The following is a 94740-nucleotide window of genomic DNA, read 5'->3' on the forward strand; positions in this document are numbered from 1 at the left end:
GACATGGGAGACATTTCTAAAGACATAAAATCGAAATTTGCAAGTAATAAGTTAAAGGCTTTAATCAATATTAAATACACTGCACATTGGTTAAGTAGCAAAGAGAATGAGTTTTTTAAACCTTTCGGGATTTCGCCACAGCAATACAATATTCTAAGAATTTTACGTGGAGCAAAAGATAGAATTAAGGTACAGATTGTAAAGGATAGAATGATTGAGAGAGCGCCAAATGCAACGCGTTTAATGGACAAGCTATGCGAAAAAAACTTAATAGAAAGAGAACGTTGTGAGCAGGATAGACGAGTTGTATATGTGAAAATTAATGAAAAAGGTTTAGAATTATTATCTAACATAGATGATAATAAAAACCTTTCTTTTTTAGAAAAATTAACGGAAGAGGAAGCAACTCTTTTAAGTGATTTATTGGATAAAATTAGATAATTATGAAAAAAATAATTCATACTGCAGCCACAAGAGGAAATGCAAATCATGGATGGTTAGAAGCAAATCATTCGTTTAGTTTTGCTAATTTTTATGATCCTAAGAGAATACAGTTTGGAGCGTTAAGAGTTTTAAATGACGATTTAATTGCACCAAGCATGGGGTTTGGTACACATCCTCATAAGAACATGGAAATTATTACTATTCCATTAAAAGGTGTTTTAAAACATAAAGATAACATGGCAAATGATTGGATTCCCGTTTTGCCTGGTGAAGTACAAGTAATGTCTGCCGGAAAAGGAGTCTATCATTCAGAAATAAATGGTTCTGCAAATGAACATTTAGCTTTATTTCAAATCTGGATAATGCCAGAAAAAAATGAAGTTACTCCAAGATATGATCAAAAGGAATTTGATATAAAAGATAGAAAAAATAAATTACAATTATTGGTGAATTCTTTTAATTCTGACGATGAAAATAGTTTGAAAATTCATCAAGATGCACAAATTTTTAGAATTGATTTAGATAAAAATCAAGATTTTAAGTATCAGTTAAAAAGTAAGAATCGTGGAGTATATGTAATGAATATTTCTGGTGATTTTGAAATTGATTCAACAAAACTAGGTAGTCGAGATGCAATAGGAATTTATGAAACAGATAGTTTTATAATTAACAGTCTCGCTAATTCTGAATTACTATTGATTGAAGTTCCAATGTAAGTAACATCTATTTAAATAAATAAGACCTCAAAGAATCATTTCTTTGAGGTTTTTTCTTTTCAAAAAATAAACATATCTTGCAAAGTATTATGCATGCATAGTAAATTTAATTCCAAGATTATGAAATATAAGCACATTTTTGAACCTTTAGATTTAGGTTTTACAACGTTAAAAAATAGAATTTTAATGGGTTCTATGCATACAGGTTTAGAGGAAGAAAAAAACGGTTTAGAAAAAATTGCGGCTTATTATGCAGAGCGAGCAAGAGGAGGAGTTGGATTAATTGTTACTGGAGGTATTGCACCTAATATACAAGGTTGGACAGCTCCTTTTTCAGCTAGAATGTCTACAAAAAAGCATGCGAAAGAACATCAGAAAATAACAGCTGCAGTACATAAAGAAGGTGGGAAAATTTGTATGCAGATTTTACATGCAGGTCGTTATGGTTATCATCCGTTTAATGTTGCACCTTCCAAAATAAAATCGCCAATAACACCTTTTAAACCCTTTAAGTTAACGCAATCTGGAATTAATAGAACCATTAGAGATTTTGTAAATTCTGCTAGATTATCTAAAGAAGCAGGTTACGATGGTATTGAAATTATGGGATCTGAAGGTTATTTAATCAATCAATTTATTGTAAAAAGAACCAATAAAAGAACCGATAATTATGGAGGAAGTTATAAAAACAGAATGCGTTTACCAATTGAATTGGTAAAACAAACAAGAGATGCTGTTGGTAAAGAGTTTATTATAATCTATAGATTATCGATGTTAGATTTGGTAGAAAACGGCTCTTCTTGGGAAGAAGTAGTACAATTAGGAAAAGAGATAGAAAAAGCAGGAGCAACCATTATAAATACTGGAATTGGTTGGCACGAAGCCAGAATACCAACGATTTCTACATCAGTTCCTAGAGCAGCTTTTACTTGGGTTACTAAAAAAATGAAAGAAGAATTATCGATTCCTTTAATCACCTCTAACAGAATAAATATGCCCGAAACGGCAGAAAAAATATTGGCAGAAGGAGATGCAGATATGATTTCTATGGCGCGTCCTTTTTTAGCAGATCCTGAATGGGTAAATAAAGCTAAAGCTGATAAAAGTGATGAAATAAATACATGTATTGGTTGTAATCAGGCTTGTTTAGATCATGTGTTTCAACAAAAAGTGGCAAGTTGTTTGGTAAATCCTAGAGCTTGCCATGAAACAGAATTGAATTATTATGAAACCGTATTTAAAAAGAAAATAGCAGTTATTGGCGCAGGTCCTGCGGGTTTATCTGCAGCTACAATTGCGGCACAAAGAGGTCATAAGGTTACTTTATTTGATGCTGACAAAGAAATTGGTGGTCAGTTTAATATAGCAAAACAAATTCCGGGTAAAGAAGAATTTTATGAAACCTTGCGTTATTATAACAAACAAATAGAACTCCATGATGTAACTGTAAAATTAAATACTAGGGTATCTGTAGAAGATTTAAAAGATTCAGATTTTGAAGAAATTATTGTTGCAACAGGAATTAAACCTAGAGCGTTAAAAATAGAAGGCATTAATCACCCAAAAGTATTAAGTTATATTGATGTTTTAAAATTGAAAAAACCAGTAGGAAAACGTGTTGCAGTAATTGGTGCAGGCGGAATTGGTTTTGATGTTTCAGAATATTTAACGCATGAAGGAGAATCGACATCCTTAAATATTGATGCTTGGTTAAAAGAATGGGGAATAGATAAATCTTTAGAAGCAAGAGCTGGAATTGAAGAAGTGAAACCTGAATTTGAAGCGTCTCCTAGAGAAGTTTTTATGTTTAAAAGAAGTAAAGGTAAGTTTGGTGGCAACCTTGGTAAAACTACCGGTTGGATTCATAGATCGACTTTAAAGAAAAAGAAAGTCCAATTTATTGGTGAAGTTTCTTACACAAAAATTGATGATGAAGGGTTGCATTATATTCAGAATGAAAAAGCAGAAATTTTAAAAGTAGACAACATTGTTATTTGTGCAGGTCAAGTTCCTTTTAAAGAATTGTATCAACCTTTATTAGATGCGGGTAAAAGGGTGCATGTAATTGGTGGTGCAGATTTTGCAAGTGAATTAGATGCAAAAAGAGCAATTAATCAGGGTGCACGATTAGCGGCAAACCTTTAAAGTATAAAATATTTTAATAAATTATTATATTTTCAAAAAATAGAAGTAGAAGTTTTTTTAGTAGCTTGCACCTAAATAAGAAACATAAACTAGATAATGAAGAAAATACTTTTTATTGTAATCCTTTTTTTTACTTTTAATATTGTAGCACAACGCTCTAGAGGTGGTGGTGGAGGAAGACAACAAGGACAAAACCCAGAATTGAATCAAACAAAAGAGGTTAAAAAACTGAGTGCAAAAGAAATTGCGGGTATTTTTTATTATGATGTTGATGAGGTGATAAAGAAAGTTAAGATTAAAGATGATGACAAAAAATATTCAGCAACCAAAGCATTAAGAAATTATAATTTTAAAGTAAAAGAAATTTTATTCTTAAATGCTGAAAAATTTACGGATTTAGATCTTTTAATGAACGCAATGTCTAATGAAAGAGATAGTGAAAGTAATAAAAACATAAGAGAAAAGGTAAGAGAAGTCACTAGACCAATTAAAGAGAATGTTCATGAACATGAAAAAGAACTCAATGAAATTCTAAGAGGTGTTTTATCAGAAAAACAAGATAAGAAGTGGTTAAAATATCAAAAGAGCATCATAGAAAGGTTACAGCCTAAAAAAGCAGAAAACAATAATCAAAATTCTAGACCTAGTAGAGGTAGCGGAATGAGAAGACAATAACTGAATTAAATCCTATGTTTATAGGATTTTTTTGTGTTAATAAATATTATAGTACATTTAGAAAAAATTAAAAATAATCTATGAAATCATTTTCTGTAGAAGAAATAACATCGCTTGTAAAAGGAGAACAAATTGGTATTTGTAAAGACAAAATTAATGCTCCAGAACAAATAGAAAACGCCATAAAAGGGAATGTTACTTTTATAGGGAATTCTAAATATGCAAAATTATGGGAAAACTCTAACGCTAGTATTGCTATTGTTTATGATGGAATAAAAATTACTCCGGAAGAAGGAAAAGCATTTATAAAAGTGAAGAATCCAGATTTGGCAATGGCAGTTTTATTAGAAGCTTTTGAGCCAGAGTCTCCTTATTTTGAAACGGATATTCATCCGACGGCAGTAATAGATAAAACAGTTAAATTAGGAAAAGGATGTAAAGTCGGTGCAAATTCCTATATCGGTAAAAATGTAGTTTTAGGAGATAATGTAACAATTTATCCTAATGTTTCTATTTTTGATGACACCACAATTGGCAACGAGACTGTAATTTGGTCTGGAACGGTTATTAGAGAACGTACTAAGATAGGAAGTCATTGTATTTTTCATATAAATGTGAGTATTGGAGCAGATGGTTTTGGTTATAGACCAAGTCCGGATGGTAGAGGTTTAGTAAAAATTATTCATATTGGAAATGTTGTAATTGGTAATGCCGTAGAAATTGGCGCAAATTCTTGTGTAGATCGTGGTAAATTTAGTTCTACTATTTTAGGTGATGGTTGCAAGATTGATAATTTGGTGCAAATAGGTCATAATTCTGTTTTAGGAAGATGTTGTATCATGGCAGGACACAGTGGTTTAGCCGGTTCTGTAACTTTAGGAGATGGCGTAATTATTGGCGGAAGTGCTTCTATTAAAGATCATGTTACTATACATTCTGGTGCCAAAGTAGGTGCTGGCTCTGGTGTTATTGCAGATGTTCCTGCTGGTAAATCGGTTGTTGGTTATCCTGCATGTGATTCTAGAGAAAAAATGAAACAATGGGTAGCAGTGCGTAAACTTGGAAGAAACTAAATCTTTATTCCGAGTTACTTTATTACTTACTATTTTTAAAGGCTTTTTACTAAAGGCTATAATTGGGCAATACCAAATAATTACCGATATTTGCCAATCAAACTAACGAATTACAAATTATGGGAATGAATAAAAATACAGTATTAGGCTTTGCTACGCTTATTATGATACTTGTTGGCTTAGGCTTAATAGCTTTAGGGGCTTTTAGATATAATGAAGTTGCTGGATGGGGATTTGCGGCAGTTGGTTTTGGTTTCTTTTGTATTGCATGGGTTTTTAATGCATTAAAAGGTAGAGTATAAAATAATATACAGTCTTAGTTTACAGTAATAGTTTTAGGTTTTAAGCAGATGCTTAGAACTTTTTAATTTTCAATTTTTTAATATATAATACAATGAGCGACGATAAGAAAGTAATCTTTTCGATGAATAAGTTGTCTAAAACTTATAAATCAACAGGGAAACAAGTTTTAAAAGATATTTATTTAAGCTTCTTTTATGGAGCAAAAATTGGTATTCTTGGTTTAAATGGATCAGGAAAATCAACTTTATTAAAAATTATTGCAGGTGTAGAAAAGAATTTTCAAGGTGAAGTTACTTTTGCACCAGGTTATAAAGTTGGGTACTTAGAGCAAGAACCACAATTAGATCCAGAGAAAACAGTTTTAGAAGTTGTAAAAGAAGGAGTTGCAGAAACAGTTGCAATTTTAGAAGAGTACAATAAAATAAACGACATGTTTGGTTTGGAAGAAGTGTATTCTGATGCAGATAAGATGGATAAACTAATGGCACAACAAGCGGTTTTGCAAGATAAAATTGATGCAGCAAACGCTTGGGAGTTAGATACCAAATTAGAAATAGCAATGGATGCGTTAAGAACGCCAGATTCTGATAAGAAAATCGGGGTACTTTCTGGTGGAGAAAAAAGACGTGTTGCTTTGTGTAGATTATTATTACAAGAACCAGAAATTTTATTATTAGATGAGCCTACCAATCACTTGGATGCTGAATCTGTACACTGGTTAGAGCACCATTTAGCACAATATAAAGGAACTGTTATTGCTGTAACGCACGATAGATATTTCTTAGATAATGTTGCTGGTTGGATTCTTGAATTAGATAGAGGTGAAGGAATTCCTTGGAAAGGAAATTATGCTGCTTGGTTAGATCAAAAATCTAAGAGAATGGCACAAGAAAGCAAAACAGCTTCTAAGCATCAAAAAACATTAGAAAGAGAATTAGATTGGGTTCGTCAAGGAGCCAAAGGTCGTCAAACAAAGCAAAAAGCACGTTTGAAGAATTATGACAAGTTAATGAGTCAAGACCAGAAACAAACAGACGAAAAATTAGAAATCTACATTCCTAATGGACCACGTTTAGGGACAAATGTTATAGAAGCAACCGGTGTTTCTAAAGCATTTGGAGATAAATTATTATATGACAATTTAGAATTTAATCTTCCGCAAGCAGGAATTGTAGGTATTATTGGTCCCAATGGAGCTGGTAAGACTACCATTTTTAAAATGATTATGGGAGAGGAAACTCCAGATGCAGGAAGCTTTAATGTAGGTGAAACTGCTAAAATTGCATATGTAGATCAAGCACACTCAGATATTGACCCAGAAAAAACAATTTGGGAAAACTTTTCTGACGGACAAGATTTAGTAATGATGGGAGGCAAGCAAGTAAATTCTCGTGCTTATTTAAGTCGTTTTAATTTCTCTGGAAGTGAGCAAAACAAAAAAGTAAATACACTTTCTGGTGGAGAGCGTAACCGTTTGCATTTAGCAATGACGTTAAAAGAAGAAGGAAACGTTTTATTATTAGATGAGCCTACCAATGATTTAGATGTAAATACACTAAGAGCATTAGAGGAAGGTTTAGATAACTTTGCAGGTTGTGCGGTTGTAATTAGTCACGATAGATGGTTTTTAGATAGAGTTTGTACACACATTTTAGCTTTTGAAGGGAATAGTGAAGTATATTTCTTTGAAGGTGGTTTCTCTGAATATGAAGAAAACAAAAAGAAACGTTTAGGTGGAGATTTAATGCCAAAACGAATTAAATATAGAAAATTAATTCGATAATATTTCGAAATTATATTTTACAAAGAGGTTGTCTATAAAGTGAGTTTTTGTCAATCTGAATTTATTTCAGATTCTTTTGAAATTTGATATTCAGTAAATTAAGATACTGAAACAAGTTCAGTATGACAAGATTTATTGCTTTTTAGACAACCTCTTTTTTGCAACCTGAATTTATTACAGGTTATCATATTGCTTGCTTATCATTGTGTTGAGATGCTGAAACAAGTTCAGCATGACAAAGTTTATTGCTTTTTAGATGACCTCTTTCTAGTTTGCAATAGTTTCATCATTTTTTTCACAAACGACATATTTGTCGATAATATATTTTGTAATTGGATCTAGCTCCTTTAATGTTTCTGGATGAACACCTCTTTGTGTAAAATACTCCATTTTTCTTTTAGCAGATTTTCCATACCAAATTAATGGCTTTCCATTTTTAAAGAAAGGAGTTTCTTTGGTGACTTCAATTTTCTTGAAATTTTCGATATTGATATTATAAAAAGAATTATCTATTGTATTTTTCAGGGTACAATCACTCTTTTCAAAATGTGTTTTTTTCCACAGAATACATGTTTCAGAATTATTTGTATTGTAACTATTAAGAACAAACAATGCAGGGAAAAGCATTAAAATAGAACTTCCAATAAATTTTTTCTTGTGTTTTTTTAGCACAAATTCCTTTTCAAAGACCTTGGAAATAAAATTTACTTTTTCTTCAATAATTTCTTTTGTTGATTCTTTTTTAGATTGATATGCTTCAAAGTCTGACCAACCCAAATATTGAGACATAAAGTCTAAAAGATATTTATTAGGTTCTTTAACAATTACCTGTTCTCTTTCTTCAACATACTTATTATATAATCGTGTAGCTTTTCTTACACTGACATAATTTTTATCATTAGAACTAACATCTTGTAGTTCTTCTACCCAAAAAGTGGCCTGTGCATTTTTATTCTTCTTAAGTTCTTTTTTTTCAATTTCATTGAAAAAATCAGTCACAAGTACTTTAATCATCCTTAGTTGTTTGGTTGTCCAAAAGTAGACAATTTAGACAGAACAAGATTGACACTGTCTAAAAATAGACAATTTTAGATTGGTTAAAAACTGACTATTATTTGACTACTGCTAACTTTAACTCACTTCGGATATTTGCAGCAGGAATAGTTTTCTAAAAAAAAGAAAGGAAATTATTACTAAAAAACTAGAATGACATAGTGATGTTTTTTTGATTGGGAAAACAAGATTACAAAGCTATTTCATGCTACAACTTCCCGTTAAAGAGGCGCGCGACTCTTTTAAATTTTAATGTGTTGTGAATAACAAATAAGCTGAATTCTAAAATTCGGAGGGCAACACTTTTGTTTAATTTTTAAAAGAAAGTAACATGAATAAAGTATTTTTAGTATTTGCAATAGTACTAACAAACAGTGTTTTTACATCCTGTACAGATTTAGATGAAAACTTAGAAATAGCACCTGTAAAATTAGAGGTTTCTGCAACTGAGGTGAAGGAGGGCAAGATCCTATAGAGGAAGAAGATCCTGTAAAGCAGAATTAGTATTTCTAAATATAAATAGTATTTTAGAGGAATGAACCAAGTAAAAGTTACATTCCTCTTTTTGATACTGTTATCATTTTTTTCGTGTAAAAAAGAGGTTGAAATTGAAAATAATTTAATAAAAAAGTCTCATGTTAAGGACTTATTTAGAACATCTGATTATTCAAAATTAGATTATAAAGAGAAAGTTCGCTTTACAAAAAGAATCTCTAAAGATATAAATTTAGACATTGCAGATACGTATTTTATCTATAATAATATTAGCTATTTATATGGCAAGTTGCATAAATTAGACAGTGCTATCTTCTTCTCAAAAAAAATGTTAAACTTACCAAATGTAGAAAAAGATGATAATTTAAAAGGAAAAATCTTTTTTAAATTAGGTTCTTATTTTAATAGGATAAGTTTAAAGGATAGTGCCTATTATTTTTATTCTAATTCTAAAAAACATTTTTCTAATACTAAAGACAGCATCTATACAAGTAAAGTTTTAATTAATTTATCAATTTTAGAATCAGATTTTGGTAGCTATTCTATTAGCGATTCTACAGCCGTACAAGCTTTAAAGTATTTAAATGATAAAGAGGTAAATTTAAGAGCAAGAGTATTTAATTGTATGGCTTTAAATTCTACCTACCAGTCTTTATATAAAGATGCGATTTCTTACTATAATAAAAGTATTGGTATTTCTAAAAGTAAAGGCTCAAAAATTATTTATAAAAACAATATCGCTCTTGTTTTTAAAGAGCAAAAGAAGTATTCAAAATCAATTTCAATTCTAGAAGATTTATTAAAAGATACTATTTCAAATCAAAGAACTAAAGCTAGAATTATTGATAATTTAGCACATACAAAATGGTTAAGTAATTCAAATAGGCATGTTTTAAAAGAATTATTATTAGCAGAATCAATAAGAAATGAACAAAAAGATAACTTTGGATTGATCGCAAGCTACAGTCATTTATCAGAATTTTTTAATGAGAAGAATAGGAGTAGATCATTGTTTTATGCGAATAAAATGTATGAAATATCAAAAAAAGAAAAAAGTCCACAAGATCAAATAGAAGCACTAGATAAAATTGTAAATCTGCAAACACCCCAAAATGCTATTAATTATTATAAAGAGAGCATTCGCTTAAGAGATAGTTTACAAACGGCAGAAACTAAGCGTCAATATAAGTTTGCTAAAATTAAATACAATTATGAAGAAGAGGAGAAGCAAAAACTAAAATTTGAAACCCTTGCTATAGAAAATAAATTAGTTGCAGAGCGAGAGGAGAATCTGAAAAAGAATGTTTTAATTTTAGGAGTAGTGTTAATTTCTGGTTTATTGTTTTTAATTTATAGAAGAAAAGTACAACACAAAAAACGAATTTTAGAAGAAAGTTATAATACAGAAACAAGAATAGCAAAAAAGTTACACGACGAATTAGGGAATGATATTTTTAATACGCTTACAAAAGTTCAAAACCCTAAAATTAAAACCGAAGAAATTATAAATGATTTAGATAAAATCTATTTACAAACACGAGCAATTTCTCACCAAAATGACTCCATAGAAACAGGTGGTAATTTTGAAAATTATTTTAGAAATTTAGTGGCAAGTTATAATTCTGATGCTTGTAAAATTATTTTAAAAGACATGTCTTCTTTAGGTTTAAATAACTTAAATAAAGACAAACAGATTGTTCTGTATCGAGTTTTTAATGAGTTGTTTGTAAATATGAAAAAACATAGCAAAGCAAGTTTAGTGGTTTTAGCCTGTAAGAAAATAAATAATAATTTAGAAATAAGTTATGTAGATAATGGAGTAGGATTTAAGGAAGATACTATTATTTTAAAAAATGGACTTAAAAATATGGAAACCCGTATAAAAACTATTAATGGAACCATTAACTTTGAAAATAAATCCAACAAAGGTTTAAAAGTAAAAATTCAATTTAAAAATTAAGAATGTTTAAAAAAGTTTTAGTTGTAGAAGATTTTGATGTTATTAATAGCGGAATTAAAATGGCCTTAGAAGGGTTAAACATAAAAGAAGTAGATTATATTTCTTATTGTGATGAAGCTTTTCTTAAAATTAAAAAAGCTTTTTTAAATGGAGAACCTTATCAATTAATTATCTCTGATTTATCCTTTGAAAATGACGGAACTCCACAAGAGTTAAAATCTGGTGATGAACTCATAGAAAAAATTAGAAAAGAATTTTCTGATTTAAAAATCATTGTTTTTTCTGTAGAAGATAAATCATATAGAATTCAGAATTTATACAAAAAACTTAAAATTCAAGGGTATGTTTGGAAAAGTAGAAATGGATTAAAAGATTTAAAAAAAGCAATTCACTTTATTTCTACTTCAGATGAATTTTATATTTCTCCGGATTTAAACTCTGCAATTCACCCCAAAAAGGCAATAGAGATAACAGATACAGATATTTTTCTTATGGAATGTTTGTCTAAAGGTTTATTACAAGAAGCAATTAGTAAAAAATTAAAAGAAAAAGAGATATCTCCTTCTAGTATTAGTGCTATAGAAAAAAGATTAAAGACTCTAAAAATACATTTTAATGCTAACAACCCCGCGCATTTGGTTGCTATTGCTAAAGATTTTGGACTTATTTAGATTTCTATTCAATTTTAAGTACTAGTCAGTAAATTTAAAAAAATAAAATAGATAAAAAAAAAAGCCTCATTTCTTTAAAAAAATGAGGCCTTTTTTTTAAAATATTATAACAAATCAGTAGTAGGTTTACTGAGAGATTATTTAAGTAATTATACTAAAAAATTAAAAAATAATTTTTATTACTATAATGTATAAATACCTGTTATTTTAATTTCTTCTTTTTCTGCTCTCTTCATTCCTTTTGGTTTCTTTCTGCTTTTTAGTTTTTCTTTTAACTACAGTTGGTTTTCTACTAGAACTATTATCATTTCTTGTAATAGAAGTTGTCTTTCCTCTAGTTACTGTTGTTGGTCTTCTAGAGGAGGTATTATTACTTCTTCTGTTAATGGTACTACTTTTTTTTGTATTTAAGGTAGCAGGTCTTCTTGTTGTTACATTATTTCTTCTGTCTACTACAGTTCTTCTATTACTATCTATTGTAGCCGATTTTCTATAAGTAGTATTACTTCTTCTGGTAGCTGGCGCTTGTTTTCTTCTTCTTAAAATTTTACTTTTTTTACCAATTTTAGCATTTGGGTTTGCTCTATAGTAATAATAATTATGGTCTTCTCTAATTTTAGAGTAATGTCTAGAAAAATCTCTGTGTGAAAAATAAGAATTATTATAATCAAATATATTTCCAATATTTAAGTTGATTCTTATACCGTTATGGTGATAATAATTATCTTTTACATTTCCGTAAAATTCAGGGTTTCCCCAATAATCATATCTAATTTTTAAATTTCCTACATCGGTTAATTGTCCTCTATAGTACTTCATAAAAACGTTTCCAATTCTGGTTACATTTCCATAATGATCATAGTTTATAAAAGAGTTTCCTATTCTTTCAATTCTACCTCTATAATCTCTAGTTATGTATACACCTTTTCTATTTCTATTAGAAGTATAATGCGTATTAAAATCAAATTCACCGTTGGTAAAAATAAAGAATTCAACATCGCGTTCTATAAAATTTACTGTATTTTCGTATGAGTAATTAAACCTAATTTTATTAGGTATTTCTTTATTGTTTTCTGCTTTAGTAGTTGCTACAAGAAAGAACATTCCTATGAATATAAGTATACCTTTTTTCATAATATATGGTTTTAGGGTTTTGCTTACTCTAATATACTTTTCAGCTTCCGTATTTGATTATTATAATTTCAAAGAACGTGCCAAAAAAGGAAATAGGCATTTACTGGTCTTAGATATACTTTTTTACTTACTATTTAATTTATTGATTATGAATTAATTAGCTTAATGTTTGTGTTTTATTAGAAAATATAGATAAGAACTCGTAAATTCATGAAAAAATTAACGACAAAAAGGAAAATTATTTTTTATGATTGAAGCTATTGAGAAAAACTTACAGAGAGGTATCTCTTTATTAAATACAATTTCTAATGAACAATATTCAGACAACTCGGTAGCTCCTTATTACTCTAGCATAGGTTGCCATATGCGTCATATTTTAGACGTATTTTCTTGTATTTTAGACGGATTAGAGACAAAGTCTATTTACCTAAATAAAAGAAACAGAAACGAATTATTAGAATTACATACTCAATTAGGTATTGAATATTTTAATGAAACAATTTATAAATTAAAAGAAATTAATACGCTAGATTTAGAAAATACAGTATTGGTTACGGATGATTTAGGTTTGGGAGTAAAGTCGGTAAATTATACCCTAGCAGCTATATTAATGCAAGCACACAGTCATGCAATTCATCATTTTGCTAGTATTGGTTATATTATTTATCAATTAGGAATAGAATTACCAGACGCAGATTTTGGTTTTAATCCAACAACACCAAAAGTAACTATAGAAAGAAGTTAAAACCTATTTAAGGCGTTAATTTGTAAAATATACAACTTATTGTTTTGCATAATAACAGCTTCTTTACAATTGGTAGGATACATAAATTGATGCTCTTCTAAATAATTAAAACATTTTTTATCAATGCTAAAATTAGCATAAAAATCTTTTGTTCCTTCAGAATCAAATCTAGATATGCTATAGGTTTCAGCATCAATTTGTGCTTCAATCTTAAACCAGGCACCACTTCCAATTCCGCCCAACCAAGTACCTTTTTTTAATTCAAAAACCTTTTTATTTGGATGCTCTGTGCCAATTAAGTTAGGTTCAATATCAAATTTATTAAAAAAAGAAGTATTGTATTCTTTAAGAATAGATCTATTCTTATAATCTTCAATTTTTTGATTGTAAATACTATGAATAAGGTTATCCGTATTTCCCTTAATTACATTTCCAATAGGGCTTGGCGTTAGTAAATTAGATCTTTTTAACAGCTTTCTAATTTTTTTATTTGAAGAAGAGGCAATAATTGTATCTGTTACAAAACGAGCACAATTGGTACCATTTTTTATAAAAGCTCCGTATGGAATTTCTTTTTCATTTATTAATTGAAAAATATAATTATTCGCTTTTTCAAAATCAATCTCAGTATGCATACTTGCAACCAATCTTCCGTCTCCATGTGTTTTTTCAGGGTGCTTTTCAATCCAAAGTAAAATTTCTTTTAAGTTGGTTAATTTTGCATTTTCAAATTCAGCATTTATAGAAACCAAAAGCTCGGGATCTGTTTCTTTAGATCTAACACGGCCATTAGTGTAACTTGTAATATACCTGCCAAAATCGAAATAATTAATTTCAGTTTCGTCTTTTTTTATCAACAATAATGCCGCATGACCAGCTTGCACAGCGTGCTTACTACCAATACCAATTAGGGGCCATATTTTACTAGAAGGCTCCCAATAAGCAGGCCTTACAACAGTGTCTGGGTAAGAGAGAATTACTATAATTCCGTTAGTCTTGTCTGTACTCATTAATTATTAAAAATAGCTTTTAGTAGAATGTTAAAAGTTTTAAAAGCAAAGTACAAGGTAAATATAATTATAATTACAGCAGCAAATAGAATAAGGTAAGAGAGGTATGCTTGAGGTGTATTGTTAAACTTTTTTAAAGCTTTAAAACCCATTGTAAGTGATACAGGTGAAGCTATAAAAAGAATAAGTAAAATACTTAAATTTCTTAAACCCTTACCCAATAAGTTATAATTAGTACTCATTTTTATAGTTTTTAAGGACGTTTCTAACATTACCATATTTAGTAAGTAACGCACTTGCCTCGGTTTGGTCTATATTTAGTTCTAAAACTAACATTTTTTCACCTCTTTCTACCAATTTTTTGTTAGAAAGTTGCATGTCTACCATTTTATTGCCCTTAATTTTACCTAATAAAATCATGGTTGCTGTAGAAAGCATATTTAGCACTAATTTCTGAGCAGTTCCTGCTTTCATCCTAGAGCTTCCGGTTACAAATTCGGGTCCCACAAGCACTTCTATAGGAAATTGAGCAACGTTGCCTAAAGGACTATTTTTATTACAAGCAATACACCCCGTAACAATATTATTTTTATTACATGCTTCCAAAGCAGAAATCACATAAGGTGTGGTGCCAGAAGCAGCAATACCAACAACCACATCTTTACTAGAAATATGGTGGGCTTGTAAATCTAACCAACCTTGGTTTTTAGAATCTTCTGCAAATTCTACAGCATTTCTAATAGCAGTATCTCCACCAGCAATAATACCAACAACCATTTCTGGCGAAACACCAAAAGTAGGTGGACATTCCGAGGCATCTAAAACACCCAATCTGCCCGATGTACCTGCCCCTAAATAGAAAATCCTTCCACCGTTTTGTAATTTAGTTACAATCTGTGTCGTTAAATTTTCAATCTCTGGTAAAGCCTTTTCTACGGCTAAAGGTACCGTTTTATCTTCGTTATTTATATTGCTTAATAGTTCTGTTACAGACATCTTTTCTAGATGATTGTAGTTAGAATCTTGCTCTGTTGTTTTTATAAAATTCATTGGTCAAAAATACAGAATTCCATACGAATCTTAAATGTTTTTGGGCGTTTTAACGGGCTTTACACTATATCTTTTTTATAATTTTCTTTATGTAAGTAACTGCATAAGTAATATTAGTACATTGTTTAGTAACAAGAAGCTAACTCGCTAAATATAAAAAAGGATGCCGTTTCAATCCCTAACGCAGCGCCAATAACAGTACTAGACAGTTACTTTTTTTCTACCAAGCCTATGGTGTATGTATCTGTTTCTGCAATATGAAAATAGCCTAATGGAAAATTATCTTCGTTTGTAGTGTTAACAATATTACCTAATAATGATGAAGGAATAGATTGAAAAGGACCACCACCACTTTCTCCACTCTGACTAGATAAAATGGCAAAATAAGTGTAGTAATCTTTAGAGACTCCATACAATTTAATGTCAATTTCTTTAGGTAATTCCATCTTTTCATCTTCATAGAAATAAGAGAAATTATAATTAGAACCATTAAAATAGGTATCGTCTATATTTACAAAATTATTTTTATTAACCTTAAAAATGTAGTAATTTTCTTCATTTTCATTATCCGAAAATAAAATTTTCAACTCAATTTGATCCTCAGAAAAAAAAGTTTCATCACCTTGTGTAATGCTATCTATAACGGTAGATTTTATTTTGGTAGCTTTTCCTTTGTAGGTTTCATTATTGTAGATTACAGTTAATTCATATTCGGTATCATCCTCAGGAATAAAAGAATTTATTGGACTAAAACTTCCATTAGCATTTGTGTCTACAAAAGGAATTATGGTGTTAGTTGATAAGTTGGTTAAAGTAACAATTGCATTTGTAACAGTCGGAATTTCATCATCAAAATAATCTGCAGATAAACTAAGCTTTACATTCGTATTTGCAACAACAGGACTTTCACTAAAAAGTACTTCAAAAGAAGCATCAATAATTAATTTTGGTTCTATAGAGGGTACATCAATATCTACAACTTTCTCGCAACTTGCAAAAAGGATGATACATAAAACGATAATAATTTTTACATTTTTCATAAGAGTAATAGTACTTAAACCTTTCTAAGAGGTTTAGAATTTAAAATTATAAGTAACAGAAGGCACTAAGCCAAAAATAGAAGTTTGTATTGCTTCATTTCTATAAGTTTCACTATTCTGAGTAAAATTAATAGATGCTGCATTTTGGCGTCCGTACAGATTATAAACTCCAAAAACCCATTCTCCTTGCCATTTTCTATTCGCATTCTTTTCTGGAGTTAAGGTTGCAGAAATATCTAGTCTGTGATAGGCCGGTAACCTATCTGCATTTCTTCTATTATCATTGTAAATTGGCACATTTAAACCTTGGTATTCATATTGTCCAACAGGGTAATTTGTAGGTTGCCCTGTCTGAAAAACAAAGTTTGCATTAAACTTCCATTTTTTATTAAAGTCGTAACTTCCATTAATAGAAAAATCGTGTGTTTTGTCATAAGCAGTATTGTACCATTCTCCGTTATTAATACCAGGTTCTGCAGCTGTTCTACCAGGTGTTAATTGTTCAGATTTAGATAAGGTATAAGAAAACCAACCTTTAAATTTTCCTGCGTTTTTCTTAAGCAAAAACTCTAAGCCATAAGCTCTTGCTTTTCCGTTTAAAATTACCGTTTCAATTTCATTATTGGCAACCAAGTTAGCGCCGTTTATGTAATCTATTCTATTCTGAATGTCTTTATAAAAAACTTCTGTTTCTATAGAATAATCACCATTTTTTAAAGTTTTAAAATACCCAACAGCATATTGATCTAAAAGTTGTGGTTTTATATATTTTCCACTAGGTGCCCAAACATCTAACGGAGTAGGGGAAGAGGTGTTAGATAATAAATGTAAATACTGTGCCATTCTGTTATAACTTCCTTTTATAGAAGTATTATCATCTAAAATATATGACATAGAAATTCTTGGCTCAAAGTTGTTAAAACTGCTAATAACATCACTTCTTTTATATGATTCTGTGTCTGTAGCATCTGCAGATTCATATTTTTTAAACTCACTATTATAAAGTACAGCTTCATTATTTGCGTAAACATTTTGTTCATCTTGGCCTAGTCTTGTAAAATTACTAAAACGAAGTCCGTATTGCAACCTTAGCTTTTCACTTACTTTATGTTCTGCATCTAAATAGACTGCAAATTCGTTGGCATATTTATCAATTAATTTTTCAGGTAGAATTCCAGAATCCTCTCTGTTTGGTACAATTTCTCCAGGATTAAATTTGTTGTAGATGTTGTTTATACCATAACTCAATTTAAATTTATTATTGATGTAATGGTTAAAATCATATTTTAGGTTGTAGTTTGTTATACCAGAATCCCATTCAAAACCAACAAAATCTAGAGTTAATCCGTAAAAGTAATCAGAATAAATAACTGATAGGTTAGAGAATAGTTTATCAGAAAAAAGATGATTCCAACGTAAATTGGCAACTTTATTTCCATAAGTATTTACAAAATTATCACTAATTTCAAAAGCGTCTTTTCCAAAATAACCAGAAAAGAACACACTGTTTCTGTCATCAATTCTATAATTTATTTTGGTATTTAAATCATAAAAATATGCTTTGTTATCCATATCAAATAACGGTAAGAACAAATGTGCATAAGATGATCTACCACCCACTAAAAAAGAAATTTTTTCTTTTTTGATTGGTCCTTCAATTAATAATCTAGAGGATACCAAGCCAATTCCTCCAGTAACTTTAAATTCTTTACTGTTTCCTTCTTTCTGATAAATATCTAAAACAGAAGACAACCTACCTCCGTAATTTGCAGGAATTCCTCCTTTATATAATTTTACATCCTTTATTACATCTGGATTAAAAACGGAGAAGAAACCAAATAAATGTGATGAATTAAAAACAATTGCTTCGTCTAATAAAATTAAATTTTGATCTGCAGCACCACCTCTTACGTTAAAACCAGATGCGCCTTCTCCGGCGCTTGTTACTCCGGGTAATAAGATTAAAGATTTTATAATATCTGCTTCTCCTAAGACTACAGGTATTTGTTTAATCGTTGCAGACGTAAGTCTGTTAACACTCATTTGTGGAGTTTTAACATTTAAGTTTTCTACATTTCCTTCTATGATAATTTCATCTAAACTTTCTGATTCTTCTTTTAAATTGAAATTTTTAATCTCTTTATCTTTTAGATTAATGGTTTCAATAATTGTAGAATACCCTAAGTAACTAACCTGTATTTTGTATGTACCTTCTGGGAGTGTAATGGAATAAAATCCATATTGATTGGTAGTAGTACCCGAGTTTAATTCTGGGAAATATATAGAAACACCAATTAAAGTTTCATTATTACTATTATCATAAATAGTACCACTAACAGTATGCTTTTCTTGGCTAAAAGCCGTAAAACTAAATAAGAGTAGTAGTAAAAGTGCTTTTTTAAAACGAAACATTTTGTTTAATGATTTAATTTGTAAAATAAAAATACGGTTCTAATATTTAATATAAAGTGAATTCTATTTTTTTTATATAGGATTTATAAACAATAAAAGCCGATGTATAAACATCGGCTTTTATTAAAAATATTGTATTTAGAAGTCTAAATAGCGTTTAAAATAATATTTAAGGTAGCATTAGGTCTCATTGCAGCATCCGCTAAATTTTCGTTTGGTAAATAATAACCGCCCATTTCAACCGAGTCTCCTTGAATCTCGTTTAATTCAGCAACAATTTTAGATTCGTTATTCTTTAACTCTACAGCAACTTTAGAAAAAGTAGCTTTTAATTCAGCATCTTTATCTTGTGCAGCTAAACCTTCTGCCCAATAAGAAGCTAAGTAAAAATGACTTCCTCTATTGTCTAATTCACCAACTTTTCTTGAAGGAGATTTATCGTTTTCTAAGAACTTATCTGTAGCTTCATCTAACGTTTCAGCTAAAATTAATGCTTTAGAATTATTATTTGCTGTTCCTAAATGTTCTAGAGAAACTGCTAAAGCTAAAAATTCACCTAAAGAATCCCAACGTAAGTGGTTTTCTTCAACAAATTGCTGTACATGTTTTGGAGCAGAACCACCAGCACCAGTTTCAAACAATCCACCACCATTCATTAAAGGAACAATAGATAACATTTTAGCAGAAGTACCAACTTCTAAAATTGGAAATAAATCTGTTAAATAATCACGTAAAACGTTACCAGAAACAGAAATAGTATCTTCTCCTTTTATAAGTCTTTCGCAAGTAAATTCAGTTGCTTTTATTGGTGATAAAATTCTAATATCTAAACCTTCAGTGTTATGTTCTGGTAAATATTTTTTTACTTTTTTAATAATTTCTGCATCATGAGCTCTGTTTTTGTCTAACCAAAAAACAGCAGGAGTTTCTGAAGCTCTTGCTCTTGTTACTGCTAATTTAATCCAATCTTGAATTGGTAAATCTTTTGCTTGACACATTCTCCAGATATCACCTTCTTCAACTTTGTGCTCTAAAAGTTTCTTTCCAGAAGCATCAATTACAGAGACTTTACCTGCAGCAGCAATTTCAAAAGTTTTATCATGAGAACCATATTCTTCTGCTTTTTGAGCCATTAAACCAACGTTAGGAACAGTCCCCATAGTTGTAGGATCGAAAGCACCATGTTTTTTACAGAAATCTATGGTTGCAGAGTAAATACCTGCATAAGCACTATCTGGTATAATTGCTTTCGTATCTTGTAATTTTCCATCAGCATTCCACATACGACCAGAAGTTCTAATCATAGCTGGCATAGAAGCATCTATAATAACATCAGAAGGTACATGTAAGTTTGTAATTCCTTTATCAGAATTTACCATTGCTAATTCCGGACCATGATCTATAGCATATCTTATTTCTTGTCTAATTTCGTCACGTTTTTCTTTAGGTAACTCACTTAATTTAGAAAGAAGGTTTCCTAAACCGTTGTTTACATCTGCACCAATTTTCTTAAAAGTTTTTCCATGCTTTTTAAATAAATCTGCAAAAAATACACGAACTGCATGACCAAAAATTATTGGGTCACTTACTTTCATCATCGTTGCTTTCATGTGTAAAGAAAACAATACGTTTTTGTCTAAAGAATCTTCATACTGCTCTTCTAAGAAAGATATTAATGCTTTTTTACTCATTATAGTAGCATCAATAATCTCACCATCTAAAAGGGCTAAATTCTCTTTTAAAATAGTTTTAGTTCCTTTTTCTGAGGTATGAATAATATTTACTGAAGTTGCATTTTTTACAGTTACAGATTTCTCATTATTTGCAAAATCACCTTCTGTCATTGTTGCAACATGCGTTTTAGAGTCTGAAGACCATGCACCCATAGAATGTGGGTTTTTACGAGCGTAATTTTTAATTGCTTTAGGAGCTCTTCTGTCTGAGTTTCCTTCACGTAAAACTGGGTTTACAGCAGAACCTTTTACTTTATTATACAATGCTAAAACAGCTTTATCTTCGTCTGTTTTAACTTCATCGGGATAATTTGGAAGAGCAAAACCTTTTTCTTGTAACTCAGAGATTGCTTCTTTTAATTGAGGTACAGAAGCACTAATATTTGGTAATTTAATAATGTTAGCTTCTGGATTTTTTGCAAAATCACCTAAAAAAGCTAAAGCATCTTCTACTTGTTGTTCTGGTTTTAAATAATCTGAGAAATTAGCAAGTATCCTTGAAGATAAAGAGATATCTTTTACTTCAATTTCTATATTAGAAGATTTTGTGAAAGCTTTTACGATAGGTAAGAAAGATCGTGTTGCTAAAGCAGGAGCTTCATCAGTTTTAGTGTAAACAATTTTAGCTATTTTACTCATTTTGAGATATATTTTTATATGTTATTTTGTTTTTAACGAAATGCATTTCGTAAAAAAAAGTGGAACAAATTTATGAATTAATAATGATACTCTTGTTGATTAATTATCATTAATTATGTTGATTTGGTGTGTTTTTAATAATAAATTAAGTGTATTGCTGAGAATGTGAGTTAAAAACAAAATAAAAGCCATATCATACAATTTCTTGTAATGATATGGCTTCTTCGAAATAGTGTTTAAGTACTGTTTGTATTACTAGAATATCAAATAAAAGTTACCTTTTATACCTCTTTAATAAAGAGATTACTTATTGCTATTTCAGTTTTTGAAACATCCTTAATTTTAATCAAGCATTCTACTTTTTTAAAATTTTTATTAATGTTTCAATTGTAATCATTAAAAATAAATCTTTTTAGACTTAAGAACTATTTACACAATGAATAAATCTAATTTTCTTTTTATTCTTTCAAATAAATAGAAGTTTCAGTTTAGTTTTTATGATTAACAATATTATATAAAGAACGTTACTTTATCTATTTACAGGTTATTTAGTAGTTAACTTGTAAATTATATCATAAATATACGATTTGTTTATAGATATATTTCTTTTTTAACATTTTTGTTGTTAACAATCTGTTAACTGTAGTTGTTAATAATTGTGTACTAAAAAAGCGTTGTGATTTCTCACAACGCTTTTTTTAAATCTAAGTAAAAAGAGATTATTTTCTTCTTTTTTCAGTAATTCTAGCTTTTTTACCAGTAAGACCTCTAAAGTAGAAAATACGAGCTCTACGTACTTTACCTCTTTTATTAACTTCAATTTTTTGAATAGAAGGTAAGTTTACAGGAAAAATTCTTTCTACACCTATAGTACCAGACATTTTTCTGATAGTAAATGTTTCTGAAGCTGCAACTCCTTTTCTTTGAATAACTACACCTCTAAAAAACTGAGTACGTACTTTTTCTCCCTCTTTAATTTCGTAATAAACAGTGATTGTATCACCTGCTGCAAATTCTGCAAATTCTTTTCTTGCTACAAATTCGTCTTGTACAAATTTTACTAAAGATTCCATATCTTTTAATTTAATTGGTTTTGTAAAACAACGTTCACGATTTTTTCGTCAGAGGTTAATTTAGCGGTTGCAAAAGTAGTCATTATTTTTTGTTGATAAAATAAAAACTAATTATTTTTTAACCTGATAATTAGCTCAATAGTAAAGCTAAAAAATTATAGACGTTCCATTATTAATTTTAATAAAAGATTGTACTTTTTATGGCTAAACATTCTTTTGATAATACTTCTTTAAGAAGTTTCATCAAGTAAATCTGGTCTTATTTCTTCTGTTCTTTTATAGGCTTGGTCACTTCTCCAGTCATCAATCTTAGGGAAGTTTCCAGACAATAGAATGTCAGGAACTTTCATTCCTTCAAATTCCGAAGGTCTTGTATATACTGGTGGCGATAATAAATTGTCTTGAAAAGAGTCTGTAAGTGCAGATTGCTCATCTCCAATAACACCCGGAATTAAACGAACAACAGCATCTACTAGTACCGCAGCGGCTAATTCTCCTCCTGTTAAAACATAATCTCCAATAGAAATTTCTTTGGTTATGTATTTATCACGAATTCTTTGATCTACACCTTTATAATGACCTGTTAATATAAGTATATTCTCTTTTAAAGAAAGTGTGTTTGCGGTAGATTGATTTAATGTTTTTGCATCTGGAGTCATATATATAACTTCATCGTACAATCTTTCTGCTTGCAACTTTTTAATACAACTTGCAATCGGCTCAATCATCATAACCATACCAGCACCACCACCAAATTGGGTGTCGTCTATTTGTTTGTAATTTCCCAAACCATATTCACGTAAATCGTGAATTATAATTTCTGCCAAACCTTTGTCTTTAGCTCGTTTAATAATTGAGTGATTAAACGGACTCTCTAATAAATTTGGGGCTACTGAAATAATATCTATACGCATGCCGCAAATGTACTATTTTTGTTGGATTTTTAAATACCTGTTTTAGTAATAAAATAGTGCTTGATTTTTTATTAGATGTTCATTATTTCTTAAATTTGTTAGTTATATGGAAGAACTAACTTTAACAACACCAGCGCTTTTATTTTCGGCAATATCTTTAATCATGCTAGCATATACAAATCGGTTTTTGGCCTATGCAGCGGTGATAAGAAATTTACATGATATTTATTTAGAAAAGAAAGACACTTCCTTATTAAGGCAAATTAAGAACTTAAAGTTGCGTTTAAACTTAACAAGATGGATGCAAATATTCGGGATTTCTAGTTTGTTATTTTGCGTGGTAACCATGTTTTTAATTTATATAGGTTTAAATATAGTGGCAGCTTGGGTATTCGGATTTGCGTTAATTTTATTAATTATTTCTCTTGGATTATTGATAAAGGAATTACAGATTTCTATACAAGCACTGCAACATCATATTGAAGATATTGAAGAGCATTTAGAAAAATAATAAAGATGAAATTATTTTACTTTCACAGTAAAATTAGAGAGTATTTTTGCTAATCTTTTTTTCGTTTTAAATATTCTGGTAGACTTTCTGTTTGTTGGATAGCTTCTATTTTTAGTCATATTATTAAAAATAATAGCGGTTACAAACAATATTAAAACGCCTGTTAGAACAGGAGATAAAATATAAAAATAGCCTAAAGAAGTAATTTTTTCTGTTCCTATAATTGGTATTAAGGCAGTTGCTCCTCCTGGAGGATGCAATGTTTTTGTGTACTGCATTAGTATAATGGAAGTTGAAACAGCTAAAGGAGCCGAGATCCAAATAATATCAGGACAAAATTTAAAAACGCTAATACCAACAAAGGCGGATAATAGATGTCCACCGATAAGATTTCTAGGTTGTGAATAAGGACTTTGTATTGCCCCATAAATTAAAACGCTTGAGGCACCAAAAGAACCAATTAAAAAGATGTTTTCTACTTTGCTGAATGATTGAGATTGTATAAAAGCAATTAATCCGATACCGATAAAAGCACCAAGAAAAGACCAAAATTTTTCTTTATAATCTATTAAAGTTTCTTTGTAGATTATATATTTAGTAACCCTATACGTTCTTTTTAATTTTTTTTGTACCATCTATTTTTTCTTTACAGTTTTGTAGATAAACAGCCTACAAAGTTATATCAAAAAGAGTAGATAATAAAGTAGGTTTAAATATTTACGAATAACTAAAAAGAATGATGTTTAAATAGATTTTAATTGTCAATTTATAGATAACACGTTTGTTTATTGAATAAAATAAAACGTTCTAGTCTGTTTATTCCTAATCTTTAAATACTATGCTTTTTTGTCCATTTGAGAACCAATAAATGCAGTTCTTGGTGCTAAAAAATAACCTGTTAAACTAGCAAATAGAATGGGTATAAAATAAGAGAAACCAGTTAATGTAGCTAGTAATATAGTAGTACTCATTGGTGTTCTTGTAACACAAGCATTTATTCCTGCCATGCAACAAATAATTGCTAAGGAAACACTTATAGACGGAAAAAAATGATGAATTATTAAACCAAGTGTTGTGCCTACAAAGAATAATGGTATTATAAAACCACCTCGCCAACCAGACGTTACGGTTACAGAAATAGCAATAATTTTAAAAATGAGTATTAAAAATAAAGAGGTAATAGAGAAATCACTGTTTAATAGAGAGTTAATCTCCTCATGTCCAAAATATCTTGTTAAAGGGAAATAATAAGAAATGATACCAAGTACTATACCGCCAATTAAGGTTTTAATATAAATAGCTGTTTTTATTTTTTTAAAAACAGATTTTAAAAATTTTGTACAATAGATAAATATCCAACCCACAATTGTTGCTGCTATTGCTAATAAAACGGCAATACCAAAATCAAAGGTTCCAGAGTATTGATACGTAGGTAAAGTCCAAGTAGCACCTAAGCCCAAATGGATAATTAATGAAAAAACAATATAACTAAAACAACTTGCAACCAAAGCAGGCATTATAGCTTTGTAATATTCTACCGCATGTTTGTGATGTAATATTTCTAAAGAAAATAAACTTCCTCCTAAAGGAGCTCCAAACAAAGCAGTAAAACCAGAAGCCATACCAGCAATACTTAGAGAGCGTAATTCTTCTCCTTTTAATCTAAAAATTTTTCCTAACCATGTACCAGTAGAACCTGTAACTTGTACTAAAGGGGCTTCCGGACCAAGGCTTCCTCCAGAGGCAACACAAAGTAGTGAAGAAAGTACCATTGATGGGTTGTTTTTTGGAGTTAATTTTCCTTTATTAAAACGGATGTTATTTACAATTAAATCTATCTCTCCAGGATCTCCAATATAATGGATAATTAATCCAGCTAATAAACCACAAATAGCCATTGTAGGGATTACTAAGAAGCCTTCAAAAAAAGCGATTTTATGAATTAAAAATTCTAAAACAATCCAATAAGTACCTGCAATTATACCACCAATCAATCCTACGAGCGCCCAAAGTAAAAAGGTGCGATTAAAAACAAATGGATTAAATTTTATGGGTTGGTCTAGTAGGTTAGAATATGAAATTAATTTTCTTTTTCTTTTAATTTTCATTTTTCTTATCGATTTGTAAATATAAAAATAGGTGGCGAAATTAGATGAAAATAGTATAGAAACAAAAAAATCTCAAGTGAAAGCTTGAGATTTTAAATTATATTAAAAGGGAAAATAATTTACATTGCTCCCCATTCTTTTAAAGATGCTGTGTTCATTTTAACATAACCTGCATTACCTGCTTTTTCCGCAAGTCTCAAAGATTCTTTCGCAGCTTTAATAGCTCCTTTTTTATCTCCTGCTTTTGCATGAATTAATGCTTGTCTTCTTAATACCCAAAATTTAGGTGAATCAGACATCATTTCTACCGATTTATCAATCCAAGTTTGCGCTTTTTTAATGTCTTTATCTGATTCTAAGTAGTAAGATGCAGCTGCATAATAATCATCAGCAGCAGGACCGTTCATAATAGCTGTAATTTGTTTAGAAACCATAGTGTCTGTTGGTGTTTCAACTTTAAAACCTACGTAGGTATTTTCCCACATAACTCCTAAAACAGCAGAATTATTTGTGATGTCATCAAAACTAATTGTAAAAGTCTCAATTACCATTGGCATTGTTTGTGGAGTTGCTTTTGCATGTGCAGCTACTTTAGCTTCATCCCAATTTTCTGGATTCCCCCAATTTGTAGCATCTGCATAAAAATATACATCCCAAGATTCTTTTCCTGGTTTTGTGTATACGGCATAGGTTCCTTTCTTTAATTCGTTACCATCTATTGTAACATCTGTAGAAAATGTAATTTTAGTATTTTCATTTGCCCCAGTTCTCCAAACTTCATTGAATGGTACTAAATCTCCAAAAATAGTTCTTCCTTTTACTCCTGGTCTAGAGTATTCTATAGTTACGTCTGTTAAACCTACTTGTTGTTCAATTTTTTGAGCTGTACTTGGTGCTGGTGTTTTAATTTGTGCATTTACAGATAATGTAAAAATTGCGACAAATAATGATAAAATAATTCTACTCATAATTAATGGTTATTTAGTGATTTTATTGATAGTCGAAATTACAACTTCAAAATAATAGAATTGTTAACAAAACCTTAAAAAGGATTGTATCTTTGTTAAGTTTGTAGAATTAAAAAGTCTTTTTTTATGAGAAATGTTAGTGTTTTAGGTTGTGGTTGGTTAGGAAAATCTTTAGCGATTTCATTGTTAGATGAAGGCTGTTTTGTAAAAGGTTCTACTACGAGTGAAGAGAAGCTAGAACTTTTAGAAATGAATAGTATAGAACCTTATATTGTTAATATTTCTGAATTTGAAGAGTTTGATGATTTCTTACAAACAGATATTTTAATCATTGCCATAACTTCTAAAGATGTGGATGGTTTTGAAAACTTAATTTCTCAAATTGAAAATTCTGAAGTTCAGAAAGTAATTTTTATCAGTTCTACTTCTGTCTACGGACAATTGAATAAAGTAATGACAGAAGAAGATGCCGTTTTAAATACGCCTTTAACTGAAATTGAAAATTTATTTAGAGAAAACACTTTTTTTGAAACCACAATAATTCGTTTTGCTGGTTTATTTGGTGATGTTAGACAACCTTACAATTGGTTTAAAAATGGACGAAAAATTCCGCAGCCAAAAGGATTTGTGAATATGATTCATAAAGACGATTGTATAGAAATTATTCAGGAAATAATAGCACAAGATTGTTGGAATGAAACTTTTAATGCCTGCTCTAATCATCATCCAACAAGAAGAGAGTTTTATACCATAGCAAAATTAAGCAACGATTTTGAAATGCCAGAATTTGAAGATAATGAAGTCTATGAATGGAAAATTATCAGCTCTAAAAAAGTACAAGAAGTTTTAGGGTATACTTTTATTCATGATGACTTGTTAGATATTTAGAGAGTTTAGTGTCATTTTGAAATAAGCTTTTCTTTACAATTGAGAAGTCTTTTTAATTAGCTAATTGTTGTGAGATTTCTCCTCATTCTTCGTTCGAAATGACAGTGCGCTTGTGGAGGTGAGTGTTTTTTTTGATAGACGATATTGAAAACTTTTTAGATCAGCTAAGTGTGAGTTCAAATTGTCACTTCGAAGTAATGAGAAGTCTCATATGAGTGATAAGGCAAAACAGAACAACTTTACGAGGTTTCTCTTTTAGTTTATCTTGAGTGAAGTCGAAAGACTAAAAAACGCTCATTTCGAAATGACAGAACCCTAGATAAAAATAGTGATTCAATAAGTAAAAATAAGTAGCGCTAATTTGTAGAAAAAACTCAGCGAATCTCTGCGTTTTCTCTCTGTGAATCTCCGTGTTACAACCTACTATACTTTCTCTTTCTCAAATAATTAAAAACAAACCCGAAGGCAAATAAAAGGATCAATGGGAGAACAACATTTAAAAACTGCCAGAAAGTACGTTCTTTAAACGCTTTTTGTTTGTCTAATGTTCTAATCTGTAAAGTCTTGTTTCTAAGCAGAATTAAACCTGCATCATCTAATAAATAATCGACAGTATTTAAAAGAAAATCTTTATTACCAAACTGTTGATTCGTCCATTTATCTCTATTTAAATCAAACGGTTGCTTTTTTAAAATCTGATTTTTTCCAATATCACCATCAGAAATTACAACCATTTTATTGTTGGTCGCATGCTCTTTAAAAAGAGGTGTTTCAAATGGTTTTACTCTGTCTTTATAAGCCGATTTAAAATTACCTTCTAGTAAAACTGCAAATAACTGATTTCCGCCTCTGTATTCATCTTCAATTACTTCATCAGCAATAGATTGTAGCTCAATAAAACTAGGAGTTCCAATTCTTTTCGTTAAAGTAGAACTTAATAATAAAGGTGTTTTTTTAATGTTGTTTTTTAACGTATCTATCTGGTTTGCAAATTGCAATCTAACAGGAGAAACATTTTTTGTAATTGGGTGATTTGGATTTCCACCAACCAAAGGATGGAAAAACCAATCTAAATTTTTAAACTGTGTTTGATTCCCAACTTTACCCGTTGCTAACGGAATTTGAGCAGCAAATAAGTCTTTAATCAGAGTGGTATTAATTCTTATTCCGTAAGAAAATAATAGGTCTGTTAAGTTTAAATCTCTTGGATACGCTAACATTTTACCAGAATTGAACAAACTATCTTGATCTGCTTGCACATTGTCTAGCATCCACAATGTTTTTCCGCCATTGGCGATAAATTGATCTAAAGTCAGTTTTTCTTTTTCAGTAAATTTTTCAGTTGGTTTTGCAATAATTGCCAAATCTAAAGACGTTAAATCTTTAAGAGTTTGCTGCGGATTGATTTCTACAGAGTCTAATGTAAATTTTGCTAATTTATATTTCTTAGCAACTTCACTTAAAAAACTATATTGATAAATATCTTGTAACTCTCCGTTTCCAGTAATTACAGCCACACTTTTTTGTTTATTTTGGGTAACAGAATTAATCGCATTAGAAAAGCTATATTCCAAGTTTTCAATGGCTTTTTGTAGTTGTTCGTCTTGCGATGCTACAATGGCATTTGGCAATAAAGAAACAACAGTAGCTTTTTTACCGTATGCTACTTCTGCAAAAGGAAAAATAATAGCTTCAGATAATTTACCATCTTCTTCAACGGTTAACTGGCTAGGTAACATGCCTCTTTTAATCAGCTCTTCTCGTTGATTATCTGGGTTTTCAAAATTGATTCTTATGTTAGAATTAGTAGTGGCTAACTCTTCTAAATATTGTCTTGTTTCTGCTTGTAACCTTTTAAATTCTGATGGGAAATCTCCTTCTAAATAAACGGTAACAAATAGAGGATTGTCTACTTTAGAAAGTATGTTTTTTGTGGTTTCAGAAAGTGTGTAACGATTATCTGCTGTTAAATCGAAACGTTTGTAAAATGATTGGTTGATGACATTTAACAGAATCAATCCAACAATTATAAGGATGCTATTTTTTATATTTTTATTCATGATCTAAACGTGTTTTAGTAATGAATAAAAAGAATACAGTTACACTTAAAAAGTACAGAATATCTCGTGTGTCAATGACACCTCTAGAAATACTTTTAAAATGTTCGTTTAATCCCATTTTTTTAAGGGTTAAATTATTACCGATAGAATCGGAAATTACATCAAACCCGTAAAATAAAAAGAAGGTAATAAATACACCTAATATAAAGGCTACTATTTGGTTTTTAGAAAGTGTAGATGTAAATAAACCAATAGCAGTATAGGTTGCGGCTAAGAATAATAAGCCAAGATAAGAACCAATTGTACTACCAAAATCTATGTTTCCGGCAGGGTTTCCTAATTGATAAATCGTATAAATGTAAGTTAGTGTTGGTATTAAAGCAACAATAACTAATAGGAGGGAAGCCGAGAATTTACCGAGTACAATTTGCCAATCGGAAATTGGTTTTGTTTTTAAGAGCTCTATAGTTCCGTTGTTAAATTCATCAGCAAAACTTTTCATGGTAATTGCCGGAATCAAAAATAAAAATACCCAGGGAGCTAAGAAGAAAAACGAAGTTAAATCTGCAAAACCTGCGTTTAAAATATTAAAATCGCCTTTAAAAACCCACAGAAACAAACCGTTTAACAATAAGAAAACACCAATAACTAAATAGGCAATTGGGCTTGCAAAAAATGAGTTGAATTCTTTCTTTAAGATCGCTATCAATGTAAAATGTTTATGCGTTTACTTGGTTCTTTTTATTTCTAATTTTGTTAATTCGAAATGACAATGAATCTATATAATATCAGTCTAAGCTTGTAGCAGACTAAATTCATTTATCAAAAGCACCTCGACAAGTTCAGTGTGACATTGCTTTTTTAATTGTTCTTAGTTTTTAAGATGTTACTAAATTAATTTCAAGAACCAATTAATATTTCTGATGTCAGTCTGAGCTTGTCGAAGACTCTTTATTTTGATCTCTAGTTTCTATTTTTCTAACTTATAAATTCTATTGTCTTCAAAACCTTCATCTGTTCTGTCTACTTGCAAATCAAAATCTAGTTTATGTAATAACGTAATAGAAGCAAGATTATTTTTGTGCGTAAAAGCTTCTATGGTTTTTAATTCCATTTTTTCAAAAGCATATTCTAATACTTCTTCAAAAGCCTCCGTCATATAACCTCTTTCTTGGTAGTCTGGGTGAATTTCGTATCCAATTTCTGCATAATTCTCTGCAACATCAAAATTACGTAAACCAATTGTACCTAATAATTCTGCACTGTTTTTAGATTCAATAACCCAAAAAAGCCCTTTGTTGTCTGCTACTAAATTAGTGGCTTGGTCTATAAAAGCTCTAGCTTCAGAAAGATTTTTAAGAGACTCACGTTGTATATATTTGTTAACCTCTTTGTTTGCTCTTAAACCAAAAACTGCTTTTGCATCTTCTAAGTTTATTGCTCTTAATGTTAATCTGTCTGTTTCTAAAACAGGAAAAGTAGTAAAATCGAAATCCATTATTTATTTATATTTGTCTTAATTTTTTATTGTAAACTCACTTTTTTATCAACGCTCCATGCTAGTGGTTTGTCGTTAAAAAACACCTTTGTTTTTGCCCAAACATCTTTAAAAAGAGCTGAGTTTCTGTAATTTTCTAAATCTTCTTCTTGTTCCCAATAAGAGTAGGTGAAAAAGATTTCTGGGTTTGTTTTGTCTTGATATAATTCTAATAAGTTACAACCTTTAGAAGCTCTAATGAATGCTTTTTTTTCTTCAAACATTAATAAAAACTCTTCGATGTGTTTGGTATGAAAACTTAATTTTACAATTCTAACAAACATGTTTTTAGGTTAAGTGAGTGAAATCTGGTTTTATGTCATCGATAAAATCGATAATTATAGCATCTCTATAGCCTAAACCTAGCAGGGTAGATGCGCCACCAACTGTATCTAGATTACTTCGGTAAATTGCAATTTCTAAATAACCAGCAGAATTAAAAATAGCTAATTTATGGCCTTCGTATTGTTGATTACTATAAGACTCATTACTTACTACTTCGTTATATTTAGTAAATATTTTTGTGAAAGAATGTTTTCTTGCATGCACAATAAAATCTCTTCCTTTACCAATTTCTCTAAACATTTTTTTACTGATATTGGTAATTACATTTCCGTAATTGTCAATATAAATAATACCCCCAGTAATTTTATTTTGTTGTTGATTTGTCTTTGGCTGAATTTCAACAATCTTTTTAAATTCAGGAATTTCTTTACCTATAACCGTTAAGTTTCCTCCTCTAGCAATAAAACAAGCCACTTGTACAAATACATCTAAAACAGGAAAACTACTTTCTACTCTGTCATGAATATTAATTTCTACAATTTTACTGGGCTGAATTTCTGATGCTATCATAGAGATTAAACCGTTATCTGGACATACAAAAAAATGACCATCTAACTCTATGGCAATGTGTTTGTTGTCTTCACTTAACTCAGAATCTACCCCTACAATATGGATGGTTCCTTTAGGGAAACTTTTATAAGAATTTTTTAAAATATAAGCCGTTTCTGTAATGCTAAAAGGAGATACTTCATGTGTAATGTCTACAATTTTAGCATCTGGTAATTCAGAATAAATAGCTCCTTTTACAGCGCCAACAAAGTGGTCTTTTGTTCCAAAATCTGTGGTTAAAGTGATTATAGACATTAAAAATTGGGCTGTTAATTAAATGTGTAAAAGTTGTTGATTATTTTACGCAAATCTAATCATTTTAAAAAATTTATTGGTTATTTTTAGTTGAAATATAAATGTAATTTATTAATAAAAATTAATCATTTGAACGAACGCACTATAGAGCTTACAGAAATTAGTCCTAAAGATTTTTTCGGAGCGCAAAACAGTACTATTGAACAATTAAAAAGATACTTTCCAAAAATTAAAATCGTTGCGAGAGGCTCTAAATTAAAAATTTATGGAGAACCAGAAATTTTAGATGAGTTTGAAACTCGGTTAGATCGGTTAATAAAGTATTTTAACAAATACAATAAGTTAGATGATAACAGTATTGAACAAATTTTAACGTCTAACGGAAATGAAGAAAAAACTACAGCAACTAAAAAAGCGAAAGAAGTTTTGGTGCATGGAGTTAGTGGACGATTGATAAAACCACAAACCGAAAACCAGCGTAAAATGGTTACTTTAATGGCAAAGAATGATATGTTGTTTGCTGTTGGTCCTGCTGGAACAGGAAAAACCTATACAGCGGTTGCTTTGGCGGTTAAAGCTTTAAAAGAAAAAGAGGTCAGAAAAATTATTTTAACAAGACCCGCAGTAGAATCTGGCGAGAATTTAGGTTTCTTACCAGGAGATTTAAAGGAAAAATTAGATCCGTATATGCAACCTTTATATGATGCATTAAGAGATATGATTCCGCATGAGCGTTTAGAATCTTATATAGAAAAAGGCGTTATACAAATAGCACCTTTGGCATTTATGCGCGGTAGAACTTTAGACAATGCATTTGTAATTTTAGATGAAGCGCAGAACACAACCCATAATCAAATGAAGATGTTTTTAACAAGAATGGGTAAAAGTGCAAAGTTTATTATTACGGGAGATCCTGGTCAGATAGATTTACCTAGAAAACAAATTTCTGGTTTAAAAGAGTCTTTATTAGCCTTAAAAGATATAGACGGAATTGCACAAGTATATTTAGATGATAAAGACGTGGTGAGACATCAATTGGTACGTAAAATTATTGGTGCTTATAAGAGTATAGAAACAGAATAAAAATTTTAGTTGTTAGTAACTAGTCTTTAGTTTATTTTTGCGGCCACAACAACATAACATATAATGAATACAATTAACAATACTAATTTCAAATTTCCTAACCAGAAGTCTGTATATATAGGTAAAGTAAGGGAAGTTTATAATATAAATGACGCTCTTTTGGTGATGATTGCAACAGATAGATTGTCTGCTTTCGACGTTGTTTTACCACGTCAAATTCCGTTTAAAGGACAGATTTTAAATCAGATTGCAACAAAAATGATGAATGATACCTCAGATATTGTTCCGAATTGGTTGCTCGCAAATCCAGATGAAAACGTTGCCGTAGGTCATTTATGTGAACCTTTTAAAGTAGAAATGGTAATTCGTGGTTATATGTCTGGTCATGCAGCACGTGAATATAAATTAGGAAAAAGAACTTTGTGTGGTGTTGCCATGGCAGAAGGTTTAAAGGAGAATGATAAATTTCCAGAAGCTTTAATTACGCCATCTACAAAAGCAGATAACGGAGAGCATGACGAAGATATTTCTAGAGAAGACATTCTTGCAAAAGGAATTGTATCCGAAGAAGATTACATTATTTTAGAAAACTATACAAGAGCTTTATTTAATAGAGGAACTGAAATAGCTGCAAAACGTGGTTTAATTTTGGTGGATACTAAATACGAATTCGGAAAAACGAAAGAAGGGAAAATTGTATTGATTGATGAAATTCATACACCAGATTCTTCTCGTTATTTTTATGCGGATGGATATCAAGAAAGACAAGATAAAGGAGAAGCTCAAAAACAATTATCTAAAGAATTTGTACGTCAGTGGTTAATTGAAAACGGTTTTCAAGGAAAAGACGGACAAGCAATACCTGCAATGACAGATGATAAAGTCATCGAAATCTCTAACAGATATATAGAGTTATACGAACAAATTACTGGAGAAGCTTTTGTAAAGGCGACTACAGATAATGTATTAAATAGGATTGAAGAGAATGTACTTCAATTTTTAAAATAACACATAAATTTACGTCATTGCGAGGAGGAACGACGTGGCAATCTGATTATTTTAATTATAAATAAAAGATTACTTCGTCATGCTTCCTCGTAATGACGAATTTTTTAAAACCAACAACCATGATTATAGAACCAAGAACAAGAGGATTTATCTGTTTAACATCGCACCCAACAGGATGTGAGCAAAACGTGATCAATCAAATAGAATATGTAAAATCGAAAGGAAAAATAGACGGAGCTAAAAAAGTACTAGTAATTGGTGCTTCTACAGGATTCGGATTGGCTTCAAGAATATCTAGCGCATTTGGTTCTGATGCTGCTACAATTGGTGTTTTCTTTGATAAACCAGCTACAGAAGGAAGACCAGGTTCGCCAGGTTTTTATAATACTGCTGCTTTTGAAAAACAAGCAACTGCTGCCGGTTTATATGCAAAAAGTATTAACGGAGATGCGTTTTCTAATGAAATAAAAGAACAAGTTGTAAACTTAATCAAAGAAGATTTAGGTCAGATTGATTTGGTAATTTACAGTTTAGCATCACCAGTAAGAACACATCCAACAACAGGAACAAGATATAAATCTGTTTTAAAACCAATTGGAGATGTTTTTTCTAATAAAACAGTAGATTTCCATACAGGTAAAGTTTCAGAAATTTCTATCAATCCTGCAGAAGGAGAAGATGTAGAAAATACGATAAATGTAATGGGTGGTGAAGATTGGAAAATGTGGATGGACGCATTACAATCTGAAAACTTATTAGCAGAAGGAGCTACAACAGTTGCTTATTCTTATATTGGCCCAGAAGTAACAAAGCCAGTATATAGAAACGGAACTATTGGAGCTGCAAAAGATCATTTAGAAGCAACTGCTTTTACTATTTCTGACGATTTAAAATCGATTGGAGGAAAAGCGTATGTTTCTGTAAATAAAGCCTTAGTAACACAAGCAAGTTCTGCAATTCCTGTAATTCCATTGTACATTTCTTTATTGTATAAAGTGATGAAGGCAAAAGGAATTCACGAAGGTTGTATCGAACAAATTCAGCGTTTGTATAGCGAGCGTTTATTTGGAGGTGATTTAGCTTTGGATGAAAAAGGAAGAATTAGAGTTGACGATTGGGAAATGAGAGAAGATGTACAAGCAGAAGTGAACAAGCTTTGGGAAACTGCAACTACAGAAAACTTATCTGAAATTGGAGATTTAGAAGGCTATAGCAACGATTTTTACAACCTTTTCGGTTTTAAAGTTGCTGATGTAGATTATGATGCTGATGTAAATGAAGTAGTAAACGTACCAAGTATTCAGTAAGATTATTATCCCGCGATAGCGGAAACTAAAATACAAACCTCACAGTTAATGCTGCATTTATTTCGGCAACTATTGTGAGGTTTTTTTTATCTTGTAAAAAATTAAAGTTGATGAAAGCAGTAACTGTAAAACAATTAAAAGACGAACTTTCTCATAAATCTGCCAATGAGTTGAAAGAGTTGTGTTTGCATTTATCAAAATTTAAAAAAGAGAATAAAGAATTACTAACGTATTTGTTATTCGAATCTCATGACGAAGAACAATACATACAAAGTGTAAAAGATCAAAACGAAGTATTGTTTTCTGAGATTAACACAAAGAGTTATTTTTATATTAGAAAAAGTGTTCGGAAGATTTTAACGCTCAATAAAAAATTTATTCGGTATTCTAAAAAGAAAGAAACAGAAGTGGCGTTATTGCTCCATTTTTGTCGTTGTTTAAAAGAATTTAAACCATCTATAAAAGGGAGTGTAAGATTAGTAGCAACTTTTGATAGGCAAGTGGTTTTAATTAAAAAAGCAATTGCTACGTTACACGAAGATTTACAATACGATTATCAACTAGAATTAGACGAATTATTAGATGAATAAAAAAGAGAGACCAGTATTAACGGATTTAGTGAATGAAGGAACTTCTGAAATGGAAAAATTTCAGAATGAAGTATTAAGACCTGTAATAAAAATGCAGCACAGTTTGTTGATTAGTTCATTTAAGCACCATCTTATAAAAAGAAAAGTAGATTTTACCGATTTAACGGATAAGAAAAGAAGAAGTAAAATTACTGCTGTTTTTAAAACGGATAACAATTATAAGAACTTTACTTTAGGGATAATTATTGGTCATTTTTCTTCGGATGAATTTACTTTTTATGCTGATAATGCATCAGAAATTAATAGAAGAATTTTGCAAATTGTTACGCAAAGATTAAAAGATAGTATTTTGGAATTAGTATAGGTGTTTAATAGTATTAAAAAAACCTAGTTGAAAATAGAGGTATTGGGAGTTATATGTAATTTATGAAAACCGTATAAAATGAATGAATTGAAAATTGAACCATATTATAATCAACCTAATGAAAATTCCTTCTTATACAGATATTTAACAATTGACAAACTATTAGACTTACTATTGAGTGAAAGAATTTCTCTTGTTAGACTTAATCTGTTTGATGATAAATTAGAAGGTAGTTCTTTAAAACATTTGCGCTTAAATCATTTTAGTGAACTCGCTAAAAAAGATATGCAAAAACAAGGTGGAACTTTTGCTAGTATTTCTCTAACGGTTAATCCAACAGAAAGGAATAAACGAAGTCGACACAGAGAACTTTTTCAAGACACGAACTACGCAAGTTGTTGGTATATTGATAATTATGAGTCTGTTGCAATGTGGCAATTATATTCAAAACCTGATAGTGTCGCTATAAAAATTCCTTATAAGGTTTTAAATAAAGAATTATTGGAGGGGAATTTTGAAATTAATGGTAAATATGAAAAATTAAAATTCGGTGCCATTTCTTATCATAGATTTAAAAATATAGCTAACGTTGAAAAGAATAATATAGAAACTGACATTCAAGGTTTTATTAAAGATTCAAGTTTTGATCACGAAAGAGAATTTCGAATAATGGTTGAAAATAAAGATTCTGAAAAAAAATATTTAGAGAATCGAGGAGTATTGTTAGACGAAGATGTAGATAAATTAAATAATTTTAATGAAATAAAAGTAAAATATTTAAAATTTAATAATTTCAAGAAACTACCTTTTGAAATTATTTATCATCCAGAATGTCAAGAGTGGCATAAAAAAAATATTGAGAAGATAATTAGTCAATTCAATATAAAATTTGAAATTCATGATTCTGAATTAAAGAACACATTTAAGTGAAAACGACTAAACTACAGTGTGTTATGTTTTTTGTTGCTTCGATTTTTCTTCAAAAAAGAGGTTCAGATAACACACGTAATCTCCAAGAACATAAACACATTAGCAATAATTATGAATAAAGCATTATACATAATAACAGTCATTCTTTTAGTCAGTTCTTGTAAAAAAGAAAAAAGAACGATTGAGCAAATTGATTTTACAACAGAATATAAATTTTCTAATGAAATAGAGACTAAAGTAGCAAAAGACACTATAGCTTGGAAATATCAAATTTCGGCTTCAGATTATGCAACAAAAGGAGATTACAAAAATGCTTTAATCCAATGGGATTTGGCTATGGGAACAAAGGATCGAAAATTTACAGAAAATCAAGTAGATTCTATAAATCAAAAATATTCCAAAGTTAAAGCAACAGATTATATTTTTGAACTTGCAAAGAAAAATCAAGTGATAATTATAAATGAAGCGCATCATAATTCTTATCATCGCGTATTTACAAAATCACTTCTTCAGGGACTATTTGATAATGGATATAAAAATCTAGGTTTAGAGGCATTAGGAAATGGAAAGTACTTAGATACATTACTTAATAATAGAAAATATCCTATTCTTAAAACAGGTCATTATATTAAAGATCCACAATTTGGAAATTTGGTTAGAGATGCTTTAGAGATTGGATATAATTTATTCGCATATGAAAGTGTAGAGGAGGTAAATGGAAAGCTTAGAGAAATTGAGCAAGCAAAAAATATTGAAAAAGTAATAAATGCGAAGCCGAATGAGAAATTTTTAATTCATTGTGGTTTTGATCATGCTTCAGAAGGAATTCATAGCTATTGGGAGAAAGCGATGGCAGGAAGATTTACAGAATACACAAACATAAATCCTTTAACGATTAATCAAGTGGTTTATAGTGAGAAAAGTAAATGGGAGTTTAATAATCCTTTGTTAAAGGCTTTAAATATAAAAGAATCATCTGTTTTAATTGATAAAGATAATAATCCGTTTAGATATGAAAGAGGAGAAACTTGGACTGATATCGCTATTTTTCATCCGAATACAGAATACGTTGATAATAGACCAGGTTGGTTATTTAAAAACGGCAATGAAAATGTTTCAATTGATTTAACAGATATAAAAATTGAATTCCCTGTGATGGTTTTAGCTTTTAAGAAAGGTGAAAATATAGATGTCGCTGTTCCGGTTGATATAACCGAAATTCAAGAAAAAAAGCAAAACTGTAATCTAGGTTTAAAAAAAGGAATTTATGAAATTGTAGTAACAAATGGAAAAGAGTCATTTAAGTTTGAACAAAACGTAAAATAATTAGATTTAACTCGGAGTATAAAAAACGCAATTTCCTAGAACATAAAACACATTATCAATAATTACCAAATGAAAATAATTTAGAAACGAGGAGAAAAAACAAAAGAATTAGAGCTAGTAAAAGATAAATTAAAAATTAAAGAAAAAAGATTTTTAAATTCAAAAGAATGGTCATTAGATATTGAAAATATAGGTCATAATATATTAATTGAAAACCATTCTAAGAAGGCTGTAAATATAATTGGAATTTTCTTTGTTTCAATAGTAGTATTAAGTTGGGTTGGATTATTTATTGAAGGAAACTCTAAGGGTAAATATGATGTTTTAATATGGGGAGGTATTTTTATGTTTTTTATGGGAATACTTTGTTTTAAAGCATCGATGAATAATAGACTAGTTTTAAGTGGATACAATTCAAGTATAACTTTCTTTTTAGACTCTCCATCTAGAGAAAAAGTTGAAGAATATGTGAATCAATTAATTGAAATTTCTAAACTTAAACTATCTGTAAAATATGGTCGAATAGATTCTGACATTCCAGAAGGTATTTATATGGGATAGTTAACATGGTTATTAAATAATGAAATTATCAATATTACCGATTACGAAAAAAAGAAAGCTGATTATAAAATTTCAAAACTATTAAAATAATTACTAAAGCTAACACCTTATAAACTTTATTGCTGGTTTTGTCTCACTTGGGGGATTTTTCCAGAATTTCGCTGTTCGTGTTTTATTTACTAAATTAACTGCTTAAACTACGTAACAAAGCTTTGTCAAATTCGTAGGCAATAATTAAAAATCCGAACTCTGAAAGAACAACTTTACCATATAAAAACAGAGGATAATCAAAGAATAGCTCTTTGGAAATTGAATTCTAAAAAAATATTAGACAAACATGTTTTTTTAACTCACGGAACATTTTCTAACAGGAAAGTATGCGATGGAATTGCTGTATATCTAACTGAAAAAGGATTTACGTGTTGGATTATGGAATGGAGAAATCACGGAAAAAGCTCAAGATCAGAGCAGAAATTTAATTTTGAGACTATTGCAAAATATGATATTAAATCAATATTCAGCTTTCTATTTAACAATCAGAATTTAAAAAATATAGATTGTATAACTCATAGTGGTGGTGGAATTATTTTGACCATGTTTTTAATAAATAATCCGAATTACAATTTAAAAATCAACAGTATTACGTTATTTGGAGTACAAGCATTTGGAGCTGGAGAGAAGTTAAGTAGTAGAATAAAAATATTGTTAAGTAAATATTTAACAGCATTATTAGGTAAAGTTCCTTCAAAAACTGCTGGCTCAACTGAACATAGCGAAAGTTACTACACCATGAAACAATGGTTTAATTGGAATTTAAACAAGAACTTTCTTGGAGAAAATGGTTTTGATTATTTAAAGAAAATGAATGAAATTAGTGTACCAATATTATCAATTTGTGGAAAAGGAGATAATTTTATAGCACCAAAAGAAGGATGTGAAAAATTTCTAAAAGCATTTGAAAACGAAGAAAATAAGTTGCTTTTTTATTCAAAAGAAAATGGGAATTTAGAAAATTATAACCACAGTCGGATTTTAAAATCTCAAAGTTCAAAGAAAGAAATATGGCCAATTGTTGAGAATTGGATTACAAGCAAAAATACTGCTGAGAACACCTTATAAAATTTATTACTGATTTTTACTTATTTGGGAAATTCTTCTGTAGTTTTGTTGTTCGGGCATTTTTATTCACTTAAATTTTCTTCAAAAAAAGACGTTAACATAAAGCACAATCTCCCAGAATAGAAACACATTATCAATAATTACCAAATGAATAACGCGCTAAAAATAACATCTCTATTGTTTACTTTGATATTTATTTCTTGTGAATATCAAAAAACGGAGGAAGATAAACATCCTGAAATTCCAATTTTCCCAGAGCATACCAACAATAAGATATCTATAAAACAATTCACCACTAATTTAATAGATATTAACTACAATGAGAAAAACTTATTTGCTAATAATGAAAAAGGTGATTTGATAATTTTAGATAGAAAATTTAATAAAATAAAAGAATTAAAGGTGCCTAATAATTACATTAGTAAAGATGGAACTATCTATTTTATGCAACCTAATGAAAAACTTGAATTAATTGAGGTTTATAAAATGTCTATTGATAATAATTTCAAGAAAGAAAAATTAAATAATTTAATCATCAATTCTAGAGAACCATTTGCAATCAGAGATTCTTTAAATGTAGTTTATAAGCGTAAAATAAATGATAAAGACAATCTTAAAATTAAGAGTGATATAGATAGTTTGGTTCATGTTGTTTATCAAAAAGAAAATAATTTAACTTCTGATAAAATTAAAAAACTAAAACCAAATCTAGTTTCAATTTATCCTTTATCAAATTCAGTAAGTGTTTTAAAGTTCAAGGACAAAGAATTTGCATTATATACAAGATACGATCATACGAGTGAATTTAAAGACGAGTTAGAAAAAACACGCCTTAATGGATTAAAACCTATATGGAATTTAGAAAAAAGTCCAAAATCATTTGACAAAGTTATTTTAAGTAATTCACTTTCAGGAAATCATTATGTAGGCGGTTTTACTTCTTACGGTTACAATTATGTTGCTCTTTCTCTACATAACGAAACAACTAAGTTTAAAGCAAAAAACTCAAACAACGGAAATGGTGTAAATATTTTATATGAAAGCAAGGACACAATTATCTTAAACGATTTTGAAAAATTGTATCATATAACATTAAAAAAATAACGACTACCAACACTGTTTAAATCTTATTTTTGTTTTTATTCACTTAGCAATTTATACTTTCTTTAAAAATGTGAATTTGAGAACAAATAGAGTAATAATTTAAAAAAACACGAAACACTTTATAAATGAAAAGCCCTATATATTTCCTATTTTTTATAACTTTATTTCTTGTCTGTCAAACCTCTTTTGGGCAAGAGAATTTCGAAAAATCGAAGATTGTAACCAATGTGTTTAAAGCGCTAAAAAAACAGAAAGTAAAAATGTTTTTAAAGAGTTTGCCTACTAAAGATGATGTTACTTACCTCATTCCGATAGAGCACGCTGCGCAACCGGACAAAGAGATTCCTGATGTAAATACCATAATTTCAAACTTTAAAACAGATGCCTCTGAAAATTTTAGAAAAGTAATTAAAAAAGGAAATGATTTTGGAATTGAATGGAAAGATATTATTTTACAGAAAGTGCGCTATGATGCCAACCCAGACCCAAGTTTAGAAATAGAGAGAGGAGATATTACTTTGGTATGCAAAAGCAATGATAAAAAATTTCTAATAGTAATAAGAAAAACTTACAAAATACGAGACACTTGGCGATTGATGAATAGGGTGAAGCTCACATTATTATAGTAATAAAATAAAATAGGATTTAGGAAAATGACCATAAGTCTTACGCAAACAGAACGTGAGAGGTGTTTGTTTTTTAATTGTGCCAAAACGAATTTAATCGATTTTTTTTGATGTTTATTTGGTATTACCTAAAATTTAATATATAAAATAAAATTAATAAAATAAATGAGTTCAATTTTTTTTGATTTAAAGACTTATTTTATTGATGAAAAAGTCAATATTTTTAAGTTTAAAAATTGTTATAAAGTATTTAATGATAAAGGAAATGAGGTTGGTTCTGTAAATCAAAAACTAACTTCAGGACAAAAAGCGATTAGATTATTATTAAACAAAACGATGTTGCCTTTTCAGCTGGAGATAAATGATGCGTCAGGAAATTTACAAGCATCGATATCTAGAGGTTGGACTTTCTTTATGTCTACAATTCGCATTGATGATTCTAAAGGCAATACTATTGGTACCATAAAACAAAAATTTAAGTTATTAAAACCAACTTTTAAAATTTATAACAAATCCGAAGAACTTGTTGCTGTAATTACTGGAGATATGAAAGCTTGGAACTTTCAAATTAATGATGCTTCTGAGAAAGAAATAGGAACCATAACTAAAAAATGGAATGGACCTCTGAAAGAAATTTTTACCACAGCAGACAAGTATAAAGTAGATTTAAAAGCAGGTTTTACTGATGAGTCCAATAAAATAGTAATTCTATCTAGTGCAATAACCATAGATATGGTTTGGAGAGAAAGTAGATAATAATGTAAGTAAAGCGAATACTAATTAATGGTATTTCCTTTCTAAAATTCTTCAATACTAATTAAATATAAAAAAAAGAGGTTATCTAAAAAGTAAGTTTTTGTCAATCTGAATTTATTTCAGATTCTTATGAGTAATGAAATTCAGTAAGTTTAGATACTGAAACAAGTTCAGTATGACAAGATTTATTACTTTTTAGAGAGCCTCTTAAATTTAGTTTTTAAAAATATATTATTTGCTTTTTTTTGCTAATAAGTTCTTTTGATATTTACCTTGTACAACATCAACAATAATTAAAATTGCCAATACAAAATAGAAGGTTGTTTTACTCATTGGTACAATTTCTTCGCCAAAAAGTTTAATGTGTGCTAAATGCCCGCCTTCAGTAACTAGCATAATTCCAACAATAAAAAGGATAAACAAGCCAAGTACTTCATACATTCTGTTTTTAGATAAGAAAGTAGAAATTTTATCAGCCATAATTAACATTAATAAACCACTTATTACAATAGCAATTGCCATAACAATAAATGCGGTTGTAGTGTTTTCTATTTCGCTCGTTAAACCGATTGCTGCTAAAATGGAATCGAAAGAAAATACTAAATTCATAATAACAATACTTGTAATTACTGCATTAGCAGATTTAGTGCCTTTGTCTGAAGCCATATCAGAAACTTCCATTCCTTTGGTAGAAATCATGTGCCAAATTTCTTTAATGGCTGTAAAAATAATAAAACCACCACCTAACAAAACAATGATGCTATGGCCGTTAAAAGCAAAATGAATGATGTTTTCTATTCCTCCGGATAAAAAAGAAAAAGGTTCTTGAAAAAAATCAATAATAGAAACTAAAACAAAAAGGAGTATAATTCTTAAAACAATGGCAATTAAAATACCTGTTTTTCTCACTCTTTTTTGATCTGCTAGTGGCGCTTTTTTAGATTCTAAAGAAATATAAAGTAGGTTGTCGAATCCTAAAACGGCTTGTAAAAGCACTAACATTAATAACGTGAAAAGAATTCCTAACATTTTTTATTTTTTATAATTGATAGATTCAAAGATATTTTGATTGAAGATAATACACAATTTTTATTTGAATTAGTTTTAAAGTTTGGATTTTTAGAGACAGAAGAGAAGAATTTAGAAACCATGAAGCAAGAGACAAACACAAGAGACAAGAAGGAAGGAAATAGGACTCTAATAAAAGTGCATTTTTATGAAAAAACTATGTTTTCTATTTGCCTATGTATTAAAAAAAAACAGTGTAAGCGCAGTAGAAAACTATTTAGTTGGTTTCTTAAAAAAGATATTTCCAAAGAATACGCACACTCACAAAGGCAATTAATATTGCGGTTGCTTTTTTTAATTGAATAGGAGTAAAGTACGTATTACTCATTCTGCTGCCTATTTGTCCGCCAATAAAAACGGTAACTAATAGAATAGAAGTTAAATTCCAATCAATTATAAAATCAGGATTTGAATATTGCCCTAATAAACCAGCTAAAGAATTTACTAAAATAAAAACACTTGCCGTAGCGGCTATTTTTTTAGGAGTGTCCCAATTTGTAAGATGTAATAATGGTGCTAAAAAAATACCTCCTCCAATACCAACCATTCCAGAAATAAAACCTATAGTTCCGCCAAAAAGGCCACTTTTAATCGGTTTAGAATTGTTGTTTTTTTCATCCGAAGAAATTATTCTCTTAGAAATCCACATAGTAATTGCAGCAAAAAGTAATGTAACGCCTAATAATATAAAAAAGAATTGCTGACTTATTTTTAATTTACCTCCTATATACGCGAGAGGAACACTAAATAAAACAACCGGAATTATTTTTTGAAAGTTCAATTTTTTCTGTTGTATAAAAAAGAACACGTTTCCAGAAACAACTACAATGTTACACAATAAAGCAGTAGCTCTAATTTGAGTAAAAACGATTCCTGTTAGTGCTAAAATTGCTAAATAACTAGAGCCACCACCAAAACCGACAGAAGAATATAAAACTGCAACTGTAAAAAATAGTAAAATGATGTGCCAATAAGTAAATAATGAGTCTATTAACAAAATTTAGGTTTAATAATGTAGTTGTATTTTTACCACTATAAATTAAAAATAAAGGTAGAATAAATATTGATAAAATTTAAGAATTAATTGACTTCTTAAATTGCTGAGGAGTCATTAATTCCATTTTTTTAAATTGTCTGTTAAAGTAGCTGGTGTTATTAAAACCAGATTTAAAAGCAATTTCAGACATTCTAAAATCTTTAGATTCTTTTATCAATTTTTTAGAGAATTTTATTTTTTCAGAATTTAAAAAATCAATAGGAGAAATACCTAAAGTATTTTTAAATTTTTTATGAAAATGAGAAGCGCTCATGTGTGCTTTTTTTGCTAAAACATCTACATTAATGTCTTTATTGGTTAGGTTTTCTTTTATATATTTAATAACCATACCTATTCTTGTATCGTTAAAAGTAGGCAATGTATCGTTTAATAAAATAGCTTTTGCATTGGTTTGTAGTAAGCGTACAATAAGTTCTTGAATCATTAAATCTAACAAAACATCTTTAGAGGTGTTATTGTTGGTAAAGGTGTAGGTTAGTCTTTTTATAAGTTGATTAACGTCGTTATTATTAGTTAAATGGCTGCTGCTTTTATCTAAACTCCATGTATTATTCTTGTTTTCTATGGCAACATTTTGATTGAATCTATCTACAACCTCGTTAATTTTTGTACCATCAATACCTAAGGCTAAACATTGTGTAGGATTGTCTTTTTTAGCCAACGGAAAATCAATAATCATTTCTTTATTTCTTGGCATCACCACAGATTCTCCAGGGTAAAATTCAAAAGAAGGAATGCCTTCTATATGCATTATTTTCTTACCGGTAAGCATACTTGCAATGATAGGAAAATCGAACTTTAAAGCCACTTTTTCTGCATATTTATGAGTTTCATAAATATTTAATTCGGCATAATCTGCATTATAAGTTGTTCTGTTTTCTACTAATGTAGTTAGTTTTCTATGCTTTTTATGTTGCTCTAATAAGTGACTCATAATTAAATGTATAAAAAATAAAATGACATTCTTGTAAATAATAGAATTGTTCTACAATATAATAAATATGTTCAATTTATAGTGAATGTAATAAAATAACTTTACAAAAGTTGATAATGTATTGTTATTTGAGCAATAATATTATCAATATACTAATTAATAGATCTCTTGTAAAAGAGGTAAATCATATATAAAAAACACTAAATTATGAGTTATTCTAAACCTAAGTTTAAAGACAAGTATCACAATTTTATCAATGGAGAATTTGTTGCGCCAATAGGCGGACAGTATTTTGATAATACCTCACCAATTGATAATAGTTTTATAGCTAAATATCCTCGCTCTCAAAAAGAAGATGTAGAATTGGCTTTAGATGCAGCCAATGCCGCAAAAGAAGCCTGGGGAAATACGTCTGCAACAGAAAGAGCAACAATGTTAAACAAAGTAGCAGATATTATTGAAGCTAATTTAGAAGAGTTTGCATTGGTAGAAACGTGCGATAACGGAAAACCCATTCGTGAAACCTTAAATGCAGATGTTCCTTTAGCCGTAGATCATTGGCGTTATTTTGCAGCTTGTATTCGTTCGGAAGAAGGAGGCGCATCAGAATTAGATCAACATACATTATCATTAACAATTAAAGAGCCGTTAGGTGTTGTTGGGCAAATTATTCCTTGGAATTTTCCATTATTAATGTTGTCTTGGAAATTACCTCCGGCTTTAGTAACTGGTAATTGTGTGGTTTTAAAACCAGCAGAACAAACTCCGTCTACAGCAACTTTATTAATGGAGAAAATAGCAGGTGTTTTTCCTCCGGGAGTTATCAATATCGTTCATGGTTTTGGTCCGGAAGCAGGAAAACCTTTAGCTTCTAGTTCTAAAGTAGATAAAGTTGCCTTTACAGGAGAAACCACAACCGGACAATTAATTATGCAATATGCATCTAAAAACTTAAATCCGGTAACGATGGAATTAGGAGGTAAATCGCCAAACGTGTTTTTTAATTCTGTAATGGATCATGATGATGCATATTTAGATAAAGCGATTGAAGGTGCTGTTTTATTTGCTTTTAATCAAGGAGAAGTTTGTACTGCGCCGTCTAGAATTTTGGTTCAAGAAGATATTTACGATGCATTTATGAAACGTGTTATTGAAAGAACAAATGCCATCATTCAAGACAATCCGTACGATGTAAATACAATGGTGGGTGCACAAGCATCTAAAGATCAATACGAAAAAATACAATCTTATATAGAAATAGGTAAAGAAGAGGGCGCTAAAGTATTGTCTGGTGGTTCTGCAAATAAATTATCTGGTAATTTAGCAAACGGATTCTATATTAAACCAACTATATTAGAGGGACATAATAAAATGCGCGTCTTCCAAGAAGAAATTTTTGGACCTGTTGTTTGTGTTACAAAGTTTAAAGATGAAGCAGAAGCTATAGAAATTGCAAACGATACACTTTATGGTTTAGGAGCCGGAGTTTGGACGCGAGATGCACACCAGTTATATCAAATTCCTAGAGCAATAAAAGCGGGTAGAGTTTGGGTAAATTGTTACCATGCATATCCTGCACACGCACCTTTCGGTGGATATAAAAAATCTGGTTTTGGTAGAGAAAACCACGTAATGATGTTAAACTATTATCGCCAAACTAAAAATATGTTAATCTCTTATGATAAAAATAAATTAGGGTTCTTTTAGTAGTTCGTTTTTAATCTTAAAAGCTGAATTATTAAAACAATTCAGCTTTTTTAATATCAATAAAATATGGAAAGAGTCGTAATTACAGAAAAGGCGGTAAAGATTTTAGAATTGTTAAAAGAGAAACATGGCGAATTAATTTTTCATCAAAGTGGTGGTTGTTGTGATGGTTCTGCTCCAATGATTTTTGAAAAAGGTGACATGTATTTAGATGAAAGTGATATTCTTTTAGGAACTTTAAAAGGTGTAAATTTTTATATGAACCAAGATCAATTTGAATATTGGAAACACACACATTTAACAGTAGATATTACAGAAGGTAGAGGTGCTAGTTTTTCTTTAGAGATTCCTTTAGGACTTCGTTTTTTTATTCACTCTAGGTTATTGACCAAAGAAGAGGAAGTTTTTTTTAATAAAAAGTAGTATTATCAAGGCATAAAACAAGGTTTGTTATTTCGAAATAAGTTTGCATTTATAGTGTTAGAATGATAAAATAAGAAGCTATTTTTGACTTTTATGTTAAAAAAATACATAAATAAATACATTGTTCTTTTAAAACAGAAATATAATTTCTATTTTTAGAATATCAAATACAATTAACTAAATAACAATGAGCAATTACCACATAAAACATTTAGAAGAATATTTTAAAGTATATAGAAAATCAATAAGAGAGCCAGAAGTATTTTGGGAAGAAATAGCAGAAGAGCATTTTTTATGGAGAAAAAAATGGGACAATGTATTAGATTGGGATTTTTCTAAACCAGAAGTTAAATGGTTTGAAGGTGCAAAATTAAACATCACAGAAAATTGTATTGATAGGCATTTATCTACAAAAGCAGACAAAACAGCTATTTTATTTGAACCTAATGACCCGAATGAACCTGCAGAGCATATTTCTTATAAACAATTATCAGAAAGAGTAAATCAATTTGCCAATGTTTTAAAAGATCACGGAATTAAAAAAGGAGATAGGGTTTGTATTTATGTTCCTATGATTCCAGAATTAGCAATTTCTTTGTTAGCTTGTGCAAGAATAGGAGCCATACATTCTGTTGTTTTTGCAGGTTTTTCATCAACAGCTTTAGCAACAAGAATTAACGATTCTGATTGTAAAATGGTGATAACTGCTGATGGTTCTTTTAGAGGGAAAAAATCAATCGATTTAAAAGGAATCGTAGATGAAGCCTTAGAAAAATGTCCGGGAGTAGAAAATGTATTGGTTGCAAAAAGAACCAAGGCAAATATAAACATGAAAGAAGGAAGAGATAAATGGTTACAACCATTATTAGACAATGCTTCTACGGATTGTAATCCTGAAATAATGGATGCAGAAGATCCTTTATTTATTTTATACACATCTGGTTCTACAGGGAAACCAAAAGGAATGGTTCACACAACTGCTGGTTATATGGTGTATACAGCATATACATTTAAAAATGCATTTCAATACAGAGAAAACGATGTGTATTGGTGTACTGCCGATATCGGTTGGATTACTGGGCATTCTTATATTGTATATGGACCGTTAGCAAACGGAGCAACAACCGTACTTTTTGAAGGCGTACCAAGTTATCCAGATTTTGGACGTTTTTGGGATATTATAGAAAAACATAAAATCAATCAATTTTATACAGCTCCAACTGCCATTAGAGCTTTGGCAAAACACGGAACAGAATTATTAGATACGTATGATTTATCTTCTTTAAAGGTTCTAGGGTCTGTTGGTGAGCCAATTAATGAAGAAGCATGGCACTGGTATAATGATAATGTAGGTAAGGGAAAAAGTCCTGTTATAGATTCTTGGTGGCAAACAGAAACTGGTGGAATTATGATTACACCAATTCCGTATGTAACCCCAACAAAACCAACCTATGCAACCTTACCGTTTATAGGAATTCAACCTGCAATTATGGATGAAAACGGAGGAGAATTAAAAGGAAATCAAGTAGAAGGAAGATTGTGTATCAAGTTTCCTTGGCCAAGTATTGCACGTACTATTTGGGGCGATCATCAACGATATAAAGAGACTTATTTTTCTGCCTATAAAAACATGTATTTTACAGGTGATGGAGCGCTGAGAGATGAGGTTGGTTATTACAGAATTACTGGTAGAGTAGATGATGTAATTATTGTTTCTGGACATAATTTAGGAACAGCCCCAATAGAAGATGCTATTAACGAACATCCTGCAATTGCAGAATCTGCTATCGTTGGTTTTCCGCATGATATTAAAGGAAGTGCTTTATATGGCTATATTACCTTAAAAAATGCTGGAGAATATAGAAATCATGATAATTTAGAAAAAGAAATCAATCAATTAATTACAGATAGAATTGGTCCTATTGCTAAATTAGATAAAATTCAGTTTACAGAAGGGTTGCCAAAAACACGTTCAGGTAAAATTATGAGACGTATTTTACGTAAAATAGCTTGTAACGAAATGGATAATTTAGGAGATACAAGTACGCTGTTAAATCCAGAAATAGTACAAAGTATTATTGATAATAGAAAGTAATTAGATATATTTTTTATTTGTAGATGGAAAACCAGATTACGTTAGAAGATAAATTAAAAGAAAGAATTAAAGAACTAACTTGTTTGTATAGAGTTAGTTCTTTAATTAAAGATAGTAGTTTTAATGATTTAAAAGAATTATTAAAAGAAATAGCCATAAGTTTAAAAGAAGCAGTTCGATTTCCTGAAGAAGCATTTGTAGAAATTAAAGTAGATAATTTTATTTTTATTGAAGGGAAAAAAAGAGAAGATGCTATTTTTATTATTTCTGCTATAAAATCTTTTGGAAAAATTAAAGGATCTGTAACGATAGGTTATTCCAAGCAAAAATTTTCTGAAAACTCTTTTTTAGAAGAAGAAAAATTATTGTTACATCAGATTGCTTCAGAAATTGGAGATTTTTTAGAACGAAAAGAAATCAATGAAAAAGAAGAGATTGCTAAAAGACAAATAGAAAGAGTAGGTAGATTAACTATTTTAGGAGAAATTACTGCGGGAATTGCACACGAATTAAATACACCTTTAGCTAATATTTTAGGCTTTTCAGAATTATTAAAAGAACAATATAAAGGCGATAAAGTTGGGCGTGAAGACTTAAATAAAATAATAAATAGTGCTATTTATTCTAGAGAAGTTGTTAAAAAATTAATGTTTTTTTCTTGTGAAATGCCTCAGCAAATGGTATCTGTAGATATCAATATTATTATAAATGAGGCAATTAGTTTGTTAAAACCTAGTTTTAATAAAAAACACATACGCTGTATCGTCACTTTTTCAGATGATAAAATTTATTTAAAAGTTGATAAAATTCAGTTAACGCAAGTAATTTTTAATTTGGTAATCAATGCTATTTATTTTTCACCAGAAAGGGGTAAAATACATATTGCTGTTATTGATAAATCTAAAAAGGTACAAATTAGAATTTCTGATGAAGGTTCAGGAATAGAACCTGCTAATTCTGAAAATATTTTTAATCCTTTTTTTACAACCAAACCTACTGGAGATGGTTCTGGTTTAGGTTTAAGTGTTGTACACGGAATTATTAAAAGTCATAAAGGCACTATAATTCATCAACCAAATTCACCAAAAGGGACTATTTTTGTTGTTAGTTTTCCTAAAAGTTAAAAGATGCTAAACAAAGAAAATATATTAATTGTAGATGATGATATTCTAATTTTAGAACTCATTCAACGGCATTTACAATCCTTAAATTACCATACTTATAAAGCGATATCTGTAAAAGAAGCATTAGAGATTTTAAAAGACACTTCTATAGATTTATTAATTACAGATTTACAAATGCCCGATGTAGATGGTTTAGAGTTAATTAAATACACGTCTGAGCATTATCCTAAAATTCCAAAATTAGTAGTTACCGGTTTTCCTTCTATAGAAGGTGCTTTAGAGGTAATGAAATCTGGAGCAGTAGATTATATTACAAAACCTTTTACAAAAGAAGAACTTAAAACGGCTATTTTAAAATCTTTAGAAATAAAACCGAAAGAAGATACAATTACCAAGATAAAAGTAGCAGAAACTCATAAACCGTATGGCGAATTAATAGGTTCATCGCCTGCAATGAAAAAGGTTACAGATGTAATAGAACGGTTAAAAAATAACAAAGCAACAGTTTTTATTCATGGAGAAAGCGGAACGGGAAAAGAGTTGGTGGCACGTTCTATTCATTATATGGGTAAATATTCCTCAGCACCTTTTGTTGCGGTAAACTGCGGAGCAATTCCAGAAAATTTATTAGAATCAGAATTGTTTGGTTATGTAAAGGGAGCATTTACGGGAGCAGAAAAAGATAGAAAAGGTTTTTTTCAGGCAGCCAATAATGGGACTATTTTTTTAGATGAAATAGGCAATGCATCTTTAGCAACTCAGTTAAGATTATTACGGGTTTTACAAGAAAAAGAAGTTGTAAGAGTTGGTTCTCAAAAAGCAGAAAAAGTGGATGTAAGGGTAATTGCTGCAACAAATATTAATCTTAAAGATTTAATTGAGAAAAAGCGTTTTAGAGAAGATTTGTACTATAGATTAACAGTTGTAGAAATTAAAGTACCAACTTTAGTAGAAAGAATTGCGGACATTCCGTTGTTGGTAGAAAAGTTTTTATTTAAATACGGAATAGAGTATAAAGACCGTTTTTTAAAAATTACACCAGAAGCTTTAGAAGTTTTAAAAAATTATTATTGGCCAGGTAATATTAGAGAATTAGAAAATGTAATACAAAGAGCTATTATTATGTCTGATAGCTTTGTAGATGTAGAGCATTTGCCAGAGCATATCAAATATCAAATAGATTTTTCTAAAACAAACAAGTTACTGTCTTTAAAAGAATTTGAGAAAAGCTATATTTTAAAGGTATTAAAAGCCACAAACAACAACAAAACAAAAGCTGCAGAAATTCTTAAAATTGATAGAAAAACACTTCGAGAAAAATTAAAATAAATATTTTTAAAAACGAGTAAAAAAGTAGCAGTTGAGGAATATTTCCTCAACTGTTTTTTTGTGATACATGTTTGTTTTTGTTTATGTTGTTGATTTATAAGTAATTGAACAGGTGTTTTAATGTTTTAGAATAAGTGGCATATAGCTTGCCATAAGGTAGTTGTAATTAAAACGATAATTATGGTTTTCAATAATAATAGTTTATGTAATACTTGTGTTCATAAAATAGACTGTAGTTTAACATCAAATAAAAATGCTATTTGGTCTTGTAGTGAGTATGAGAAAAGGGATTTATTAGAAACAAATACAATATCAGATTTTAGCTTTTAAGTAAGTGAGAAAGAAATTGAACTCATTTAATTATAAAGATATTGAGTGTGGAAATGTAAAAAATAAGCTAGCTAAATTAGGTTTAAGAAAACGTTTTAAAGTAGTTTCTGAGTCTATTTAATTAGTAAAAGGAAACCCTAATGAAACAATATTTGATATAACCAATATTGAACCTACTTTTCATATTCCTTTAGGGATGGAGAGTGAAGGTGTCTTTAAAAATAGTATTGTTATAACTCCAAGTATTTTATATTATTCTGGAGGTATTTTAGATGGTTATTTTTAATGTCTTCATATTAGGCTTAATAGACAAAAAGGAAAAGTATTAAACGTAATTAAAGATAGGCAAATAGATTTATGTTCTGCAGCCTAACTTTTGGTAACAGAAGTATTAGAAAGAGTGTATGTAAAACGTGGTGTTTTCCATAGAATTAAATTTTGAAAAAATGAAGTATGGTCAGTTAATTATAGAAGAAAATGAGTTTTTAATACTAGAAAAACTCTTAAATTTAAACAAAGTAGTAGAATCAAAAACGGTAAAAAGTCATATTTTAAAACTACAAGAAGAATTAAGAAATGTAACCAAAGTTGTAACGGAAAAAGAAATGCCTTTAGATGTAGTTAGGCTTAATTCTTTAGTTACAGTTTGTTCTTTAGATGGTTTATGGGAGAAAACTTTTGAGTTGGTTGTACCTTCCAAAGGGAACATTTTAGAAAACAAAATATCATTATTGTTACCTATGGGTACTGCAGTTTTAGGGTATGCCAAAGATGATTTAATTTTATGGGATTTTCCAGGAGGCTTAAAAGAATTAAAAGTTTTAGAAGTAATGCAGCCAGAAAGTATAACAAAATAAATAATAATTATGCAGATAAATAATGAACAAACTGAAAATCAAATAATTCAAAAACGTAGTCTAAACGAAGTAAATAGATGGATGTTAGATCTGAATGAAATTTCACAAGAATGTAATGACCTTGAAAGGAATAGTCTAGACGGAGATCTTTTAAATAAAGAAGTTTCTACTATTATTGAGAATAACAAGAAGATACATCGTACACTTTTACAATATAAAAATGACTTAGATAACCCAACTGAATGTATTGATTTAGCGTGTGATTTATTTTTTTACAAAGAGCATAAAAAAAATAGAAATTTATTTATAGAACATTTTAATGATTATAAAAACTTGAAAAAGGAATATGATTTAATTTAATTATTGTTAAGTTAGTTTTTTTGTAGGTGGCTCCAAATTAGATTTGGAGCTGCCTTTTTTTATTTAAAAAAAACTACAAAACGAATACTTTTAACTTCAGCACTTAGTTTCTTTAGAAAAACATTGTTTATAGGATTCTCAAAAAAAGTGGATATATTTTCTTTCTAAACCAATTCATATTATAAAAATTGAGGGAATTTATATCTTAGATACTGAATTACTAGTAATAAACTGATTGTGCCATCTTTTACCACATAAAATTGATGTTATAGTGGGATGTTTCCATGCTTACGATCTGGTCTTACTATTTCTTTATTTTCTAGCATAGAAAAAGCTTTTATTAATTTTCTTCGGGTATCTTTTGGCAGAATTACTTCATCTATAAAACCACGTTGAGTAGCACTATAAGGGTTGGCAAAATGGTCGGCATATTCAGCTTCTTTTTCTTTCCATTTTGCATCTGGGTTTTCTGCGGATTTAATTTCGCGTTTAAAAATAATTTCGGCTGCTCCTTTGGCACCCATCACTGCAATTTCTGCACTTGGCCATGCAAAATTCATGTCTGCTCCAATGTGTTTAGAGTTCATAACATCATACGCGCCTCCATAAGCTTTTCGGGTAATTACAGTAACTCTTGGCACGGTAGCTTCGCTAAAAGCATAAAGTAATTTTGCTCCGTGTACAATAATACCATTCCATTCTTGGTCTGTTCCGGGTAAAAAACCGGGGACATCTTCTAGTACTAAAAGCGGAATATTAAAAGCATCACAAAAACGGACAAAACGGGCTGCTTTTTTTGAGCTATTTACATCTAATACTCCAGCCAAAAACTTTGGTTGATTGGCTACAATACCAATACTTCTTCCACCTAACCTAGCAAAACCAACTATAATATTTTCAGCATAATCTTTATGTATTTCATAAAAAGAGTCATTGTCAATTATTCCTGATATTACGGTATGCACATCATATGGTTTATTGGCATCTAAAGGAACTATTGTTGATAGTTCTTCCCTAATTTCATCCTCTAATTTAAAAGGCAAAAGGGCAGGAGTTTCTTTATTATTTTGAGGTAAATAACTTAAAAGTTTTTTAATGTCTTCTAAACACGCTACATCATTAGAAGACGTTTTATGTGCCACTCCAGATTTAGTAGCATGTGTACTTGCACCACCTAATTCTTCACTAGTTACTTCTTCATTAGTAACTGTTTTTACTACACTGGGACCTGTTACAAACATATAACTTGTATGTTCTACCATAATGGTAAAATCTGTCATTGCAGGTGAATATACCGCACCACCAGCACAAGGTCCCATAATTGCGGATAACTGCGGAATGATACCCGAAGATTGTACATTTTTGTAAAAAATATCTGCATAACCACCAAGGGAACGAACCCCTTCTTGAATTCTGGCACCACCAGAATCGTTTAAACCAATTATTGGTGCTCCAACCTTTAGGGCTAAATCCATTATTTTGCAAATTTTTTCTGCATGTGTTTCTGATAAAGAACCTCCAAAAACTGTAAAATCTTGTGCAAAAACATAGGTTAATCTTCCATTAACGGTTCCGTAACCAGTAACTACGCCATCTCCATAAAAGATTTGGTTTTCCATGCCAAAATCTTTCGTTCTATGTGTAACTAAAGCTCCAATTTCTTCAAAAGAACCATCATCTAATAAATACATAACGCGTTCTCTGGCGGTTAGTTTTTTATTTTGATGTTGCTTATCAATTTTTTCTTGTCCGCCTCCTAAATAAGCGAGAGCAATTTTTTCGTTAAGGATTTTTATTTTTGATTCCATTATTGTGTTTGTTTTCTTGCAAAGACGCAAAGGCGCAAAGTTTTGCTAGTTGTGTTGTGTGTTTTTTTTCTCGCAAAGGCGCAAAGACGCAAAGGTTTGTGTTGTTGTTGTTGTTGTTGTTGTTGTTGTTGTTGTTGTTGACTATTTTTGAATTACTTTTATATGAAATAATAATTTACACGTCTAATTTTTATTTTTTTGAATACTGCGACTGCGACTGCGACTGCGACTTAATACTGCTACAGCCTACTAGAAACAGGTATTCTCAATAACTTTTTATCTTCTAAATACTTTTTCACTGCAATAATTGCGGCAATTCTAGCTTCTTCTTTCTGCTGATTTTTTATAGCTTCAGGAGAATAGTGTTTTTTAACAAAATGGGTATCAAAATTTCCAGAGCGAAAAGCATTGTGCTTACATACAAAACGTCCAAAAGGTAAAGTAGTTTCAATTCCTTCTATTTGATAATTTTCAATGGCAGTAATCATTAGCTCAATGGCTTCTGCTCTTGTTTTTCCGTAGGTTATTAATTTAGATAACATGGGGTCGTAATAAATAGGAATGTCCATGCCTTGTTCAAATCCATTATCTACACGAATATTTTTGCCTTCGGGTAATTTGTATATTTCTAAATTCCCTACGCTTGGTAAAAAATCATTTAAAGGGTCTTCTGCATAGACACGCAACTCTAATGCGTGTCCGTTTATTTTTAAATTTTCTTGGGTTATAGGCAAAGCTTCACCACGAGCAACTCGAATTTGTAATTCCACTAAATCTGTATTTGTAATCAATTCTGTTACCGGATGCTCTACTTGTAAACGTGTATTCATTTCTAAAAAATAGAAATTGTGTTTTTCATCTAATAAAAACTCAACTGTACCGGCACCTAAATAATCGCAAGATTTTGCTACTTTAATTGCAGCTTCTCCCATTATTGCTCTTAACTCTGGGGTTAAAACAGTAGAAGGAGCTTCTTCAATTACTTTTTGATGACGGCGTTGAATACTGCATTCACGTTCAAAAAGGTGTACAACATTGCCGTGTGCATCTGCCATAATCTGAATTTCAATATGTCTTGGTGAGGTTACATATTTTTCTATAAATACAGACCCGTCTCCAAAAGCAGAAGTAGCTTCGCTAATAGCTCTATGCATCTGCGATTCAAATTCGGCATCATTTTCTACAACACGCATTCCTTTTCCTCCGCCACCGGCAGATGCTTTAATTAAAATAGGAAATCCTATTTCTGTGGCTATTTTTTTAGCTTTTGGAATGTCTGTAATGGCTTCTTCCGTGCCAGGAACCATAGGGATATTATATGCTTTTACGGCTTCTTTTGCAGCCAATTTGCTTCCCATTATTTTTATAGCCTTAGATTTTGGACCAATAAATATGATGTTGTTTTTTTCGCAAGCTTCTGCAAAGTTGGCATTTTCAGATAAAAAGCCATAACCAGGATGAATGGCATCTACATTTAAATCTTTAGCAACTTCAATAATTTTATTGCCTAATAAATAAGATTTATTGGAAGGAGCTTCACCAATTAAAACAGCTTCATCTGCAAAACGAACATGAGGTGCATTTCTATCTGCAGTAGAGTACACAGCAACTGTTTTTAGGCCCATTTTTTTTGCAGTTCGCATGATACGAATGGCAATTTCTCCTCTGTTGGCTATTAAAAGTTTTTTCATATAATATTTATTGGTTTTATGAAAGATGGTAATCATAGAAAGGTTGATACCTACAAGGTTTTGAAAACCTTGCAGAATAAAAAAAATCTTATTTATTCAAATTCAACTAATAATTGATTCTTGTCAACCGCCTCTCCTTTAATAACTGAAATAGATTTTATAATTCCGGCTCTTGGCGATGTTAACGCATTTTCCATTTTCATGGCTTCTAAAATTAAAAGGGTATCATCTTCTTTTACTTCCATACCAACTGAAACGGTAATGTCTAGTATTAACCCTGGCATGGGTGCTTTAATTTCGTTGATTTCTTTTGTAAAACCAATTTCGAACCCCATTTCTTTAATGAGGGTATCTAGTTCGTTCTGTATGTTAATATTATAAACTGTATTATTTACTTTTACAGAATATGATTTCTCCTGAAAATTGGCTTTTGTAATTTCAGTTTTGTAAGAAACATTATTATGTAGTACATGAAATTCGGAATCTGAAACCTTTAAGACATCTAGATTTAAAACCGCTTTTTGGTCAATCTTAAAATCGAAGGTGTTGTTTACTGCTACTTGATAGGTGTTTTTCACTTTTTCAGAATTTGATTATTGTAAATATATGTTTTTTAAAGTTTTCTTTTTAAGTGGTTTATGTAAAACTTGGTGAAATGATATTGTTTTATGATAAAAAATACTGATTTTTTATTGATGCGTACTATTTTTAAGAACTAGTTTTAAAGTGTTTTTTAGTATTGATGAAAATTTAAAAACAAGAAAATCAAAATTAAATATAGAGGTTGTTTTTTGTTTTGCGTTAGGGATAGAAGCGGCATCCTTTTTTATTTTTTATAAAAAAGATATAGCGAATAGCCCGACCCTTTTGGGGAACGCCCTAAATATGATGTTGAAATAAAAAAAGGAATCGTTTTATATTACTACCATTGATTTATAGGGTGTTTGATGATTTATAGGGTGTTTGAAAAAATAAATTTATTTTCAACTTAAATTTATTTTAGAATTTTAGGAAGGTTAAGCTGTGTTCAATTAAGATACTCAAACAAGTTCTGTAAGACAATGTTTATTACTTTTTAGACTGCAACTTTTGTTTGTTGTAACTTTGCAAGTATGTCAGACTTCAACTTAATGGCATGTAAATTGAGCAATAAATTTCTCTACATTTTAAAATAAATTATGCAACATTATAAAGAATCTAAAAAAGATAAAACAAAACCAAAAGTAACCTTAAAACAAGCTTTTATAACCATTATTTGGCCAAGAAGAAATTTGGTATTTTTAGGATTAATTTTAATAATTATTAGAAGTTTATCTGGCTTTATACTGCCAATGCAGAGTAAGGTTTTAATGGATGAGGTGATACCTAATAAGGATTATAGCCAGTTATACAACTTAATTTTTATTGTTATTGGAGCCATTTTTGTGCAAGCAGTAACTTCTTTTTTATTGACAAAAGTATTGAGTATTCAGGCGCAATATTTAATATCAGAATTAAGAACACAGGTGCAAAAGAAGGTTTTGTCTTTACCAATCAGTTTTTTCGACAATACAAAATCTGGCGCATTGGTTTCTAGAATTATGAACGATGTAGAAGGTGTAAGAAATTTAATAGGTACTGGTTTGGTACAGTTAATTGGAGGTTCGTTTACGGCAATTTTAACGTTGGTTATTTTGTTAAAAATGAATGTTTGGATGACTGTTTTTACATTTGTGCCGTTATCTATTTTTGGAATAATCGCCTTAAAATCATTTAAATATATTCGTCCGATTTTTAGAGCACGAGGAAAAATTAATGCAGAAGTAACAGGACGTTTAACAGAAACTTTAGGCGGAATTAGAGTAATAAAAGCCTTTAATGCAGAAGAACAAGAAAGCAAAATTTTTGAAGAAGGTGTTGATAATATATATCAGAATGTTAAAAAAAGTATGACTGCAACTGCTATTATGACTAGTTCGTCTACCTTTTTAATTGGTTTGGCAACTACCGGAGTGATGGGAATTGGCGGTTATTATATGATACAAGGCAGCATGACTTTTGGAGATTTTATTCAGTTTACATTCTTGTTAGCATTTATGGTGGCGCCAATTGTACAAATGAGCAATATTGGTAGCCAGTTAACCGAAGCTTTGGCAGGTTTAGATAGAACCGAAGAATTAATGAACATGGCTGCAGAGGAAGATGATGAAAATAGAAAGGTTGTTTTAGAAGACTTAAAAGGAGAAATTAATTTTGATAATGTTTCTTTTTCTTATGAAGAAGGAAAGAAGGTAATTAAAAACATTAATTTTAATGTGCCTGCGGGTTCTGTAACGGCTTTGGTTGGTAGTTCTGGTTCTGGGAAATCTACTATTGCTGGTTTATCTGCAACATTTTTAAATCCGGAATCGGGTACCATTACGATTGATAATAAAGATATGTCTAAAATAAAGCTATCTAGTTATCGTAAATATTTAGGTGTTGTTTTACAAGATGAGTTTTTATTTGAAGGAACAATTAGAGCAAATATTCTGTTTCCAAGACCAGATGCTACAGAAGACGAATTACAAAATGCTGTAAATGCAGCCTATGTAAATGAGTTTACAGATCGTTTTGATGATGGTTTAGATACTTTAATTGGAGAAAGAGGCGTGAAGCTTTCTGGTGGGCAGCGTCAGCGTTTGGCTATCGCTAGGGCGATATTAGCAGATCCTAAAATTATTATTTTAGACGAGGCAACGTCTAGTTTAGATACCGAAAGTGAGTCTTTAATTCAGAAAAGTTTATCAAAATTAGTAAAAGACAGAACTACGATTGTGATTGCACATAGATTGAGTACTATTAAAAAAGCAGATCAGATTTTAGTGATAGAAGCGGGTAGTATTGCAGAAAGAGGTACGCATGATGAGTTGATTGCTGCAAAAGGCAGATATTATGATTTGTATACGTATCAATCTAAAATATAAGATAGAAATTAGTGGATAACAATCTTACTGTCTGTTCGAGCGCAGCGCAGTCGAGAACTAATTGATTTTCAAAATAGGTTTCGACTGCGCTCAACCTGACATTTTTCTTAAATTTAAGAGACTATAATTTATGCAAATACCTATTCATTTATAATTTAACATTTAAATACCTCTCCTTTTGTAAAGAATTACAATAAAAACGACTCTTAAAGTATCGAATTTAAATATATCATCGAATTATGAAAAAAGTACTTTTATTGTTAGTTGTAGTTATTGCTATTTCTTGTAAGAATGAAGCTAAAAAGGAGGTTAAGGAATTAGTACAAAAAGTTGAAGTTAAAAAAGAAAGTTTTCCGGAAGAATTAGGGAACGTTTTTGAAGCTCACGGCGGAATTGACACTTGGAGAAATGCTGAGGTTTTATCCTTTAAAAAAGGAGATGAAGTACATACAATCAATTTACAATCTCGTGTAAATGTAATTAATGCGCCTAATTATTCTGTAGGTTACGACGGAGAAAATGTTTGGTTAGACGAAGCAGAAGAAGGAACTTTTAAAGGTAACCCTGCTTTTTATCATAACCTGTTCTTTTATTTCTATGCAATGCCTTTTGTATTAGCGGATGAAGGTATTACGTATGAAAAAATTGCACCTTTAACTTTTGATGGTGTAGATTATCCTGGTTATAAAATGTCTTTTAAATCTAATATTGGTAGTTCTCCTGATGATAATTATAAGTTGTATTTTAATGCAGAAACTTATAAAATGGAATGGTTAGCATACACGGCTACATTTATGTCTAAAAAACCAAGTGATAAGTTTAATATCATTAAATATGGTAAATGGAATAATGTAAACGGATTGATTTTACCATCAGAAATTACTTGGTTTAAAGTTGATGAAAACGGTGTGCCAACAGAACCAGCAAGTCCTGCAGCAGTATTTACAGATGCAGCAATCAGTAAAAATAATTTAACAGATTCATTTTTTGAAAAGCCAGTAAAATAAATTATAGTATATAAAAAAGTAAGCGTCGTTTTTTACAAAACGACGACTTACCAAGTAAACTAATAAAACCAAGTATTAGTATAAATATTAGAAGTTAGCTTTCTAATAAATTGTTATTTGGTATAAGGTTGGTGATTATAACTCAGCACCCTTTTTAATTTCCAAATCTTATTTTCTAAAATCCAAAGGTGTGTAAAATCTGCAATTCCAACAGTTTTTAATACACCTTTTTGTTTTTGTTGAAACGTGTGTTTTCCTTTTTGAATAGCGCCATAAATAATGCCATTATTGTTTAATTGATGTACTTCTAAAGAATTATCAACTAATTGTCTGGTGTTATTTCCTGGGTTAGTACATAGGTTCTTTTTAATAACATCAATAAATTGTTCCTTATTTTGGAGACCTCCAACATCATGATAGAATTCAAAATTATCAGCAATAATTGGGGTTAGTTTTTCAATTTCACAATTATTAAACGCTCTTTCAAATAGAATACTATCTTTATCTTTTAATGTTTTAAATAAGTTTGAATTTGTATCAACTTGTGCATTTAAAACAAAGTTGTAAAACAACATCGCTAAAAACAGTACTACTTTTATTAAAATAGATTTTCTAAAAGGTTCTAAAAAAGAGTCCATAGTTTGGTTGCTTACTTAATTAAAGTTAATTATTTTTTTGAAATACTTCCGCCCGAAGTTGTTTTTTTATCAACTGTTTTTGGGTTTCCTTTAAAATCAATATCTCCACCACTAGTTGCTCTAGCTTCTAGTTTTTTTGATGCAAAAATATTAATATTAGCTCCACTAGTTACTTTAGCTATGGTGTTTTCACTTTCTAATTCATAAGCATCTATAGAACTTCCGCTTGTTGCGTTAGAAGCATGATTTATTGTAATTCCGTAAATATTAATATCAGACCCACTGGTAGAATTTGTTTCTACACTTGTTGCGTTTACCTTAATATTTATATCTGCACCGCTTGTAGCTGAGATAGAAATTTCATCAGTATCTATAACTTCTTTTCCATATACATCACTTCCACTTGTGGCTATTAAAAGAGTTAAATCTTTAATGGTAACATGTACTTTTTTGGCTTCTGCTCTCCAAATTCCTTTATCAGCATATATTTTTAATATACCATCTTCAACTTCCGTAATAATAATATCGTGTAAATTTTCATCAGCTTCTACAGTCACTTTATTGTTAGAACCTTGGGTTATGTAGACATCTAAACCTGTGCTTACTTTTATTCCAGTAAATTGATCTGCAATTTTTCTTGTTTTGGTAATTACATTTTTATTTCCATTAATTCTATTTATCATATCTACATTACAAGATGTAAAAAGAGTTGTTATAAATAGAATTGCGATAATTTTTGATACTGAATTTTTCATGAGTTTGGATTTAATTAGATTGTAAATTTCTTTTAATAGACGCTTAAAATCAATGATTGGTTACTCAATTGTTGTTTTTTTTGGTTGAATTGTATTAAATAACTTCTTCTGCATCTAAATCATCTACACAATCTGTACATTGTAAGGTTTCATCGGTCATTTTAAAATGATGATTCACCATATCTTTGTCATAAATATCTGTTTGATTCTCTACGTCATTTAAAAAGTTTTTTACAGAATGATCAAAATAAACAGTGCTACCTTTAGGTATATAAACTGTTATATTAATTTCTTCATCTTTCCAAATATTTTTAAAGTCAGACAAATAATAAGCATCTAAAACAATGGTATTATTGATAATTTCAAATTTATATTCAATTTTTTCAGCATTTGCATTTGCACTATTTCTTGTTTTTCCAGAGGATTCTTTTTCAAGAATTATATATCCCTCATCTGTATTGCTTTTTTTAACATCAACGCTAACATTATTAGAGTATATTTTATTTGTTCCGTCTATTTCAACCTCTTGTATACGAGAACTTCTCTTTAAATTATGTTTATAATAGATTTCATCATTATTGACCATTTTTAAAGAGACGGTATCATTTTCTACAATATTTAATGATGATTTTTTAACAAATTGGCCATCATTTACATGAGAGGTTCCGTATTCTATTCCTGTAAAAATCATGGTTAATAAAGCGATTACCCAAATACCTAAAAGGGTTAGTGATGTTGGCTTGCTTATTTGTTTTATACTACTAGATAATATGCGTAAACCCAGTACAAATAAGATTAAAAAAGGAATACCTATTAATAAAAAAGCAGCAAGTGTTAGTGCCCATTTTGGTAAAATAGCATCATAGAAAAATGGTGGATATTGTAAAAACTCGCCATTAACATTTAATACTTCTAAACTTCCTATTGAAAACCCACCAATAATTAGTGATAAAATAACCGCACCAGCAATAAATACCAGTAGAATTCCAATAAACTTACCAATCACTTTAAAGAATACCAGAATAATCTTGCCTATAGTGTTGATGAAATCTTGTAATCCGTTATTTTTTTTTGTCTTTCCCGAAAAAGTCTTATTCATTTTTTCTGAAAACTCATTGGCTCCGTCTTTAAATTTCTCTGATGCTTTGTTGGCAAAATCAGCTACATTTTCAGAAACATTTGTAAACTCTTCACGAATCTTTTTTTCGATATTATCGATGTTTACAGGTTCACCTTCCATCTGTAGTTTTTCTGCCGTAGTTTTAGCTTCTGGCAACAAAATCCAAAGGATAATGTATAAGATTACTCCAAAACCAGCTCCGAAGAAAAGGGCTAACAAACCAAGACGAACCCAGATGGTATCAATATCAAAATAATGAGCAATACCAGAGGCAACTCCACCTAAAAATTTATCCTCACCATCTCTAAATAATTTTTTTCCGGTAGTGTTATTTCTAGTGTAAGAATAATTAGCGTCACTATATTCTTCTTCGGCACCAGCATAATCTTCTGGTTGGCCCATAATTTTAATGATATCTTCTATATCACCTTCATTAATAACCTGTCTTGCGTCTGTTATTTTTTCTGATAACAATTCGCTAATACGTGCTTCTATATCTGCAATAATCTCATTTTTTCCTTGTGGATCATCGCTTAACGATCTAGAAATAGATTCTAGATATCGCTTTAATTTCTGATAGGCAACTTCATCTATGTGGAAGAAAAATCCGCCTAAATTTATGTTGATTGTCTTATTCATTTGTGGTTGGTTTTTTGCTGATTACTTGGTTAACTGCACTTACTAAATTGCTCCATGTTTTGTCTAATTCTTTTATAAATAGACCGCCGTTTTCTGTTAAAACATAATATTTTCTTGGTGGTCCAGAGGTCGATTCTTCCCATCTATAGGTTAATAAACCTGCGTTTTTTAAACGTGTTAATAAAGGATATATGGTACCTTCAACCACAATCATTTCTGCACCTTTTAGCGTTTTTAAAATTTCAGATGTATAAGCATCTCCATTTTTTAAGATGGATAAAATACAATACTCTAAAACACCTTTTCGCATTTGTGCTTTTGTGTTTTCTATCTTCATTTATTGTGATTTTAAATGATTATTTAATAAATTTTATTGTGAAAGGATATTTATAACTTTCTCCCTCTTTAGCTTTTAATGCTGCTATAATTATCAATGCAATTTTAATGATGCCTACAATTCCTGCTAGAGATGCAATACCCATAATTCCGAAGAAATTAAAAGTCTCAAAATTGATGTTAATATGATTAAAGTTGTTAAGATTATCGAAATTTCTAAAAATTGAACCAATAAAAACAGGAATAAAAGATAATGTCAAAATAAAAATATAGAGAGAATAACTGATATTAAAATTAATTGCTTCTTTGCCGTGTTTATCTAAAAAGCTACTTCTGTCTTTTAACGTTTGCCATGCAATTAATGGTGTAATTATATTACCAAAAGGAAAAATAAATCCTGCGAAAGCAGAAATATGTATTAAAAAGGCATTGGTGTTTTCGTTATTATGTTTCATAATTTATAAACTATATAATACTTTCTTATGCAAATATATGTCTTTAAGAAGGTATTATGCAAAGCATAGTACTGTTTATTTTTTTATTTAACATTTTGTTAACATTTTTTATTGTGGCATAAAATCAGTAAAAAAGGCTTGTAACTACTGTTTTTATTGAGTTTTTGTTTCGTTTATTTTAACTACCTTGTCAACTTTAATAGAAGTTTCTAAAATTAATTAAATATATAAAATGAAATTTACCCCAAGAAAAGTCAATCTTTTTAACCTTGTAAAATTGCCTTTAGCATATTTAGGAGGCGTAAGAGTGCGTACAATTACAGATACAGAAGTGGTAGTTTCTATAAAATATAGGTGGATGAATCAAAATCCGTTTAGAAGTATGTTTTGGGCAGCACAAGGTATGGCGGCAGAAATGCCAACAGGTGTCTTGGTAATGAAAGCTATTGATGATTCTAAAGTAAAAGTATCTATGTTAGTGACAAAACAAGAAGCGCAGTTTTTTAAAAAAGCTACGGGAAGAATTCTTTTTTCTTGTAAGGGAGGTAATGAAATTAGAGAGGCAATTAAAGCATCTATAAAGACGGGAGAAGGGCAAGTTATTGTTTTAACATCCGAAGGGAAAAATAAAGAAGGAGTGGTTGTTTCTAGATTTCAATTCCATTGGAGTTTAAGAGTGAAGAAATAGTTTCTTAGAAATGAATTTTAAAATGATTGATACATAAATTTGCATTATGTATTCATCTTAAGAAATGAAAAATCGAATAATAGTTACAGTTACGATGCTATTTTCTATTGAGTTACTAAGTGAAAAGAAACAAATTCAATCAGTAATTTTACGTTAATTGGTATTAGTCTTTCTTTTTGTATAGCTCAGGTCTTTCTTCATTATAATCACAATCTTGAAAAATACCACAAGATACATTTGTACGTGCTAATGGTTTTGAAGTTTCAAATTTCTTGTAAAAAGCTTCTATTTCTGGAGATAAATATTTCATAGTTTTTATTTTTAATATTAGATTTATTACTGTTTAACTTATCTGATATCAAAAGTAATATTTTTGTGAAAGGATAGAAATAATTAAAGGTTAATTTAGTGTTATTAAAACAATCTTTTACTTATTTACGCTAATTTTATAGAATAATTATTGTCTATAAATGTTGTTTTTGTTACTGGTATTTTTATTAAATTATAAAAATATAATAGGTGTTTTTGTAACAAAAACAGACTTAAATCATCTAATTAATATATAAACCTTAAAATAGCTATTATGTTTCAAGATAGAACCTCACAAAACTCATCAAATAAAAATGCACACGAAATAGATTACAGAATTTTTGGTGAAGAAATGCAGTTTGTAGAAATAGAGTTAGATCCGCAAGAAGGAGTTGTTGCAGAAGCAGGAACTTTTATGATGATGGATGACCATATTAAAATGAATACTATTTTAGGAGATGGTTCTAATCAAGAAACGGGTTTGTTAGGGAAGATTTTTTCTGCAGGAAAAAGAATCTTGACCGGAGAGAGTTTATTTATGACTGTTTTTACAAATGATGGAGTTGGAAAAAAACAAATCTCATTTGCTTCTCCATATCCAGGAAAAATTATTCCGATTGATTTAACGGAGTTTGGCGGGAAATTCATCTGCCAGAAAGATGCATTTTTATGCGCTGCAAAAGGTGTTTCTATAGGAGTAGAATTCTCTAAAAAACTAGGTAGAGGATTATTTGGTGGCGAAGGTTTTATTATGCAAAAATTAGAAGGAGATGGTTTAAGCTTTATTCATGCAGGAGGAACCATGGCAAAAAAAGTATTACAACCTGGTGAAGTTTTAAAAGTAGATACTGGTTGTATTGTTGGTTTTACCCAAGATGTAGATTATGATATTGAGTTTGTTGGCGGTATTAAAAACACCGTTTTTGGAGGTGAAGGATTGTTTTTTGCTTCGTTAAAAGGGCCAGGAACGGTATATATTCAATCTTTACCTTTTAGCAGATTGGCAGGACGAGTTTTGGCAATGGCGCCAAGAACAGGAAGCGGAAAACGAGGAGAAGGTAGTGTATTAGGTGGAATAGGAGATTTATTAGATGGTGATAATCGTTTTTAATAAGATCTAATTTTTATTTTAATATGCAGCTTTTATCATTCTATCATTACCAGAAAAATCTTTTTTTAGCTCTATATTTTTAAACCCTTTTTGTTGTAGCATTTCTACGGTCTCTTTTCCTAAATATTGATTGATTTCAAAAAATAACAATCCGTTTTTGGTAAGGTCTTGTTTTGCTAAATCTGCAATTTTTTTATAGAAAATTAAAGGGTTTTCGTCATCAACAAAAAGGGCCAAATGTGGTTCGTTTTGTAATACGTTATTATTGATTTCTACTTTTTCTAATTCTCTAACATAAGGAGGATTAGAAATTATGAAATCATAATTTTTAGGTAATTCTTTAGCTTTTAAAATGTCTATTTCTAAGAAAGTAATGTCAACTTTATTTAAAACTGCATTTTGTTTTGCTTTTTTTAAAGCTTCTGAAGAAACGTCAATAGCAGAAATAGAAACGTTATTTAAATTCTTAGCCAAAGAAATAGGAATACAACCAGAACCAGTACCAATATCAAGAATGTTTAAGTTTTTATCTTGATTCTTACTTCTTATTTCTAGAACTTCATTAACAACCCATTCTACTAGTTCTTCGGTTTCTGGTCTTGGTATTAAAGTGTTTTCATCTACTAAAAAGGGTAAACTATAAAACTCAGTTTCTCCTAAAATATACTGAATAGGTTCTTCTTTTTGAAGTCTTTTTACAATACTTTTTAATTCTGATAAAATACTTTCATCAATTAAAAAGTCTGGTTTTAAAACGGTGTCGATTCTTTGTAGGTTCAGTTTTGCTTCTATCAACAAAAAAAAGAAAGAATCAATTTCTGTTTTTGGATACATCGTTGATAATTCACTATTAAAAAAAATACGAAAATTTTGAAGTGTCATAGATAATTTATAATAAAGGGCTTAAAAATCTAGCAAGACGTTCAAGTGTTTTTTGTTTGTTAGATCTGTTTAAGAAATCTTCTAGAGTTACTTTGTTAGCTAAATTTTTTCTTTCGTTAAATTCAGTAGAAATTTCAGAGGTAATTACTTCATCAAAAATCAAAGCATTTAATTCGTAATTGTGTTCAAAGCTTCTACAATCAAAATTGGTAGAGCCGATAGAGGTAATTTCATCATCAATAAATATAACTTTACTATGCGAGAAATCGTCCCTTAAATAAATTTCTACTCCGGCTTTTAATAAACCTTCAAAATAAGAATACATACTATAGGTCGCCATTTTAGAGTCTGTAACTTTAGGCAATAATAAAGTAACTTTTACTCCGCTTAAAGCAGCAATTTTAAAAGCTTCTAAAATAGAATACGTAGGTATAAAATACGGGTTTAAAACACAAATACTTTTTTCTGCTAAATTAATAAGGCTTAAATATTGTTGCATTACAACCGGTTGTTTGTAATCTGGACCGCTAGAAACAATTTGCATTGTAGTGTTTCCTTCAGCGTTACAAACAGTGTTGTATTTTTCTTTCTGACTTAAATTGATATCGGTTGCGTAGTAATAATCTTTTAAAAAAGTGTCGTGTAAGTCTGCTACTGCACAACCAGATATTTGTACATGTGCATCTTGCCAAATACCTAAATTGGTGTCTTCTGTAATATATTCATCAGAAATATTTACGCCACCTGTAAAACCAATTTTATTATCTATAATGGCAATTTTTCTATGGTTTCTATAATTTAAAGAGAAAAGAAAACTTCCAAATTTAAAAGGAGTTTCTGGGTAAATTTCTACACCTATTTCTTTAAGATGTTGTATGGTTTTTTTGTTTAACGGAAAGCTTCCTATAGAATCGTATAAAACACGAACTTCTACATTTTCTTTTCGTTTTTCTTCTAATAAAGTAATTATGTTATTTAAAATTTCTCCATTTTCTAGAATATAATACTGTAAATGAATAAATGATGTAGCGCTTTTAATGGCTTTATAAAGTGCTTCAAAAGTTTCTTTTCCGCTTTTTAAAACAACAACATCATTATTTAATTGTAGTGGTAAATTTGTGTTATTAAAAATTAGATTAGATATTTTAGAGGCTTTGTGGCTCTTAAGTAAAGCTACATTTTTATTCTTTTCATTTTTGAGATTCTTTTCAATATAATCTTTCCTTTTTTTAGTTTCTTTAAGTTCAAAGTATTTTATTTTTCTTCTATTAATGCCGAATAAAATAAAAATAAAAACACCAATAAATGGAAATAAGAATGTAATTAAAATCCAGCTTAAAGATTTAGACGGTTTTACACCAAAATATAAAATATTGTAAAAAGCCCAACTAAAGAGTAAAAGGTGAACAGATAAAAGAATAGTGTAAATCAAAATTTTATAATTTTTTTAGCATCCAAACAGGGCAAGAATAATGTCCGGTATTTCCCATAGGCTTATCAAGATTTACAAAGCCATTCCTTTTGTACAATGCTTGTGCAGCATTCATATAAGGCATAGTTTCTAAATAACAATTTTCAAAACCAATTGTTTTTGCTTTTTCTAAGCAAGTATTTATTAATTTAGAACCCAAACCCTTTCCTCGTGTTATCGGTAAAAAATACATTTTTTGTAACTCGCACGTATTCCCTTCAAAATTATCTAATTGTGCAATTCCTACGCCTCCAACTACCTTGTTATTATGCTCTACAACATAGTAAAAAGAATTAGGTGTGTTATATTTTTCAAACATTAAATCTGTTGCTTTATCTTCGTAAGCAGTACCAATTTTTGGCGCACCCATTTCTAAAAGTACTTCTCTAATAACAATTGCCAATTGTGGGTTGTCTTTAGGTTGAATTTCTCTTATGATAAAATCTGAATTTGTCATTTATTACTGTATTTTTGCAGGAGCAAGTTACCTATTTTTTTAAAAATTGAACATGAAAAATCTTTTATATTTTATACTTTTCTTTACATTAATTACAAGTTGTTCTGTAAGAGAAAAACCCATTTTTATAAAGGTAGATAATGTAAAGGTAACTTCTTTTAAAGGAGATACTATTCGTTTAAAAGCAGCAGCTTTTTTTGAAAACCCTAATGATGTTGCTGGTGTACTTTCTACGGATGAAATTAAGGTAATTATTAATGGAGCGGAAGTTGCTCAGGTTTCTTCAGATGAATTTGAAGTGCCAGCAAAAAAGGAATTTTCTATTCCGTTAACGGTAGTTATTCCTGCAAGAAAAGTGTTTGACAATAACAAAAACGGAATATTAGGAGGCTTGTTAAATTCATTTTTAAATAAATCTATAAAAGTGCAATTTACAGGAGATTTAAAATACAAGGTTTTTGGGTATTCTAGTGTATATCCGATAGATCAAATTCAGGAAATAAAATTTTAATTTATAGTTATCGATCATAAAACTTACATAAAACGTTGTTTGCAAATTGCCAAAAACGGAATAGGTACTTCTCGTCCTAATCCTTCTGTTGGTGCAGTTGTGGTATATCAAAATAAAATTATTGGAGAAGGCTTTACATCTGCTTATGGTAGTAATCATGCAGAAGTAAATGCAATTAATGCCGTAAAAGACAAGTATCTTTTAAAAGAAGCTACTATCTATGTAACTTTAGAGCCTTGTTCTCATTTTGGTAAAACGCCTCCTTGTGCAGATTTAATAGTAAAACATCAACTAAAGAATGTTGTTATTGGTTGTATAGATTCTAATAGTTTGGTGTCTGGTAAAGGAATTGAACGACTTAAAAATGCAGGAATTAATGTTACTGTAGGTGTTTTAGAAGCCGAATGCAAAGCACATCACAAACGTTTTTTTACGGTTCAAAATAAAAAAAGACCTTATATTATTTTAAAGTGGGCGCAAACTAGAGACGGATTTGTTGCTCCTTTAACAAAAGATGAGCAGAAACCAGTTTGGATTTCCAATCCATACTCTCAGCAATTAGTCCATAAATGGCGAGCAGAAGAACACGCAATTTTAGTAGGGACAAATACGGTTATTGCAGACAACCCGAAGTTAAATGTAAGGAGTTGGACGGGGCATAACCCTGTTAGAATTGTTTTAGATCGTACTTTAAGAATTCCGAAAAACAGCAATGTTTTTGACGGAAGTGTAAAGACGATTGTTATTTGTGATAAAAAAATACTGAATAGCAATGGGTTTCAATCCCTTGAAATAATAAACATCATTTTTGAAGCAATTGATTTTCAAAATAATATAGCAAAACAAGTTTGCGATGTTTTACAAAAACACCAAATTCAGTCTGTAATTATAGAAGGAGGTAGTCAAACTTTACAAACTTTTATAGATGAAAATCTTTGGGATGAAGCGAAGGTTTTTACAGGAGAAACCACATTTAAAGTAGGAGTAAAGGCACCTGTTTTTAAGAAAGTAGCTAAAGAAGAACTAAACATTAAAACAGATGTTTTAAAAATATATTTAAATGATTAAAAATCTTATTTTCGATTTTGGTGATATTTTTATCAACCTAGATAAAAAACGTTTTGCAAAGGAATTACTAGATTTAGGAATTTCGCAAGAATCTGAAGCTAGTTTACCTATTTTAAATGAGTATGAAATGGGTTTAATTTCTACAGAAGAATTTGTTGCTTTTTTTGAAGCGAAATTTAACGTTCCAAAAGAAAAATTGGTAAAAGCATGGAATTCTATTCTATTAGATTTTCCAAAAAACCGATTAAAGTTTATTCAGGAATTAGCAGAAAGTAAAAAGTATAGATTATTTTTATTAAGCAATACCAACGATTTACATATTTCTTGGATTCAAAATAATGTTGGAATGGAGTTTTACAACTCCTTTAAAATTTGTTTTGAACAATTTTATTTAACCCACGAAATTCATTTAAGAAAACCGAATGTTGATATTTATGAATTTGTGTTGAATGAGAATAATTTAATAGCAGAAGAAACACTTTTTATAGATGACACTAAAGAAAATACAGTTTCTGCAAATACCTTAGGCATCCATACTTGGAATTTAATTCCTGGTAAAGAAGAGGTAACAGAGTTATTTGTTAAAAAGAAACTTTTATTTTGATTTATTTACTTTTCAGTGTTCTTTTTTCAACCTCACTATTTGTTATCTTTAAATATTTTGATATTTATAAAATTGATACTTTAAAAGCAATTGTAGTAAATTATTTAGTGGCTTTTGGTTTGGGGTTTGGTTTGTCGGAAATTACTTTTTCTTTGAATGAGATTCCTGAGAAACCATGGTTTTTTGGTGCTATTGTTTTAGGAGCTTTGTTTGTTTCTATCTTTTTTGTAATGGCAAATACAGCACAACAAAACGGAGTATCAGTAGCTTCGGTTGCAGGTAAAATGTCTGTGGTTATTCCTGTAGTTTTTGGCATTGTTTTATATGATGAATCTGTTACTTATTTAAAAATTATTGGTGTTTTAATTGCCTTAATTTCAGTTTATTTAGCGTCTGTTAAAGAAGCTAAGAATAGCTTAAAAAAAGCAGGATTATTATTTCCTATATTACTCTTTTTTGGTTCTGGAGCTATAGATACAACTCTTAAATATGTAGAAGTTAATTTTGTTCAGAAAAATGAAGCATCTCTTTTTTCTGGCAGTTTATTTGGTTTTGCAGCAATATTTGGATTGCTAATTTTATTAATTAAAACGATTCAGAAAAAAGAACCCTTTGAATTTAAAAATATAATTGCAGGTATTATTTTAGGAGTTCCTAATTACTTTACCATTGTATTTTTAATTAAAGCAATGCAAACAGCAGGAATTGAAAGTTCTACTTTGTTTACCATAAATAATGTATCTGTTGTAGTAGTATCTACCTTGGTTGGATTACTTTTATTTAAAGAAAAATTTAGTTTAAAAAATAAAATAGGAGTTATTTTGGCAATTGTAGGAATTGTTATAGTAACCATTGCTTAATATGTTAGAAGACGTTTATAAAACAATAGAAAAACCATCTGAAGAAACCCTTTTTAAAGAAAAAGGATCTAAGTTTTTTGGATATGTTTTTCCTGTTTTATCAGAAGAAGATGTAAAAGAACATTTAGAAGATTTAAGAAAGAAACATCATGCTGCACGTCATTTTTGTTATGCCTATCAATTAGGTATTGAAGATGTAAAATTTAGAGCAAATGATGATGGAGAACCTAATAATTCTGCAGGTTTACCTATTTATGGTCAAATACAATCATTTGAAGTAACGAATGTTTTAATTGTTTCTGTCCGTTATTTTGGAGGTACAAAATTAGGTGTTGGAGGTTTAATTTCTGCGTACAAAACGTCTGCTCAAATTAGTTTAGAAGCTGCTGATATTTTAGAAAAAACCATCAATATTTTTTATAAGTTAACTTTTGAGTACGATATGATGAATGCTGTACAAAGAGTTGTCAAAGAGAAAAATATTGAGATTACCAATCAAAAATTAGAAATGAATTGCGAGTACACCATTTCTATCAGAAAAAAAGATGCACAAGCAATTTATACTATTTTCGATACTTTATATAAAGTTGATATTAAAGAATTAGAGTAATAGTTTAGTTTAAGAAAAGCCTTTTTTTTATTAAACTGTTAATACCCCAAACCTTTTAATAAATGATCTGGACAGCGAGTTGGTTTCATCGTTTTAGAATTCATAAAAGCTAAAACAGAACTTCCTGTACAAATGAGCTCGTCATTCTGATTTACAATTTCATACTCAAACTCAATTTTAACCATTGGTTTCTTTTTCAATATTGTTTTTATGGTTAAAACATCGTCATACAAGGCCGATTTTATAAATTTAAAATTTATAGAAATAACAGGAAGCATTATCCCGCTTAATTCCATATCTTTGTATGTAACCCCTAAAGATCGCATCCATTCTGTGCGGCCTAGTTCAAAAAATTGCGCGTAATTACCGTGATACACAACCCCCATCTGATCGGTTTCTGAATATCGGATTCTAGTTTTTGTTATAGATTTTTTCAAGTGATATAATTAATTAGTGTTTTGTGTATTCTACGTAAAAAATAGTTAATAATCAATAGCAAATTGATTTTTTTATACTGAATTTTATTCACATTTTTGTACCACCTTAAAAAAGGCATCATAAGCCCTTTTTAAACCCTAATTATAACACAAAAAATCGCTAAAATTAAATGATTATAAATGCTGACTCAGTTTGGGATGAATGTTTGTCTTTTATAAAAGATAACATAAAACCGCAAGCATATAAAACTTGGTTCGAACCAATAAAACCGGTAAAACTTTCTGGTGAAGCGTTGACTATTCAGGTGCCTAGTAAATTTTTTTACGAGTGGCTAGAAGAGCACTATATTAAATTATTACGTGTTGCTTTAGTAAAACAATTAGGGAACGATGCTAAATTGATTTACGATGTAAAAATGGAAAACAATTATAGCAGTAATAGACCGCAAATTGTTAAAATTCCAAGTTCAAATAGAGATCCATTAAAACCACAAAGAGTAACAGTTCCTTTAGAGTCTAATAAAAGAGAATTAAGAAACCCTTTTGTAATTCCAGGATTGCAAAAAGTAAAAATAGAATCTCAATTAAACGCTAATTATAGTTTTGCAAACTTTATAGAAGGAGATTCTAATAGATTGGCACGTTCTGCGGGTATGGCAGTAGCAAATAAGCCAGGAGGAACCTCTTTTAATCCATTATTAGTTTATGGTGGTGTTGGGTTAGGTAAAACACATTTGGCGCACGCTATTGGTGTGGATATCAAGGATAAATATCCAGACAAGACTGTTTTATATATTTCTTCAGAAAAATTTACACAACAGTTTATAGATTCTGTAAAATCAAATACAAGAAATGATTTTATTCATTTCTATCAAATGATAGATGTGTTAATTATAGATGATGTACAATTCTTATCTGGTAAAGCCGGTACACAAGATGTATTCTTCCATATTTTTAACCATTTACATCAAAATGGAAAACAGGTAATTTTAACTTCGGATAAAGCCCCTGTAGACATGCAAGATATTGAACAACGCTTATTATCTCGTTTTAAATGGGGATTATCTGCGGAGTTACAAGCACCAGATTATGAAACTAGAATTTCTATTTTACAAAATAAATTGTACAGAGATGGTGTGGAAATGCCAGAAGATATTGTAGAATATATTGCTAAAAATATAAAATCGAACGTTAGAGAATTAGAAGGTGTTGTTATTTCTATGATTGCACAAGCTTCTTTTAATAGAAGAGAGTTTTCTGTAGAATTGGCAAAACAGATTGTAGATAAGTTTGTAAAAAACACCAAAAAAGAAGTTTCTATAGATTATATTCAGAAAGAAGTTTCTAAATATTTTGATATGGATGTGGCAACCTTACAATCTAAAACTCGTAAACGTCATATTGTACAAGCACGCCAGTTAGCTATGTTTTTTGCTAAAAGATTAACAAAGACTTCTTTGGCAAGTATTGGTAATCAAATAGGGCAAAGAGATCATGCAACGGTATTACATGCTTGTAAAACGGTAGATAATTTAACAGAAACCGATAAGCAGTTTAAAAAGTACGTAGACGATTTAACTAAAAAGTTGACTTTCTAAAAAGAAAACTTCAAAGAACTTATTCATATTTTAATTTTACGCTCTTAAATTTTTTAAGAGCGTAATTGTTTCTTATTTTTATCAAAAATTATTTTTATGCATAAAGTATTGATGGTTTGTTTGGGAAATATATGTCGTTCTCCTTTAGCAGAAGGTATTTTACAATCTAAAGTAAATTTGAATACTGTTTTGGTAGATTCTGCAGGAACAGCTGCATATCATATAGGTAAACTTCCAGATGAGCGCTCTATAGAAGTTGCTAAAAAGTATGGAATTGACATTACTAAGCAAAGAGCAAGAAAATTTGTTGTAAAAGATTTTGATGAATTTGATATAATTTTTGCCATGGATGATAGTAATTATCAGAACATACTCTCATTAGCCAGAAATAATGCTGATGAGCAGAAGGTAAGAATGATTTTAAATGAAACACAACCTACTAAAAATTTAAGTGTTCCAGATCCATATTATGGAGGTAACGAAGGTTTTGAAAATGTGTATAAAATGTTAGACGATGCTTGTAATGCTATTGCAAGTAATTTGTCTTAAAGAAAAAGTCCATTTTATCAGTGAGAAATCTGTATAATAAATATCAAAAAAAATAAAAATATTATTTCTACGTTTTTAGTTTGTGTAAATTCGTGAAATACGTGTCTAAAATATATAAAATGATTGGTAAACTTTATTTAATCCCCACTACTTTAGGTGAAACTGAACCTCTAGAAGTAATGCCTTTATCAGTAAAAAAAGTAGTTGAACAGATTGATTACTATATTGTTGAAAATGAAAAATCAGCAAGAAGATTTATTAAGAAAATTTCGCCTAAAAAATCACAGCCTTCACTACAATTAATGTTGTTAGATAAATATGCGGAGGAAATAGAAACATCTAGATATTTAGATATTTGTAAAGAAGGAATTAATGTAGGTTTATTGTCTGAAGCAGGTGTGCCGGCAATTGCAGATCCGGGAGCAAGTATTGTTAAACTAGCGCACGAAAATAATATTAGAGTAATTCCTTTGGTTGGCCCATCGTCTATTATTATGGCAATGATGAGTTCTGGAATGAATGGACAGAATTTTGCTTTTAACGGGTATTTACCTATTGATAAATCTGATAGAAAAAAAACGATAAAAGAGTTAGAAAAAATTTCTCAAGATAAAAATCAGTCTCAAATTTTTATAGAGACACCTTATAGAAATGATAAAATGTTAGCAGATTTAAAAGCTGCTTTATCACCAACAACCAATTTATGTATTGCGGCAGATATTACCTTGCCATCAGAATATATTAAAACGATGATGATTAAAGATTGGAAACATCAACAACCAGATTTACATAAAAAACCAGCTATTTTTATTATACACAAATAATATAATGGAGTTAATTATTATAAATTACGTTTGGTGTAAGTTATAATTGATATTTATAGATTTATTTTAAAAAAAACACTTAAATATTGTTAAAATTTAAGTGTTTTTTTATGAAAAGAAAAAGGGGGATTATTTTTTTATGTCTACTTCGTTTAAATTTCTATATGATTGAAAATACTTATGTCATTTTTAGAATGATTAAATAACACTTAACTTTTTTCCAACTTTTACAAAAGCTTTAATTGCTTTTTGAATATTTTCTTTTGAATGTGCTGCAGACAATTGAACTCTAATTCTTGCCTTTCCTTTAGGTACAACCGGAAAGAAAAAACCAATAACATAAATGCCTTCATCTAGCAAGAGTTTTGCAAATTCTTGTGCAATTTTAGCATCATAAAGCATAATTGGTACAATTGGGTGGGTACCTTCTACAATGTTAAAACCAGCTGTTGTCATCTCAGATCTAAAATACATCGTGTTTTGCTCTAGCTTATCTCGTAAATCTGTAGATTTTGTTATTTTATCTAATACTTTTAATGTAGCACCAACAATTGCCGGAGCCAACGTATTTGAAAATAAATAAGGTCTAGAATTTTGTCTTAAAATATCAACTATTTCTTTTCTTGCAGCAGTAAAACCACCAGAAGCACCACCTAAAGCTTTTCCGTAAGTTCCTGTAATAATATCTACTCTATCCATTACGTTATGGTGTTCGTGTACACCTCTTCCGGTAGCACCAATGAAACCAGTAGAATGACACTCGTCAATCATTACTAAAGCATCATATTTGTCTGCTAAATCACAAATTTTATCTAATTGAGCAATGGTTCCATCCATAGAAAATGAACCATCTGTAACAATTAATCTACGTCTAGACGAGCTAGCTTGTTTTAATTGTTCTTCTAGATCTGCCATGTTGTTATGAGAATATCTAAATCTTTTTGCTTTACAAAGACGAATACCATCAATAATAGAAGCGTGGTTTAAAGCGTCAGAAATAACAGCATCTTCAGCAGAAAGTAAAGGTTCAAATAAGCCTCCATTAGCATCAAAAGCAGCAGCATATAAAATACAATCTTCCATTCCTAAAAAAGCGGCAGTTTTTTCTTCTAATTCTTTATGAATATCTTGTGTTCCACAAATAAATCGAACAGAAGAAAGACCAAAACCATGTGTTTTTATAGCATTTATTCCTGCTTCTAGTACGTCTGGATGTGATGCAAGTCCTAAATAATTATTGGCACAAAAATTAAGAACATTGTCTTGGTTAACTGTGCTGATATTTGCTCCTTGTTTAGAGGTCAATATACGTTCACTCTTAAAAAGACCATTAGATTTTATAGTTTCTAGTTCTTTTTTTAAATCGTTTTTTATAGTGCCGTACATTGTATTATGAATTTATAAGGTTATTATTATATTTAAGTTCTAAATTTTTTAACATTGTTTCTGTTAAAGTTTTTATATTAAACTTTGGTTTCCAGTCCCAGTCTTTTCTCGCTTGAGTATCATCTATACTCATTGGCCAAGAACTGGCAATTTCTTGTCTAAAATCTGGCTTGTAGTTTATTTTTAAACTAGAATATTTTTCTTTTATTGATGAAGCTAATTGATTAGGAGTAAAGCTTAAACCAGATATATTATAAGATGTTCTTACTGTAATTTTTTCTTTTGGAGCTTCCATTAATTCTAACGTGGCTCTTATAGCGTCATCCATGTAAATCATTGGTAGCATCGTTTCAGAGCTCAAAAAACACTCGAAATCTTCATTCTTAACAGCTTTATGAAAAATATCTACTGCATAGTCTGTTGTTCCGCCACCTGGCAAAGATTGATAACCAATAACACCAGGGTACCTTAATGAGCGTACATCTAAGTCGTATTTATCAAAATAATATTTCCCCCAATTTTCTCCAGCAGCTTTACTAATTCCGTATACTGTAGAAGGTGTTAAGTTAGAAGACTGTGGTGTATTAGAGCGTTCTATATTGTTACCAAAGACAGCAATAGAACTAGGGAAAAATACTTTACTTATTTTATGAATTCTAGATACTTCTAAAACATTAAATAAAGTTTTCATATTTATGTCCCAAGTACTTAATGGATGTTTTTCACCATTTGCAGACAAAATAGCTGCCAAGTGGTATATTTGAGTAATCTTATATTTTAATACAGTTGCTTCTATTGCCTTAAAGTCTGTAACATCTAGCGTTTCAAATACACCATTAAATGTGGGATTTTCTCTTAGATCTGTTGCAATTATATTTTCAATACCATATTTTTTCTGTAATTTCTCTGCTAAAACAGTGCCTAATTGACCACTAGATCCTGTTATTAAAATAATTTCTTTATCCATCTTTAATCCTATTTTAAAAGTATAAAATTAAATATTTGATTAATTATAAAGTTAATTTTACTTAGTTTAATTAAAAAATAAGTATTTTTATCTTTTATTAATTGTTATTTTTATATTAATTACTTTTACATGGATAGAAGTAACCCTTAATAAGTGATTTTATCTTTATATGGAAAAAATAGACGAGACAGATTTAAATATTTTAAGAATTCTTCAAGAAGATTCTAAAAAAACAACAAAAGAGGTGGCAGAGATGCTTAATCTAACGCCTTCTCCAGTATATGAGCGTATTAGGAGGTTAGAAAAACGTGGGTATATTAAAAAGTACGTTGCGCTTATAGATAAAAACCTTTTAAATATTCCTATTACAGCTATTTGTATGGTTTCATTAAGATACCATGATGAAGGTTTTATAGATAAATTTGAAAAGCAAATTAAAGGTTTAAAAGAAGTACAAGAATGTTACCACATGGCTGGTAAGGTAGATTTTTTTTTAAAAATTAATTTAGGAAGTCTAAATGAATATCATGAGTTTGTAAGACTAAAACTTTCTAAAATTGAGAATATTGGTGTTTTAGAAAGTTATTTTGTTTTAAAAGAAATAACCCGTACCACTGGGTATTGTATATGAAAAAATGTATTAATTTTTTTAATTTTGGTTGTACTATGTCAATTAACTATTAACAACTGTAGCATCTTGGTCTGCTATAATATTAGAAACATTATATCCACCAAATTTCTTTAAATAATTCTTTATAGAAGCTCCGTAAGCATCAGAAAATCCTTCTACGCCATTACTTCTTAAATATTTTTTTACATTTCCAGCACCACTTAAATGAGCTGCTGCTAATATACCAGATTCGGTAATTTTAGTGCCGTTTATGATTTTTCCTACAGAGCGTCTAATATCTTTTCTTAAAATCCATTTATTTACTTTACACAAAGCTTTAAATGCTTTTTCTTGTAATTCTGGATCTTTTAAAAACGCTGCTGTATTGTAAATTTCAAACCGATGTAAAGTAGTTCTACCAAATTGATATTTTCCTAAATAGCCTAATGTATTTACAACCGTATAACTTCCTTGAGATTCTTTAAAAGCTAATGCTTCTTTAAAGCCTACAAAGTCTTTTTGTAGATAGGGGATATTATAATCAATAAATTTGGGGAAAGTAACTTTGTTATGAGTACCTATTTTTTTATCAATAGAAATTGCGTTGATAAATCCTAAAAATACGATACTTAAAAATAAAAACTTTTTGATAAATTGAATATTTCTGTTTTGCGGGTGCAAATGTATAACACAAATTTAATTATACTGATAATCAATATGTTAAATTTTACTAAAAATATAGATAATGAAACGTTAAAGCTCCTTTGCTATTAATTTCAAGAGTAGGAGCAGGTATTTTTATGAAGTTTACAACAGAAAAGACAGATTTTAGGAATTCCGAATTTGTCTTTATTTTTGTTAAATCGAGATCTAAACTTAGGTAAAATTGTCTGTAAGGATCTTGCTGTACAGAGGTTACTCCGTTTGAATTTCCATAAAGCATGCCTTCGGCCCCATATCCTAAAGCTACATTTAACCATTTTGGAAACGAACTTTTCTTGTTAAAAGACCAAATATTGGTAGAAAGCCAATAAGTTTGGCCGTTATAATCTTTTAAAGCTTGTTGTAAATAGTTTTCACCTAAGGTATTTGGTCGTTGTTTTGCAAAACCTGTTTGATGAAAAGAGTATTTTACTGTAATTCGTTGCTCGTTCCAAAGTAATTCTTGTCCTACCAACAATCCTGTACCTGCTGCATTTGCAAGAATGTCTCCTGGTGATGCTCCCCATTCATCAGAAAAACCATCTAATACTTCTACAGCGGTTAAAAAAGCAAAACCAGAGGTTGCTCCGTAAATTAATTGATTTTTTTTAGAAACACCAGCCCAATCTAAAACTTCCATTCCTATTTTACCAATATAATAAGAAGTCATAAAATGCCCAAATTTATCCATTTGCTTCCAATCGCCATTATCATTTTTAAAATGAAAACCAGAACGCGGATAATCTTTGTACCAAAGTTGGTTTAAACCAATTAATGCTCCCCCAGTCATTACACTTTCTGTAATAATAATGGCATTTTTTCTTTTTGTGTTTAGGGTATCAGATTTTTTATAAAATGATGAGTTTTGTGCACACAAAGAAAACGAACAGATAATTAAAAGGTAAAAAGAAATGTTTTTTTTGTTCATCAAATTCAATTATTAAAAATGGTAATAACTATCTATTTATGCTTTGTTTATTCATCCATTGATGATATTTTGCCGCATTTCTATTGTGTTGAGAAAGTGTTTTTGCAAAAGCATGATACCCTAATTTTTCTACACTAGCACACATATAAAAATAGTCATGTTTTTCCGCATTTAGAACGCCGTCAATAGATGAAATATCTGGCATAGAAATTAACGTAGGTGGTAAGCCTTTAAATTTATAGGTGTTGTAAGGAGAGTTTATTTCTAAATCTGCGGTCAATACCCTTTTTACCACATAATCCTGACCTTTAAGTTCTTTAACACTATATATAATTGTAGGATCTGCTTGCAAAGGCCAACCTTTTTTTAATCTATTTAAATACAAACCAGCAACAATTGGTCTTTCTATGTTTTTTGCAGTTTCTTTTTGTACAATAGAAGCTAAAGTGATTACTTCTTCTTTTGTTAATTCTAATGCTTTTGCTTTTTGTAGTCTACTTTCATTCCAAAAACGATTGTATTCTACAAAGATTTTGTCTCTAAAGTTTTCTGCAGAAACAGTCCAGTAAAACTGATAACTATTTGGAACAAAAATTTGCAATACAGATTTTTCTGTCAGGTTGTTTTTAGATAAGAAATTTATGTCTTTAAAAGCAGTTAGTAGGGTAATTGAATCTGCTTCTAATTGTTCTGCAATTCTACCTGCTAATTTTTCTAAAGTATCTTGGTTATTAAAAGACAATTTTACAGGTGTTTGGTTACCGCTTCTTAAAAGGTTTACCAACTCGTTGTTAGACATTCCTTCTTTTAGAATATATCTACCTGGTTTTGGTTTCGAAAGGTTTTTCTTAGCAGCTACTAGAAGAAAAGTATTTGTATTTGTAGAAAAGTCAGTAATTTTTTCTTTTACATCAATTAAGCTGTCAGAAGAGTAGATAAAAAGCTCTGTGTCTTTTGTGATCGATTTTCCAAATATTTTTTGATAATATTGATATCCTATAATTCCACCAATAAAAATAACGGTAGCAATAACTGCGTATATAAATTTTTTACCCAAAGTTTTTAATTTTTTTAGAATAGCGAAATTAGTCTTTTATCAACTGAAATAAAACTTCATCTTTAAATTTTCCTTCGGATAATATCCAATCTTTTTTTATACCTACTTTATTGAAGTTATGTTTCTTAAAAAGCGAGATACTTTTAGAATTATCAGTTATAATATTGGCATACAACTGATGCATATTTAAAGTAGAGAAAGCATATTGAATTAAAACAGAGAGTGCTTCGGATGCAAATCCTTGTTTTTCAAATTCTGGATGGATTAAAACACCAATTCCTGCTCTTTTATGCATCGGGTTATAATCGAATAAATCAATCATTCCTAGTTGTTTCTTTGTCTCAGTTTCTTCAATTAATAGACGTAGTTGTTTTGCTTCGTAAATATCTAAATGTGCGTTTTCTAAATACTGTCTTAGAATAAATTTAGAAAAAGGAGTTTGTGTGTGGCTAATTTCCCAAAAAGACTCGTTATTTTCTATTTGATATAGAAAGTCTAAATCTTCGGGTTCTAAAGCGCGTAATGTTATTTTTTTACCGTTTAAAGTCATATTTTTTCTAAAATTAGTTTTCTTGTTAGAAAATTTTACAGGCATTTAGATTATAGAATGCAAAATAAGTAAAATAATAATCTTATACAGCTTAGAGTTGCATAGAAAGAGCTTTAGTTTTTGATTAACAATCATGGTACTCTTTAGCAAAAACTACTTTTTTCCCTGTTACTTTCTCTATTTTTAAAGCGTATTTATCAAAGAAATTACAAGCTTCATAAAAAATAGAGTGGTTGTATTTTTTATTATCTGTTATTATTTCTAGGTAAGCACCACCACTTCCTTTTGCCGGTAAAATATTTTGAATACAGAATGAATTTATTTCAGTAATATCAAATAATTGTGCTAAGTTATTACTAGAAAAACCTATTTTTTTATTTTTATCATCAATCCAAATAATGGTACTGTCTTTAAATTGAAAATTTATTTTTTCTGGTCTGATTTTTATCCTCTTATTTTTCCTGTAATCACCAGAAATGGTAATATTTCCGTTTAATAATAAGAAATCATAAATAACCATCCGTTCTTCGTAACTTTCATTACGCAGTAATTCTGGGTATTCTCTTTTATTCTCTATAGATAAAGAAGTATAACCACCATTAAAATGCCAATCACTGTCATAGGTATAACAAATTGATAAGTGCATTCCTTTTAAATTGAAAGTTATATTTTTTTGATCTGCTCTTTCATAACCGGTATTCATTCTACTGTTAGCTAAATCTTTGTTTAAAATTTTCTTTAGCTGTGTATAACTTTCATCAGTCGCTATACTATTAAAACAATGTGTGTAAAAGTGTAGAACAGGAACATCAGTTCTATCGTTTTCAAAATAAGCACTAAAATCTTTTAAAAGAATATTTCCAATACGTACAGGAGCATTAAATTTTAGCAATTTTTGTCCGTAAGGTGATTTTTTAAATAAAGTATTTTTATTTTTTTCTAATTCCTCATACGAAGTATCCCAAGAAATGAATTGCTTGGGTTGAGACTGCACTTCAAACCCTTGGTTATAATCGGTATCATCATACTTTAGTATTTCAAAAGTAGGAGTATATTGTTTTCTCCAAATTTCTTTTTTTAAAACGGTTGTTTTTACAATATTTTCAAAAAAAATAGGATTATTAAAATCAAACTTAGCAGTTAACTCTTGGTACATTTTACTGAATCCGGTATAGTTAACAGGGATGAAATTTTGATGGTAATCAAAAAGGAAAAGATGGGCTAATTGATTCCTTTTAATAGTGATATATGCATATTGTAAATCTTTTAAGTTTACAGTACAACTATGTATTCCTTTATTATCTGTACAAATAATTTGATTGTTTTCAATTTTCACATTTCCTTCATTACTTTCTTTCGGAAATATTTCAGTTTGGTCTTTTTTTGTATTAAAAAGATTTTTTAAAATACTCATAATCGTTATTTGTAGTGAATGTCAGCGTCAAAAGGATACCATTTTTTGAGATAAAGATTTAAAAAGAAATTTCTCCTTTAAAAACAAAAGTAGCAGGTCCTTTTAAAAATACATTTGTGTAAATTCCATCCTTTTCAGAAAAAGAAACCTCTAAATTTCCACCTTCAACAGGTAAAGAAATTAAATTACTTGTTGTTTTTCCTGTTTTGTGCATAGCAATAGCAACTGCTGTCACTCCGGTTCCGCAAGCTAAAGTTTCATTTTCAACACCTTTTTCGTAGGTTCTTACTCTAAAAGTAGTCTCATTAATTTTCTGTGCAAAATTCACATTACTTCCAGGAGCACTATAAGAATATCTTATTTCTTTTCCTTTTTCAAAAACAGGAAAATTATCTAAATTATCGACTAATTCTACATGATGTTGTGTGCCAGTATATGCAAAAACTGAATTCTCCTTTACCTTAATTTCATCAACATCTATCATTTTTAAAGAAACAATTCCATTTTCAATTGTAGCTAAATGCGAACCATCAACAGCTATAAAACTTGTTTTTGAGTTGATGATTTCTAAATATTTTGCAAAAGCAACTGCACATCTGCCACCATTTCCGCAGAAAGTTTCACTTCCATCAGCATTAAAATAAATCATTCTAAAATCGAAATCGGTATCGTTTTCAATTAAGATAACGCCATCTGCACCAACACCAAAATTTCTATCACAAAGTTTCGCTATAAGGGCAATGTTTTCTTTTGGAAAAGTTAGAGTTCTGTTATCTATCATAACAAAATCATTTCCGGTTCCTTGGTATTTATAAAAGTCTAAATTCATTAGCACAAATATAGGAATTTAAAGAATAAAAAAGCACTGTTAAAAAGCGGTTAAAGTCAGTTAAAATCAAGTTAAACAGATTTTTTGAAATTGTTATAATTGTATCTTTGAGTAATAAAAATTTAAAATCATGAAAAAAGTACTAAGTTTATTAGGAATGGCAATTTTAGGAGGCGCTATCACTTTAGGCGGATATAAAATGCTATTTAATGAAAATGTGGTTATAGAAAGAAGCTTTTCTCACCCCATAAAAACGGTTACGGCAAACTATAACCCTGCATTAAACAATGCAAATGCAATAGCCAATTCTGTAGATTTTACGGTTGCAGCAGAAAATACGGTGCATGCCGTGGTTCATGTTAAAAATACTGCGATTAGAACACAATCTAGCCCAATAGATCTTTTCTTTGGTAATAGTAACGGAACCAGAAAATTTGAGCAAGTTGGTACGGGGAGTGGTGTAATTATTTCGCAAGACGGTTATATTGTATCTAATAATCATGTTATTGATGGAGCGTCTGATATAGAAATCACCTTAAATAATAGAAAAAAATATAAAGCACAATTAATAGGTACGGATAAAGAGAATGACATTGCCTTGTTAAAAATTGATGTAGATTTTGATTTACCTTATATTCCGTTTGCAAATTCAGACAATATAAAGATAGGAGAATGGGTTTTGGCAGTAGGAAATCCTTATAATTTAACATCTACAGTAACAGCAGGTATTGTGAGTGCAAAAGGCAGAGATTTAGAAGGAACTAGGTCTACAGATTCTTTTATTCAAACAGATGCAGCGGTAAATCCAGGAAATAGTGGAGGAGCCTTGGTAAATACACGTGGTGAGTTAGTGGGTATAAACACAGCAATTACTTCTAAGACAGGTTCTTTTATTGGCTATTCTTTTGCAGTTCCGTCTAATATTGCTAAAAAAGTTGTAGATGATTTATTAGAATTTGGTACCGTGCAAGAAGCTATTTTAGGAATCAACATAAACCAAGAAGATGGTGATATAGAAGGTGTTTTAATTGGCGGAGTTAGTGATGATGGAGGTGCCCAAAAAGGAGGCTTAAAAGCTGGTGATGTTATCAAAAAGGTAAATGATGTAAAAATCTCTAAATTTTCTGAGTTAAGAGGTCAATTAACAGCAAAAAGACCAGGGGATCTAGTGAATATTACGATTGATAGAGATGGAGAAAAAATGACTAAGAGTATAAAATTAAGTAAAAAAGATGCTTATGTTTCTAGAAAATTAGGAGTAGTTTTAAAAGACGTTTCTAAAAAAGAAATTAAAAAATTCGATATTCCTGGAGGAGCTAGAATAATGACCAATCAGAATAAAAATCTTAATTATTATGGTGTAAAGGAAGGGTATATTATTACCAAAATTAATAAGAAACCAGTTTTAAATGCAAGTGAAGCAGTAAAAGAAATTGATGCGTCTTTTGGAGTTGGTAACCCAATTTACATAGAAGTTATAAATTTAGATGGAGAAAGAGAGCGTTATGCTTTTAGATAGCATTTAAATATTACAATAATTAAAATCCTGATAATTTATCAGGATTTTTTTATTTACGAAAACTTTACGAAATCGATTTCGTATTCAGTAAAAAAGAAATACTTTTGCCTGAAATTTATTTTAATTTTCAATATGTCAATAATTTTAGATTACGAAAAAGAGGTTGTTACACAAGCTCAAAATAGAAGAGCAACAGTCGAGTTTATCACTATTGTAAATGATTTATGGTATGATAAATCTATTGAACTTGTGTTATTTAGAAACACTTTAATAGACAAAAGAGCAAGTGAGGTTTTAAATTTAATAAACTATGCTAAAGAATTTGTAAACAAACCAATTTCTATACAAGATGCCTTAGATATTGCAAAAGCAATTCAGCAAATAGACTTACCATCGTCTAAATTAGATATTGGTAAGCTTGCTTACGAGTGTTATTTAAGTCCTGTAAAAGGAGCCGACAAAGTATCTTTTGTAAAGAACAAATTAAAAGGCGCTACAGAATCCGAGAACATTCAGCCTAAAGATGTTGTTTTATATGGTTTTGGTAGAATAGGTCGCTTATTAGCGAGAGAGCTTATGTCTAAAATGGGGAAAGGCTCACAATTAAGATTAAGAGCTATTGTAACTCGTGGCGAAATAAATAGAGAAGTTTTAGAAAAAAGAGCTTCTTTATTAAGTATAGATTCTGTGCACGGAGATTTTTTAGGGACGGTAGAAATAGATGCAGAACACAACGCTCTAATTATAAACGGAACTACAGTTTATTTAATTTCGGCAAATAATCCAGAAGATATCGATTATACAAAATTCGGAATTAAAGACGCATTAATTATAGATAATACAGGTGCTTTTAGAGATGATGTTGCTCTGGCAAGACATTTAAAAGCAAAGGGGGCAAGCAAAGTTTTGTTAACAGCTCCAGGAAAAGGAATTCCTAATATTGTACATGGTGTAAATCACAAAAAATACAATCCAGATTTGGTAGACATTTTTTCTGCAGCATCATGTACAACCAATGCAATTACCCCAATTTTAAAAGTATTAGAAGATAATTTCGGAATTAAAAAAGGACATTTAGAAACCATTCATGCGTACACAAACGACCAAAATTTGGTAGACAATATGCATAGTAAGAATAGAAGAGGAAGAGCTGCGGCTTTAAATATGGTGATTACAGAAACGGGTGCTGGTGCTGCAGTTGCAAAGGCAATTCCTGCGTTGGCAGGTAAATTAACATCTAATGCAATTAGAGTTCCAGTTCCTAATGGATCTTTGGCAATTCTTAATTTGCAGTTAAATACAATGGTTTCTACAGAACGTGTAAACTCAATTATAAAAAAATATGCCTTAGAAGGTGATTTGGTAGAACAAATTAAATATTCATTAGATAATGAGTTGGTATCTTCAGATATTCTAGGATCTACAGCACCTTCAATTTTCGATAGTAAATCTACAATTACAGACAAGGAAACTATTGTAATTTATATTTGGTACGACAATGAATACGGATATTCACATCAAGTAATGCGTCTTGCAAAACACATTGCCAAAGTAAGAAGGTATACCTATTATTAAAAGTCTCTTAGTGCAAGTTCATTCAATAAAAATTGAATGTAAAAGTCCGGAACATTTTTTGTTTCGGACTTTGTTTTTTAGAAGCTGTTTCCTGCTTTCACTACTCGCTTTTATTGCCAAAAAAAATGGCAATAAAGAGCTCAAACAGACCGTTCAATCAGGGCTAAACTTGTTTGGCAGCTTTTGTAATTATTTTAGAGAATATTTTCTAATTACTTAAGTTTTTAAGTTGTAATAAAATTTAACTTTACTTATTTTAGAAAATAAAAAATTCAATCATAACAGTCTTATTTATTCTTCTTCAAAGAAATCAATAACAGCTTCAAACTCTTCATTTAAAAACTCTTCTTTACTCATAAAATATTCAGAGGTTGTCATTCTGTAGCCTGTTTCATTTTTTTCTAAATACCAAATAATATCATTCGCTTCCACAAAAGCTTCTTCAGCATTTAATTGATCTGCAAATAATCGTTTAATCACATTATGGCTATCTAAGTTTTGAGCAAAACATTTTAAGGCAATTTCTTTTGTTATATTTTCATCAGCATTTCTAGCCGGAGTTATTTCAAAATCTACAATAGTTGCTTTTGTATTTGGGAATTTACCATTAAAAGCTTTGTATAAAAGCTGATTGATAATAAATAACGTTTTATGCAATTCAATTTTTGGGTATTCTTCAGAAATTTTATCTACTAACATTTCATAAGAAAGAGAATCTATTTGTCCTTCATTTAAAAGTTCAGATAATTTATAATCTAATACAATGGCAGCTGCTTCATTAGGTTCTTTATCAGATATTGCCATAAAAAGTAAATCTCTTAATTCTTTTATATCATTTACTTCGTTATTTGCAAAATCAAATCGTACTAAAAGTTCTTTGTAATCTTCAATGCTCCAGGCATTTTCAAGATCATCAACTGTAGAAATTTTGTTTATTTTAATAGCGTATTTCATTTTTTACTTCATTTTTGAATGTCCATGTAAATTACATATTATTCAAATTAATAACAAGTTATTTAGTAGTATTATTGTTTTTTTAACAGAAAACAGTTGTCTTTTTTTAGTTATAAAAAGCTTATTATTTTAGACTGTTTTTTTGATTAAACAAACTTTTGTAGCCAACCCTCTTTTTACTATTTTTACACATCTTAATAATCCGTTTTTATATGAAATCTCATGAAGATTTACCCTATTTTCAAATACCAGAACCTTCAACAGAATTTACTGCGGGTTCAACAACTAGTAGAATGATAGATGGTTTGGGGTTTAGATATTATTGGGCAACAGATGGTTTAGTAGAAAAAGATTTAACTTTTAAACCCAATTTAGAAGCAAGAACAACAGAAGAAACGATAGATCATATTTATAATTTATCAATAAGAATTTTATATGCTACTTTAAAAAAGGTAAATGGAGGTGAGCAACCTGAGCTCACATTTGTAGAAAAAAGGAAAAAAACACTAGAAAACTTATTACAAGCAAGTACAATTCTTAGAGAAAGTAAAGATGTTTCTGATTATAAAATTTTATTTCCAGATAAAGAATTTTCTTTTTGGTGTGTAATAAACGGACCAATTGCAGATGCAATTTGGCATGTTGGACAAATAGTTTCGTTTAGACGCTCTACTGGAAACCCTTTTTCAAACAGAGTAAGTGTATTAACAGGAAAACAACAAGATTAATTTTTTATTTAAGAATGACAAATCAACAAAAAATAGTAGCACTTCGTGATGAATTAAATACACATAATTACAATTATTATGGGTTAGATAACGCATCAATTTCAGATTACGAGTTCGATATAAAATTAAAAGAATTAGAAAAGTTAGAAGCGGAAAACCCTGAGTTTTTCGATCCAAATTCTCCAACGCAAAGAGTAGGAGGTACGGTAACAAAAAACTTTAATACGGTTGTTCATAAAAATAGAATGTATTCTTTAAGCAACTCCTATTCTAAAGAAGATTTATTAGATTGGGAAGAAAGAGTGCAAAAAGTTTTAGGAACAACAGATGTAGAATATACATGTGAGTTAAAATTTGATGGGGCTTCTATCAATTTAACTTATGAAAATGGTCAGTTTGTTAAAGCGGTAACACGTGGCGACGGTTTTCAGGGAGATGAAGTAACCCCTAATATAAAAACAATTCGTTCTATTCCTTTAAGTATAAAAGAAGACTTCGTTTCCAATTTCGAAATGCGAGGAGAAATCATTTTACCTATTGAAGGTTTTAATAAAATGAATGAAGAGCGTGTAGAAAACGGAGAAGAAGAATATAGAAATCCAAGAAATACCGCAAGCGGAAGCTTAAAATTGCAAGACAGTACAGAAGTTGCAAAAAGACCTTTAGATTGTTTGTTATATCAAGTGGTAACGGAAGAACGTAAATATAAAACCCATTTTGAGAGTTTAGAAAACGCTAGAAAAGTTGGTTTTAAAGTTCCAGAAACCATCACTTTGGTAAAATCTATTGATGAAGTTTTCGATTTCATCACCAATTGGGATACAAAACGACACAGTTTACCTTACGAAACTGACGGAATTGTAGTTAAAGTAAATAATTTATATCAACAAGAAGAATTAGGGTACACAGCAAAAGCACCAAGATGGGCAATTGCGTATAAGTTTAAAGCCGAACAAGTTTCAACGGTTTTAAAAGAAATTACGTATCAGGTTGGTAGAACCGGCGCAATAACTCCGGTCGCAAATTTAGAACCTGTGCAATTAGCTGGTACAACAGTAAAAAGAGCCTCATTACACAATGCAGATCAAATTTCAAAATTAGATATTAGAGTAGGAGATACTGTTTTTGTGGAAAAAGGAGGAGAAATTATTCCTAAGATTATTGCAGTAGATTTTACAAAACGACCACAAGATTCTGAACATACAATTTACGCAACCAATTGTCCGGTGTGTAATACAGAATTGATAAGAACAGAAGGAGATGCAAAGCATTATTGTCCAAACGAGTTTGGATGTGCTCCTCAAATTACAGGAAGAATTCAGCATTTTATTTCTAGAAAAGCCATGGATATTGATGGTCTAGGAGGTGAAACGGTAGATTTATTACGAAAAGAAGGACTTGTTAAAAGTTATGCTGATTTATATGATCTAACAGTAGATCAGGTTATTCCGTTAGAAAGAATGGCAGAGAAATCTGCTCAGAATATGATTGACGGAATTATCAAATCGAAAGAAATTCCATTCGAAAAAGTATTATTTGCACTCGGAATTCGTTTTGTAGGAGAAACGGTAGCTAAAAAATTAGCAAAACATTTTAAATCAATAGACAATTTAATGTCTGCAGATTTAGAAACGTTAATAAGCGTAGACGAAATAGGAGAGAGAATAGCGCAAAGCATTATTGAATTTTCTACGAACCAAGAAAATATCGATTTAATAAATCGTTTAAAAATATCCGGAGTTCAATTAGAAGTTTCTGCTGAAAGTTTAGAAAATCAAACAGATAAATTAGCCGGACAAATATTTGTAGTGTCAGGTGTTTTTTATCAAATGAGTAGAAATGAATTAAAGAAAGCTATTGAAGACAATGGCGGAAAAGTAAGTTCATCAATCTCTAAAAAAACAAATTTTATTGTTGCTGGTGATAATATGGGACCATCTAAACTTACAAAAGCACAAGATTTAGGAGTAGAAATTATTTCTGAGCAAGATTTTATAAATAAGATTAATTAAAAACATAACTTTGGACTCTAATTTGCAGTAAATAATAGAAACTGGTGATACTATATTTTTAACTTAGGCAGCCGGACATATAATAAAAAATTGAAAAAACTTCTTTACACATATATAATATTAATTTCTGCAATTTCATTTTCTCAAACACAAGAAAAAGATTCGTTACCTATTAATCTAGACGATTATGTTTTTGTAAAGCCAGGAGATACGTTGGTGGTAAATCTCAATGAATTCTCCTTGTTGCCAAAACATAAATTCAAATCTAGAGATGATATTCGGTATTATCTATGGTTTCGTAGAAAAGTATTTAGAGCCTACCCTTATGCACAACTTGCTTCAGAAAGGTTAGATTCCTTAAATGTAAGATTAGAAAAAATTGAATCAAAAAGTAAGAGACGAAAGTACACAAGAATGATTCAAAAATATATAGAAGGCGAGTTTACAGATCAAATTAAAAAGATGACTACCACAGAAGGTAGAATTCTCATAAAGTTGATCCACCGTCAAACAGGTGAAACAGCATTCGGTAATATAAAAGAATTAAGAAGCGGTTGGAAAGCCTTTTGGTACAATACAACGGCAAATGTTTTTAAACTTTCATTAAAAACAGAATACCATCCAGAAACAGAAAATGAAGATTATCTAATAGAAGATATCTTGCAACGCGCATTTCAAGATGGTAAACTTAAGCCTCAACAGTCAAAACTCAATTTCGATTTCGCTAAAATAATCATAGAAAGAAAGTCGGAAATTAATATAGAAGAATACAAACTGTTTTTTGCTAAAATGCGTAAAAAAGGAAAAATTAGAAAATCAAAGGATTAATATTTATTTTTGGGTGTTCCCTTTTTTTTAGTCTAATATATAAAGGTGTCGTTTTTTATTTAATTCCTAGTAACAGTTTAAATAAGCTATTGTAAAAAAAAAAGGTCGGGCTTTCCACTATATCTTTTTGCGAAAAGCAAAAAGGATGCCGTTTCTATCCCTAACACTGCTAACTTGCCAAATGAAGTTCTCTTTTCAGATTTCTTTCCAATATAAACACTAGCTTAATACTTAAGAAAAAATATACCTTCTTTCCTTAATATTTAAGACAACATTGTTGTTCAGACCTCACAGGTTTGTTAAAACCTGTGAGGTCTTAGAGTTCTAATAATTAAAAAATAAGTTATTTATGTTTTAAAGCTATTTATTTTTAGAACTTAGTATACTATTCCCCTCCAAACTAATACACCTTACTTCATCGGTTTTTTAGAGTAGTAATTTAATAATAATCCTTTTTTTACCATTTGTAAAGTACCCAATTGGTCAAATTCATACCATTTTATAAATATGCACCTATATATAATAGCTTATATTATTCCGGTTTTAAATAATTATTATGGAGAAATTTTCATTTCAAATACCTCCATAGTTGTTAGTCCAAGTACTTTTTTACAAAAAGAATCACAAAAAGAATAAGTTTAGCACCTAAAAAAGTGTTTTCTTCAACCAATAAAACGTATTTCAACCGCACTATTTCTAAGAATCATCCAGATTTCTTCAAATACCAAAGAACAAAAAGACTTAAATAGAACCTCGAGACATCTTATGTTTTCTATATTCCTATGTGTTAAAAACAAGCATCCACCTCCAAAACCACTACAATCACTCAACCCTCAAAAAAACTCCCCTCATAAACTACTAAAAACAAGCTTATTAAAACCCATTGTAAAATTAAATTAAAATAAAGCTAAAAAAATAGTTGTCAGGTTAAAAATGAGTTGTAAGTTTGCAGCCGCTAACG

92 protein-coding genes are annotated in these 94740 nt (G+C 29.8%); 49 read left to right on the forward strand and 43 right to left on the reverse strand.

The genetic code is table 11. The features are described from left to right. Positions 1–3 precede the first annotated feature (3 nt). From GQS58_RS03895 to ettA, 7 genes are all read left to right on the forward strand, one after another. Positions 4–441: a MarR family winged helix-turn-helix transcriptional regulator gene (locus tag GQS58_RS03895; protein ID WP_166383245.1), complete on the forward strand. Its 438-nt coding sequence runs from the start codon at positions 4–6 to the stop codon at positions 439–441. A 2-nt stretch (positions 442–443) separates the two neighbouring features. After that, positions 444–1160, forward strand: a complete 717-nt coding sequence (locus tag GQS58_RS03900) for a pirin family protein (RefSeq protein ID WP_166383044.1) — start codon at positions 444–446, stop codon at positions 1158–1160. 120 nt (positions 1161–1280) lie between these two features. Next, a complete protein-coding gene (locus GQS58_RS03905; protein ID WP_166383046.1) occupies positions 1281–3305 on the forward strand; it encodes an NADPH-dependent 2,4-dienoyl-CoA reductase in 2025 nt (674 codons plus the stop codon). 96 nt (positions 3306–3401) lie between these two features. Then, positions 3402–3980 (forward strand): hypothetical protein, encoded by a 579-nt coding sequence (locus GQS58_RS03910; RefSeq protein WP_166383048.1) that lies wholly within the window; start codon positions 3402–3404, stop codon positions 3978–3980. Between the two features lie 80 nt (positions 3981–4060). Further along, on the forward strand, positions 4061–5053 hold the full coding sequence (lpxD, locus tag GQS58_RS03915) for a UDP-3-O-(3-hydroxymyristoyl)glucosamine N-acyltransferase (RefSeq protein WP_166383050.1): 993 nt from the start codon (positions 4061–4063) through the stop codon (positions 5051–5053). 125 nt (positions 5054–5178) lie between these two features. Next, positions 5179–5355: a CAL67264 family membrane protein gene (locus GQS58_RS03920; protein WP_240914557.1), complete on the forward strand. Its 177-nt coding sequence runs from the start codon at positions 5179–5181 to the stop codon at positions 5353–5355. Positions 5356–5447: 92 nt separating this feature from the next. Beyond that, positions 5448–7139, forward strand: coding sequence for an energy-dependent translational throttle protein EttA (gene ettA, locus GQS58_RS03925; RefSeq protein ID WP_166383052.1), 1692 nt, complete (start codon positions 5448–5450; stop codon positions 7137–7139). 267 nt (positions 7140–7406) lie between these two features. Here ettA and GQS58_RS03930 read toward each other — a convergent pair whose 3' ends face one another. Then, complete coding sequence (locus tag GQS58_RS03930; RefSeq protein ID WP_166383054.1) at positions 7407–8153, reverse strand: hypothetical protein; 747 nt, start codon at positions 8151–8153, stop codon at positions 7407–7409. Between the two features lie 574 nt (positions 8154–8727). Here GQS58_RS03930 and GQS58_RS03935 point away from each other — a divergent pair. Both GQS58_RS03935 and GQS58_RS03940 read left to right on the forward strand, forming a co-directional pair. Then, entirely contained in the window at positions 8728–10647 is a 1920-nt protein-coding gene (locus GQS58_RS03935; RefSeq protein ID WP_166383056.1) for a sensor histidine kinase, read from the forward strand. A gap of 2 nt (positions 10648–10649) precedes the next feature. Beyond that, positions 10650–11318, forward strand: coding sequence for a response regulator (locus GQS58_RS03940; protein ID WP_166383058.1), 669 nt, complete (start codon positions 10650–10652; stop codon positions 11316–11318). A 207-nt stretch (positions 11319–11525) separates the two neighbouring features. Here the strand turns inward: GQS58_RS03940 and GQS58_RS03945 are convergent, their stop codons facing one another. Continuing rightward, the gene (locus GQS58_RS03945) at positions 11526–12452 is read right to left on the reverse strand and encodes a hypothetical protein (protein WP_166383060.1); all 927 of its coding nucleotides are present in this window, start codon (positions 12450–12452) and stop codon (positions 11526–11528) included. 247 nt (positions 12453–12699) lie between these two features. Here GQS58_RS03945 and GQS58_RS03950 point away from each other — a divergent pair, with 247 nt between their 5' ends. Further along, complete coding sequence (locus GQS58_RS03950) at positions 12700–13197, forward strand: DinB family protein (RefSeq protein WP_166383062.1); 498 nt, start codon at positions 12700–12702, stop codon at positions 13195–13197. Here the strand turns inward: GQS58_RS03950 and GQS58_RS03955 are convergent. From GQS58_RS03955 to trmD, 8 genes are all read right to left on the reverse strand, one after another. Further along, positions 13194–14207 (reverse strand): DUF6695 family protein, encoded by a 1014-nt coding sequence (locus GQS58_RS03955; protein ID WP_166383064.1) that lies wholly within the window; start codon positions 14205–14207, stop codon positions 13194–13196. The genes GQS58_RS03950 and GQS58_RS03955 overlap by 4 nt on opposite strands. Beyond that, a complete protein-coding gene (locus GQS58_RS03960) occupies positions 14207–14449 on the reverse strand; it encodes a DUF6095 family protein (protein ID WP_166383066.1) in 243 nt (80 codons plus the stop codon). Before GQS58_RS03960 ends, GQS58_RS03955 begins: the two co-directional genes overlap by 1 nt. Next, a complete protein-coding gene (gene murQ / locus GQS58_RS03965) occupies positions 14439–15257 on the reverse strand; it encodes an N-acetylmuramic acid 6-phosphate etherase (protein WP_166383068.1) in 819 nt (272 codons plus the stop codon). Before murQ ends, GQS58_RS03960 begins: the two co-directional genes overlap by 11 nt. A gap of 209 nt (positions 15258–15466) precedes the next feature. Beyond that, on the reverse strand, positions 15467–16297 hold the full coding sequence (locus tag GQS58_RS03970; RefSeq protein WP_166383070.1) for a DUF4249 family protein: 831 nt from the start codon (positions 16295–16297) through the stop codon (positions 15467–15469). A gap of 33 nt (positions 16298–16330) precedes the next feature. Further along, positions 16331–18709 carry a TonB-dependent receptor gene (locus GQS58_RS03975; protein WP_166383072.1) on the reverse strand — a complete coding sequence of 793 codons (2379 nt, stop codon included), beginning with the start codon at positions 18707–18709 and terminating at the stop codon, positions 16331–16333. Positions 18710–18855: 146 nt separating this feature from the next. After that, positions 18856–21081: an NADP-dependent isocitrate dehydrogenase gene (locus GQS58_RS03980; RefSeq protein ID WP_166383074.1), complete on the reverse strand. Its 2226-nt coding sequence runs from the start codon at positions 21079–21081 to the stop codon at positions 18856–18858. 719 nt (positions 21082–21800) lie between these two features. Further along, positions 21801–22154: a 50S ribosomal protein L19 gene (gene rplS, locus GQS58_RS03985; protein ID WP_068450019.1), complete on the reverse strand. Its 354-nt coding sequence runs from the start codon at positions 22152–22154 to the stop codon at positions 21801–21803. Between the two features lie 230 nt (positions 22155–22384). After that, positions 22385–23068 (reverse strand): tRNA (guanosine(37)-N1)-methyltransferase TrmD, encoded by a 684-nt coding sequence (trmD, locus tag GQS58_RS03990; protein WP_166383076.1) that lies wholly within the window; start codon positions 23066–23068, stop codon positions 22385–22387. A 106-nt stretch (positions 23069–23174) separates the two neighbouring features. On the opposite strand from trmD, the gene GQS58_RS03995 reads away from it, so the two are divergent. Beyond that, entirely contained in the window at positions 23175–23579 is a 405-nt protein-coding gene (locus GQS58_RS03995; RefSeq protein ID WP_166383078.1) for a DUF2721 domain-containing protein, read from the forward strand. 11 nt (positions 23580–23590) lie between these two features. Here GQS58_RS03995 and GQS58_RS04000 read toward each other — a convergent pair whose 3' ends face one another. The 3 genes from GQS58_RS04000 to GQS58_RS04010 all read right to left on the reverse strand — a co-directional run bounded on the left by GQS58_RS04000 (position 23591) and on the right by GQS58_RS04010 (position 26655). Further along, positions 23591–24214, reverse strand: coding sequence for an HPP family protein (locus tag GQS58_RS04000; protein WP_166383080.1), 624 nt, complete (start codon positions 24212–24214; stop codon positions 23591–23593). A 201-nt stretch (positions 24215–24415) separates the two neighbouring features. Beyond that, complete coding sequence (locus tag GQS58_RS04005; RefSeq protein ID WP_166383082.1) at positions 24416–25687, reverse strand: chloride channel protein; 1272 nt, start codon at positions 25685–25687, stop codon at positions 24416–24418. Positions 25688–25806: 119 nt separating this feature from the next. Then, positions 25807–26655 carry a DUF2911 domain-containing protein gene (locus tag GQS58_RS04010; protein WP_166383084.1) on the reverse strand — a complete coding sequence of 283 codons (849 nt, stop codon included), beginning with the start codon at positions 26653–26655 and terminating at the stop codon, positions 25807–25809. Between the two features lie 126 nt (positions 26656–26781). Between GQS58_RS04010 and GQS58_RS04015 the strand changes: the two genes are divergently transcribed. Further along, positions 26782–27543, forward strand: a complete 762-nt coding sequence (locus tag GQS58_RS04015; protein ID WP_166383086.1) for a dTDP-glucose 4,6-dehydratase — start codon at positions 26782–26784, stop codon at positions 27541–27543. Between the two features lie 413 nt (positions 27544–27956). Here GQS58_RS04015 and gldG read toward each other — a convergent pair whose 3' ends face one another. The 5 genes from gldG to GQS58_RS04040 all read right to left on the reverse strand — a co-directional run bounded on the left by gldG (position 27957) and on the right by GQS58_RS04040 (position 32289). After that, complete coding sequence (gene gldG, locus GQS58_RS04020) at positions 27957–29603, reverse strand: gliding motility-associated ABC transporter substrate-binding protein GldG (protein WP_166383088.1); 1647 nt, start codon at positions 29601–29603, stop codon at positions 27957–27959. Then, positions 29596–30312, reverse strand: a complete 717-nt coding sequence (gene gldF, locus GQS58_RS04025; RefSeq protein ID WP_166383090.1) for a gliding motility-associated ABC transporter permease subunit GldF — start codon at positions 30310–30312, stop codon at positions 29596–29598. Before gldF ends, gldG begins: the two co-directional genes overlap by 8 nt. A gap of 261 nt (positions 30313–30573) precedes the next feature. Next, complete coding sequence (locus GQS58_RS04030) at positions 30574–31101, reverse strand: GNAT family N-acetyltransferase (protein ID WP_166383093.1); 528 nt, start codon at positions 31099–31101, stop codon at positions 30574–30576. 26 nt (positions 31102–31127) lie between these two features. Continuing rightward, positions 31128–31424 carry a putative quinol monooxygenase gene (locus GQS58_RS04035; RefSeq protein WP_166383095.1) on the reverse strand — a complete coding sequence of 99 codons (297 nt, stop codon included), beginning with the start codon at positions 31422–31424 and terminating at the stop codon, positions 31128–31130. A 4-nt stretch (positions 31425–31428) separates the two neighbouring features. Continuing rightward, positions 31429–32289 (reverse strand): S-adenosyl-l-methionine hydroxide adenosyltransferase family protein, encoded by an 861-nt coding sequence (locus GQS58_RS04040; RefSeq protein ID WP_166383097.1) that lies wholly within the window; start codon positions 32287–32289, stop codon positions 31429–31431. Positions 32290–32418: 129 nt separating this feature from the next. On the opposite strand from GQS58_RS04040, the gene GQS58_RS04045 reads away from it, so the two are divergent. From GQS58_RS04045 to GQS58_RS04100, 12 genes are all read left to right on the forward strand, one after another. After that, positions 32419–33372 carry a PhoH family protein gene (locus GQS58_RS04045; RefSeq protein ID WP_166383099.1) on the forward strand — a complete coding sequence of 318 codons (954 nt, stop codon included), beginning with the start codon at positions 32419–32421 and terminating at the stop codon, positions 33370–33372. Positions 33373–33435: 63 nt separating this feature from the next. After that, positions 33436–34380 (forward strand): phosphoribosylaminoimidazolesuccinocarboxamide synthase, encoded by a 945-nt coding sequence (locus GQS58_RS04050; protein WP_166383101.1) that lies wholly within the window; start codon positions 33436–33438, stop codon positions 34378–34380. Between the two features lie 119 nt (positions 34381–34499). Continuing rightward, the gene (fabV, locus tag GQS58_RS04055) at positions 34500–35687 is read left to right on the forward strand and encodes an enoyl-ACP reductase FabV (RefSeq protein WP_166383247.1); all 1188 of its coding nucleotides are present in this window, start codon (positions 34500–34502) and stop codon (positions 35685–35687) included. A 110-nt stretch (positions 35688–35797) separates the two neighbouring features. After that, positions 35798–36277 carry a hypothetical protein gene (locus GQS58_RS04060; protein ID WP_166383103.1) on the forward strand — a complete coding sequence of 160 codons (480 nt, stop codon included), beginning with the start codon at positions 35798–35800 and terminating at the stop codon, positions 36275–36277. Beyond that, entirely contained in the window at positions 36270–36641 is a 372-nt protein-coding gene (locus GQS58_RS04065; protein WP_166383105.1) for a glyoxalase, read from the forward strand. Before GQS58_RS04060 ends, GQS58_RS04065 begins: the two co-directional genes overlap by 8 nt. A gap of 78 nt (positions 36642–36719) precedes the next feature. Beyond that, positions 36720–37571 (forward strand): DUF2971 domain-containing protein, encoded by an 852-nt coding sequence (locus GQS58_RS04070; RefSeq protein ID WP_166383107.1) that lies wholly within the window; start codon positions 36720–36722, stop codon positions 37569–37571. Between the two features lie 111 nt (positions 37572–37682). Further along, entirely contained in the window at positions 37683–38897 is a 1215-nt protein-coding gene (locus tag GQS58_RS04075; protein ID WP_166383110.1) for a hypothetical protein, read from the forward strand. A gap of 381 nt (positions 38898–39278) precedes the next feature. Then, a complete protein-coding gene (locus GQS58_RS04080) occupies positions 39279–39458 on the forward strand; it encodes a hypothetical protein (RefSeq protein WP_166383112.1) in 180 nt (59 codons plus the stop codon). A 309-nt stretch (positions 39459–39767) separates the two neighbouring features. Beyond that, positions 39768–40577, forward strand: a complete 810-nt coding sequence (locus GQS58_RS04085; RefSeq protein ID WP_205860378.1) for an alpha/beta fold hydrolase — start codon at positions 39768–39770, stop codon at positions 40575–40577. A gap of 147 nt (positions 40578–40724) precedes the next feature. Next, positions 40725–41681, forward strand: a complete 957-nt coding sequence (locus GQS58_RS04090) for a hypothetical protein (protein ID WP_166383114.1) — start codon at positions 40725–40727, stop codon at positions 41679–41681. Positions 41682–41806: 125 nt separating this feature from the next. Then, positions 41807–42307 carry a hypothetical protein gene (locus tag GQS58_RS04095; RefSeq protein ID WP_166383116.1) on the forward strand — a complete coding sequence of 167 codons (501 nt, stop codon included), beginning with the start codon at positions 41807–41809 and terminating at the stop codon, positions 42305–42307. Positions 42308–42472: 165 nt separating this feature from the next. After that, complete coding sequence (locus GQS58_RS04100; RefSeq protein ID WP_166383118.1) at positions 42473–43063, forward strand: LURP-one-related/scramblase family protein; 591 nt, start codon at positions 42473–42475, stop codon at positions 43061–43063. Between the two features lie 231 nt (positions 43064–43294). Here the strand turns inward: GQS58_RS04100 and GQS58_RS04105 are convergent, their stop codons facing one another. The 3 genes from GQS58_RS04105 to GQS58_RS04115 all read right to left on the reverse strand — a co-directional run bounded on the left by GQS58_RS04105 (position 43295) and on the right by GQS58_RS04115 (position 46122). Beyond that, a complete protein-coding gene (locus GQS58_RS04105; RefSeq protein WP_166383120.1) occupies positions 43295–44092 on the reverse strand; it encodes a TerC family protein in 798 nt (265 codons plus the stop codon). Between the two features lie 268 nt (positions 44093–44360). Then, on the reverse strand, positions 44361–45128 hold the full coding sequence (locus GQS58_RS04110; RefSeq protein WP_205860379.1) for a sulfite exporter TauE/SafE family protein: 768 nt from the start codon (positions 45126–45128) through the stop codon (positions 44361–44363). A 76-nt stretch (positions 45129–45204) separates the two neighbouring features. After that, entirely contained in the window at positions 45205–46122 is a 918-nt protein-coding gene (locus GQS58_RS04115) for an AraC family transcriptional regulator (protein ID WP_166383122.1), read from the reverse strand. A 207-nt stretch (positions 46123–46329) separates the two neighbouring features. Between GQS58_RS04115 and GQS58_RS04120 the strand changes: the two genes are divergently transcribed. The 7 genes from GQS58_RS04120 (at position 46330) to GQS58_RS04150 (ending at position 54347) form a co-directional block, all read left to right on the forward strand. Next, on the forward strand, positions 46330–47829 hold the full coding sequence (locus GQS58_RS04120) for an aldehyde dehydrogenase family protein (RefSeq protein ID WP_166383124.1): 1500 nt from the start codon (positions 46330–46332) through the stop codon (positions 47827–47829). 66 nt (positions 47830–47895) lie between these two features. Next, positions 47896–48252: a DUF779 domain-containing protein gene (locus GQS58_RS04125; RefSeq protein WP_166383126.1), complete on the forward strand. Its 357-nt coding sequence runs from the start codon at positions 47896–47898 to the stop codon at positions 48250–48252. Positions 48253–48439: 187 nt separating this feature from the next. After that, positions 48440–50347, forward strand: a complete 1908-nt coding sequence (gene acs, locus GQS58_RS04130; RefSeq protein WP_166383128.1) for an acetate--CoA ligase — start codon at positions 48440–48442, stop codon at positions 50345–50347. Positions 50348–50370: 23 nt separating this feature from the next. After that, positions 50371–51471, forward strand: coding sequence for a sensor histidine kinase (locus GQS58_RS04135; RefSeq protein WP_166383130.1), 1101 nt, complete (start codon positions 50371–50373; stop codon positions 51469–51471). Positions 51472–51474: 3 nt separating this feature from the next. Further along, positions 51475–52800, forward strand: coding sequence for a sigma-54-dependent transcriptional regulator (locus GQS58_RS04140; RefSeq protein WP_166383132.1), 1326 nt, complete (start codon positions 51475–51477; stop codon positions 52798–52800). Positions 52801–53576: 776 nt separating this feature from the next. Beyond that, positions 53577–53987, forward strand: a complete 411-nt coding sequence (locus GQS58_RS04145; protein WP_166383134.1) for a GreA/GreB family elongation factor — start codon at positions 53577–53579, stop codon at positions 53985–53987. 9 nt (positions 53988–53996) lie between these two features. Beyond that, a complete protein-coding gene (locus GQS58_RS04150) occupies positions 53997–54347 on the forward strand; it encodes a hypothetical protein (protein ID WP_166383136.1) in 351 nt (116 codons plus the stop codon). A 266-nt stretch (positions 54348–54613) separates the two neighbouring features. On the opposite strand, the gene GQS58_RS04155 is transcribed toward GQS58_RS04150, so the two are convergent. From GQS58_RS04155 to GQS58_RS04165, 3 genes are all read right to left on the reverse strand, one after another. Further along, complete coding sequence (locus GQS58_RS04155; RefSeq protein ID WP_166383138.1) at positions 54614–56155, reverse strand: acyl-CoA carboxylase subunit beta; 1542 nt, start codon at positions 56153–56155, stop codon at positions 54614–54616. A gap of 239 nt (positions 56156–56394) precedes the next feature. Beyond that, positions 56395–57846: an acetyl-CoA carboxylase biotin carboxylase subunit gene (gene accC / locus GQS58_RS04160; RefSeq protein WP_166383140.1), complete on the reverse strand. Its 1452-nt coding sequence runs from the start codon at positions 57844–57846 to the stop codon at positions 56395–56397. Positions 57847–57938: 92 nt separating this feature from the next. After that, complete coding sequence (locus GQS58_RS04165) at positions 57939–58424, reverse strand: acetyl-CoA carboxylase biotin carboxyl carrier protein subunit (protein WP_166383142.1); 486 nt, start codon at positions 58422–58424, stop codon at positions 57939–57941. Between the two features lie 600 nt (positions 58425–59024). Between GQS58_RS04165 and GQS58_RS04170 the strand changes: the two genes are divergently transcribed. Beyond that, on the forward strand, positions 59025–60791 hold the full coding sequence (locus tag GQS58_RS04170) for an ABC transporter ATP-binding protein (RefSeq protein ID WP_166383144.1): 1767 nt from the start codon (positions 59025–59027) through the stop codon (positions 60789–60791). Between the two features lie 239 nt (positions 60792–61030). After that, entirely contained in the window at positions 61031–61798 is a 768-nt protein-coding gene (locus tag GQS58_RS04175; protein WP_166383146.1) for a DUF6503 family protein, read from the forward strand. Between the two features lie 113 nt (positions 61799–61911). Here the strand turns inward: GQS58_RS04175 and GQS58_RS04180 are convergent, their stop codons facing one another. The 5 genes from GQS58_RS04180 to GQS58_RS04200 form a co-directional block, all read right to left on the reverse strand. Then, positions 61912–62436: a nuclear transport factor 2 family protein gene (locus tag GQS58_RS04180; protein ID WP_166383148.1), complete on the reverse strand. Its 525-nt coding sequence runs from the start codon at positions 62434–62436 to the stop codon at positions 61912–61914. A gap of 29 nt (positions 62437–62465) precedes the next feature. Further along, positions 62466–63191, reverse strand: coding sequence for a head GIN domain-containing protein (locus tag GQS58_RS04185; RefSeq protein ID WP_166383150.1), 726 nt, complete (start codon positions 63189–63191; stop codon positions 62466–62468). A gap of 94 nt (positions 63192–63285) precedes the next feature. Further along, on the reverse strand, positions 63286–64950 hold the full coding sequence (locus GQS58_RS04190) for a PspC domain-containing protein (protein WP_166383152.1): 1665 nt from the start codon (positions 64948–64950) through the stop codon (positions 63286–63288). Further along, positions 64943–65287 (reverse strand): PadR family transcriptional regulator, encoded by a 345-nt coding sequence (locus GQS58_RS04195; protein WP_166383154.1) that lies wholly within the window; start codon positions 65285–65287, stop codon positions 64943–64945. Before GQS58_RS04195 ends, GQS58_RS04190 begins: the two co-directional genes overlap by 8 nt. A 19-nt stretch (positions 65288–65306) precedes the next feature. Continuing rightward, on the reverse strand, positions 65307–65741 hold the full coding sequence (locus tag GQS58_RS04200) for a DUF4870 domain-containing protein (RefSeq protein ID WP_166383156.1): 435 nt from the start codon (positions 65739–65741) through the stop codon (positions 65307–65309). Positions 65742–65973: 232 nt separating this feature from the next. Here GQS58_RS04200 and GQS58_RS04205 point away from each other — a divergent pair, with 232 nt between their 5' ends. Beyond that, positions 65974–66429 (forward strand): DUF4442 domain-containing protein, encoded by a 456-nt coding sequence (locus tag GQS58_RS04205; RefSeq protein WP_166383158.1) that lies wholly within the window; start codon positions 65974–65976, stop codon positions 66427–66429. Between the two features lie 163 nt (positions 66430–66592). Here GQS58_RS04205 and GQS58_RS04210 read toward each other — a convergent pair whose 3' ends face one another. Beyond that, on the reverse strand, positions 66593–66739 hold the full coding sequence (locus GQS58_RS04210; RefSeq protein WP_166383160.1) for a hypothetical protein: 147 nt from the start codon (positions 66737–66739) through the stop codon (positions 66593–66595). A 273-nt stretch (positions 66740–67012) separates the two neighbouring features. On the opposite strand from GQS58_RS04210, the gene GQS58_RS04215 reads away from it, so the two are divergent. Then, the gene (locus tag GQS58_RS04215; RefSeq protein ID WP_166383162.1) at positions 67013–67849 is read left to right on the forward strand and encodes a TIGR00266 family protein; all 837 of its coding nucleotides are present in this window, start codon (positions 67013–67015) and stop codon (positions 67847–67849) included. A gap of 18 nt (positions 67850–67867) precedes the next feature. Here GQS58_RS04215 and prmC read toward each other — a convergent pair whose 3' ends face one another. From prmC to GQS58_RS04230, 3 genes are read right to left on the reverse strand one after another with little or no spacing between them, the layout of a single operon-like run. Next, a complete protein-coding gene (prmC, locus tag GQS58_RS04220; RefSeq protein ID WP_166383164.1) occupies positions 67868–68731 on the reverse strand; it encodes a peptide chain release factor N(5)-glutamine methyltransferase in 864 nt (287 codons plus the stop codon). Between the two features lie 7 nt (positions 68732–68738). Further along, complete coding sequence (gene cls / locus GQS58_RS04225; RefSeq protein WP_205860380.1) at positions 68739–70163, reverse strand: cardiolipin synthase; 1425 nt, start codon at positions 70161–70163, stop codon at positions 68739–68741. A 4-nt stretch (positions 70164–70167) separates the two neighbouring features. Continuing rightward, the gene (locus GQS58_RS04230; protein WP_166383166.1) at positions 70168–70659 is read right to left on the reverse strand and encodes a GNAT family N-acetyltransferase; all 492 of its coding nucleotides are present in this window, start codon (positions 70657–70659) and stop codon (positions 70168–70170) included. Positions 70660–70711: 52 nt separating this feature from the next. On the opposite strand from GQS58_RS04230, the gene GQS58_RS04235 reads away from it, so the two are divergent. The 5 genes from GQS58_RS04235 to GQS58_RS04255 are packed head-to-tail and all read left to right on the forward strand — an operon-like array spanning position 70712 to position 74312. Next, positions 70712–71170, forward strand: a complete 459-nt coding sequence (locus tag GQS58_RS04235; protein ID WP_166383168.1) for an LEA type 2 family protein — start codon at positions 70712–70714, stop codon at positions 71168–71170. Positions 71171–71209: 39 nt separating this feature from the next. Next, positions 71210–72238 (forward strand): bifunctional diaminohydroxyphosphoribosylaminopyrimidine deaminase/5-amino-6-(5-phosphoribosylamino)uracil reductase RibD, encoded by a 1029-nt coding sequence (gene ribD, locus GQS58_RS04240; protein ID WP_205860381.1) that lies wholly within the window; start codon positions 71210–71212, stop codon positions 72236–72238. Then, positions 72231–72842 carry an HAD-IA family hydrolase gene (locus tag GQS58_RS04245; RefSeq protein ID WP_166383170.1) on the forward strand — a complete coding sequence of 204 codons (612 nt, stop codon included), beginning with the start codon at positions 72231–72233 and terminating at the stop codon, positions 72840–72842. The genes ribD and GQS58_RS04245 overlap by 8 nt, the downstream gene beginning before the upstream one ends. Then, positions 72839–73702: an EamA family transporter gene (locus tag GQS58_RS04250; RefSeq protein ID WP_166383172.1), complete on the forward strand. Its 864-nt coding sequence runs from the start codon at positions 72839–72841 to the stop codon at positions 73700–73702. Before GQS58_RS04245 ends, GQS58_RS04250 begins: the two co-directional genes overlap by 4 nt. A 1-nt stretch (position 73703) precedes the next feature. Further along, positions 73704–74312: an IMPACT family protein gene (locus tag GQS58_RS04255; protein ID WP_166383174.1), complete on the forward strand. Its 609-nt coding sequence runs from the start codon at positions 73704–73706 to the stop codon at positions 74310–74312. 38 nt (positions 74313–74350) lie between these two features. Here GQS58_RS04255 and GQS58_RS04260 read toward each other — a convergent pair whose 3' ends face one another. Continuing rightward, positions 74351–74749 carry an acyl-CoA thioesterase gene (locus GQS58_RS04260; RefSeq protein WP_166383176.1) on the reverse strand — a complete coding sequence of 133 codons (399 nt, stop codon included), beginning with the start codon at positions 74747–74749 and terminating at the stop codon, positions 74351–74353. Positions 74750–74919: 170 nt separating this feature from the next. Between GQS58_RS04260 and dnaA the strand changes: the two genes are divergently transcribed. From dnaA to GQS58_RS04275, 3 genes are all read left to right on the forward strand, one after another. Continuing rightward, complete coding sequence (gene dnaA / locus GQS58_RS04265) at positions 74920–76347, forward strand: chromosomal replication initiator protein DnaA (RefSeq protein ID WP_166383178.1); 1428 nt, start codon at positions 74920–74922, stop codon at positions 76345–76347. Positions 76348–76443: 96 nt separating this feature from the next. Then, positions 76444–76896 (forward strand): low molecular weight protein-tyrosine-phosphatase, encoded by a 453-nt coding sequence (locus tag GQS58_RS04270; RefSeq protein ID WP_166383180.1) that lies wholly within the window; start codon positions 76444–76446, stop codon positions 76894–76896. 119 nt (positions 76897–77015) lie between these two features. Further along, positions 77016–77720: an SAM-dependent methyltransferase gene (locus tag GQS58_RS04275; RefSeq protein ID WP_166383181.1), complete on the forward strand. Its 705-nt coding sequence runs from the start codon at positions 77016–77018 to the stop codon at positions 77718–77720. A gap of 198 nt (positions 77721–77918) precedes the next feature. Here GQS58_RS04275 and kbl read toward each other — a convergent pair whose 3' ends face one another. Together kbl and GQS58_RS04285 are read right to left on the reverse strand one after the other, a co-directional pair. Beyond that, positions 77919–79106, reverse strand: a complete 1188-nt coding sequence (gene kbl, locus GQS58_RS04280; RefSeq protein ID WP_166383183.1) for a glycine C-acetyltransferase — start codon at positions 79104–79106, stop codon at positions 77919–77921. Between the two features lie 4 nt (positions 79107–79110). Next, positions 79111–80073 (reverse strand): NAD-dependent epimerase/dehydratase family protein, encoded by a 963-nt coding sequence (locus GQS58_RS04285; RefSeq protein ID WP_166383185.1) that lies wholly within the window; start codon positions 80071–80073, stop codon positions 79111–79113. Positions 80074–80242: 169 nt separating this feature from the next. Here GQS58_RS04285 and GQS58_RS04290 point away from each other — a divergent pair, with 169 nt between their 5' ends. After that, complete coding sequence (locus tag GQS58_RS04290) at positions 80243–80704, forward strand: Lrp/AsnC family transcriptional regulator (protein ID WP_166383187.1); 462 nt, start codon at positions 80243–80245, stop codon at positions 80702–80704. A 42-nt stretch (positions 80705–80746) separates the two neighbouring features. On the opposite strand, the gene GQS58_RS04295 is transcribed toward GQS58_RS04290, so the two are convergent. The 6 genes from GQS58_RS04295 to dapF form a co-directional block, all read right to left on the reverse strand. Then, positions 80747–81364 (reverse strand): peptidoglycan-binding protein LysM, encoded by a 618-nt coding sequence (locus tag GQS58_RS04295; RefSeq protein ID WP_166383189.1) that lies wholly within the window; start codon positions 81362–81364, stop codon positions 80747–80749. Positions 81365–81413: 49 nt separating this feature from the next. Then, positions 81414–82313 (reverse strand): DUF2279 domain-containing protein, encoded by a 900-nt coding sequence (locus GQS58_RS04300; protein ID WP_166383191.1) that lies wholly within the window; start codon positions 82311–82313, stop codon positions 81414–81416. A 28-nt stretch (positions 82314–82341) separates the two neighbouring features. After that, positions 82342–83370: an endolytic transglycosylase MltG gene (mltG, locus tag GQS58_RS04305; RefSeq protein ID WP_166383193.1), complete on the reverse strand. Its 1029-nt coding sequence runs from the start codon at positions 83368–83370 to the stop codon at positions 82342–82344. A gap of 28 nt (positions 83371–83398) precedes the next feature. Beyond that, on the reverse strand, positions 83399–83920 hold the full coding sequence (locus GQS58_RS04310; protein ID WP_166383195.1) for a GNAT family N-acetyltransferase: 522 nt from the start codon (positions 83918–83920) through the stop codon (positions 83399–83401). 124 nt (positions 83921–84044) lie between these two features. After that, positions 84045–85334, reverse strand: coding sequence for a hypothetical protein (locus GQS58_RS04315; protein WP_166383197.1), 1290 nt, complete (start codon positions 85332–85334; stop codon positions 84045–84047). A 58-nt stretch (positions 85335–85392) separates the two neighbouring features. Further along, the gene (dapF, locus tag GQS58_RS04320) at positions 85393–86163 is read right to left on the reverse strand and encodes a diaminopimelate epimerase (protein ID WP_166383199.1); all 771 of its coding nucleotides are present in this window, start codon (positions 86161–86163) and stop codon (positions 85393–85395) included. 130 nt (positions 86164–86293) lie between these two features. On the opposite strand from dapF, the gene GQS58_RS04325 reads away from it, so the two are divergent. Continuing rightward, positions 86294–87682, forward strand: coding sequence for a trypsin-like peptidase domain-containing protein (locus GQS58_RS04325; protein WP_166383201.1), 1389 nt, complete (start codon positions 86294–86296; stop codon positions 87680–87682). A 132-nt stretch (positions 87683–87814) separates the two neighbouring features. Beyond that, entirely contained in the window at positions 87815–89257 is a 1443-nt protein-coding gene (locus tag GQS58_RS04330) for a glyceraldehyde-3-phosphate dehydrogenase (RefSeq protein WP_166383203.1), read from the forward strand. 291 nt (positions 89258–89548) lie between these two features. Here the strand turns inward: GQS58_RS04330 and GQS58_RS04335 are convergent, their stop codons facing one another. Then, positions 89549–90211: a hypothetical protein gene (locus GQS58_RS04335; protein WP_166383205.1), complete on the reverse strand. Its 663-nt coding sequence runs from the start codon at positions 90209–90211 to the stop codon at positions 89549–89551. Positions 90212–90423: 212 nt separating this feature from the next. Between GQS58_RS04335 and GQS58_RS04340 the strand changes: the two genes are divergently transcribed. The 3 genes from GQS58_RS04340 to GQS58_RS04350 all read left to right on the forward strand — a co-directional run bounded on the left by GQS58_RS04340 (position 90424) and on the right by GQS58_RS04350 (position 93779). Continuing rightward, positions 90424–90939 (forward strand): hypothetical protein, encoded by a 516-nt coding sequence (locus GQS58_RS04340; protein ID WP_166383207.1) that lies wholly within the window; start codon positions 90424–90426, stop codon positions 90937–90939. Positions 90940–90953: 14 nt separating this feature from the next. Next, complete coding sequence (gene ligA, locus GQS58_RS04345) at positions 90954–92951, forward strand: NAD-dependent DNA ligase LigA (RefSeq protein ID WP_166383209.1); 1998 nt, start codon at positions 90954–90956, stop codon at positions 92949–92951. Positions 92952–93041: 90 nt separating this feature from the next. Beyond that, positions 93042–93779 (forward strand): DUF4294 domain-containing protein, encoded by a 738-nt coding sequence (locus tag GQS58_RS04350; protein WP_166383211.1) that lies wholly within the window; start codon positions 93042–93044, stop codon positions 93777–93779. Positions 93780–94740: the final 961 nt, after the last annotated feature.

The sequence above is a fragment of the Polaribacter sp. 11A2H genome (assembly GCF_011379025.1).
Lineage (GTDB): Bacteria > Bacteroidota > Bacteroidia > Flavobacteriales > Flavobacteriaceae > Polaribacter.

Coding starts and splice junctions, on each gene's coding strand:
- GQS58_RS03895 (WP_166383245.1), top strand. CDS start 4: ATGGGAGACATTTCTAAAGACATAAAATCGAAATTTGCAAGTAATAAG.
- GQS58_RS03900 (WP_166383044.1), top strand. CDS start 444: ATGAAAAAAATAATTCATACTGCAGCCACAAGAGGAAATGCAAATCAT.
- GQS58_RS03905 (WP_166383046.1), top strand. CDS start 1,281: ATGAAATATAAGCACATTTTTGAACCTTTAGATTTAGGTTTTACAACG.
- GQS58_RS03910 (WP_166383048.1), top strand. CDS start 3,402: ATGAAGAAAATACTTTTTATTGTAATCCTTTTTTTTACTTTTAATATT.
- lpxD (WP_166383050.1), top strand. CDS start 4,061: ATGAAATCATTTTCTGTAGAAGAAATAACATCGCTTGTAAAAGGAGAA.
- GQS58_RS03920 (WP_240914557.1), top strand. CDS start 5,179: ATGAATAAAAATACAGTATTAGGCTTTGCTACGCTTATTATGATACTT.
- ettA (WP_166383052.1), top strand. CDS start 5,448: ATGAGCGACGATAAGAAAGTAATCTTTTCGATGAATAAGTTGTCTAAA.
- GQS58_RS03930 (WP_166383054.1), bottom strand. CDS start 8,153: ATGATTAAAGTACTTGTGACTGATTTTTTCAATGAAATTGAAAAAAAA.
- GQS58_RS03935 (WP_166383056.1), top strand. CDS start 8,728: ATGAACCAAGTAAAAGTTACATTCCTCTTTTTGATACTGTTATCATTT.
- GQS58_RS03940 (WP_166383058.1), top strand. CDS start 10,650: ATGTTTAAAAAAGTTTTAGTTGTAGAAGATTTTGATGTTATTAATAGC.
- GQS58_RS03945 (WP_166383060.1), bottom strand. CDS start 12,452: ATGAAAAAAGGTATACTTATATTCATAGGAATGTTCTTTCTTGTAGCA.
- GQS58_RS03950 (WP_166383062.1), top strand. CDS start 12,700: ATGATTGAAGCTATTGAGAAAAACTTACAGAGAGGTATCTCTTTATTA.
- GQS58_RS03955 (WP_166383064.1), bottom strand. CDS start 14,207: ATGAGTACAGACAAGACTAACGGAATTATAGTAATTCTCTCTTACCCA.
- GQS58_RS03960 (WP_166383066.1), bottom strand. CDS start 14,449: ATGAGTACTAATTATAACTTATTGGGTAAGGGTTTAAGAAATTTAAGT.
- murQ (WP_166383068.1), bottom strand. CDS start 15,257: ATGAATTTTATAAAAACAACAGAGCAAGATTCTAACTACAATCATCTA.
- GQS58_RS03970 (WP_166383070.1), bottom strand. CDS start 16,297: ATGAAAAATGTAAAAATTATTATCGTTTTATGTATCATCCTTTTTGCA.
- GQS58_RS03975 (WP_166383072.1), bottom strand. CDS start 18,709: ATGTTTCGTTTTAAAAAAGCACTTTTACTACTACTCTTATTTAGTTTT.
- GQS58_RS03980 (WP_166383074.1), bottom strand. CDS start 21,081: ATGAGTAAAATAGCTAAAATTGTTTACACTAAAACTGATGAAGCTCCT.
- rplS (WP_068450019.1), bottom strand. CDS start 22,154: ATGGAATCTTTAGTAAAATTTGTACAAGACGAATTTGTAGCAAGAAAA.
- trmD (WP_166383076.1), bottom strand. CDS start 23,068: ATGCGTATAGATATTATTTCAGTAGCCCCAAATTTATTAGAGAGTCCG.
- GQS58_RS03995 (WP_166383078.1), top strand. CDS start 23,175: ATGGAAGAACTAACTTTAACAACACCAGCGCTTTTATTTTCGGCAATA.
- GQS58_RS04000 (WP_166383080.1), bottom strand. CDS start 24,214: ATGGTACAAAAAAAATTAAAAAGAACGTATAGGGTTACTAAATATATA.
- GQS58_RS04005 (WP_166383082.1), bottom strand. CDS start 25,687: ATGAAAATTAAAAGAAAAAGAAAATTAATTTCATATTCTAACCTACTA.
- GQS58_RS04010 (WP_166383084.1), bottom strand. CDS start 26,655: ATGAGTAGAATTATTTTATCATTATTTGTCGCAATTTTTACATTATCT.
- GQS58_RS04015 (WP_166383086.1), top strand. CDS start 26,782: ATGAGAAATGTTAGTGTTTTAGGTTGTGGTTGGTTAGGAAAATCTTTA.
- gldG (WP_166383088.1), bottom strand. CDS start 29,603: ATGAATAAAAATATAAAAAATAGCATCCTTATAATTGTTGGATTGATT.
- GQS58_RS04030 (WP_166383093.1), bottom strand. CDS start 31,101: ATGGATTTCGATTTTACTACTTTTCCTGTTTTAGAAACAGACAGATTA.
- GQS58_RS04035 (WP_166383095.1), bottom strand. CDS start 31,424: ATGTTTGTTAGAATTGTAAAATTAAGTTTTCATACCAAACACATCGAA.
- GQS58_RS04040 (WP_166383097.1), bottom strand. CDS start 32,289: ATGTCTATAATCACTTTAACCACAGATTTTGGAACAAAAGACCACTTT.
- GQS58_RS04050 (WP_166383101.1), top strand. CDS start 33,436: ATGAATACAATTAACAATACTAATTTCAAATTTCCTAACCAGAAGTCT.
- fabV (WP_166383247.1), top strand. CDS start 34,500: ATGATTATAGAACCAAGAACAAGAGGATTTATCTGTTTAACATCGCAC.
- GQS58_RS04060 (WP_166383103.1), top strand. CDS start 35,798: ATGAAAGCAGTAACTGTAAAACAATTAAAAGACGAACTTTCTCATAAA.
- GQS58_RS04065 (WP_166383105.1), top strand. CDS start 36,270: ATGAATAAAAAAGAGAGACCAGTATTAACGGATTTAGTGAATGAAGGA.
- GQS58_RS04070 (WP_166383107.1), top strand. CDS start 36,720: ATGAATGAATTGAAAATTGAACCATATTATAATCAACCTAATGAAAAT.
- GQS58_RS04075 (WP_166383110.1), top strand. CDS start 37,683: ATGAATAAAGCATTATACATAATAACAGTCATTCTTTTAGTCAGTTCT.
- GQS58_RS04080 (WP_166383112.1), top strand. CDS start 39,279: ATGAATAATAGACTAGTTTTAAGTGGATACAATTCAAGTATAACTTTC.
- GQS58_RS04090 (WP_166383114.1), top strand. CDS start 40,725: ATGAATAACGCGCTAAAAATAACATCTCTATTGTTTACTTTGATATTT.
- GQS58_RS04095 (WP_166383116.1), top strand. CDS start 41,807: ATGAAAAGCCCTATATATTTCCTATTTTTTATAACTTTATTTCTTGTC.
- GQS58_RS04100 (WP_166383118.1), top strand. CDS start 42,473: ATGAGTTCAATTTTTTTTGATTTAAAGACTTATTTTATTGATGAAAAA.
- GQS58_RS04105 (WP_166383120.1), bottom strand. CDS start 44,092: ATGTTAGGAATTCTTTTCACGTTATTAATGTTAGTGCTTTTACAAGCC.
- GQS58_RS04115 (WP_166383122.1), bottom strand. CDS start 46,122: ATGAGTCACTTATTAGAGCAACATAAAAAGCATAGAAAACTAACTACA.
- GQS58_RS04120 (WP_166383124.1), top strand. CDS start 46,330: ATGAGTTATTCTAAACCTAAGTTTAAAGACAAGTATCACAATTTTATC.
- GQS58_RS04125 (WP_166383126.1), top strand. CDS start 47,896: ATGGAAAGAGTCGTAATTACAGAAAAGGCGGTAAAGATTTTAGAATTG.
- acs (WP_166383128.1), top strand. CDS start 48,440: ATGAGCAATTACCACATAAAACATTTAGAAGAATATTTTAAAGTATAT.
- GQS58_RS04135 (WP_166383130.1), top strand. CDS start 50,371: ATGGAAAACCAGATTACGTTAGAAGATAAATTAAAAGAAAGAATTAAA.
- GQS58_RS04140 (WP_166383132.1), top strand. CDS start 51,475: ATGCTAAACAAAGAAAATATATTAATTGTAGATGATGATATTCTAATT.
- GQS58_RS04145 (WP_166383134.1), top strand. CDS start 53,577: ATGAAGTATGGTCAGTTAATTATAGAAGAAAATGAGTTTTTAATACTA.
- GQS58_RS04150 (WP_166383136.1), top strand. CDS start 53,997: ATGCAGATAAATAATGAACAAACTGAAAATCAAATAATTCAAAAACGT.
- GQS58_RS04155 (WP_166383138.1), bottom strand. CDS start 56,155: ATGGAATCAAAAATAAAAATCCTTAACGAAAAAATTGCTCTCGCTTAT.
- accC (WP_166383140.1), bottom strand. CDS start 57,846: ATGAAAAAACTTTTAATAGCCAACAGAGGAGAAATTGCCATTCGTATC.
- GQS58_RS04170 (WP_166383144.1), top strand. CDS start 59,025: ATGCAACATTATAAAGAATCTAAAAAAGATAAAACAAAACCAAAAGTA.
- GQS58_RS04175 (WP_166383146.1), top strand. CDS start 61,031: ATGAAAAAAGTACTTTTATTGTTAGTTGTAGTTATTGCTATTTCTTGT.
- GQS58_RS04180 (WP_166383148.1), bottom strand. CDS start 62,436: ATGGACTCTTTTTTAGAACCTTTTAGAAAATCTATTTTAATAAAAGTA.
- GQS58_RS04185 (WP_166383150.1), bottom strand. CDS start 63,191: ATGAAAAATTCAGTATCAAAAATTATCGCAATTCTATTTATAACAACT.
- GQS58_RS04190 (WP_166383152.1), bottom strand. CDS start 64,950: ATGAATAAGACAATCAACATAAATTTAGGCGGATTTTTCTTCCACATA.
- GQS58_RS04195 (WP_166383154.1), bottom strand. CDS start 65,287: ATGAAGATAGAAAACACAAAAGCACAAATGCGAAAAGGTGTTTTAGAG.
- GQS58_RS04200 (WP_166383156.1), bottom strand. CDS start 65,741: ATGAAACATAATAACGAAAACACCAATGCCTTTTTAATACATATTTCT.
- GQS58_RS04205 (WP_166383158.1), top strand. CDS start 65,974: ATGAAATTTACCCCAAGAAAAGTCAATCTTTTTAACCTTGTAAAATTG.
- GQS58_RS04210 (WP_166383160.1), bottom strand. CDS start 66,739: ATGAAATATTTATCTCCAGAAATAGAAGCTTTTTACAAGAAATTTGAA.
- GQS58_RS04215 (WP_166383162.1), top strand. CDS start 67,013: ATGTTTCAAGATAGAACCTCACAAAACTCATCAAATAAAAATGCACAC.
- prmC (WP_166383164.1), bottom strand. CDS start 68,731: ATGACACTTCAAAATTTTCGTATTTTTTTTAATAGTGAATTATCAACG.
- GQS58_RS04230 (WP_166383166.1), bottom strand. CDS start 70,659: ATGACAAATTCAGATTTTATCATAAGAGAAATTCAACCTAAAGACAAC.
- GQS58_RS04235 (WP_166383168.1), top strand. CDS start 70,712: ATGAAAAATCTTTTATATTTTATACTTTTCTTTACATTAATTACAAGT.
- GQS58_RS04245 (WP_166383170.1), top strand. CDS start 72,231: ATGATTAAAAATCTTATTTTCGATTTTGGTGATATTTTTATCAACCTA.
- GQS58_RS04255 (WP_166383174.1), top strand. CDS start 73,704: ATGTTAGAAGACGTTTATAAAACAATAGAAAAACCATCTGAAGAAACC.
- dnaA (WP_166383178.1), top strand. CDS start 74,920: ATGATTATAAATGCTGACTCAGTTTGGGATGAATGTTTGTCTTTTATA.
- GQS58_RS04270 (WP_166383180.1), top strand. CDS start 76,444: ATGCATAAAGTATTGATGGTTTGTTTGGGAAATATATGTCGTTCTCCT.
- GQS58_RS04275 (WP_166383181.1), top strand. CDS start 77,016: ATGATTGGTAAACTTTATTTAATCCCCACTACTTTAGGTGAAACTGAA.
- kbl (WP_166383183.1), bottom strand. CDS start 79,106: ATGTACGGCACTATAAAAAACGATTTAAAAAAAGAACTAGAAACTATA.
- GQS58_RS04285 (WP_166383185.1), bottom strand. CDS start 80,073: ATGGATAAAGAAATTATTTTAATAACAGGATCTAGTGGTCAATTAGGC.
- GQS58_RS04290 (WP_166383187.1), top strand. CDS start 80,243: ATGGAAAAAATAGACGAGACAGATTTAAATATTTTAAGAATTCTTCAA.
- GQS58_RS04300 (WP_166383191.1), bottom strand. CDS start 82,313: ATGAACAAAAAAAACATTTCTTTTTACCTTTTAATTATCTGTTCGTTT.
- GQS58_RS04310 (WP_166383195.1), bottom strand. CDS start 83,920: ATGACTTTAAACGGTAAAAAAATAACATTACGCGCTTTAGAACCCGAA.
- GQS58_RS04315 (WP_166383197.1), bottom strand. CDS start 85,334: ATGAGTATTTTAAAAAATCTTTTTAATACAAAAAAAGACCAAACTGAA.
- dapF (WP_166383199.1), bottom strand. CDS start 86,163: ATGAATTTAGACTTTTATAAATACCAAGGAACCGGAAATGATTTTGTT.
- GQS58_RS04325 (WP_166383201.1), top strand. CDS start 86,294: ATGAAAAAAGTACTAAGTTTATTAGGAATGGCAATTTTAGGAGGCGCT.
- GQS58_RS04330 (WP_166383203.1), top strand. CDS start 87,815: ATGTCAATAATTTTAGATTACGAAAAAGAGGTTGTTACACAAGCTCAA.
- GQS58_RS04335 (WP_166383205.1), bottom strand. CDS start 90,211: ATGAAATACGCTATTAAAATAAACAAAATTTCTACAGTTGATGATCTT.
- GQS58_RS04340 (WP_166383207.1), top strand. CDS start 90,424: ATGAAATCTCATGAAGATTTACCCTATTTTCAAATACCAGAACCTTCA.
- ligA (WP_166383209.1), top strand. CDS start 90,954: ATGACAAATCAACAAAAAATAGTAGCACTTCGTGATGAATTAAATACA.